This window comes from Paenibacillus pseudetheri (assembly GCF_924513355.1).
Lineage (GTDB): Bacteria > Bacillota > Bacilli > Paenibacillales > Paenibacillaceae > Paenibacillus_AQ > Paenibacillus_AQ pseudetheri.
On sequence record NZ_CAKMAB010000013.1, the window covers coordinates 1 to 115,343 of the forward strand.

Genomic DNA, 115,343 nt, shown 5'->3' on the forward strand with positions numbered 1-115,343 from the left:
TTTGTCGATGCGCTTTTACACACAGATTTCGCCATGCGCAAGCATCCTAGCTACAAAGGTGGCTTGGCCCCTCCTTCGGTTGGACTTTCACCAACTAGATAATGCGTGCCTCTGGGCACGCTGACAGCAAAAAGAGCTCAGTTTCCTGAGCCCTTCAAATACATTTCTATCTTTTTATATCTGAAGAATTGTCCCAACCATCAACGTTCTCGAGCCCCGGAATGCTATCTTTATAGAAAACAGGATCCTTCCCTTCACGTTTCTGCTTTTTATAATCCTTCAAGGCTGCAAAGGCCACTTTAGATAATAGCAGGATGGCAATCAAATTCACGATAACCATGAAGCCCATAAATAAGTCGGCCAAATCCCATACCAATTGAACCTTTGCTACGGAACCAAAAATAATCATCGCCAAAACACTGTATCTATAGAATAGTAATACTTTTTTGTTGGAATTCAAAAATTCTATATTAGTCTCACCGTAATAATAATTTCCAATTAACGTGCTGAAAGCAAACAAAAAAATCATAATCGCTAGTGATCCGGAGGCCCACGAACCAATATGCTCGCTTAATGCGGCTTGTGTCAGTTTGATTCCATCCAGCCCTGGCTGCTTATAGGCATCAGACAACAAGATAATGAACGCCGTACTCGAACAAATAAGTAACGTATCTGTGAGTACACCTAGCGCTTGCATTAGCCCTTGCTTCACCGGATGACTCGTAGTTGCCGTTGCCGCAGCATTAGGCGCACTACCCATACCCGCTTCGTTAGAGAACAGTCCACGCTTCACGCCCTGTAGAATTACTGCACCAAGAGAGCCACCAGCGACTTGCTCAAATCCGAAGGCACTTTTCACTATGAGTGCGATAACTGCTGGAAGTTCTGTAATATTTATCAGCATAATAATAAGAGCAGCCCCAATGTAGATTCCTGCCATTACCACTACAATATATTCGGACATTCTTGCGATACGCTTAACACCGCCAAAGATAACCAACGCAAAGGCAGCAGCCATAACAAGCCCGAGAATGGCCCGATTGGTGCCAAATGAATTCTCAAAGGCCACTGTGACCGTATTCGATTGGACCGCATTAAATACAAGCCCGAAAGATAATGTAATCAGAACAGCGAATATCGCTCCCATCCAGCGCTTGTTCAGGCCTTTCTCCATATAATAGGCAGGCCCGCCGCGAAATCCGGTCTTATCCTTCACTTTATATACCTGTGCCAAGGTGCTTTCTATAAAACCGGACGCTGATCCAATAATGGCAATCACCCACATCCAGAAGATAGCCCCTGGACCACCTATGGCAATAGCAATTGCGATTCCCGTTATATTACCTGTCCCTACCCTCGCCGCCATACTGATACAGAAGGCCTGGAAGGATGAAATACTATCTTTTGACCTTTCATTGGATCCTTTAAGGACCCGAAACATTTCTTTGAACATGCCAAACTGTACAAATTTCGATCTTACGGTGAAATAAAGTCCACAAGCAATAAGAAGGATCACCAGTATTTTCGACCACAAAAAATCATTTGTTACGCTAATCATACTATCTAAAAATTGTTGCATGTAATTCCGCCTCTCCATTCTGTCGATACCAGGTTGTTAAGCTTATAACACATAGTATTTTCAAATATAACAGTCATTATTTCAAATGCCAATAAAAATTGTAACTTTCATAACATCTCTTGTCAGTGGGTTTCGCTTTTTTTTGATTTAGGGAGCTCGCTTTGCCATATTCACGTAACATACAACAGGAATACCATTATAATCCCAAACTAACGTTTACCCTACGGAATAACAAAATCACTCGGCGAAAAGCTAATGGTTTAAAAGAAATGTTACAACAAGGTGGGTTCCTAGCATGAGTATTTCAATCGTATTTACAGGTGGAGGCTCCGCTGGCCATGTATCCGACAACCTCGTGTTGATCCCTAAGTATCTAGCAGAGGATTGGGACGTCCATTATATAGGCTCCGAACAAGGGATTGAACGTAAGCTTTTGTCTGATTACAAGGAGAATGTGACCTACCACCCCATTTCCACAGGAAAATTGAGACGCTACTTCGATTGGAATAATGTAACTGATGTATTCAAAATCATGAAGGGTATTTTTCAATCTTACCGACTCAATTCAAATTAGCTGATAAACAACGTGGTTTAGACTTTTGCGGTTTTACCTCTGTTAAGCCTGTTCTTCTTATTATGGGAGAGAACCTGTACCGAACATTTTTGGAATGGGTATAATTAAAGCATCTAAAATCTTAGGGGGAGAAACTCATGGAGAACCATCCGACGTTAGAAATGTATGATTACAATGTATGGGCTAATCTAACGATCATCCGTCGCTTAAAGGAATTGCCTAAGGACATATACCATAAGGATATTCAGAGCGGTTTTTCTTCGGTAGCGAAGGTTGTGACGCATATTTATGTCGTGGAGAACATTTGGTTTGACTTGATTGAAGGGCGAACTAGGAATGAAGCTATAGCATCAGCTGCCCAATTAGAGCCCTTATTAGCTATAAAAGATATTGAAGAAATGGATGTCCTCTATCGTGAACTAACCAGCAAAAATAAAATGGTGCTGGCTAGTCAAATAGATAAGGACCCCACTGTTGTGTTAGATCATCCAACTATGGGATCACTTGAGACATCCATTTCCGGGGCTATCTTCCACATCGTAAACCATGGCAGCTATCACCGTGGAAATATCGGGACTATGCTGCGACAAATGGACCACACCTCAGTGCTGCAGGATTATGTCGCCTATCTTTATAACGAGTCCAAATGATCATCGAGCTATTATCTTTGAGGAATCAATTAGCTACAGATTTAAAATATTGGTAGACCTGATTTAGCTTTTTGTCATGTTTACCTTTTGGACTCTCCATATTCCCAAACTCGAAAAACTTCACTTTTTTCATACCGCAATATTGAAATAATGCTTTTCTCATCAGCACCTTATGGGAATTGTTTAACCAATATAAAGGATAAAGGGTTGGCCCCTTCATGCTGGAAATACAAACTACTGACTTCCCTTTCAGCAGCCCCTCCGGGATCAGGCCGCCCTTTTCTCTATAAGCAAAATTAGAGGCAAACATTTGATCAATATACCCGAGCAGCATGGCTGGAGGCCGCCCCCACCAGATTGGATACACAAACACAATTTTGTCGGCCTGACGAATCTGCTCACGATACTTCTCAAACTTGGGATCGATATGCATGTCTCTTCTACGTTTATTTTCATTAAAAACCAGCACCGGATCAAATTGCTCCTCATATAGATCAAGCACCTCGATGTTCGTGATCTTTCGATTTTCATTACTTCCTTGAATGACCTTATTGAGAAAAGCATAACTTAAACTTTTATGATTCGGATGAGTATAGATGACTAAAACGTTCATTGCTCCACCTCTTTAATTATCATTTGATAACAAAATCGTATCATAACCTTCATTTAGTTGTCAAATGATAATTGTATTATGATAATTATTTTGTTAAAGTTTACACTAAGAGGTGATCATTATGGACAAAGAAGCGTTTTTTCATAAATTAGTGACCTTTACGACGGCAGTCCATGAAGTAACATTCGACTTAACCAAAGATGTTAGACCGGAAGGTATTACGCCCGTTCAATATAATATTCTGGAGTATATTGCGGTCAGCCAGCCTGTTACTCTCAGTCAAATTAGTGATTGTAAAAATATCTCTATGCCGAATACGAGCCGTGAACTCAAGAAATTAACAGAAAAGAATCTTTGTGAGAAGCTGGATGTCGCAGAAGATCGGCGTAAGCAAATGATACGATTATCTGACGCTGGACAAGCGATGATGAACAAAGCTTTTGAGCAGATCGGAGAACGTTTCCTGGAACGGATTAAGGATTCTTCTACTGAGGAACTGGAAGAAATCAGCCGAGCGCTGGATGTGCTTCATTCCAAGGTATTTAATAGCGGTGAATGAGTGGGTTAAAAAGAAAACAGAGCGGCGGTTCTCCGTTCTTGGAGAACCGCCGCTCTGTTTTTTGGGTCATTCATTGGCTGATTCGTGACAGATTATCAGCTAAGCTAAAGCCTAAGAACTTCGAATCAGCTTCACCTTCACCTTCACCCTAAATCGCCAAATCCACTATTTCACCAGTCCGCCGATAAAGGTCTCAAAATTGTCCGCCAAGCGTGTGATCTTGTATTTGTTATCTCGATCTACATGGATAACCTCGGGTTCGCCATCATTTCCAACTCGCGGTAATCCAGCATGATTACTTCATTCTCAGAAGGACAATCACAAATCACCACACCAACCTCAGGATAACGTCCATTTTCAATCACAGTCCGGCTGCCTGAAGCTCCACACAGCGACTTATTCTTATCTCTTCCAATTCCAAGGAGCCCTGAAATCGTAATAAATTCTCCTGTTTCCGGAACTGGGTACCGATTGTTATGAGGAATTCCCCCATTATGTAACTTCATCATTTCAACGTAGTATTTTGGCAGCTTAAAGACCAGCTCTTCTTCCACTGAAGCAATCAATGCATCTGTAGGCGGCTCAGAGATATATTCTGAGAATGCATACTCGCTATCATCCCAAAAATTGGTGGAGTCGATCGCTACTACAGGCTTCCTTGCGGGTTTGCTCACAGGCTTTTTCGCAGCTTTCTTAGCTAATTTACGTTTGATCCAACCCAAAAACTCCAAAGTGTCCTCATCATCAGGCTCTAGCTCGTCTGCAATTGTAAATGCTTTTAAAGCTTCGTCGTACCGCTTCAGATAATAATAGGAAACTCCGATACGGTAATGCCAAAGCGGGTCACCTTCACACTCTTCTTCAATGCTCAAATACTGCTCTAAAGCCTCTTCATATTGCCCGAGATTATTAAGCGCTCTGCCCAAATGACTAGTTAGAACATAATCTCTTTCCTCTTCAGGAATTTCCGTTATTGCATCCATGATTTCTTGAAATTCATCCTCTTCATGCCAAGTATCCAATTTTGCCAATAGTTCATCACTCATCATTAATACCTCCTAGTAACGATCACTCAAAATACCTAATAGAAATTATACCATTTATAGCCTATGCCCAGCCAATCACGCAAGTCCTCCTGCATATCCATACCCTTGAGGCGGTTATACCTAGGAATAGTATGTCGTAAGAGGATTACAATCAACACAAAAAAGCGCTGTGTCAGCCACAGTCGCTCTTTGATTAGTTAATAGTACGAAGGCATAATTTATTTATAAATATCTTTTAGAGGGAACAAAGATAACTTACCATCCTCCATCCGGTATACTTTATCACAATATTCAAGCATACGCTCATCGTGAGTAACCATAATCGCTGCTTTCTGGCGTGACTTCACCTCTTGCGCGATTAGACTAACTACTTCATGGGCCCGTTTAGTATCCAAACTTGCTGTAGGCTCATCCGCCAAGATGACATTAGGGTTATTTATTAAAGCGCGAGCGATGGCTGTCCGTTGCTTCTCCCCACCTGATAACTCTTCTGGAAGACTTGTTAGCTTCGCGCCAAGACCCAGCTCCTCGAGCAGCTTAGTGGCCAATTGCTTATCCTCTCTAGTTACTGTACTCGACATTCTTTTTACTATTAGCAATTGATCCAAAACATTTAAATAAGGAACCAAGTTTGAAGATTGCATAATAAATCCGATTTCTTGTAGTCTTATATTCGACAGTTCTTTGGCAGTAAGCGTAGAAAGAGTATGCCCATTCAGCTTAACTTCCCCTTCTGAAGCTTCAAGCATCGCTCCAGCAATAGACAAGAACGTACTTTTACCTGAACCCGACGGTCCAACTACAGCCACGAACTCACCCGGCTCGACCGATAGAGTTACATGATCAAGTGCGGCGATACGATTACTTCCTTCAGCATAGTATTTTGTGACATCATTCATTTGTAATCCCCTAGTCATTATTCAACCCTCCCCAATGCCTGTAGCGGATCAATCTTTGTAATCTTTCGAACGGATACCATCGAACTTAACACAGCGATGATTAGTAAGATTACAGAATAAGTTACGACAAGATTCGTTTCCAGCTTGAAAGGCATACCCTTCGGCATAATGGCGGCTGTCCCATAAGTCAGTAAGATTCCAATTACAATACTAGTCAAAGAAATTATAAATACTTGCGATACAATGGCTTTTCCAAGGAATTTGTTACTAGCACCTATAGCTTTCATGATGCCAAACTGGTTGGTCTTCTGCATCGTAATTACATAGAAGAATACTCCAAGCACAAATGCTGAGATCGCCAGCAAAAATGCCAGCATCATTAAAATCGTACCATTCTCTTCCTTGTAACCTGGCATCCCTTGAACAGCTCCTGCCCGGGTAACCGTATCCGTACCTAATAATTTGCTATTCATTACTTCTGGATCGATATCCTTGCCTTGCAGCATAATTGCATTAACCGAATCTGGAACTCCTTTATCTGAACCCGGAGCAGCAAAACTAATCTTCCGCCACTCCTCCATCGGAGTAAATACGGAAGCAACGTGGTTATAGGTCTGGTCCTTCACAAACCCGATAATCGTCAATGATTCCGTTGTACCGTCTAACTGAAAAGTATCACCGAGGCTATAGCCCTCATCCTTCATGGTCGAGTTCACCAGTACACCAGTAGAATTCTCAGAAGTTAAGCCCTTCCCTTCGACGATAGCCGGCTCCAAGAAACTTCCTGGATTAATTCCTATAATCGCGATGTCTACCTTATCCTCATTCTTAGCACCTTGCCCTTTCAGCGCTGTTGCCATTGTACTTCCCATCGGTGCTGCAGCACTAACATTTGGCAATAGCTCCAATTCAGCCAATAACTGCTCAGACAGAAGGGACTTGCTCATCGAAGACTGCGACCCTTCTTCAAAAACTACATAATCAGCCTTCATAGTCTTGAATGTGGATGCAGCTAGTGTAGATAATCCAGTACCTAAACCTGATAAAATGAATACCAACCAAGCAATTAATACAAAAATAATGGTAATCATTGAAAACTTCATTTTACTATGCATCAATTCCTTCATAGCTAAGAACATTATCTTTTTCAGCTCCTTTATATTAATTTGACACATGTGTCGAATTAAATAGAACTGGCACATTCGTCTCATTTATTAAACAATATAAATGACACATGTGTCAAATTTCCTCCAAAATTAGATCAGCTCTTTGCGCCCCCAATCCACATTTGAAATAACACCCTACCCCAATCAGGTGTTGGGATATTGAGCATATTAGGTGTATTAATTAGGTTAAAAAAAACACCAATAAGTACAGGAAGTGGGATATCCTGCCGTAGGCTTTTTTCCTGCTGTGCGCGTGCGAACAAACCAGATAACTGAATTTTAAGAGTCTTATGTGCTTCTTCAATAAATTCAAGGTCCCTCGCCGCTGCAGCAGAATTCGCTGTGTTTATTTTACTGGCATCTCCCAGGAGCTGATGGAGCGAAGATTCTTCTACGTAAATGAGAAGTAACTGCTCGAGAGCGTCCATGGGATTTGCCTCGTTAATTGTTAATGCCTTATCTAATACCGCTGCGATTACGCGCTTCATACAAGCGGCAACGATCTCTTCTTTATTAGCATAATATTGATAAATGGTACTTCGGGCGCCGGACAGATGCTGCGAGAGCAGCTTGAGATGAAAGCCATCGTAGCCATGATCCAATACTAATTTTTTTGTCATATCAAGCAGCTCGGCTTCAGTAAAAGATTGTTTTCTACCCATGGTTCATCCCCTTTTCATTATTATCAGTTTAGCACACACAAAAAGTAATGCGTAGGTCATAATAAATAGACAGACTGTCCAAAAGCAGTACTCTCACCTGCGGACAGTCCTTTCAAAAATACTTGGATATTCTATTTATCGATATGTTTTACCTTCACGAATGCATCCCGTTTTCAATTCTCTGCATAAACTCTTCAACGGCGCTATAGCCGAGCTGCTTCAGATACCAGTTGTTGGCGGCAGCTTCGATTAGACCAGCTACGTCACGGCCGGGCTGAAGCTGGATTTCAATATGTGGAATTTTAACACCGAGATAGTCTGTGAACTTCGGCTCCAGTTCGAGCTCATTATTCAAGGAATTCTCTCGCCAAGGAGACAACTCGATGTCGAGTACAATTCGCGTCTCATCCTGAAAAGCTCTACGCCCGTACTGGCGTACAACATTGATCAGACCAATACTGCGCAGCGCTAGGAATTCGCGGGTCGTCTCGTTATGTGTGCCGAGAAGCGTCGCCGGTCCCAGCTTCTTCAGAACCACGATATCATCTGCCACAAACCGATGACCTCTTCTAATAAGCGTGTGCGCGGTTTCGCCGCTCTTCAACGCTTAGGGTTAACAGATAATTGATTTCCTTGCAGCCCAATACTTGTACCCGCTTCGTTGGGAAAAAATCAAAGTAACCCACGAACTCCAGGCCAGGTCTATGCGCCTTCGAACGTGTGATTTCACGATCCATGCAGCTAGCACCTGCTAGCACTTCCAGCTTAAACGTTTCCGTAAGGCTTTGAACGGTAGTCGATTTCAATGTTGTTCTCCTCCTGTGGTTACGTATCTTGAATACGCAATACGGTTAACGGGATATATTCAACGAAGAACGGAATGATTCCTGCAACAACGCTACTCTTTAGCCTGAAAGCCTTGTGTGTTATTTACACCAAACATTCACAATTTTCTGTATGAGTGCGGTATGCGAGATATGTAGGCTCATGATTACGATTAGGACGTTCTATTTACTCATTAATGTAGGTGTTGACTCGGTTTTGAATCAGCTTGCTGACGTCTTCAACTGATTTCTGACCGCTCATATACGAATCAAACTCTTCAATCGCAATTGAAACGACCTTCTGATCACTAGATAAATTCCTACTTGCTCCATCTATAAGCTGATGTAATTCTTGGATCTTGCTTTCTACAGTCTCAGCATCAAACTTCTGTTCTAGAAGAGGTAGTGTACCCGCTACTGCCTGCTGCTTAGCATCATTAAGCTGTTTCTCCACAACGCCCTTATGCATCGCAAAGCCTTGTACCACTGGTGAAGATTGCATGTCCTCGGAAAGCATGAACTTAATAAAATTCCAAGCTTCATCTTGAACCTTAGATTTGCTGTTAATGCCTAATGTGAAGTACGACTTAAATGGAGTTCCATTATATTTTCCATTGACTGTTGGATTTTGATATAGTTTAAGCTTTGGATCAAGGACTTGAGACAGGCCTGACATTGGATCGAAAAGGTTAGCTTTGTTGAATAAGGTTTTGGAATAGTCGTACGAAAATTCAGCTTTAAGTACGCCCTCATCATACATCGATTTGATTTGCTTCATCATATCTCGAAACAGATCGGAATCAAAATTAGCTTGACCTTGATCAATGAGCTTATCATAATTTGCTTCTATATACTGCGCTAACATTTGAATCGGGAATAGATTAACAAATGCCACATAATCCTCACCAACTTGTTCCTTAAGTTTCTTAGAAATTTCTTTAAACCCATCCCATGTCCAGGTCTTATCATCAATTTCAATATTAGCTTGTTCTAACAACTCTGTATTTCCAGTAAGCGCGTCGATGACAAATGAGAATGGCATTGCATACAAACCATCTCCATCCTGGGAGTTTTCAAAGATATTCTGATAGTACTGATTTCGATCAAAGTCAGAATCCTGGTCCATCAGATCATAGAAATTAGTCAGCATGTTCTTGGCGACATATTTGTCCTGCGGCAGATCGTTCATCACGATAATGTCTGCCCCTTTGCCAGACATCATCTGTGTGCTCACCGTTTGAACATATTTCTCAACATCACTCTTTGAGAATGCTTCACTCGATGTACCTTCCTCCGTTTGAGGTCTAGCTAGATACTCTTTGATATCAATTTGTATATCTGGGCGAATTTTTTTATATCGCTTAACCGCCTCATCTAAATAAGGAGTTACCGCCATGGTCGCAATCTCAATCGTTTTGCCATCCTGACCTGAATGTTCATCAGATGATCCTCCTGCACCCGATCCCACGCTACTGCTAGAGCATCCCGATAATACGACTATCATTGCAAATAAAGCCAATACCCATCTTCTATTCAAATTGATTCATTCCCTTCAATATATTCGGATTTGATTACCTTCCTGCAGTGGTTCACTTGATTCAATAATGATCTCATCATCAGGACTTAACCCGCTCACAGCTACAACCTCATCCTCGGTTGAATCACCTGTTATAATATAAGCCTTGCGTGCACTAAACGTATTCCCGAGTGAGCTTTTCTTCTCCTCAACTACATAGACATAGCTTCCAGTTGCATCTTTATGAATCCATTTCTTTGGTAACACATAACCTTTTTCATTTGACTCCTTCTTTATATCTAGACTGACTTGTTCGCCGCCTTGAAGACCATCATCGGAGATGGTAACGACAACCTGATAACTGGATTCGTCGGATGAATCTTCACTGCTCTCTTTAGATGCTTTAATCTCTTGAATCATACCGTTAACCAATGTATTATCTTTCGCCAATCGAACAGAAACCTTAGATCCAATCTCGAATAATGCCGTATTCTCCGACTCAACAGCAAATGAAAATTCGAAGCCCCTGCCACTATCCATTAAGGTCAGGATTGTCCCCCCTTTTGAAGCATTCATGCTATCCTCTAGTGTAATCTTTGTGATTTTGCCATCAAAAGGGGCAGTCAGCGTTTGTTTATCCACTTTTTCTTTACGCATTTTATTCAATTTTCTTTGCGCCATTTCAAGATCCATATTATCCAGTTCAAGAGCTCGCTCAGCCTTGGCAATCACTTGCTCATCACCATCTATCAAAGCATTAAGCATATTCTCCTCTAGAATCTCCCGATTTAGCTGTTGTTTCTTAAGCGCCGTTTCCTCTTGAAATAGCTGCTCATCCAGATCAAAGCTGTCGAATGACACGAGCTTTTGCCCCTTCTTAACCTCATCATTCTCTTTTACATGAACCTTCACAATTTTAGAGCCAGTCTCATTTAACAAATCCACCTGCTTTCGAGGCGTTAAGACTCCACTCCCTTTAACCTGATGAACTAATGATTTGGAAGCAAGCTTCTCCGTAATCACCTTGGGCAGCATCATCGTTTCGAGGGTGCTACTAAAAAACGTCAAGCCAGCCAATACAACAAAGAACAATACAAACAAAGCAGCCGTTAAACGTTGTCGCTTAGATGTGCTTGTCATCTCATTCCCCCTATCCTTTAATTCCAGAAAGCTCTATGCCCTCAATAAAATACCGTTCCGCCAAAAGAAATAAAAGAATCATTGGCGTCATATACAAGACCGCAGCAGCAAAGGATACCCCAAGCGCATCTTCCTGCAGCCGAGATAGAAAAATGGACAAAGGCTGCAAAGAGGTATCCTGCAGAAAGATTAGTGGCTGCTCCACCATATTCCAGTAATCTGCAAACAGCAGAACAACAAGCGCTGCCATGCCAGGTTTCACCATAGGCAGGACAATCCTGATAAAGGAGCGGAAATAGCCTGCCCCATCCATTTGGGCAGCTTCCATATAAGCAGTTGGAATTTGGAGCATAAATTGTCTGAGCAGGAACACTCCAAACGCCGCAAATATCCCTGGTAATATAATAGAGCTCGGACTATTAATAAGCCCCAATCGATCAGATATGATATAATTTGGCACAAGCGTGACCTGAAAAGGCATGAGCATGGTTATCAAATACACAATAAATAATGGCTCTCTGCCAGGAAATCGCAGCTTGGCAAATGCAAATGCCGCTAATGTTGCCACCACGACCTGGCCTATAATGATTGGAAACACCATAAACACAGAATTCCAAAACATACGAAGAAATTGCGAGGTTGAAATAAGCACCTTAAAAAATTGCTCTAGCGAAACCCAATCTGGAATCAGCTTCAAATTCACAAAGTCATTCATCTGTGTATTACCCAACATGCCGTAATTCAGCATAATTTCCTTCTCCGTCATCAAGGAGCTTACCATTGTCAGTACAACAGGAAATAGCATTACAAGCGCGATTACGGTTAAGAAGATTGTACGCAGCAGTATTCTTATTTGTCTCTTGTTCATTTACACCCCTCCCTTTACTCCATAAATGAACGGAACTTATGTTCAACTCGGAAGAGCATCAACACAATGACTAGAATGCAGAGCACCATTAAGCAAGCTGCAGCCGACAGCTTCTGAATATCAAGTGATAGGAACATATTGTTCATATAGTGCTGAAGCATATAGATGCTGTCATGTGGATAGTCACCCGCAACTAAATAGATTTCCCGAAATACCTTGAATGAGTTCAGAATCGACATCAGCATAACTAAAAATCCTGTCGGTATTAAATAAATCAAGGTGATCTGGTGCTTACGAGCCCAACCTGCACCTTCCAGGTTTGCTATCTCATAGTATTGATCAGGAATATTTTGCAACCCGGCCAAGAATAGAACCACATTGTAGCCGATGTTTTTCCATACATAGATAAAAATAATGACACCTTGCGCCCACTCTGATTTCATCCAATCGATCCGCTCAATTCCAACCCACTCCAATACATGATTGAAAAAACCATTCCAATCGACTAGGATCTGCCATACGAGCACAATTGACGCTACTGGAACAACCAGCGGCAGCACATAAGAGGTGCGCAGCCAATTTCGAAAGAAGACTCGTTTGTTAAGCAGCATGGCAAGAGCAAGTGACAACAGAATAAGGATCGGAACGCCAATAATAGTGAACCAGAATGTATTCCCCGCCGCCTTTTGAAAGGACGAACTTGCTAATAGACTCTGGTAATTGGCAAGCGATAATCCTGCCTCACCGCTTGGATTCTCAAATGAAAATACAACACTTTGACCAAACGGAATCAAATAAAATAGCGCAAAACCAATCAAGCTCGGTGCAAGAAAGCAGAAAGCCACGAGAACCTCCTTGCGAGCCAAATATGAAATTCTCACAGCCTCACCCTCCCTTTGAGCTTGTTCCATACAAGCAGAATGAAACATATTTACCGTACAAATAACTATTCTATAGGCCAGCTTCGGTATTAATTTGGAGCAATTGTGGAAAAAGTATGGAAAAGCCCGCTTGAAAGAACAACTTTGTTAGAATAATAGATGTATTAGTTAGGAGGTCTGTTAATGAAGAGCTATCAAATCGCAATCGTTGAAGATGATTTTCATATAAGAGATATCGTTGAGACTTATTTACAGAAGGAAGGCTACAGAACTATTTCGTTAAGTTCAGCAGAAGAAGCGCTCATGCTATGGAACACGGAGCGCCCGGATATGTGGATTCTAGATATCATGCTTCCAGGTATGAATGGCTATGAGTTCTGCAGACAAATTCGCAAGGAAGCCGAAGTTCCAATTATTATGATCTCCGCTCGTGATGAAGAAGTAGATAAGATACTTGGACTTGAGCTTGGAAGCGATGATTATTTAACTAAACCTTTCAGTCCACGTGAGCTGGTCGCAAGGGTGAATCGTTTATTCCATCGACTTAACTCGCTTACTGAGAAATCAGAACAGAATATAGTCTTTTCAAAATCAAATGACCTCATCATCGATGAGCTTCGTCTGGTATTAGATAGTCGTCTGGTTTACTGGAAATCTAAAGAGATTGAAATGACGGTGAAAGAATTTTCATTGCTTCATACCTTAGCAGCACAGCCCAATCGTGCTTTTTCACGCAATGAGTTGTTAACATTAGTATGGGGTGATGACTATTTTGGTAGCGATCGAGCGATTGATGATTTAGTCAAAAGACTTCGTCGTAAAATGGCAGAACTGCCTCTTGAAACCGTTTGGGGCTATGGTTATCGAATGCGAGTGGATGGAGTGAAGACATAACATGAAACTAATCTATAAACTTCATTTATCATTTGGAGTATTACTGGTGTGCGTACTCATGCTTACAGCTACATTCGTTTATCCTCTACTAATGGATACGTTAATCGATAATCAAAGAGAAGAACTAAGATCACAAGGTAATGCAATGATGGAGTTGGTCAATTCGTTACCTGTTCAAGAACTAACACCTACTCAATCATCAGCAGCTGCTGTCGTACAGCCGGCAAAAGAGATTAATAGAACAATAGATGCGTTACTCATAGAACCGAATAGTAATATATTGTTTAGTACAATGACAGAAGCACAGACAAAGTCATGGATACCACTCATTGAACAGTACTCAACTCACAATCAGGGTTTATGGGAAAATGGACAGGAGAAATATATAGTTGAGACCTTAACTTCTAATCCACAGAGTCTTGATCCAGCTAGTGCTGTAGCTCCAGCCACACTTGTCTTGTCTACACCTCTAAGCAAAGTGAAATCATATCAATCAGAGCTGTTTGCAAGAACGATGTTCATTATGGTGATTGGGGGAATAATTGCCTTTAGCCTAAGTTTATTTATTACCAAACGTCTTGTTACTCCTCTAGAGAAATTAAAACTTGAGCTTAAAAAAGTTGAAAAACGCCATTTTGATGAGGTGCAACTCATTCAAACTGGCGGAGAAATTGGTGAGGTAGCCCAAAGTGTCCATCATCTGGCTGGAGAACTTAAGCAATACCATCATGCTCAAAGGCAATTTTTTCAGAATGCTTCTCATGAGCTTAAGACCCCACTAATGACTATTCAAGGTTACGCTGAGGGAATTCGAGATGGTATTTTCACCGGGGATCGTGCTGACAATGGTCTCGATGTAATCTCGAGCGAATGTGAACGACTTAAGCGAATTGTCACAGAGATGATCTTATTAGCCAAGCTTGAAAGCGAAGATGGTATCTTCGATCAAGAAGAAGTGTCGGTTGAACAATTAATCAATCAAACCGTCGATCGAATACGGCCATTAGCTATAAATGAGGAAGTTGATATTAAGATAAAGTACGAAGTTAATAAGCCGAGCAACCTTCATATTGATGGGGATTCAGAGAAACTCTTACAAGCGGTACTAAATATTATGAGCAATGCGATCAGACATGCATCAAAAGCCGTGGACATAGAAATTTCGGAGCAGGATGGACAAGTGCAGATCGATGTCATTGATGATGGTGAAGGTATTCCTGATCATTTACTGCCTCAGCTATTTCAGCGTTTTATTAAAGGTAAGAATGGAGAAACAGGACTTGGACTTGCCATTTCACGTGCAATTGTTGAACGGTGCGATGGTACTATATCCGCTCATAACGGAGAGCATGGTGGAGCTATTTTTCGCATGAGCTTCCCTATTCATTAAGACAACAGTAATAACTATAAAACTGCCGATAGCTATTATGATTTAGAAAAGCAGTATATTCGTAATGTGCAATCCGAGCAAGAACGCAACTTGTTTGTTATTATGACATATAGATTAGACTATTAAAGTTCTCACATTTCTGATACCCATATCTAAGTCAAAGTGCCTCACTTACTGCAACCTTCTTATTTTGAATCCGAAGATTCCTTTTATATGTCGTGAATAATCCGAAGTACCCTAGCGCTACGAGGATACAGATTATAACGTCAACAACAATCAAGTTCTGATAATTCCCAAAATAATCGAAGGATAGGCCTCCGATTAATACACCTACTATACCGCCACCCTGGTGCATGAGAAGTAGAACACCGGTATGTTTACCTTTACCCTTTGCAAACTCATTGATGACAAGCATTCCACCCGGTACTGCGCTTAAGTAGGTAATTCCGAACGCTATAGCAAAAAGAATAGGTGAACTTCCCAAGTGCATAAAGAGGAAAGCAAAGCCTATAATACGTATGCCATACAATAGAGACATCATCATTAATTTATTGTATCGGTCCAGAAAATAGCCGCAAATGAGTGCCCCAGTAATTTCCATAATACCTAGTATGCTCATAGATAAGGCGATCATGCTAGGTGATACATCTGCCAACTGGTGTATGGCTACCAAATTCATCTCTACGGATCCCATATTGATACCGCAGGTGAACAGCGCAATCGCGACCACGACAAAGATAGGAAGATGGATAAATTTCTTGGGCGATGGAGTTATTCTAGTTAACATACCTTGCCCTTCGACTTCTATTGAATGATTCGATTCATCTTTCTCCTTATTCTTCTGTTGTGGAGCCTTAATTCCTAGCCAAATTACGGGAAGTGACACACAAACACCTAGGATAAAAGAAGCCATAAAGGCGTTCTTCCACGTCAGCCAGTCCTCGGATACGAAAATGGGCGTAATAATCGCTAATCCTACAGAAGAGGCACTCGCCAGCAAAGCCATTGCTTTAGCCCGATGATGCCGAAACCATTCAAACATCAATATATAACTCGCCGTCGCCCCAATACCCGCCAAACCAGAGATAACACCGTATCCAATAAAAAAGACGATAGGATGGTGGCCTAACACGACAATACCAGTACCCAAAGTACTCATGATTGCACTTAACATTAGTATCTTCTTTGTACCATAACGATCCACGAGCCAGCCCCCCAAAGGTGCACATACGGCTATGATGAATAAATTGGTGGACCATGCCATTGAGATGAATCCCCTACTTATCTGTAAATCCGTTGATATTTGCACCTGAAAAAAAGACAAGCTGAATCGAGTCAATGCACCAATAAATCCAATAACCCAGAGAGATCCTAATCCAATCCATGCATACCTGGATTCCTTGAACCATGTCGTTGCCATTATGGTTTCCACCCCTGTCTATTATAAAAGATACCGATTGGTATCTTTTATAATAGCATAGATGCTTTTTTTTGCAACAGAATAAATTCATTTGATATACTACGTGTACATATACCATTAAGGACGGAGGATGACGATGGAAAAGGGTGAGAAAACTCGCAAATACATCATAGCTAAAGCCGCTGAACTTTTTAACCAGAAGGGATATTCGGGCTCATCCTTATCTGATATAACAGAGTTGACAGGCATCAAGAAAGGCGGCATCTACCGTCATTTTTCCAGTAAAGATGAGATTGCATATGAAGCTTTTAGTTATGCGGGTAGTATTGTCGGAGCCCAACTCGCTCATGCCATTAGTCAGCAAGAAACGGCCTCTGGCAAGCTATTAGCTTATTTACATGTGTACGAGAAAGTAGTTGAAGCACCACCTTTCATTGGGGGTTGTCCGCTCCTCAACACGGCTATTGAAAGCGACGACAGTCATCCAGGCTTACGTGAAAGAGCCCAGCAAGCCCTAATAGGTACGCTGGAGTCCAAAAAGAAAATCATATCCGAAGGTGTTCAAAGCGGTGAATTCAAAGCAGACCTCGATATTGAGGCACTAGCTACTTTCTCCCTTTCCATCATGGAGGGCGGTATCATGATGAGTAAGCTCGAAGGAAATAATCGGCATATACGGATGAATATCAAGAGCTTTGCTGCTTATTTAAAAAAAGAGTGTCTACGCGAGCCCAGTTAGTTCATTCAATACTGATGCTCTCCTTATTTATGTTCCAACCACTGACAATCTGTTATTTCTATTTCTGTGAATGTTGCTTTAAATGAAGAGTCTTCGGGGCTGCAAGCGTATAAACCAAAGTTTATTTGCTCATTCCCTTCAAAAAAATGAAAAATTCGTATCTGCTTAAAGGTAATCCCATCTAAAGAATTTTCAACACAGAAGTCACTCTCACGTCTACTTAATCTGTAGTACATTGTTTTTATTGTTGCGTCGATATCTGTTGTTGCCCAGTCCGAATATCCGTGATTTGTAACTACACTACCCAATCTTTGATATTCTTCATTCTCATATTCGATCGATGCCTTGAACCAATTGTCACTGTCCTGATAAATAATTACTCCACACTGGTCAAATCTATGAGCGCTGTCAAAATCAGTTTTTACTATAAAAGAAAAGTATTTCTCATCCGTCTTCATCAGCAGCGCAGGTGCATTATCATTTCTGAATCCATAATAGGTACGTTGCCAAAGATCCGTATTAGGCTCCGTTACAATTTCAATCCTGTCATTTGAAATAGAAAAAGTGCTTATTGGATACTGCCAAAAAAGATTTTCTTTTACAAAATTCATCCCACTACTCCTTTCTAGGTACCTCTTTACCCTTGAATGTCCCTCCTGGCATCTTGCTCGGCGAGAATCTCTTTGTCCTCCGCGTTATCTCTCGTCACTTTCTGAACGCCAACGGCGCTATATGAAATCAACAGAATAACAGCTATATAATACCCCTTTACATTCAATTGAAATGGAGCATTGTACAGACCAATAAAGAACATTACATACCCAATAACCAAGCCTGCAAAAGCCATAATTGTGAAAGCCCCTGTATTCCTCATCCTGTGTTTCGGATTTTCCAGCTTAATTTCTTTATCCTCTGAATTGTCTCTAACGACCTTCTGCACAACGATACAGCTGATCGTAATTAACACCATGCAAAGTAAATAATACCCTTTCACGTTCAATTCCCAATCGTCATTGTACACCCCCAAACAGAATAGAAAAAGACCTGCAGCCAATGCAAAATACGATACCCCTGTGAAAGCAGCTGTGTTGCGTTTACGATACCTCTGATTCATCCGACGATCCCTCTCCCAATACAGAATTAAATGGTGTTATAACCTTCTTCACTATACCGTGGAACATCGGTAAAATTCTACCATTAATTAGGTTGTTTTAGGAAAACGTAAAGAAAACGGTCTCAGTCCCAGGAAATTCAGGACTAAAGCCGCCTCCTACGTTATCTGCAACATTATGATTTAGAAAAAATGCTTCTCCCTCTCCTGATCCACCAATTGCTGCTGTGCGAGACGAATCATCTCGCGGACCATCGATCCACCAATTTTTCCGCCAATCTGCCCTACTGATTCTGTACTCAAATGTCCATTCTCACCATGTTCCAATGGGATACCAAGTTCTTTTGCGACTTCATATTTCACATCATCAGGCCGCTCCAGATCTACATCATAACCCTCGCGCCGCATCACCTCGGCTTTAAATGTTTGCATTCCGCGATTGACTCCCGGCACTGCATATTTCCTGTTTCTTCTGGACATCCCTTATCCCCTCCTAACATGTTTTAAGTAACATGCCCGGGAAACGAAATCTCCACCCCTGTTGATTTGCTCCGCTTATTTCCAAGAGGGCGCTGAATGGCCAATCGCTGTCAGGGTGCTTGTCCTCTGTTTTTCTTATGCATAAATTTTGCTTGAAGGTGACGTTACGTCACCTGCTATACTAACTGAGAACAACACGCTGGAGCAATTGATTGGATGTGAGGAAAGGATGTACAAAGAGAACTATTTAACGACAGGGCAGCTTGCAAAGCGAACAGGAATAACGGTCAGGACATTGCGATATTACGATCAGATTGGGCTTCTAATTCCAGAAGATCATCACGCGGGATCGATAAGATCTTATAACATGAAAGACCTAGAAAAATTGCAGCAAATTCAAACGTTGAAATACTTAGGGCTATCACTTCAAGAAATAAAAGACATCTTAGATGCAGAGTCGCTATCCATAGGGGAGATCAGACATTCGTTACAAGCACAGCTCGATGTTCTACAGAGAAAAATCACTCATACGGAGCATGTAGTTCATGCAATACGAGATGCTATGCAAATGTCGGTCGATCGGTCTGATTGGAACCACTTAGCAAATGTTATTCAAACCTTGCAGAGTAAGCAAGATTGGGGGGAACAGTATCGGACGGCGAGCCGCTTGCAAACGCGGATACATCTTTATGACAAGTTCAGTACAAATCCGCAAGGCTGGCATAATTGGGTCTTTGAACAACTGGAGGTGCACCCTGGAGCCCACATTCTAGAGTTAGGTGGCGGCGATGGGACCTTCTGGGTAAGAAACGCCGAACGAATTCCAAGCAGCTGGCGCATCACACTTACTGATATTTCGAGCGGGATGGTAGAAGAAGCACGTTGCCGCTTAGGAAGTAAGAATTCACAGTTTAAGCTTTTATCTATTGACGCGCAACAAATCCCCTTCCACGATGAGCATTTCGATGTGGTTATCGCTAACAACATGCTGTATCACGTGCCGGACATCCCTAAAGCGATCCACGAGATACACCGCGTCCTAAAACGAGGGGGTATAATATGCACCTCTACAATGAGCACTCAACACCTACAAGAGATTGAACACTTGGCGGTCTCGTTCGACCCCGACCTTCATGTATTGGATCAAGCTATTAAACGATTTAATCTGGGTAACGGAGGAGTCCTGCTGTCTTCTTGCTTCTCCGATCTTCGGTTACTACGTTACGACGACCGTCTGTTAGTCGACGAAGCTGAACCCCTGATTGAATATATGATATCGACTCCGATGAACGCAAAAGAGCGACTTGTCGGTGCGGCTATAGACAAATTTCGAAACCACGTCAATCGGCTCCTACAGCAGAATGGAGCCCTCGAAATGACTAAAGAAAATGGGATTTTTCTAGGGAGGAAATGAGATGAAGGCACAGCAGTACAACCCAAGAGTACGGATCGTAAAAGAGGAACTTCTATCGGATAACTGGTACACCTTAAAGAAGATCACATTCAAGTATGAAAAAGAAAATGGACAATGGGAGACACAATCCCGTGAAGTGTATGACCGAGGCAACGGAGCGACCATTTTACTCTATGATCGTCACAAACAAACCATCGTACTTACGAGACAATTCCGAATGCCTACTTATCTAAACGGCAATGTGACTGGAATGCTTATCGAAACCTGCGCGGGGCTACTCGATAAAGAAACACCAGAAGAAAGTATTCTGAGGGAAACGGAGGAAGAGACAGGGTACCGTATCGACCGAGTGCAGAAAGTTGGCGAGGTCTATATGTCACCAGGATCCGTTACCGAAACTCTGCACTTCTTTGTAGCTGAGTATAGTGACGTCATGACAACAGGTCCGGGTGGGGGACTTGAGGAGGAACAGGAAAATATTGAAGTAGTGGAACTTCCGTTTGCTCAAGCGCTTGACATGGTCCAAAGCGGCGAGATTCGTGATGCTAAGACGGTAATGCTGCTCCAATACGCTCAGATCCAAGGTCTCTTGAAGGTAAAATCGAAGCCGCTACATATCCTCATCGCTGGCCCGTATCGTTCTGGAACCAATGATGATCCAGTATTAATCGAGGAAAATGTCAAATACATGAATAAAATTGCTCTTCAAGTTTACGAGGCTGGGCATATGCCTGTGCTGGGGGAGTGGTATGCTTTGCCTCTTATTGCTACAGCCGGTTCCACTAATCTAGGAGACGACGCTTTCAACCAAATTTTCCATCCATCTTCCATTCGCCTGCTTGATTACTGTGATGCCGTGCTTCGAGTTGGAGGATCATCTCAGGGTGCCGATGAAATGGTAAAGATTGCGCAAGAGAAAGGATTGTTGATTTACGAACGGCTGGATGAACTTCCGTTAATTTGATAACAAGCATTTATTCCTGTCTGATGATGCACTCTTGATTTAAGTCAATGCTCACCATACTACTCCTAATTACAATGATAATAAAAAGTCCTTTAGGAGGGTATCTTATGACTATCTCAGAAAAAGACCTATCGAATCAGCGAAAGTCCGCTTTAACTGCTGGAATCTCACTTATTATCATGACCCTTGCCTCATTTTTTTCGTATGGCTTTGTCCATGTGAATCTTGTTGTTCAGGGCGATGCCAGCGTCACATTCAATAACATTGTGTCATCCAGTAACCTTTTCAAAGGTGAAATCTTGGGTTGGATCATCATTATGATTACTGACATCCTGGTTGCCTGGGCGTTTTATGTGTTTCTAGAACCGATTAACCAAAAGCTTTCTTTACTCGGCGCATGGCTTCGTCTAACCTATTCCGCTATATTGGGAATCTCTATACTAAACTTGATATTTGTGCTGCTGCTCACGGGAAATGCAAGTGACTTTCCCTCAATAAAAATCGATCAGGCTCAAGCATTTGTAATGTTATTTCTGGATGCATTTCAATGGATTTGGTCTATGGGGTTGGTCGTTTTTGGCGGGCATCTGTTAATTGTGGGCTATGTGGCTTTAAAATCTGGCATCATCCCTAAAGTAATCAGCATCTTATTGCTGCTTGCTTCAATTGGTTATATGATCATTCATCTAAGCAAAATATTTCTCCCACAATACGAAGGGGTCATTACAATATTAAATTACGTTTTCACTATTCCTATGATCGTAGGAGAACTGGGCTTTGGGATATGGCTGCTGCTTAGAGGAAGAAAACTCCACAAAAGTGTATGACTTTCTTTTTAGTTATCACTGGCATGAACCCGCTTCTTAATTCTACTTAATGACTCTGGTGTCATCCCCAGATAGCTGGCCAATTGATGCTGAGGTACGCGAGTGAGTAAGTGAGGTCTTTTTCGCAACAAGGCTTTGTAACGTTCTTCAGGATTGGAAGCGATAAATGAAGTTAATTCGTCCTGTACCTCACCTAAGTTTTCCTCTACCATTTTGCGGATCATCGTTTCCAATTGCGAGTGTTTGTGAAGCATGTCTTGTTCCTCATTAAGTTTACCAACCACCAATGTGCTATCTTCTAGACAGGTTAAGGTGTACGCAGAGGGCTTGCTTTCTTGATGCCGATTAAAAATCGAAGCCGCTTGCTCTTCCGTGTAGAAATTAGATGTGACTTCTTTTCCCGATTCATCTATCGAGTACTGCCTAACACAACCTTTTAACACGAAAAAACATTTTGTGGGAACATCTCCTTGTCTAAGAAGCACTGTTCCCTTTTTAAATTCCTCTATAAGGATACCCTCAACAATATCCTTCTGTTCTTCTTCATTAAGAGATGTAAATTTACTCATATACTTATACAATATGTTGTTCATATCTCTCTCCAATCTTCCGAAGCTAACGGCCCGCTTATGATGTCCTTGAAGTTATTTAGGCTCCCGTGAGGGAGCCTCTTGCCTTATTATACTAGCTCATACAAAGACAAATCCAACCTTTCAACTCATCATACGCCGCACAGCTGTGTCCGATAGTGAGCCTCATATTCGGACGATCCCCAAAACAGGGAAGCAACTCCGTATTCTCGATTACCTGATCAGAAAGAACATAATAATCGCTTCGACCAATGGGCATCGACATATCATCACCGGTAATATCAAGCATCGTCTCATTGACGGTAAAAAGCGCAAGTCTCAGCTTGTTCCCATACAGTTGCAGAGGGGCTTTCATATAAGGAACGATATCATCTCTCATTTTGAGCATGTTTTCCAAAGGATCTCCCCTGAACTGAAGGGCATTCTGAAAATTCGTATTTAGAAACAGCGAGTTGGTCATACGCTTGATTTCATCTGTCTGGTATTCGATGTTGTTTCTCGTCTGCTTTAATGCGGTCCGGACATTCGTTTCCGCCATTTCAGTCCTGGACTCTACTAGCATTGTATAGGCTATATAGCCAACCAGCACATCTGTCAGCAATACAAGAATGAGATACGGGATCATCATCTTGTATGTGAATGGAATATACTTTTTACTAGACCCTTTCCTCTCCATGCGCATGCTCCCTTATATACGTATCAATCGACTGCTATTTTGACCCATTCTACAATGAAAAGAAAGCGGTTACCACATCTTGTATTTGGAAACTTTGCTTTAGAGTAGCACTCTGTTCTCCAAAATATTTTTCAAGCTGATATGCGATTTGGAAGGTCCGAACTTTATAAGGTGATCTTGAAATTCAGCAAGCGCCTCAATCGTTGAGGTCTGTACCTTAATGAGATAATTATATTCTCCACTAATGCGAAACAAATCGGTGACTTCCATGGCATCGTTGCAAAAATCAGTGAGGTCTTGGCAATGTTCTGTTTTGATTAGAATAAAAGTAGTCGTACCCCGGTTCAGATCCCGCAAATTAAAAGCTGTATGATACCCCGAAATGATGTTCCTTTCCTCCAACTTAATGATTCTTTCTTTAACGGATGGTTGTGACATCGAAACCTCTTTGCTGATTTGTGAAATGGGCATTCGAGCATTGTACTGCAATAATTGCATAATCTTTTTATCAATATCATCCATAAGATGTTCCATATCAAGCGCCTCCTAGCTCTTTTTAATAAATAAACTCATTCAACTAAAATACCTTATATTCAATAACCATGTCAGTATAAAACACTTATCTTATATATGTATCTCCTATTTTAATCCAACTATAATAAATAGTACATTAGATATAGGAGTGATTAATAATGAGCGTAAAAGGTCTTGCACATATAGCGATTCAAGCCAAAGATTATAAAGCAACAATTTCATTTTACATTGACGTCTTAGGATTTAAGTTAGGTCATCATTGGAGTCTGCCCTCCTTTCAAATCAAAGAAGCTTCGATGCTTATTTCACCTGATCAAAGAACTTGCATAGAGATTTTTGATAACGATGCAGTCATTGCCGCCCAAGGCAAAAAAGCCTTGTCTGAAGAGGATATAGCTCACGGAGCACTCTTACATTTCGCCTTCTATGTGGATAATGTAGATGAAATGTACCAAAAAGCCCTTGCTCATGGAGCAAAGGCTTTTATAGAACCAGATTCGCTTTCTCTTGGTGAACCGCCTCTTCTGATCAAGAACGCGATCGTTCACAGCCCCAATGGGGAAGTTATTGAATTTCTTGAAGAAGTTGATTTTGATATGTCTAATTACACTACCTCATACAGAGATGCATCCAAGGCTTGAATAAAGTGCGACCAATCGCCTGTCGTGTACAGCAGAAGCCGATGCATCGCGCGCGTACAAGCTGTATAAAAGAGTTTACGTTCGCTCTCCCGATGATACGTCTGCGTAGATGCATCGTAGATTAGCACAGCGTCGAATTCTACACCCTTAGCAAGATACGCAGGAATAATTAGCGTTCCCTTCTCAAAGGTGAGCGTCTCCTTCGTAACAAGCCGCAGATTCTCGCCCCCCTGTGCGAGTAATGCTTCATAGGCTTCGCGGCTTTCCGCAGCAGTCTTAGTAATAACGGCGATGGAGTCGAGGCCTTCGGCCATTAGCGCCGCAAGATCCTCTTTTATCCGCACCACCCGCTCCACATCATTGCTAGCCTTCAGTAGGTGCGGCTTCTTGCCGCCCCTATCAAAAGGCACGATCTCTTCCTTAGGTAGCAGCGCCTTCGTAAACTCCACAATCTCGCGAGCGGAACGATAGCTTCGGATTAAACGAAATAGGTTCGTTTCCTCTTCACCATAAAGCCGGATCAAAGGAGAATCCACCTCTTGCAGATTCGTCGATTGCGGGAATATCGCTTGACTGAAATCGCCGAGTACTGTCATGCTGGCGCGGGGAAACAATTGCTTGAGAAACGCGAATTGGAACGGCGAATAATCCTGTCCTTCGTCAATAAATAAATGCCGCACCATTGTATTCGTGCGAGAACCCTCGATAAGCTCTTTTAAATACAGGAATGGGGTCTCATCCTCATAAAACAGCTCGGTATGGCTCAACTTTTCCTTCGTCTGCTTACAGATTTCTAGCCATTGGTCAGGCACATCGTTCTCACCCGTCATTTTCTGATAAGTGGCTTCATCACTAAATAACTGCTCGTATAATCCAATCGTATCTATGAATTTCAACCGTTTGGCATCCCGTCTTAGCGGTTTGAAATGTTCCTTCACGATCATGCGACGCAGTAGCTCTTCTTCCTGCGAACTAAAGTCAAAGACATTCTCTTCCCCGTCCTTCTGAATACGAAAATCTCCATAGATTTCAAGATACTGCTCTGTAAAATCAAAGACAGCTTCTTCTCGCCGGTACTTCTTAAGCACCTCACTGTAAGCTTCGGCATATTGATCGTTGTCGAGGTAATCGACTTCGTCTTGAACCCAGGGTGCCTCCATTTCCTGACGCTCTAGCTTAGTCAGCTCGCGCAGCAGCCATTCACGTAGTAAAGCAATGCGATTAGCCAATCGTATAGAGCTGTCGTAGCTGTAAAATTGCGATTTCATTTGCTCCGCAGTAATCAACTCACGGTCCCGGAAACAGATACTGTGGAACAGCATACCTTCTTTGCCTAACCATAACGCGTAGCTTTGAAGAGCATGCAGGAAAGCCTCAGAAGCCTTATATTGCATCCCCGTTAACCGTGCCTGATACCCCTGCAAGGATTGTGATGTCAGTACATATTCAATCTGCTCGAAGGGGTCCTCCAAATTCATCGTGGATCCGAGCCAATAGGCAAGGTACTCCTGAAAGGTCGTTTGCTGCATATTCTCTTCGCCGAGCTCAGGAAGCACCGTAGATACATAACTGTTAAACATCGGATTTGGCGAAAAAAGAACGATCTGGTCCGCCTTGAGTCTATCGCGGTGTTTGTATAATAAATAGGCTACCCTTTGCAGCGCTGCGGACGTTTTTCCGCTGCCAGCCGCTCCCTGCACAATAAGCATACGGCTTTTGTCATTACGGATGATGGCGTTCTGTTCCTTCTGGATGGTCGCCACAATGCTCTTCATTTGTGAATCTGCGCCTTTACCAAGCACCTGCTGAAGCAATTCGTCCCCGATCGTTAAGCTCGTATCGAACACGTTCTGGAGCTGACCGGAACGGATCTGATATTGCCGCTTCAGCATCATCTCACCTGTAATCTGTCCTCCCGGCGTTTCGTAAGTAGACGGCCCTGGGGAATGATCATAGTACATGCTTGCAATAGGCGTTCGCCAGTCATACACCAGAAAGTCCACTCCGTCTGCATCCACGAAAGAAGCCACTCCGATATAAATTTTGTCACTCAAGCCCAAACCGTCTTCTTGAAAATCCATTCGCCCAAAATAGGGGGACGGCAGTAGCCGTTTCATATTCTTAAAACGCTGCACCCGTTGCCGGTGGCTGCGCTCCCGCTCGGATAACAACGCTTCTTGCTGCTTTATACTGTAGAAGGTCTCTTCGAAATCTTCGTCAGTGCTCGTATTGACCGTGACTTCTTCCCAAAACCGCTTGCGAATGTCCACCACCTGTTCACGTAACCCAGTCACTTCTGGTTCTAGTTCTGCGATTCTTGATCGCAGCTTTTCCGTAACCAAATCAAGCCGATCTTGTTCTTGCTGCCAATTCATTACGTTTACCATCTTCACGAACACGCTCCTTTTCATTCTTGTTATAAAGAAGCAAAAATTAAAATTTGACAAACTGTTAATCCACATGGTATTATAATAGTGTAGATAAGATGTTACAATTATGTTCAAGTATGTGAAATAAACAGTGATTATCCTATAATATCATGAACTTTCTTTGCATGCAAATTATTTATATAAGTTAGAAGAACCAGCAGATTTGAACTGCACCCCAATTGTTAGACACAACTAACATTTGGAGGTGCAGTTTTTTTATGACCAGGTACAGTGCAGATGAAAAAACTCAAGCCGTTATGCGGTATAAAAAGATCAAAGAACTTGAAAACCATCGTAAAATCCATAGTGGTACGTTATCGCTGCAATAGATCCATATTTATGAGGAAAAGGGGATTACCTGTCTGGCCGTAAGGCCTGAGGTACTCCCCTTTTGCATGGATGAAACGTAATTGTATTACTAGTCATCCATAGACAAATCCACTGTATTCCCTTTACTAATGAAGACTTTGTAATTAGCAATTTTGTCGTTCAGCATCTTCTCTGTCTCTGTTAAATGTCTGATTTGATCCTGAATTGAGCTTCTATGATCTTCCAGAAGATTCAAGCGGGCTGGGCTTGTATGCTCGCCTTCTAAGTATAACTGGGCATATTCCCTGATTTGTGAGATGGGCATTTGGGTTTGTTTCAACCTCAGTACAAATCGCAGCCAAGCAAGATGAGTATCATCATATACCCTTTCTCCATTGGCATTGCGTATCGGAGCAACGATCCCTTCTTTTTCATAATATCTCAGTGTATATGTGGTGATCGCCAATAACTTGGATACCTCGCTAATCGTGTACATGCATATCCTCTAATCTATTTTATTTTGAAGGTCACCCTGATTATAAAAAACATTTGCCTTAGAGTAAACTCTAACCTATATAATCAAATCGTTGTAAGATCGAATTACATTCTCGTAGAAAAAATAGGAGGAAATCACATGAAATACACTGTAATTACCGGCGCTAGTTCAGGGATAGGTTATGAAACTGCCCTAGCTTTTGCTTCTCGTGGAAAAAACTTAATCCTTGTGGCCCGCAGAAAGGAACAACTGGAGGAATTACAGTCTAAAATCGCTCGTATTCATCCTAATGTAGAGGTTGTCATTCAAACGGCTGACTTATCCGTTATCGAGAATACTTATACGTTGTATGAAAGCCTGCAAGGATATCCCATCGAGACCTGGATCAACAATGCCGGATTTGGGAACTTTGCTTCAGTGGCCGAGCAAGATTTAAATAAAATAACTACAATGCTACATCTGAACATAGAGGCGTTGACCATACTCTCCTCTCTATTCGTTCGAGACTACTCCACTATTGAAGGCACGCAATTAATTAACGTTTCATCTGGTGGCGGTTATACGATTGTGGGCAATGCTGTAACGTACTGTGCGACGAAGTTTTATGTAAGTGCATTTACTGAAGGACTATCTCATGAGTTAAAGAGTCAAGGTGCACCTATGCAGGCTAAAGTGTTGGCACCTGCCGCAACAGAAACGGAATTCGCGAAGCGTGCTTTTGATGTTACGGATTTCGAATATCACGGCGTTGTGCGGAAATTCCATACCGCGAAGGAAATGGCTGGATTCATGCTTGATCTGTACGACAGCAATCATGTGGTGGGACTTGTGAATGGTTTGACGTACGAGTTTGAGTTGAGAGATGCTGTATTTAATCATGTGGAGAGCACGCGATAGGCTTCCTCATAAGAAACATGGCCGTCCATCAGCGGGCGGCCATGCACATTAACCATGATATTGACGCTTCCATTCGAAAATCTCATCAACAGCTTGATGAGCCCCACCGGATGTCCGAAAGGAATCTTTAGTCATTGCAACAGCATTTTGGAATGACGGAAGGGTGAGCACACGCTCTACAGCTTCACGCAGTTCAGTTGCAGTTAATCCTTGCATTTGTAATCTAATGCCCGCTCCAATATTGACGACTTGCTCCGCAATGACCGGCTGATCCGCGCTTTGTGGGATTACAATTAGCGGAACCCCATAGTAGAGACCCTCATGCGCACTGTTCATTCCACCATGTGTAATGAATATTTTTGTGGATTGTAATATATCTGTCTGTGGAACATAGTTTTTAACGATGAAGTTGTGAGGAAATTCTCCCAAATCATAGATTTGCACTTTGTTCCCAATGGACATAACAATCGTATGATCCGTATTCCCGAATGCCTCAAAACAAAGCTTATAGAAATCACTCGCTTGGTTGAAGACCGTACCCATTGAAATGTAAATTAGGTCCTTCCCCTTGATTGCAGAAAGTTCAAAATGATCTGGCGTTAATCGTGAAGAAATGGAAGGACCAACGAATTTATACGATGGGTCGAAGGCTTCTCCATAAGGTTGAAACTCTCTTGTCGTATACACGATTGTAAGTGGTGCAGGATTACAGAACACTTCGTAAGGAGAGTGAATCTGCACACCATATTGTTCCTTTATTTTTACGGTCAGACTTTGAAATCTATCGTCTACAGCTTTTACTATTTCTGCAGGGGCTTCTGTGTAGAATCGTTCCATGATTTGATCAAAAGATTCCTTTGTCTGTGCAAAAGAAGTACAAGAGGTGATTGCAGGAAGATTAAGAATTTGAGCTAGTAAACGTCCACAACCAAACATCGAATCATGGATGATGTAATCGAAATGCTCCCCTTTGATCTGTTCAAGAACGCTTGGTATAACGATATCGGCCGAAAGTAAAAGACCATTGACTCTTTCGAGCAGATAGTCCCTCCCACCTGAAATAAAGGCCTTTATAAATTGTTGATCATCCAATGTCCTTACTATAGCGCCAGTCTCCTCCATACGCTCCCGAAAAGCTTCTATAGTGAAGTATACTACCTCTTCTCCACGAGAAATAAGCTCCTGTACAACGCCAATCGTTGGATTGATATGTCCCTCTGACCCAGCATTAATAAATAAGACACGCGCCATTTTCCTACCCCTCCAGTACACCATATCATCTCTCGTTAAGTTTTATCATAATTTCTCATCAGACCAAAATAAACAATCGATACTCCGCAAATGAGGTAGAGAATTATTTCAAAAAAATAATTGAATCTTATCACCCGTTCAAAGTCACCCCATACGATAATCATATCATTAGTTACAAAAAGACTCCCGTGACTTTCCCTTAGGCGGGAATACACGGGAGCCTTGAGCGATCCAATCAGCCCTTACATCGCTTTTTCAGCCAAATCGTTAACTAAATTCCTCATCCACTTCCGGGAGTAAATCCGGGCGTAACCGAAGCCAAAACGGACAACCTCCTCAAGTGATATGACGAGATATACAAGGTAGACAGGCTGCTTCCAGACGTATGATAGTAACAGCCCGGAGGGGACACCTATCAGCCATGTCGCGGTCGATTCCATGCTGAACACGAACTTGCTGTCACCCCCACTATTTAGAATACCGCCTGCTATAATCATATTGGAAACTTTGGCCCAAAGAAATCCAGCGAATACGATAACGATATATATGCTCATCTGTTTAGCATCCTCGGAGATATTGAACGCGGAGACATACAGCCTCGAGCCTGCCGCAATGATAACCCCGACAATCAGAGAGATAATGATGCCAAGACGAATGAACTTTTTCGCATGATCGAGTGCGATATCCGTTTCGTTCGCGCCCAAACGGTTGCCAACCAATACCCCAGCTGCACTAGCCAGACCGGACAATAAGCCGATGCAAAGCCCTTGCAATGGGAAGGTAATGGTCATCGCCGTCATCTCCATCGTCCCCATACGGCTATAGATTATCGCATATGCCGTTTCGCCCAATACCCAGATCAATTCAGTCAGCAGCAGCGGATACGTCGTTCCAAAAAACTTGCGGATAAGCGGTTTAGGAATGATGAACAAGTTCTTTAGCCCAACAGCACCCGGTAAACGATATCGGTACACGGCACCAATGATCAACAAACATTCTATTACCCTCGAAATAAGGGTAGCAATAGCCGCGCCCTTCAGACCAAGCGCAGGAGCGCCGAAGTTCCCGTAAATAAGTACGTAATTCAGTATAATATTCAAGGCAACAGCAATTAAGCTTACATACATCGGCCATTTGGCATGGCCCGTACTACGCAAAATCGCGGAATACATCATCGTCAGCATGACAGGTACAAAGCCGATCGACATGATTTTCAGAAAAATATACCCATTATCTATTACATTCGCATCTGTCGTGAACATGCTCAGAAAAAGCGGCGAATCGATGAAGACAGCCACAGAGAACAAGAATGAGAATGCGAAGCCGACGATCAGTCCGAGGCCCAGCACCTGGGAGACACTTTTGGAATCTTTGTTCCCCCAAAACTGGGCTGCATAAATGGATACACCTGTCGATAAACCAGCCAAGACAACCGCGATGATCCCATATATTTTGGTAGACATCCCCACCGAGGCAATCGCCACATCGCCAAGCTGCCCAACCATCAATTGATCCGTCAAATTAAGCAATGCCATCAGCAAGCTTTGAAGTGTAACGGGTACAGCGATCTTATATACACTTTTATAGAAATCTTTCTTCTCTGACATGTATCGTTCACAACCCCCATATTCTCGATTCTCCAGAATCCATAGCCATTCGCAGTCTATGACTTCGTGTGAAGTTATATCACTTTTTTGTAGCGCATGAGCGTATAATTATCTTTTGGCTGAATTTCTACAACCTTGAACTTTTTCGCAAAGCACAATTGCTGATACCCGTCTCCATCCACTAAAGTAATGTTCGTGGAACCGCCTATGATGATCGGAAGCTGCATCAGAATAATTTCATCAACGATGTCCTGATCGAAGATATGCCAGTTCAAAAAGCCACCGCCCTCGACCATCAAGCTGGTAATCCCGAAGTTGTCTTCCAACTGACGTTCAAGCTCCACGAAATCGACTTTATCCTCACCGCAGATGAGGCACTCCTTCCCTCTTTCCCGGATCTGCTTGATTTTATATTCATCCCGTCCTTTCTCGGTTGTGACAATAATCGTCCTCCCCTCATCCGAGAGCACATTGCTGTCCAGCGGAATATCCAAGGTAGTTGTCGGAATGATACGGATTGGATTCTTATTCTCCTCATACCGATTAGTAAGAAAGGGATTGTCCGTCAAAATTGTATTTTTGCCAACCATAATGCCTTGCACATTGCCCCGAAATAGATGAATGAATTCCATATCCTCACTGGAAAACAAAGAAAAAAGCTCCTTACTCGAATTACCTGCTCCCATAGTGAGCTTACCGTCAATCGAAATTTGGCTGAATATCGTTGTTTTCATTTGTCTTCTCCCCGTCTCTTATTAGCTTTTATATGCGCCCCAGGATGCTTGGATGGTCTGTTCTATTTTTTTCAATGCTTGTTCAGGACTGCTTAAGGGCAGCTCGGTTAAACCCGCATTTAGCGCCTCCCATACATGAATCATGAAGGGGTAAGTCGGCATCGGCCGTGCGTGATCCAACAGCGATAAAATCATCTTTTTGTTAGGCGCAGCAGAGGTAGCTAGACGGTTCAGCACCTCTTCCTGAGCTGGAATCCGCTGCACACCCAGCGTCCACATGGTTTGGCATTCATCAGTCAGCATAAAATGCGTGAACGATAAGATATCTTCCCGTTCCTCCGACGTTAACGAATGATTCGGGTAAATCAGGCCGATAGAAGAAGACATGGATAGCGATTGCTGGCCTTCTATGACCGGAAGCTGGCAGACCGCAAGCCTGTTGTTCATCTGCTTGTCCAGATGGTTATAAATCCATTCTCCACAAATAATGGCGCCAATCTTACCGTCAATAAACTGTTCTAGCAGTCCTGTGGAACCGTCGAGACTGACGAGCACGCCTTGATCCATCTTGTCATGGATGAACTCAAGTGCTCGCTTCATTTCAGGGGTTACGATATTCGGCTTTCCATGCTGAACAGGCCAACCACCGAAAGCTGTAAGAAATGGAATAAACCAATAACCCTGCTGTAAATCTGCTCCAATCGGTATGATACCTTGAGCGGATAACCTCTCTGCTGCCTCTTCGAACACGTCCCATGTCGTCGGCGCACTGGCGTAAATCTCCGGATTGTAATACATAACCAGATGATTGCCCCGTAATACCGGGATACCATACTGAACACTATCCAGTTGCATCGTCGAAAGTGCGCCTTCAGTGAGTGCATCATCAAATAGCCAGCCCGGTACTTCAGAGTAAAGGCCATTCTCAACATAGGAGGACATATCCGCAGGAACCATCGCCAGATGCGGACCTTGATGAGTGTCCTTAATTTGGTTCAGTCGCGCAGTCAACTCCGTGATGTTCATCACTTGGGGCGTAATTTGTACACCGAAGCGCTCTGTATACAGCTTGCAAATTCTCTCTAACACCTCAATCGAGGTATCTCCCGGACCGTCAAACTCATGCCATAACACGATTTCTTTGCTCTTTTTTTCCATCGTTGCCTCTCCCCCTTAACTAACTTGTCTATGATTGTTTACGAGCACTAAAGCCTGATTTGGTGCAAGCAGTAAGCTGTCTAACGTCTGACCTACGATGCTGCCCGTTAAGGAACTATCCAGCGTCACGGTCATTGGGTAACGCCCAGGTATCGCAGCCTTCAAATCAACTTGGCAGGAGGTATCAGCGCTCAAGTTAAAGCAGCACAGCAGCGTCAGCTCCCCATGCATATACCCGTACAGAACTGTACCTTCCGGTGATTGAGCCACGAAAAAGTTTTCTGGCTTCACTAGCTGGGACCAATCTTTCTTAAATTCACTTAACTCTGTCAGCAGCGGCAGCATCGGTGCAGGATTAGTCCAATTAATTTGCATGACGTTAAAAAAAGCGCGGGAAATCTCCTCTCCGTTCGTGTTGTCGCCAAGACCACAGTTGAGGGGCTGCTCCTCATTCATTTCATAGCCCGTCGTCACGTATGGAATTGCATTCGGAAGAAATTGATTAAATACCGCGATCATCCGAGCCACCTCAACACCGCCACGACTCGTGATCCGAGGCGTATCTGCCGTTTCTGCACAGGCGAACACATGAATATTTAACTCAGGCAGCTCCTCTAAGAATGAAACGAGATTGTCCTTATTAATTTGCGTCATGACATTCCATCCGCTGCCAAGCATAATGTTGTAGCCGGTGCTCGCCGCCTTCTTATGATTACGATTGAACAAATCTTCGCTGATCAAGATCGCATTCGGATTCAACTCTTTAATCGTGTCAAAAATACGAGTCAACAACGGAATAGGAAGTACATGTCCGATGTCGATGCGGAAGCCATCAATCCCATACTTTTCGAGATTAAACCGTACTGCCCCCTCCAGCACATCCCAAAGTTCCAGATTCGGCTCCTCACCCGGGTAGTCATTGCATTTAATCGTATCAAAAAGAACATAGGGTGCCTGATCCGAACTTATAAGATGTCTCACTTGCGGAGAGAAGTCCTTGTAGAGGCGCAAGAACGTAATGTCTGTCCAAATCGGCTGCACATCGTTAATCCAATCCGAATGCGCAGGAGCAGTCGTTACCCCCATCTCTTGTTCCACCAAAGTTAATAGCTCATCTCCAGTTTTAGAAGCTCTTTCCTTTAACTGCTGCCAAAGGATTGGATGAAGTTCATTGGGCGGCGGTGAGAACTTCCGCAGAAATGCTGCGGTTTCCTGGCTGTGATAGACCGTCTCCAATTTGTCAGGCGTACACTCCTCAAAGAATCCAAGCTCAGGAATCGATGGCGGTGCAAAGCCTTCTAATTCCTGCATTTTGATCCAATACACCCATTCAGGATGTTCGGTAATGAACGCACTGTTTTTCGCCGTTACACGGGGAATGAAATCAACAACAGTCTTAATATCAAGCAAATGACAAGCTTCTACCAAAGCGCTAAGCTCATCGTGGATCGTAAACTCCTCCATACCATCCAGCAGACTATCGTGTAGGTTCTGATCCAAGTGGAATAACGATTGCACAGCGTAAGGTGACCCGATATCTCCCTTCAGATTCAACTTGCTGTACTGGTTCACTGGAAGCATATATAGAATATTGATGCCCATTTTCTTTAACAGCGGCAGAAGAATAAGGAATCTTAAAAAAGTACCAGATTCAATTGTTCCGTCATGGTTGTAATCCCAAGCTGTCGAATAACGAATTAAGGAAGAATAGATTGCGCTGTCGTCTAAATTCGTGCGTTTCTTAAGCGAATATCTCCACGAAAGCTTGTCTACATACTTCAAATGCTCTGTCAAAAAATCATATGGATGCACACAAATTTCACCGTCTTTTTCGAAAAGAACACACTCATATTTGCACTCATTCCACACAGCAGGTATCCAAATTGGTGCGACGTCTTTATCTTTGTGTGTAGACAAGTAATCTTGAACAAGTCTAAATTTGCTTTCTTTTCTCATTAACAGATCCACCTCTCGTTGATTGCAGTTCTACGTTTAGGGAATAAAAACCGTCTTTACGGTGTCACTCCCAACCACCTTCAAAGAGTTCAATTCATAGCCGATCAATTCGTTTATTGCTGCCTCGTGCTGATTGAGCTTAACTTTTCTGGTCACCAGTTTCTCCAGTTCAGGTGTCTCAGCGGCAAACCGCAAAGCTTCCTCGAACATGTAGCGGTATTCGCCCGCTGCGATAATTTTGATTGCATGCTGTACGAATTTGGTAGGGGAAAAGGTGTACCGATACTTCGCATTAATTCCAAAAGGCACGATGCGCCCTCCACGCTCAATCCATTCCTCCGCCACTTCGAGCTGAGTGCCCACCGTATCGATAATCACATCAAACTTATGTCCCGCGCAGATTTCATCTACGGTAGCTTGATTTAATTGGGATGGTGTTAGAGCAAAATCCGAGATTTCTCTAGCAAAAGCCAGCCGATAGGGATTGATTTCCGTCGCTACCGTGAGCGCAGCTTTTGATTTACTCACCATTTGACTTATCAGACCCATAGGACCCGATCCAAGAACGAGCACCTTATCGTCAGCTGTGACATTAGCTTCTTTGAAATTGTGCAGCACACAGGCAAGCGGCTCAATTAACACCCCTGTCTCCCAGCTCATATGATCAGGCAGAAGGTGTGCAAACGTTTGTGCAGTAGAGTAAAAAAAAGTGAACGTCCCATTTCGATTCAAACCAGCAATAGGCATCCCATTTCCATCGGAGCCCGTACATAGGTGCGGCTGTTCTTTTAAGCAAAAATAACATTCCTTGCAGCTTTGATTCGGATCGACAACTACACGGTCCCCCACCTTAACACGGTCAACGTTACTGCCAATTTCGATTACAGTCCCCACAGCCTCATGACCGCGAATAATCTCTGGCACTCCTTCCTCTTTACCAGTAATGACCGCTAGATCTGTTCCACAAATGCCTGTCATCTCAATTCGAATCTTAACTTCATCCGGGGTTACAATCTGTGGCTCTTCCCATTCGCAGAGCTCCAGCTTATGATCGGATGTCCACACCAGCGCTTCCATACGCATTCTTCCTTTCATTTTTCCTATTATCCATATTCCACCAGAATATATCATACCTCCCATGTAAAAGTAAGGTGAATATTGTCGCAAAATGTTAAAGATTACATTTTTCATATAACCTAAGCCATCTTTACTTGAAGATATAATAAAACGGCCTTAATCCAATTAAATTAGGACCAGGACCGTTTAATCGCGTTAATTGCTTTATATTTCAATAATATGCTCTTATTGAATCATTGAGCCGTCTCTTCATTTCATTGCGCACATGCTCAGGTTCAATGCATTGGCATTTATCCCCGAAGCTCATTAGGATTCCGTAACCATAATCATCTTCAATAAAATCAAAATAAGCATAGAATTGACCATTGCCGAGGGGAGTAATGTTCTCTTCTCCGCAATAATCCAACAACCTGTCTAGGATGGAATGATCTAGCTGCAATTTTATTTTTTGCATTTTCCTGGACATGGTATCTGTAAACTCTGAAAAAGCCGGAGGAATTTCACGCATAACAAAACGATCTTCCGTTCTCTCCAGTTCAGATATACGGGATAGCTTGAATACCCGGAATTGCTGCCGATTTAAACAATACCCCTGCACGTACCAATGATTTTCTTTCAATAACAGACGATGAGGTTCAAGGGTCCGCATGACCATGTCTCCTTTAGCGCTTTGATAGATAAAAGACAGTATGCTGCAATGCTCCAAGGCTGTTCGAATCACTTCAACTTTGGTCTGCAGATCATTGCTGCCCAGCCAAGCGGATAAGTCAAAAGAGATTTGGTTGGCTTTAAGCGTAATTTCATGCTGTTTATCCTCCGGGATAAAGCTTTTTACTTTGGCCAGAGTAGCAGTGGTTTCCTCACCGGATAATGTATTGGATATAAAGCCAAGCCCCATCAGTAGAGCGGTTATGTCCTTGACGGTAAAAAAACCTTTTTCTATCTTATACTCATTCATGATCCCAATGCCCCCTCCTACACCGGAGCTGGTCACAATCGGAATACCTGCTTGATTAATTGTTTCAATATCACGATAAATCGTTCTAAGTGAAACTTCGAATAGCTCGGCCAGCTCTTTCCCACCCATCTTCTCTCGTTGCAAGAGCAGCATAATGATAGCAATCATTCGTTCCAGCTTCATAATCATCCCCCTGAAATTTATATACTATGACTGACATAAAAGCTGTCAGCGATACATTGCTATACTAACTTTATCAAATATTAAGGAGGAACTATAATTGGATTACAAGAACGAATTTTACCACACATTGGACAAGACCAATGAAATTGCTCTAGCAACAGCGGTAGCAGGCGTACCCAATGTTAGGATTGTCAACTTCTGCTATGATGCCAGCAAGCCAGGAATCCTTTATTTTGCGACAGACAGGGAGAATCAGAAGGTGATTGAGTTTGTTCAAAATAACAATGTTGCCTTCACAACTGTCCCCTCTAACGGCTCTTCCGTGCCGCATGCGCGCTCCAATCATGCAGTTATACATAAGAGCCGGTACACCATAGATGAGATCAAGGACCTGTTTATCCAAAAAATTCCGGGATATGATGAGACGCTCTCAGCTATTGGCGACACATTGGATGTTTTTGAAATTCACATTAAGGACGTTTTTGTCATCGTGGATTATGAGACTGCCGGACCGGTTTCTTTTGAGGTATAACACTGCCGAAAATGCAGCATCCATAAGAATTGTAAGAAACACCAGAGGTAGAGCAGGCTACTGAAAAACACAGGGTATACGGACTAAAGATAAAACCTGCGTTATGGTTGGGCTGCCTCCTGAATCCATGGATGTTCCGATTTTTGATACGGTATACGCCATGAACTGATATCACGCTTCAGCACACCCCCCCCTCGGCTGCTCCACAAAAAAAAGGGGCTGTCCCTCGGCCACTTTCATGGCTTTTGAGACAACCCCTATCATTAATCATTATTGACTGATCGAACCTGTTGGATATAACGTCGTACCACCAATCGAAACTTTGATATTGCTGGATAATGGAACGTTCGTTTCATCAATCACGGTTCTCCACCAATCCCACGCAAGACCTGTACACTCTTTGGCGAAAATTTTGATGTTCTTGGCATTAGGAGGAAGTGGAATCTCTGTCGAGAAATGCGCTGTTTTATCTCGACCACTTCCTTCCCATGTTTTATGTGTAATGATTTCTTGTCCATTTGCATCAAATGTAAATTCATCCCAAGATACGTCAAACTGAGCTACGTATGCACCACTGTGATCAAGCGTTATTTTACCCTTAGTATATTCTGTCGTTTTAGTCTCTATATATTCCGTATTATTGTGAACAGCCGCAAGGGAATTGTCTTTCAAGAAGACACTAGTATATGAAATGGGATATGCTGGATTTTTACTGCTAAATTGTGCATTGTCCTTAATTACATTTTGGATGACACTAAAGTCTTTCGTGACGATTTGGTTATGTGTTTGTGCATCGCCGCCTAATACAACAGCTGTAAATGAACTTTCATCATAAATATTTTTGTACTGCCCACTACCACTAGCTTGTATGTTAGGATTATTGAGCAATGCTTTAAATGCAGTCTGTACATCACTGCTCTTCGAGGTTGTCTCCAATTTGACGTAAATAGTTCTGCCATAAGCTACGTTGGATACCATCAGTGGCGGAGCCTCATTACTTACCCCTTTACGGACTAATTCAGCAAACGTCACACTGCTATTAAAAAGGTCCGATGGATTGTTAGGGATAGCCGCACTTACGGTATAAAAGATTTGCTTATAAGCAGCCACCATCACTTTTTTCTCGCCGCTTGCTACTGCGTTAAAGTCGATTCCGAGCGTATTGTTAAGGTATTGTGCATTCACATTAAGTGCACTGGCAATTTGATTTTTGCTGTACACCATCGATTCTGCATACTGTAATCTTGCAGGCAACGTATGTGTGTCTGAATATTTGTCAACCCAAGTCGACACGAGCTGATCAACGGCACCAGAAACACTGCTGAAATTTGGATTTTGAACCGCAATTGTATTTTCACTCTTCAACCCAGGTAGATCAATACTAATATCTAATGGTTGTCTCGCGGCCATAACCAGACTAGGCTGATTATTCGCAAAATCCTCATTTGCAAGCTGTATTACACCTGGATACGTGCGATTCGTGATCGAATCAATAATGGAAATATCTACGGGTGAGGTTGCGAGTGATTTTTTATCCCGTTCAACCACGATAAATTTTCCATTTGACTGGGTACCTTCTTTGGGAACAAAACTACTAATTCGATCACCATTTATGGCCAAAACTTCATTACGACTATAATTTAGGCCTGCGATTCCAGCATCAATGTCATTAGGTACGTTTGCTTCAGCGAATGAAATACTAGAAAAAGTAAATAAGCTTAAACTTAATAATAAACTTCCTAACCATTTCGCCCCTTTAAAATGTTTTTGAGTTTTCATACATTTCTCCTCCTTCTTGCAAAACGATAGGACCTTCCTACTGTATATATCGGTTTTTTGTAGAAAATATGTTGTATTTGTCGGAATATCACTAGTCCTGAATTAAATTTCACTCATGTCGCGGCCTTCACACAACCAACGATACAAAAGTACCTCCGTCCTTTTGGTTGAATTTTTAACAGTACTTCAAAGGAAAATAGACATTATCCCATTAATTTATCAATATGATGATTTAATGACACCTAATCTATCGGCGTAATTGTCTAGCATCTACATTTCCGTAGAAAAGTAAGTTACAATAGATTCAAGAAAAGAAGAACGAGAAGAAATGGAATTTATAACTCATGAATAAAAAACTGTAGGGGTATAAGACAATGATCAATAAACTTCATGAACTCAATAAACAAAAAAAACCACTATCCGTCATTGTGTATGACCAATTGTATAAATTAATCATGGAAGGAATATTTCCTCCCGACAGCCAGCTTCCAACAGAACCCGAATTGGCCAAAAAATTAGGTGTAAGCAGAATGACATTGAGACATGCTTTGGCACTTTTAAAGGAAGATGGATTGGTTAAAAATATCCAGGGAAAAGGAAATTTCATTACCAAATTTCATCAGAATGAAAGTATGGATGGCTTGGAGAAATTGGGGAATCCTCTATATAAATGCTATACGGGAAACATAGATGATATCGAACTTATTTTCCGAATTGACCTAATAACGGACTATGCCATACAAGTATTAAATCGAGAAATGACTGCAGTTGTTGCGTTGGAACGCTGGTATAAAAGTAACGATAAGATCGTAGCTTTTGCTTTTACGATGATGCCAATCGAAGCCGTTTCTCAATTAAATCTTGACTTACAAAACGAAAAGCAAGTACTGGACATGTTGGAGGAGAAGGTATATGAACTAGCTAATTCCTCCACCATTGAAATTAAACGTTCTGATTCTGTCAATACTCCGTCATTAAAATACCAACTTTCCTACGGAGAGGAATGTGATTTAATTTTAGAAAGTGTATATATCAGCGATAAGTACCCTGTTGTTTATAACAAATACTATATACCCATACAATTTAGTCAAATTAGGATTAAAACATCTAAATAACCGAATGAAGGGCATGCGCTGCCCATCATCTTTTAAAGCAAGCCACAATGGAACGAAAACGTCAAATGGCAAGCCTTCAATAAACCGGAGGCTTGCCATTTTTTTAATTTTAGAAGCATTAGAATGAAGACGAGACTGACTCATTCGTAAGAAAACCAACTTTCAGGAAAACCCCTTTCTGTAATAAAAAAGACAAATTTTAAAAGGTTGTCAGTGAGATAAAGGTGTGGTAATATTCTCATTGTTAAATAATATACAAGTTGTTAGACAACTATACAATGTTGTATGATCGGAAAAGTTATCATGAATGACTATGAAATCGCAATCAAAGGGTAATTATTTTTGGGTTATTCATGGAAGCGCTACCTTATTCAACATCATTAGAAGCAAACAACAAAGGAGAAGAATATACCTATGTCTACTACAACTGCAGATGTGTGCATGAAGAAACCCCAGGAATATAATTTTAAGAAAGCAGTACCTATTACCTTGCTATTATTTCTACTATGCTTGATTATTGATAATTCGTTTAAGATTGTTTCTGTTGATATGGCAAAAGATTTTAACATTTCAGCGACAACAGTCAGCTGGCAAGCAACCCTAGCTGGCCTTGTGATTGGGATTGGGGCGGTTGTTTACGCAGCTTTGGCGGATTCCATTAGTTTCAGAAAACTTTTTACCGCTGGTATCATTTTAATATGTGTCGGTTCAGTCATGGGATATGTTTTCCAACATTCGTTTTTACTCGTTGTTATCTCACGATTGATCCAAACGGCAGGTTTAGCATCAGCTGAAACATTATATGTTATATTTGTAACCAAACATTTACCTGCAAATGAACAAAAGAAATTTTTGGGATTAAGTACAAGCAGTTTTGCTCTTTCACAGCTTATTGGTGCATTAACTGGAGGCTATATTTCTACGTATTTCCATTGGACAATGCTGTTTTTAGTTTCTTTAGTAACACTTCTCACCCTTCCATTTATTTTAAAATATCTTCCTAAGGAAGAAGCCAAAAACAGTCATGTTGATGTATTAGGATTATTTCTAGTGGGAACCATTTCAGCATCCCTACTACTGTATATTACCGATTTCAATTGGATGTACCTTCTCTTGTTTATTGTTGCAATTACATTATTCCTTACTTATATCAGTAAGAACTCCAAAGCGTTTATTGGAATATCATTCTTTAAAAATAAACAGTTTATCTCATTGCTTGGCGTTGCTTTTGTAATTTACTCTGTGCAGTTAGCATATATTTTCTTATTTCCATTCTTGCTTGAAAAGATTTATGGTCTGAAGCTAGATACCATTTCACTATTATTGATTCCAGGCTATATAGGAGCCACTCTAGTCGGGGCTCTTTCTGGAAAATTTGCGAAGTTCTTAGGAAGCAAGCAATGTATTACAATCGCGATGTCTTGTATAGTGGTAAGCTTATTATTAGGCGCATTCTTTATACAAACTTCGATTGTTGTATTCGTGATCTCCATGGTGTTATTCTCTAGCTCATTTGCATTCATGTATGCACCAATACTTGATTCTTGTATTCGTACGATTGAAAAAGAAAAAGCAGGTACAGCCGTCGGATTTTTCAATTTAACATTGAATGTCGCGATGTCAATCGGAATTGCCTATACAGCAGCTATGATGGACCATTCCGCCATGCGAAGAAGCTTCTTAGGAATTACGAGCAATTCGGATGCTTCGATGTTTAGTAATATCCTATTCATTCTCGTATTCATTACCCTTTTCAGTTTATCTCTGTACTGGGTATTAGTAGGACGAAAAACGACGAAATAAATTACGTTGTTAGTTCATAATTGGAACCCTAAAACCAAGAGTTTAGGGTTCTTTTTTAAATTAAAATCCCTGGATTAAGCTTCATCACTATGACACTCAATACGGCTGGACTAAATGCACTGCCCAAACAACTCGGCACGCATGGTACAGCAGTGAACAATACCGTTCGCCAAATTGCCGGGGCCATCGGTACTGCCGTCGTAATTACGATTTATACCTTGCAGGCATCAGGTCATGCGGCTACAGTGATGCAGAGCAATGCCTCTACTACTCCTGAGATCCTTAAATCCCTTGCATCCATTCTTGGGGCAAGTGACGCCTATTACTTTATGATGATTTTATCCATTGCTGCGTTTGTTATAACATTGTTTATGCCCACGAAAAACAAGATCACGATTGAAAAGAAAGCAAACCTAGTTAGCAAGGAATAACCGCATAAAGTGGAATGTCAAAAGGACAGCGATCAGCTGTCCTTTTACATTATTCATAGCTATTCTCAGCTAACCAGTTTACTCTTGTTTATATTTCTTTCATTATGCTGGTCAAAAGAATGACCCGCCATTCAAGGTAATCTCTAGCACCGTTACTTTGTTCAGAAAGAGGACACAGAGTTTAATCACTAACAGCATAATGCCTGCTATTACGAAGACATCAAATACAAACTTTAATTTCGGGTAAGCTAATTTCTTGCTTTCTTTAATCACCTTTTTGGTCAACTCCTCGTCACTCCTTAGTAACTCATCGATAGTTACCCCAAAAAGATCGCTTATTTTAATAATGATTTCAATGCTTGGGTAGTTTTGACCATTCTCCCATTTCGAAACCGACTTCCCCAAAGATCATAGCAGCAACTACCTTTCTGCAATTCCTAAGCCTATATTGGATTAATCGTATGCAGAAGTAAAGAACGCTTTAGTTGCAGCCCCGCAACCCCAAGTTGCGGTTAACACTAGGCTTACAGCTACTTGATGTTGACATCACTCAAGCTTGATTACTTTTCCCCTTTTTGCTTCTAATCGAATACAAGATGACTAATAAAATAAACCATAACGGAGTACACAATAAAGCCGGGCGTGTCTCTCCAGCGAACAGCATGATGATCAGTATCCCAGCGAACAAGGTTAAGACAATATAATTAATAGCCGGTGTGAACGGTGCTTTGAATTTAGATTTCGCCTGTAAGTCTGGCCGGGTTTTCTTATACTTAATATGGCAGATAAGAACAATGCCCCACACCCATATAAAACAAATGGCGCTAATCGTTGTCACGATTCCAAAAGCCTGCTCCGGAATAAGTTTACTCAAAAGAGCACCAACAGATATAACAATTGTAGAAATGAATAACGAGTTACCTGGTACATGGTTTTTATTCAGTTTGCCCAAACGAGGTGACGCCTGGTTATTTCTACTCAAATTATAGAGAATTCGGCTTGTCGAGAACATTCCACTGTTACAAGCGGAAGCGGCTGAAGTTAATACGACAAAATTAATAATCCCTGCGGCAATTGGAATCCCTACTAGAGTAAAGGTTTTTACAAAAGGACTCTCTGCCGGACTAAGCTCCGTCCAAGGGTTAATGCATAGCAGGACGAAAAGCGCGCCGACATAGAAAAATAGAATCCGTAAAGGAATTTTATTAATTGCCGACGGGATATTTTTTTCCGGATCCGCTGTTTCCGCTGCTGACACACCCACCAACTCCACACCGACATAAGCAAATACAACCATTTGAAAAGAAAATAAGAAGCCTGATATGCCGTTCGGAAAAAAGCCCCCATGCTCCCATAGATTCCGTATCGTCACCGATCCTGCATCCGTCTTAAACCCAATGATCAGCAAAATGACTCCAAGACCAATCAAGGCAAGAATCGTAATTACCTTAATTAAAGCAAACCAAAATTCGAGTTCCCCAAAGCTCTTTACAGTTAATAAATTAAGTCCTAATAACACGACTAGACAGGCGATGGCAGGGACCCACTGTGGGATATCAAACCAATATTGTACATATACGCCAACAGCGATGACATCAGCCATAGCCGTCATGATCCAGCAAAACCAATAGGTCCAACCGGTAATGAATGCGACTCGTGATCCAAGGTAGTCTTCAGCAATATCCGTAAACGATTGATAGCCCGCTTTAGATAATAGGAGCTCTCCCAGTGCTCTCATCACAAAAAACACAGCAATACCCACGATTAAATACGTGATCATGATGGATGGGCCTGCCTTCTCTATCGCCTTGCCTGATCCCAAGAATAATCCTGTACCGATGGTGCCGCCAATAGCAATAAGTTGAACATGCCGATTGGCTAGCTCTCTCTTTAATTCTGGTTGTGCCATACCTAGTTCCCCCTTGTGAGTACAATAAATTGGAATAAAAAAAGAGAGATTGGATGTCATCCAATCTCCCAGATCGTAAGAATATCAAATAATATTTGCCTACTGATGTCGATCAGCATGACAAATATATATTCAGTACTCTTCTGTCCTTTTGCCTGAGATTGTGAACCCTTCGGCGCCGCGGAATTTCCGCGGTCTCTCCAGAAGCTGCTCCAGCTAAAGTGTAATCCTTAGCCATCATAGCTCGTGAATTATGAAGTTGATAAAGCGGTAACGCAGTAAAGCTGTTCTGATATTCTAACATATTACTTGTGATGTGAGTGTTAATCAGTGATAAAAGTCTCAAGAATTTAAAGTTAGCCTCATGAACATACTACTTTTTGAAAAGCAAAAAACTAAAGGAGTATGCTGATGAAAGCCGCTGTAGTAAAGAAATTCAAAGAAAAGTTAGAGCTACAAGACGTACCTAAACCAAAACCCGGACACAAAGAAATCCTTGTCCATATTCAGGCGTGCGGAGTGTGTCATACTGATTTGCATGCTGCTCATGGCGATTGGCCCGTCAAACCGAAACTCCCTCTTATTCCCGGACATGAAGGCGTTGGGGTTATTGAAGAAATGGGTGAAGGAGTTACACACTTAAAAGTAGGTGACCGAGTAGGAATTCCATGGCTGTACTCAGCCTGCGGTCATTGTGAGTATTGTCTTACAGGAAGAGAGACTCTTTGTCTCGATCAGCAAAATTCTGGATATTCCGTAGATGGCGGATATGCAGAATATTGTGTGGCAGCTGCCGATTATGTAGTGAAGGTTCCTGATAATTTAAGCTTCATCGAAGCGGCACCTTTATTTTGCGCTGGCGTTACGACCTATAAAGCTTTGAAAGTATCGGGTGTAAAGCCAGGTGAGTGGGTAGCCATTTTCGGCATCGGAGGATTGGGTCATCTTGGCGTACAATATGCAAAAGTGATGGGAATGAACGTAGTGGCCATCGACACGTCGGATGAAAAGATGGAGCTTGCCAAACAGCTTGGTGCAGACAAAACCGTAAACGCATTAAAAGAAGATGCCGCAGACTGGATTCAAAAAGAAATCGGTGGAGTGCATGGTGTCGTTTGTACGGCGGTTGCGAAAAAAGCATTCGACCAAGCCTACCGGGCCATTCGCCGCGGCGGTACCTGCGTCATGGTTGGGCTGCCTCCTGAATCCATGGATGTTCCGATCTTTGATACGGTATTAAACGGTACAAAGGTAGTCGGATCAATTGTCGGCACTCGCAAAGATTTGCAAGAAACATTACAATTCGCTGCAGAAGGAAAAATAAAAACCATTATTGAGACACGTAAACTAGAAGATATTAATGAGATCTACGATCTTATGTTAGAAGGTAAAATCAATGGTCGAATCGTCCTTGATATGACGAAATGACCCGAAAGAAAACACGCCCGAAAAGTGCTGCTTTTCGGGCTTTTTTTATGACTAAAAATTCCCCTACTAGCAATACTTTTTTGCGCAATGTTTCTGTTGTGATCAATCAAGCTCTGCGCGGGAGACCGGTTTAGGTCACGTCCTCTTCTGCGGCTGCCACTTCCAGCCGTTCAATAACCTCTGAGCGGGCTTGATCCGTGAAGCGAAGCACTCCGTTCTCCTGAACGATCAGCCCTTCCCGAATCCGCCCATCCAGCCAGTCACTGATCCAGCCGGGCGCATACCCGCCTTGACCGAACTCGCCGCCAAAAGCGATTATCTTCTCATACACATCCAGATATTGTTGATGGCTCGTATTCGGATAAGAGCTTGTGTACAGCCAGAACTGCACATCGTACATCAAAGTAGAGAGCTCATCTGCATGAAAGGAAAAGTGTCCCTTCTCTTCAACGATTCGAGTACAGACATTACGAATCTTCTGCTCAAGCTGATCAACCTCGGACACACGATTACACAGCTCCGCAAGCAAAGGTGAGAACTTGCCTACGGCTACTTTTCGCAGATCCTTTTCTTTATCTTCTTGAGAAGTATCGTATTCCTCCTCACTCACCAGCCCGCGGATAAATGCCTCGAAGTCTTCAGCCAGGAACGTAATCTCATAATTGTCTTCCTGATCGACATGAACCACCTCGGGTTCGCCGTCCCTCCCGCAGTTCCGGTAATCCAGCATTACGACATCATGACCTGCCGAAGGGCAGTCACAAATTACCACGCCGATGTCAGGATACCCCCACTCCTCAATCATGAATGTGCTGCCAAGATCTCCGCAGAGCGAATAACTTTTCTCGCGCCCAATGCCCATAACGCCTGTAATCGCAATATGATCCTCAGCCCATGAGGTCGCGTCCTCCGTCGGGTAACAAGTATTGTAAGGAACTCCCCCATTATGCTCCTTCATCAGACGGATATAGGATGCAGGAAGCTTGTAACCGAGCTCTTCTTCTACAGAAGCAATCAGCTCATCCGCAGGCGGATCAGAGACATATTCTCTTAGTGCATAATCGCTATCGTCCCAAAAGTCGGAGAAATCCATCCCTTCAAAAGGAGTTGCTTCCGTCCTCGGATCATTATGCGAATCTTTAATTACCCGTCTGGCCGCGGCGTGTTGGTCTTTGCGTAGCTTGCGCTGGCTGAGGTTCAGTAACATGGCCGTATTCTCGTCGTCAGGATCGAGGTCATGGGCGATACCCAGCACTCTCACTGCTTCCTCATACCGATTCAGATAATAGTAGGAATACCCTACACGAAAATGCCACAACGGGTCATCCTGCCCCTGTTCTGCAATCATCGCAAACTGTTCAAGCGCCTCTTCATAACGTCCCAGATTGTTATACGCTCTTGCCAGACTGCTGGTCACCTCGTAATCTCTGTCCTCTGGAGGAATCTCCATCAGGGTGTCTACAATCTTCTGGTGTTCATCATCTTCATGCCACTGTGTCAGCTGCGCGAGTAGTTCTTTGTCCATGGTCTACCTCCCCAAGCGTATAATCAAGTTACTAAAGTATAGAGAAATATGGTTTTCCCTATTCTACCAGATGGGATGTAGGTATTGAAAATCAAAAATAGGGCATCCCCAAAATAAATTTATAAAACAAATACGCAAGTGAACACGCAAAAAAGAGGCGGTTATCCCCGTTTCCGGTTATACGCCTCTGAGTTAGGTCACGACCATGCTCTAGTCTTGTTATTTTCTTATCAATAAAGAATATTATGGAATATCAGAATAGTCAAACCTCTACCTTTGTCGAGATTTCCTCATAATAATTCTCTTAACACATTTTTAGCCAGCCTTATTTTTTCATCATTAGCAGTACGAAGCAAACCCACAATGTCTCGAATATCGCTCTCTGATGATGTGACCATGAAATCTTCATCCAAATATGCAAACAACTGAATTAAATTAACTTCAAGAGCTTCTGCAATCTTATGTAAATTCAATAAAGATACGTTTTTCTCACCGCGTTCAATTTGTCCTATGTATGAAAAATGAAATCCGCCTCTCTCACCGAGTGCTTCCTGGGACAAGCCGCGCTCTTTTCGAAGAGTACGAATACGTATTCCTACCAGCTTCAATATTTCCTTATCCATCTCAGTATTCACCTCTCCATGTCAAAAGTGTAGACAAGTTTCATCAAGGTAAACACCGGATAGCGAATATTATTATTTATTTTAATATTTATAAGTATTATACTAGTATAATACTTTTCCATTTCTATTCTAGGGGGATTGCCATGGAAAAAAGATTGCAAAATAAAATTGACGATTATTATCAACTTGCTCAATATCATATGAAGTTAGTCCATATCATGAGAAAACATAATCAGAATAAAGCTGCATTCTATCTTTGTCATTCGGCACTCATCTCCATGATTCGGGCGCTATATATTTATGAAAACAAGACGGAATTGGGATCAGGGATTGCTTTAATTGATCTTTTACTGCTTCTACATACGGATTATAATCCTGCGCTTGAGATTGTGGTGTTTATTGGCGAGTTGGACTACATCGTTAACGGAGAGGGGCAGGATTTAGAAGTTATAAAAACTGAGGCTAGCAATAGGGTGATAAATAGAGCAACAGAGGTTTTATGCGAGTTGTGTAGGAGAATGAGGGTTGATCCCTGTTCACTTTTCTGATCGAATCATCTGAGATCTAGTTAGAGTGATACGAATATAAAAATTTCAATAGAAAGAAATAAACAAAGAAGAACAGGAAGGGGAAAGCCTTATTCTGCTCGGATATCATAATGAGCGTGTCCAAAGCATTCCCCTACTTATGATACAGTTCACCATATCCCACTAAAGGCGAGTTCGTCTAAACACGGTAATCGATTAACTATGCAATGTATGCTAACATAATATTTATTACAAGCCACAAAATTTGAGGTGATCGGAATGTTAGAACGTTCCATGGAGAATGTAATGGAATCCGTGAAAGGAAGGAGTGATGTGTAAAGTAAAAATGAAAAAAGGATGATGACAATGAATAAATACCAAACTATAAATAGCGATGGATTTGAACTGAATTATAGTGTAAAAGGAACTGGGAAACCTATTTTGGTGATAGGCAGCAGTGTTTATTATCCTCAACTATTCTCAGAAGATTTATATGATACATTCCAGTTTATTTTCCTTGATCATAGAGGATTTGTGAAGCCGCCCCGAACTCTGCAATCTGAAGATTATAGATTGGACAAAGTATTAGATGATATAGAGACGGCAAGGCAGGATCTTAACTTAACAAATTTCATCTTATTAGGGCATTCAGGACATGCTTTCATGGCTTTGGAATATGCTAAAAAATATCCCTACCATGTCCAAAAAGTTGCCTTATTGAATTCAGCACCTACAAATAGCGAGGAAAGACAGCGTCAAAGTTTTGCATTTTTTAATGAGACAGCAAGTCCGGATAGAAAAAGACAGTTCGAGATGGATATTGCTTTGTTAGAAAGTGACATTCAGAAAGATCCTGAACGACGATTCGTTCACATGTGTATTCGGATGGGAGCCCAAAGCTTTTATGACTATACATTTAACGCAGCATACATGTGGGAAGTTATATATACGAATATGCCAATTATCGATCATCTGTGGGGAGAAGCATTCGCAGAATTGAATCTTATACAATCACTCGCTAACTTCAATAAACCAGTATTTATCGGTTTAGGCAGGTATGACTATTTGGTAGCGCCTGTTTCACTTTGGAATTCTGTTGATGAAACCTATAAGCACGTCAAAAAAGTGATCTTTGAGCATAGTGGTCACAATCCGATGTTTGAAGAACCTCAAACCTTTGACAAAGAGCTAAGCAAGTGGATTCTTGAGGGCAATTGACCAATTGAGGCTTTCCTTTGTATAACGAAAAACACTAAGTTAATTCTTAGTGTTTTTTTATTGAAGGCGCCCTACCGGACGCCCAATGATTTATACATATTTACCTATTTGTAACTGGATATTCGATATTTCATAACCTACTATTTTCTATTTTTTGAGATTGCTCAGGCTCCTCCACGTTGCTAAACCCTAAAGACAACGTGCACGGTCCTCGTCCTTACGAACCGACATGCCCAATCGCCATCACAAAGAGGAAGAGGAATATAGCCATTGATGTGTTAATTACTTCGAAAAGCATAAGGGGCTTAGACATTTTAGTCGGTGATTTTGGAAAAATACCAGCTAAGTCGATAATGTATACAATAAAGTATAAAACAGCGATGATTTGTGTCATGAATATGGCATGTGGATGTGATATCAACAAGAGATAGCACACGATAAACGACGTAATTGCAAGCAAGATAAGAAACAGATTAAACCCCCAAAATACACCTCCTTTTAATTTTGAGAAATCTCTATTCTCAATCGGCCCTCCCGGAACCAATATCGCCAATAATGTTACATTTAAAAACACTAGTAAACTTGCCATGATCATAATATCCTGCATCGTTATCTCTTCCTCTCATTTTTTAGTGTCTCAAGATTAACAGGAAGGAAAAAACATGTATTGTAAAAAATCAGCATCTATGATCAGGTGTTCATCACTTCTGACCATGCCATACATAACGAAGGGTTAATTCATGTGGAAGTTTCTCTAGCTCTTTGACGGTTTTGCCTGCAAATTTTTTGGATGTTTTGATGAGGTGAGACTGATCGTAGTAACGATGCTGCATATCCTTCCTCAATCCTTCATCCTCAACATGTTTTCTGAACTTCACAATATCTCCATAGGCCTTTGGGGTCAGTCCGATCTGTTTTTTGAAGAAACGCTCCAACGTACTTACTGAAATACTAAAAAATTTTGCCATACTTACAATGTTCAAGTTTTCATATTCTCGTTCTACATAAGTAAGCATTTTCTCTATGCGGCCAGTATCCTTCTTATTCAACACCATTTTATGCAGCAAATAATGATTGATTGCTGTGATATGTTGCTCCACATCTTTAAATCTCATCATCATTCGGTACAGTTCATCTAGATCAGGGTCCACATCGATGGCTTGTACAATTCGCTCTGCCAATTCGAGGCTGGGCACATCAAACAATTGTATAAACCCTAATGGAGTTAATGAAATCCCGATTTGATACAGCTGTTGTCCATATCGAACATATTTCGCGCTTTTCATTTGACCAATCACAACCGTATTGGGGATCACCATTTCCTGATCTTCTCCCACCAGTCTATAAGCAGACCCATAATTGAAAATGATATTGATATACCCCAGCGGCATAATAATATCTTCTCTATTGTCATCAGCGAGAAAGTCGAAGTCTACGACCCAAATATAGTCCACTATCTTATGTAAGGCATTTATAGGTTCAAAGATTCGAATCATCGTATGCATCTCCTTCTAAAAGACTGGTGAATTCTCTTTTGTCCACGTTTCCACTAATACCTTTAGCACCTTAAACATCAGGTTCCATCTGTGCTCACTTCGCTGTCGAGTCTTTCTTCCAATCGCCGTTGGCCCCGAACTTCTCAATTATATCCCCTATATTGATATGTCTCGATAAACCCCGCCATTTATTTTCTAGTTTATTATAGAAAAGAAGAGGGGCTGCGCATCCCCTCTTCCTACTAAAATCAATATGCCAATTCGCTTTAGGTTCAATTGTTCAACAAATATCGTGCATGACAAACCCCAATTCATGAAATCGCTTGCAAAATTAAATATTTAGAATATAATACTTGTATACAAGTATACTAGATTAATTAAGAGGTGAATTTATGACCGAATCAAATGGATTTCTATATCCCTCCAAATGGCTTTCAAAAGCCTCTGCTGGTGATCGTGTATCCTGCGAGCTTAGAATGCGTATTATTTCCGGCGAGATTGAAAGCGGCACCATATTATCGGAAAATAAATTAGCTGCAGATTTTGCTGTAAGTCGCTCACCGATCCGTGAAGCGTTAAAAATACTGGCATCCGAAAATATCATCCGTTTAGAAAGAATGGGTGCCGTTGTTATTGGTTTATCAGAAAAAGAAATAGAAGAGATTTATGATGTCCGTTTACTCATAGAATCGTTTGTATTTGAACGGATTGTAAAGATAGACACTAATGAATTAATAAAGGAACTTAGTAAAATACTAGAAATGATGAAGGTCGCAATCAAATATAGTGATGCTGATGAATTTTCATATCAAGATGTCTTGTTCCATGAAACGATTATTCGTGCAGTTAATCATTCATACATCCTGATGATCTGGAATAATTTAAAACCCGTTATGGAAAGCTTCATTCTTTTGTCGATGCGTAAGCGTTTCAAAGAAAAATATGAAGACTTTACACGGATTATAAAAAATCATGAGCTTTATATTGAAGCGATCCGAACAAAAGATAGAGACCTCATGAGTAAGTCCTTACATGACAATTTTGATGATGTTCAAGGAAAAGTAGAAGACCTATGGATATCGCAACAAATGCTCTCGAAAGGAGTAGTGCAGCAAAATGACTAACTTTATGTTAGGTATAGATATCGGAACTACAAGTACGAAAGCAGTTTTATTTAGTGAAAAAGGCGAAATCATCCAACAAGAAAATATGGGGTACCCGCTTTATACACCGGATATGTCGACAGCTGAACAAGACCCAGAAGAGATTTTCCAGGCAGTCCTACAAGCCATTTCGAATATAATGAAACATCATTCACACAAAAAGCTATCGTTTGTTTCATTTAGCAGTGCCATGCATAGTGTCATTGCAATGGATGAAAATGACCAGCCGCTGACGCCTTGTATCACTTGGGCAGATAACCGAAGTGAAGCATGGGCACATAAAATAAAAGATGAGTTGAATGGCCATGAAGTCTATAAACGCACGGGAACACCGATTCATCCCATGTCACCATTGACTAAAATAGCTTGGATTGTGAATGACCTTCCCGAAATCGCTTCCAAGGTTAAAATATATATAGGAATTAAAGAATATATTTTCAAAAAGTTCTTTGATCACTATGTTGTTGATCATTCCCTGGCTTCAGCCATGGGCATGATGAATCTCAAAACACTAGATTGGGATGAAGAAGCATTACAAATTGCTGGTATAACACCTGCTCAATTATCTGAACTCGTTCCAACAACCAAGATATTTACCAACTGTGATTCAGATTTGGCAAAACAGATGGGTATCGATCCACAAACATCATTTGTCATTGGTGCCAGCGACGGAGTCCTTTCTAATCTAGGTGTAAATGCGATAAGAAAAGGCGAAATTGCCATCACAATTGGGACAAGCGGTGCCATTCGAACCATTATTGACAAGCCGCAAACAGACGAAAAGGGAAGAATATTCTGTTATGCCTTAACGGAAAAGCACTGGGTCATCGGCGGGCCGGTAAACAATGGTGGGATGGTCCTTCGCTGGATCCGTGATGAACTTGCCTCATCAGAAGTAGAAACAGCAAAAAGACTAGGAATTGATCCATATGATGTATTAACTAAGATTGCTGAACGTGTAAGACCAGGATCAGATGGATTGTTATTCCATCCATACCTCGCTGGTGAACGTGCGCCATTATGGAATCCAGACGTACGTGGCTCATTCTTCGGTTTAACGATGTCACATAAGAAAGAACATATGATTCGCGCAGCCCTAGAAGGAGTCATTTACAATTTATACACCGTATTCTTAGCATTAACCGAATGCATGGACGGTCCTGTGACCCGAATTCAAGCTACCGGAGGCTTCGCAAGATCAGATGTTTGGCGACAAATGATGTCCGATATATTCGATTCTGAAGTAATCGTTCCAGAAAGCTACGAAAGTTCTTGTCTAGGTGCTTGTATTTTAGGCTTATATGCCACCGGAAAGATCGAATCATTTGAAGTCGTTTCTGAAATGGTTGGCAGTACCTACAAACACACACCAAACGAAGAAGCAACGAAAGAATATAGGAAATTACTGCCGATCTTCATCAACATATCTAGAGTATTAGAAGATGATTATAAACGGATTGCCAATTATCAAAGAAGCTTAATCAAACACTAACAAGATAAACAGCAGGGGGAAATTACAATGCCATTAGTTATTGTAGCAATTGGAATTTTAGCATTATTAGTTTTAATAATGGGCTTCAAATTAAACACCTTTGTTTCATTAATCATTGTATCGTTCGGTGTCGCTTTAGCACTTGGAATGCCCTTGAATGAAATTGTCAAAACCATTGAAGCCGGATTAGGCGGAACACTTGGTCACTTAGCGTTAATCTTTGGTCTTGGAGCGATGTTAGGCAAGTTGATCGCTGATTCAGGTGGTGCTCAAAGAATTGCCATGACTCTCGTTCATAAATTTGGTGAAAAAAATATTCAATGGGCAGTCGTAGTTGCTTCATTCATTATCGGTGTGGCGTTGTTTTTCGAAGTAGGATTAGTATTATTAATTCCAATTGTATTCGCCATTTCAAGACAATTGAAGGTTTCTATTCTTTATCTCGGTATTCCGATGGCTGCAGCTTTATCCGTAACACACGGGTTCTTACCTCCTCACCCTGGACCTACAGTAATTGCAGGTGAATATGGCGCGGACATTGGTGAGGTTTTACTTTACGGTTTCATTATTGCAATTCCAACAGTTATTTTGGCTGGACCTATATTTACTAAGCTTGCCAAAAAACTCGTACCTGCATCATTTACGAAAACGGGTAATATTGCCTCTTTAGGTGAACAAAAAGAATTTAAATTAGAAGATACACCTGGATTTGGTATCAGTGTATTTACTGCAATGCTTCCTGTTATTTTAATGTCTATTGCAACGATTATTACTTTACTTCAAAAAACAATCGGATTTGAAGATAATAATTTACTAGCCGCTATCCGTTTTATTGGTGATGCATCAACTTCCATGTTAATTTCCTTACTGGTTGCTGTCTATACCATGGGATTAGCAAGAAAAATTCCAATCAAAACTGTAATGCAATCTTGTACAACCGCTATTACTCATATTGGGATGATGCTCTTAATCATTGGGGGCGGCGGAGCCTTCAAACAAGTATTGATTAATGGCGGCGTGGGTGACTATGTAGCCGAACTATTCCAAGGAACTTCATTATCACCCATCTTGCTTGCCTGGATCATCGCTGCAATCTTACGTATTTCCTTAGGTTCTGCTACTGTCGCATCTTTAACAACTGCTGGTTTAGTTATTCCGATGTTAGGACAATCTGACGTTAATCTTGCTTTAGTCGTGCTTGCAACGGGAGCGGGTAGTTTAATAGCTTCCCATGTTAACGATGCTGGTTTCTGGATGTTTAAAGAGTATTTTGGTCTAAGCATGAAAGAAACATTTGCAACATGGACATTGCTTGAGACAATCGTTTCTGTAGCTGGATTAGGATTTATTCTATTACTAAGTTTATTCGTATAACAACAATATTTGTGGACAGTAACCCCCCACTTATTCTCTTAGAATCTTCGGAGTCAATAAGTGAGGGATTTTTCTACCTATTAATTAGAAGGAGCAGGAAAAAATGTTCAATACAATTGGTGTCATTGGGTTAGGGGTAATGGGCAGTAATATCGCTTTAAACATGGCTAGTAAAGGTGAGCAAGTGGCTGTCTATAATTATACGAGGGACTTAACAGATAATCTTGTTGGCACAACGGAAGGTCAATTAATCCATCCCTACTACAAAATTCAAGACTTTGTTCACTCCTTAGAAACGCCAAGAAAAATCTTCCTTATGGTCACGGCGGGCAAACCGATCGATTCGGTGATCAGTGCATTAGTACCTTTTCTTGAAGCAGGCGATGTGATCATGGACGGTGGTAACTCCCATTACGAAGATACTGAACGTAGATATGATGAATTGAAGTCTAAAGGAATCGGTTATTTAGGAATCGGTATTTCCGGAGGCGAAGTTGGAGCTTTAAAAGGACCTTCGATCATGCCTGGTGGAGATAAAGCCGTATATGAAAAAGTGGCTCCTATTCTAACAAAAATAGCAGCCCAAGTGGACGACGGCCCTTGCTGTGTTTATATTGGTCCAAAAGGTTCCGGTCACTTTGTGAAAATGGTCCATAACGGAATCGAGTATGCAGATATGCAATTAATTGCAGAAGCCTATACATTTTTAAGAACAAGGTTAGGTTTATCTGTTAACGAAATTGCTGTCATCTTTGAAACATGGAATCAAGGTGAACTGAACAGTTATTTAATCCAAATCACCGCAGAGATTTTACGGAAAAAGGATGAAATAACAGGCTTACCACTGATCGATGTGATTCTTGATAAAACAGGGCAAAAAGGTACAGGTAAATGGACGAGCATTCAAGCAATAGATACCGGGATCCCATCATCCATTATTACAGAGTCATTGTTTGCCCGTTATATCTCCTCTTTAAAAGAGGAACGGGTTTATGCAGACAATATCCTATCCGGCCCGGAGATAGATCAGCGGAGTTTAGATAAAGATTTGTGGATTGAGTACGTTAGACAAGCATTATATATGGGCAAAATTTGTGCCTACGCACAAGGATTCACACAATATAAAATGACTTCTGAACTTTACGGATGGGATTTACCTTTAAAGGATATTGCCCTTATTTTCCGTGGTGGATGTATCATTCGTGCAGAATTCTTAAACGTCATAAGCGAAACCTATCAAGCACAGCCAAATCTCGCTAATCTATTAATCGCCCCCTATTTTGCTGAAAAGGTTAAAGAATATCAAATAGGATTGCGAAAAGTTGCCTGTGAGGGCATTAATTCTGGTATTTCGTTTCCATGTTTAAGTGCTTCACTTACTTATTACGATAGTTACCGGACAGGCATTTCAAATGCTAACCTTTTGCAAGCACAACGGGATTATTTTGGAGCCCATACTTATGAACGAAGTGATTTAACAGGATTCTTTCACACAAACTGGCAGTGATCGATAGTGTTAGTAAAAGGTTCATTATTTCTTAATGATACCCGTACTATTTGTAACATTTACAATTTTCAACATAAAGCAAACACTCCGTTAACATTGCTGGGTTAAAGTAGAGTCAACAAGCAATTGAATATCTGATAGCAATGGGCTTAATTGCAGAGAATGCCCGTGAATCCCCTTCTCCATTCTTGATGGAACCTTAAGGGGAGTCACGGGCTTTGTTGCGTTTATTTCAGCTTAAAGGAGGCATAAGATGAGACGAATACCATGGCAACCCTATTTGTATTTATCCCCCGTGTTAGTGCTTTACGCGATATTTTTTGTTTTCCCGTTTTTTTTCTCCCTCTATATCAGCTTTATGGAGTGGGATCTGCTGCTGGATAAGAAACAGTTTGTCGGCTTGAGCAACTATAAAGAGGTGCTTGGTAAGCCGTTGTTCTGGAAGGTGATCGGCAATACGCTGCTGTACATGGCGTTAACGGTGCCGCTGTCGGCAGCGCTCGGATTGGTATACGCGCTGGCGATTGAGCGGGCGGGCAAGCTGAGGTCCTTGTACCGGGTACTATTTTTTGTTCCGGTGGTTGTCAGCGTCTCGGTGGCGGGTCTAGTATTCTCGCTCATGTTCTCGCCTCAGAACGGGTTGATCAACGAATGGCTTGGCCTATTCGGAATCGGTGAGAAGGCATGGCTTCAGGACACACAGCTGGCAATATACGCGCTGGCTATTGTAGGGGTTTGGATGTCCTTTGGCTACAACGTCATCTTGTACATTTCCGGCTTGAAGCAATTGGATAACGAGGTGAAGGAAGCGGCGGCGATTGATGGAGCTAGCGGCTGGCAGTCCTTCCGCCATATGACGTTCCCGATGCTTATGCCGGTACATATGTTCGTCTGGACGATCACACTACTTCATTCCTTGCAGGTGTTCGCCACAGTTCAAATTATGACGCTCGGGGGTCCCAACAATTCGACGAACGTCTGGGCTTTCTTCATATGGCAGGAGGCGTTCCAATTTTTTAATACGGGTACGGCCAGCGCGGCGGCGACGATCTTGTTTGTCATTGTGCTGGGATTGACCGTTATTCAGGTGCGCTGGATGCAGAAGCGCACACAATGGGTATAGGGGGGATTGGCAACTTGAAGTTACGAAATCATCTGTTGTTGAATGTATTTCTGCTGTTATCCGTACTGGTGGTGCTGGTGCCGTTCATCTGGATGCTAACGGTATCCTTGTCCCCAAGCTCCGATCCGTTCCGGCGCGTGGCGTTTCTCATTCCGACAAGTTTTAGTCTTGAGGGTTACCTGCAAGTGTTCCAGCAGGCGCCGTTAGCCCGCTGGTTTATGAACAGCGTGCTGTTGACGAGCGTATTGACGGCGGGTCAGTTGATGCTCGGCGTATTGGCCGCGTACGCCTTCGCCAGATACCGATTCAGAGGACGCGAAACCTTATTTTTCTTCGTCTTGTGTACGATGATGATTCCCCCGCAGGCTATTATGCTGCCGGTATATTTGGTCGTCAACTCATTTGATTGGGTCAATTCATATAAGGGGGTGATCATACCTCATATCGCAAGCGCGTACGCCATTTTTGTACTCCGCCAATTCTTTATGGCTATTCCACGAGAACTCGAGGAGGCTTCGAGAGTGGACGGCTGTCATTCCGTCCAAACCTTGTATCACATTTATTTAAGGGCCTCGGTGCCTACCTTGTTTGGTGTTGGACTCATTCAATTTGTTAACAACTGGAATGATTATTATTGGCCCTTTCTCATTTTGAACGATGAAATGAAAATGACGCTGCCGGTGGCTATCGTCCAATTCCGCAACGACAGCTATATCGAATGGGTGCCGACGATGGCGGCTGCCACTTTGTCTGTGCTGCCTGTTATCGGAATATACGTACTGGCGCAGCGCTACTTTACAGAAAGTTCATTGCAAAGCGGGATTAAATAAGAACTACAGGAGGAATGGAAATGAAAAAACGTATCAGCTTGAATGTAATGATGGTAGTAGCGTTAATGTGGCTTTTGGTTGGCTGCGGACAAGGGAACGCCGATTCTGGGAACATTGCGGCCCCTTCGGCTTCGCCAGCAGGAACAGAAGCCTCTTCTAATAAAGAGGACAAGACGGAGAAAGCGGTAGAGATCAAATTTATGCATGTATTTGGCGGAACGCAGGGCGATGCGATTAAAGAAATGGTGGATCGTTATAACGCTTCCCAGAACAAGGTCATTGTAAAGGCCGAGCAGACGCAGGGCTTCTATGACGGACTGCTGGAGAAGCTTCAAACGCTGGCGGTGTCCAAGCAGCTTCCAGAGGTCGCCATTGGCAGCTACGCAAACGGGGAGTTTATGTCCACCCGGATGCCAATCCGCCCGATGCATACCTTTATTGACAAGGAAGGGTATTCGACCGAAGACTATACGGATCAGATGCTTAAGCTAGGACAAGACGCGGATGGCAAACAGCAGTCTCTGCCGTTTCTTGTCAGTACGCCTTTGATTTATGTCAACCTGGATCACTTTGAGAAAGCGGGTATTCCGGTTGTGGAGCAGCCTGAAAGCTGGGAGCAGGTACGCGGCTGGGCGAAGCAGCTTGCTGCGGCGGCGCCAGACCGCGGCGGAGTCTACTTCCAGATGGACTTTGATACATGGATGTTCCAGACACTTCTTGAAACCAAAGGTGGAAGCTACGCATCCGTCAAGGATAAGGATGTTCAGTTCAATGACGAGACCGGCAAAGAAGTCCTTCGTTACTGGTTGGATATGATGCAAAAGGATAAGTCGATTCCGATGATGAACGGCACGCAAGCGGCGGAAGCTTTCCAAAGCGGCGACCTATCCATGCTGGTAGCTACTACGGGCAATTTAGCGAATTTGTCGAAGAACTCTTCCTTCAAACTGGGCATTATGCTGCTTCCAACTTGGGAGGGTGAACAAACGCCTCGCCGCTTGCCTGCAGGCGGAGCGGGACTATATGTGTTCCAAGGCAGCGAAGAGAAGGAAGCCGCGGCATGGGACTTCGTGAAGTACGCCACTTCGCCGGAAAGCTCGTCTCTGCTGGCGCAGAAGATGGGGTACATGACCGTGCGCAATAGTGCTCGCGAAGAGCTGATGGCCGATTACTTGAAGGAAAACCCGAAGGCGGCCGCTACTTATAAGCAAGCGCAAGATATTGTGCCATGGTTCAACTGGCCGGGCGATGCGGGCACACGCGCGACGCGGACCTTGCTTGATCATATTCAGGGCTCTTTCTCTGGCGACATGACTGGCGATGAAGCACTCGATAAGGCCGCTGCCGAAATCAAAAAGATACTGGGGTGGTAACAGGTGAAGCGTTCAGCTGCGATTGGTGGGGCGCTGCCTCTTCTAACAGGCTTGTCGATGCTGGTTACTGGACTGATGGAGTCTATGAAAGGTTTTTTGCCGGACTTCTTTCTGAACGAATACCAGTTTGACGCGCAAACAAGCGGGCTAATCTTTGCGTTTAGCTCCGCTGGATTGCTGGGGGCCAATATGCTTGCCGGCCGTATAACGGCATTGTGGGGATGGCAGAGAGCCTTTAGCATACATCAAGCGATCTTTGCAGCAGGCATGACCCTATTGGCACTGCTGTCCGCTTCTTCTGCAGCAGCATGGTGCGGAATGTTCCTTATGACGGGTTACGCCAACGGAATCGTCGGTATGGTGTGCAACGTAGCGCTGCCGCTCGCTTCACCGGAGCGAGCGGGACAATTGCTGGGACGGCTACATTTTATGATGGGCTGCGGCTTTATGATTGGACCGCTTGCGCTTGAGTTGACCGTAAGCGGGAAGTCCACTGCGCAGGCTGCTGTGACTTGGCAGCTGGTCCTGTTCGCTTTTGCCGTATTCGGCGCGCTGCTCGCCTTTGCCGGGAGTAGGCTTGCCTGGCCAAGCGTGGGGAGCAAGCCCGGGAGGAACGAGCTCGCAGGGAAGACTAAGGGCGAGGCTCCGCATGTGCAAAGGATTAATAGCGGTTCTGTTCTGCCGCTTGCCTGCTTCGGACTTCTGTACTTTTGTTATGTTGGAGCGGAGGTTGGCCTTACGGTGTGGTATCGCCCCTTGCTCCTCCAACAATATGGCTTGGAGCCCTCCCTTGCAACGCTGCTGTACTCGGTCGCGTTTGCCGGCTTAACGGCGCTGCGGCTTGGCGTTAGCCGCAGTGTGAAGCGATGGGGCTACAGCGGCGTTCTCATCCGATGTGCGGCGCTTGCTATCCTGTGCCTGTTATGGGGAAGCTTTGTCCCAGGCGTGCTTGGCGCTTTCGGATACGCGGTGTTTTTAATAGCGATTGCGATGATTTTTCCTACCATGACCGCGCTGGCTGTTCATTATTGGGGGGAGCTTGCAGCTTCGCGCATGGGCTTGTTTTTTGCTTGCGGCTTCGCGGGAGGAGCTTGCTCCATCTGGCTTATTGGTGCGCTGCAGCAGTCCGCCTCGTTCAGGCAAGCCATTATGGTGGTAACGGGTTTGTTTCTTGTATTTACAGCGGCATTGTTCGGGGTGCTGCGTATTCAATCTATCGATAGGAGAGTAGCCAATGAAATTACATCATCTGTTTAGCCCTTTTACGGTTATTGCGGCGGTCAAGACAGAGCTGGATATGGTGAGAGCCGAGCGCATGGGCGTGCATAATGTGTTTCTGGTTCGATCGTCGTTGAGCGAATTAAAGGTGTACAGCAAGCAAGCGGAAAAAAGCGGCATGCGCTTATTCGTCTATTTCGATATGATCCGCGGATTGTCACAGGATAAGGAAGCCGTTCAATTTCTGCTGAATGAGGTCGCCGTCTGTGGAATTGTGAGCAACAAGGCTCATGTGGTCAAAGAAGCGAAGAGACTCGGCGTATTCGGCATATTAACGATGTTCCTACTCGATAGCTATTCACTTGAGCTAAGCGGCAAGGTGATTAACGATTTGCAGCCGGACGCCATTAACATCGCTCCAGGCAACTTGCCGAAGAACGTCCGCGAGCTGTCCGAGCAATACGATGTGCCGATTATCGCGAGCGGACTCATTACGTTGCCTGAGGAAGTCGGGAAGCTATATGAAGCTGGCGCTTGTGCGGTGTCGACCAGCCAATCAGAGCTCTGGTCGATTGAATGGAAGATGCTGGAGCAGGAACACCATGCCCCATAACGATGATACCATTACATTGCTGTACACCAGCGATATTCATGGGCATTGGACGCGCGCTGACGGTCAGTCGGGCGGGTCGCTCGCTTGCGCCGCCCAATATGCCGCGAACATTAGGAATTCGCATAAGCATGTATGGATGATCGACAATGGCGACTTGCTGCAAGGCACGCCGCTTGCGAGTCATGTCGCTCAGAATGAAGGAGAATGCGGAGCGGAGATGGTTGGTGATCTGCTTCGGGCAAGCGGAGTGGATATGGCGGTGCCCGGCAATCATGATTTTGACTACGGCATTCCTTATTTGAAAGGTGTCATCGCGTCATCCTCCTGCGTGTGGTTGACCGCCAATGTTCGCCATCGTTCGGGGAAAAGGCTGGCGGAGTCTTGTCATATCGCGGAATTCGGAGCTAGGCGGATCGCTTTCATCGGCGTTACGACGCGGGTTCCGGCATGGCAATACCCGGATCGGTTGGAGGACTGGGAGTGGCATGACGAAGTATTGACGGTCAAGGCAATCGTAGATCATATTCGTTCCAACGTTGATGCTATCGTTGTATGCTATCACGGCGGAGTGGAGCGGGAAGGCGCGCTGGATCAAGAGAATGCCGCGCTTCGCATAGCGCGCGAAGTTGAAGGAATCGATGTGCTGCTGACGGGCCATCAGCATGACCGCTTTGTTCGGCGGGAGGGGAAGACGCTGATGCTGCAGCCTGGCTCGCACGGTACTGACATAGGGGAAGTTACACTTACATTTTTGACTGGGGAAGATTCGAAAGAGATGGTGTCGGAAGGACGGATTGCGGATATAACCGGGCAAGAGGAGTCTGCGGAGGTAGTGGCAGAAGTGCTAAAGATCCGCGACAGAGCGGAAGCGGGGCTTGGCAAGGTGTTATGTCTGTGCGATTCGCGCTTCCAGCTCCATGATTGGCACGACTTGACGTGCAGCGAGCATCCCATTGTGGAGTGGATGCACCGGGTACAGTTGAAGGAGAGCCGCGCGCAGCTGTCTGCTGTAGCCTATGCGGGCGAGAAGCAGTTGAAGCTTTCATCAGGGCAATTGACGCGAGGGGACATCCAGCGGATATTTCCGTATATGGATTCTCTCAGCGTGTTTCAAATAAAGGGCACGGAGCTGCTCTCCGCTCTGGAAGTCAGCGCCTCCTGGTATGATGAGAAATCGCAGGAGCCGCACGCCGATTGGCTTAAGCCGCAGCTTCTGCTGTACCAGTTCATCATGTTTGAAGGCGTTCAGTACACGATCGATTTGTCGCGGCCCATTGGATCGCGTCTTCGTGCATGTTACTATCAGGGACAAGCGGTGCGGCATGCCGATTCCTTTACGATTGTGATGACCGACTACTTGGCCGGGCAGGCTTCCCGGTATCCCATGCTTCGTAGAATGAAGAGGCTGTACGGGATTGAGGAGCCGCTTGCTCGGCTGTTGGAGAGTAACGCCGGCTCACAGCGCATGCTGCGGATCGATTATACGTCAAACTGGGAGATTATAGGGGGGAATGTGGATGTCGATTCACGTAACGAGGAAGAAGCCCAAGGCGGCGGCTTTTGATATGGATGGGACGCTGCTGCGTTCGGATGGAACCTTGTCGGCGCGCACGGAGCTAGCGCTTCGAGCATATAGCGCTAGCGGCGGCATCATCATCATAGCGACTGGAAGACCACCGCGGCTGGTGCTCCCGTTATTTCCACAATTGGCGGTAGCGGACTATTTCATCTATAACAATGGAGCAGTTGTGGTCAATACCGGGGGTGACTGGCGTGTAGAGCAGCCCATCTCTAACGATACAGCGTATCGGTTCCATCGGCATGTACTGAACCATCATGCGGATGGCATTTGTATATGGGAGGTGGCTGACCGCTGGCATGCCAACCGTCCGCTCTACGAGGAGGAAAAAGCTTATTTCCTAGGTCCCGCTGATCAATTGGATCCCATTATTTTATCGGAACAGTCCATTCGGGAGCTGCAGCCGTCCAAGATGCTTCTGCCTCGCGTCTATGATATGGATAATTTGTCCGAAACCTTCCAAAACGAGCTGAATGTATATAGGTTGTCCAGCGCGCCTTGTGTGGAGATGGCTCCAAGAACGATCAGCAAGGCGTCCGGCGTTGAAGGAATCGCGCTTAGGCATGGATTATCCAGCGAGGAGATCGGATCGTTCGGCGATGACTATAACGACATGGCGATGTTCCGATATTGCGGTCATTCGGTTGCTATGCACAACGCCATTCCTGAGTTGGCTGCCATTGCGACGGATACGACGGCGAGCAACGACAAGGATGGCGTCGCGATGAAGCTGGAACAGTGGCTGCAGGATAGCGAGGGGTAAGCAAGATAAGTTCAGTTTAAGTTGATCCTGCGGTACGGTCCAATATAGCTAAATATTACGTCTCATGATCCATAACGATAGAACGGCAGCTAATGAATCATGATGATATAACGACGGTTAACGAAAAAACGAAGGCAAATGAAAAGATGCGCGAGGCCCTTGCGTGCGCTAGAAGCGGGGCAAATTCGTCACGTTACAATATGACCCCGCCATGGACCAAACAAAGGGGTCGGTTAAAGGAGCCGCTTCAATAAAGACCGCCTCCATCTTACTTGTCGCTATGTTCCATCTTTATTTTCTATGCCAATACGATCTTTATTAAACGCCGTAGCAAAGAAATTGGACTATTCCAATTGTTAGGAATAACCAAGAACAAAATATTCCGCATCCTTACCGTCGAAAACTTCCTTCTGTATTTTGGATCATTGTTCCTGGGGATTTTTGCGGGGGCAAAGATAATATAATAGGCTGTCTATCAAGGCGCTGTAGAAGCCTTGTCCACGGGGGAATTAGTTGGGGGTGAGGATACCCATTTTCTGATGGTGCAAAATAGTGATGATTTGGGATTGTTCATATGCACAAACGAGGACGGCAGAAGTCACCTATTTGGTGCTACCGCCGCCTTCGTTATTTTCATTAATCAGAGACGTGGCGCAGGGTACACCAGTTCATCCACATCAACCTTACTGCTCCACTGTTTTGTAATAGCGATTGATCTTGTTCATTTTCTCCTTATGTTTCCCCTTTGGACTCTCCATGTTGTCAAACTCAAAGAACTTCACCTTTTTGATCCCTACAAAATTATGCAGTGCTTTGCGCATTAATACTTTATGGGAATTATTTAGCCATAATAACGGATAACCAAATCGGATATATAAAGACAATTGTATCAGCCCACATCAGCTGCTCCCTGTACCTAGCAAAGTCCGGGTCACTATGCATATCTCTTCTACGTTTCTGTTTATTAAACACTAGGATCGGATTAAAGCCCACGTCATATAAATCCAGTACCTTAACCTCTTCTATTGTAGTATTCTCCTGGCTATCGCGAATGACTTCCTCTAAAAATGCATAACTTGAATTTAGTTTTAAAAAGATAATTGTATTATGATAATCATTTTGCTATCGTTTCATATAGAGGTGATTTTATGGACAAGAATGAAATATTTCAGAAATTCGTGGCCTTCACGGCCGCTTCATCAAGTAACTAGTGAGATAACCAAAGATATGAAATCCGAAGCGATACACCTCTTCAATATTAAAATCCTTGAATACATTGCAGTCAGTCAACCTGTAACCACCAGTGAAATCAGTGAATGTATGCTGATGTCCATGCCCAACACGAGCCGTGAACTGAGAAAATTAAGCGAGAAGCAACTATGTGAGAAGATTAATACTTTATACTTATTTTGTAGATATTTTATGTTTTCTTATAATCAGACATGAGGTGAACGATTGTGATAAAAATCCCAAAGAATAAATCTTTAAAAACATCATTAATTCTAATGCTGTTTATGTTAATCACATCTTTGATCATCGTAAGTTTATTTACTTTGTATTTGAATGCCTCTAACTCTATTAAGCAAACGCTAACCGTAACTGGAATAGAGAACGCTGAAAGAATAGCTTCTGCAATTGATCCCGATGTCTATCAATCTTTTCTTGATCATCCCGAGGTGAATGACTCATACAAGCAGATTCAGATTCAATTAAATGACTTTAGGGAAAAAATAGGAGCTCGTTACGTATATACATTGGCACTGAATAATGACACCATTCAAGTTATGATAGACGGAGCACCTAGTATTGCAGAAGCCAGTCTCATTGGAGAAGAAGAGGGTATTAGCCTTGAAATTGTGTCCCCAGTACTACTAGGTAAGACTAGCAGTACTAAAATTGTAGAAGATCCGAAATATGGTGAGATGATGTCGGTCTTTGCACCCATTAAAGATGGCGATGGGCAGGTTATGGGAATTCTTGCGATTGATATAGACGCTAATGCTGTCAAATCTGTTACGAAGGAAGTTATCTTGAAATCTTTCCCAATCATTATATGTATTTTTATCTTGCTTAATATTATTATTCTCATCATCGTATATTATTTTCTGGGAAGGAAACTTAATCCCCTTATTCATTTGACAAAAGTATCCAATGCTGTCGCTATGGGTGATCTTGTAGTGGCTAAGACATTAATTCAAAATAATAGAATTAATTCGTCAGATGAGATAGGCCAACTTTACAAGTCATTTACTGGAATGACTGTATCTTTAAGCGATATGATAATAAAGATACATGAAGTATCTTCAACGTTATATCAACAAAGTAGAAATTTAAATATCATTTCTGATGAAGTAAATGAGGGAACAAGCCAGGTATCTATAACAATGGATGAAATGGCATCTGGTGCAGAATCACAAGCCAACTTAGCATCTAACCTTTCAGAAGATATCAATGAGCTTACGGATATTATTATGGCTACAAATAAACAAGGCCTCGAGATCAAACAGTCTACGGATGTAGTCTTAAATAATACCCAAATGGGAATTCAATTATTGAACTCCTTTATCGTGAAGATGGAAGAAATATATAGCATTGTCTCCCAATCAGTAATCGAAGTGCAAACTTTAGAATCCCAAAATAGCGAAGTGGAAAAACTTGTTACATTGATACGTAGTATTTCCGAACAAACCAACTTACTGGCCTTAAATGCCGCAATAGAAGCAGCAAGAGCAGGTGAACACGGAAGAGGGTTTGCCGTTGTTGCGAGTGAAGTCAGAAAACTATCAGAACAAGTGTCTGACTCAGTAAATGGGATAACCAGTATTGTGAGTAATATTCATAACAGTTCGGATAATATGGTAAAAGTCCTTAACGTAGGCTTAGAGTTAGTTGATGAAGGACGAGTTAATATACATAAGACAGAAGATGCGTTCCAAGATATATCGCAGGTTATATCCAATATGTATGAGTTAGTTAACTCCATGGCAACACATTTAGTACTAATGTCCAATAAAGAAGGCCAGTTTAAAGTTTCATTCGAGGAAGTCGCTACTATATCTGAAGAAAATGCTGCGGGGATAGAGGAAGTATCGGCATCGGCACAGCAGATTAGCGCCTCCTCTGATGTAATGAAGCACTTAGTCTCTGATTTATCTGATGCTTCGCAAAAACTAAAAGAGATGATTAGTACGTATAAAGTCTAAGAAAACTCTATGAAGATTGATCGCATAAATATAGCCGCACAGCTTATAGGATTCTCATCCAAAGCTGTGCGGCTACTGTTTTGTATTTTTGAATTAGCTTTTATAACAGGATTTCTATTCATTCTTCCAAAGTTCCACATTAATTGGTCTCAAATTGATGAGCCACTCAGGTTCATTATCCCATTAATTTGGAATATCATCGCGCATGGAAAAGACCATCCTAGTGGATGATCTTTTATCTCAGCACAATCTAGCTCTTATCTCATCTTTCTACAGATGAAATTTGCTAACCATTTCTTTCAACTCTTCTGCCACGGAAGAGAGTGAGGTAGCAGATGAAGCAATCTCCTCCATTGCAGCCAACTGCTGCTCACTGGCCCCAGAAATTTCTTCTGCTCCAGCCGCTGTCTTCACGGAAGATTCCTTAATCAGAGTCGAAGTGCTTAACAATTGTTCAGTACTAGCAGACATTTGTTGAGAGGCTGCGGACACTTCCTGTATTTGTCCATTCACATCTTGGATAGAATATTTGATTCTATCAAATGACTGCTCTGCCGCATGCACAACTTCCATCCCAGTCATAACTTCCTTTGTCCCCAGATCAATAGAGATCACCGCTTGATTCGTCTCATCTTGAATCGTATCAATCAGTTTAATAACTTTGGCTGCGGAATGAGATGATTGCTCGGCCAGCTTCCTCACTTCATCTGCAACGACGGCAAATCCTCGACCATGTTCCCCTGCTCTGGCAGCCTCAATCGCCGCATTTAAGGCAAGTAGATTCGTTTGTTGAGCAATGTTTGTAATGTCCCCTACAATTTCACCAATCTCCTCCGAACGAACCCCTAATACTTGTATCACTTCGGAAACATGAGTGATCGTATTATGAATTCTACCCATCTGTTGAACTGCGGTTTCCAGGGACATGCTTCCTTGTTCTGCTAACTCAGACGTATGAGCAGCAGTAGATGCTACATTCTGAGCATTGTTCGATACTTGCAGGACTCCCACAGAGAATTGCTCAATGGATTGCTCACTCTCCAGAACACTTTTAACTTGCGTTTCTGCACTTATAGCTACTTCCTGTACGGATTCAGCGATATGCTCTGCTGCCTGACTCGTTTGCTTCGCACCGGCCTTCAACTCTTCCGAGGATGAAGCTAAGTGGTCTACCGTTTGATGAACCCCCATAATTAGAGTGGAAAGTGAATCTATCATCTGATTAAATCGAATACCTAGTTGCCCAAATTCATCTTTATTCTTAATGATGACCCGCTCAGACAGATTACCTGTACTGATCTTTTCTGTGACTCCCATCAAAGCGTGAAGCGGCTTCATAATGGAAGCAATTATAAATATGATCAGAGCCGCTCCTACCAATAAGGAAATCACGACGACCAGTAGTGTTGTGTTAAAGATAGGTTGGACTTCTTGTTCTATTTCTGAGTACATCATTGTACCCGCTAGCTTCCAACCTGTTAGTTTACTTGTTTCAAAAATGGTTTGCTTCCCCTCCCCATTCTCTGTATATACAAACTGACCTGTCTCCTGCTTAAATAAAGGATCATAAAGACTACCTTTCGCTTCTACACCATTACTTAATTGCGGATGAACAATAATTTTACCCGTCTTGTCTACGATATAAGCAAATCCCTGTTCGCCAATTGTATATTTGCCAGTCACTTCACGAAGCTTCTCAAGGCTAAGATCCATTCCAATAACACCCGATCCATCAGCTAATGCCGCTGCGATAGTAACGACAACCTCTTTCAAACTGGCATCTTCATATGGATTCGTAATGACAACTTGGCCTTTACTAGCCATTGCTTGTTGATACCAATCTCGTTCTCTCGGGTCGAATCCTTCAGGCAATTGACTAGCTGGAGTCGCGATATACCTGCCCGTTTCCGATCCAAAATAGGTGAACAAAACATCTGTTTGAAGATTTTGATATTGCTCAAGCTGAAGTTTTACTAGTTCCAGTTGGCTTGGTGTCTCCTCCCGTGCTTCCAGGCTTTTCGCGAGATACGTTATATGATGAATTTTAGGACTAACCAGCTGATCAATCGTATTGTTTAGAAAATGAACCGTGTCCTCCGCGCTACTAAGGATTTCATGTTCCACTTGCCCTTTGGCACTCTGATATGAAAGTACGCCAATTAATACACTTGGTACTAGTAGAACTATAGCAAACGAACCAATTAACTTTGCCCTTAACGTTCCTCTGAGCCCTCTCAACCACTTAAACATAAATTTTCTTCTCCATTCTCCATTTAAATTTTCCAAAAAAAGACGGTATATCTTGTTCACAAAGCGGCTTACTTAATAGGTATCCCTAAACACAGTCGCATTCATTGCTGCAAATGATACAGCAGCGGAAGAATCGTTATGTATTGAAGCGAGGTATTGCATTCCAAAATCGTCTAAGGCGATCCTAATCCTCTGGTGGGCTAATCGCTGTAAAGTATGTATTCATCCTGCATATTTCAATTCTTTCTTAATTCTGTTTAACCTCACTATCTTTAATGACATTTTTCACCCTTCATGCGTTAAACACCCATGTGATATATTATAGATAGAAGACATTAAAAGAGTTGATGAGTAACTTTCAGAAAAGTATGAATTTTTACATAAACAAACGCAAAAAAGCATCATCACATAGGATGATGCTTTTTCCTCACTCTTCTATCCTTTGGAAACAAATTTATATCCTATACCCCAAACCGTTTTAATATATTTTGGTTCCTTAGGATTAATCTCGACTTTTTTGCGCAAATTAGCAATATGAACGTCCATTGCTCTCTCTGTAACAAACGAATCAAACCCTCGTAATTCATTGAGTAACTCTTCTCTACTAAAGACCTTTTCTTCATTAGTAATAAACAATCGCATAATCTCGAATTCAGAAAAGGTTGTTTCAACAAAGAAACTATTCACGTAGATCGCTCTTTTCTCGACATCAAGCATAATCGCTTCGCCATTACAACTTAGCGTCGTTGCAATCTCATCCTTGACCTCTGATGTAGACTGATAAAGATGAGTTCGTCTAATCATCGCACCGATTTTCGCTGTTAATTCTCTCATACTAAATGGTTTGCAAATGTAATCATCTGCACCTGCCAATAAAGCATCCACTCGTTCGGATACTTCTGTTTTCATTGAATCAACTAGGATAGGTACAGTTGAAAAACTGCGCAATTCATTACATAATTCAATTCCGCTTGTATCTGGTAACATCATATCCAAGAGGATAACATCGGGTGAGAACTCTTTAGCCAAATCAATCCCTTTGCGGCCGTTGTCAGCCGTCTGTACATCAAACCCCTCTTCAGACAAATACATCGCTAACATTTCACCCATAATCTGATCGTCTTCTATTATTAATATTTTGTACATAACATCCCTCACTTTTTCCAGAGAAACAATATTAATAAACGATTTATTAGAAAATATTCGCTAACACTCTCCTATAATTTTCTAATATTTTGTCGAATAATCAGATATTTATACTTTATTATAAGCATTTATTCAGGGAAATGTTAGGGATTTTGTCTGCTAATCATAAATTTCATGTACTAGAGCTAACACATCATTTAATTGTTGCCGAAGCTCCTTCATATATTCTTGATAACTTTTCAAATCTATTGAGTTGTTAAGCTTTTCTTCAAACTGTTTAGAAGCTATAAATAGTCTTTCCGCTGAAAGATTCCCCGCAACTCCGCTTAATGTATGAATCATCCGTTTAGCTGTAGAGTAATCCCCCGTTCGTATCGTTTCCTGAAGTCGATCAACAAAATTTACATATTCCCACGCAAACGTTTTAAGCATATGGTGATAAATTGGTATTTTCCCATCGAGTCGCTCCATAGCTTTGGGAATATCTAAGTAGGGTAGTGGGACATATTCGCTTAGCATATCTTTCAGTACTTTAGGGTCAATTGGCTTAGTAAGCACACCTTTCATCCCTACGCGATAGCAATTGTTGTGCTCCTCTTTGATGACGCTTGCTGTCATCGCCACGATGGGTAGGCTTTTATACCGTTTATCCTGGCGAACAAGCAAAGTCGCCTCACAACCATCCATCTCTGGCATATGAACGTCCATTAAGATGAGATCCCATCTTGTTCCATCCAGATTTTTCAATACTTCATGCCCATTTCTAGCAATCGTGACCGAAAATCCATGGTCTTGTAACAATTCCACTGCTACTTGTTGATTAATCTCATGATCCTCTGCTAAGAGTATCTTTCCTTTATAACCGCTGATAAGAAAATCATCCTTGTGCACAAGCTGGTTAGTTACAAAATATGACTCTTTTTTTTGCTCAAAAGCCGCTTGAAGAGACCTAAATAAATCAATTCGACTGATCGGTTTTATCAGGACCGCATTAGGCTGTACTGCCTTTTCAATCCTCGCTAATTCATCCCTTCCGTATTCTGTCGTCATTGCAATAGTTATACTATTGCTCCCCTGCATAAGTGCTGCCAGACGACTTAAGGTCTCTACTCCATACATATCCTCCGCTTCCATATCGAGAAAAATAAAGCTATATGTAATTTCTCCCGCTTGCTGCTCCAAGTGATGGATTGCCTCCTGCCAACCAGGCAAGCATGTCGGAGATAAGTCGAAGGATTTCACTATATTAGCTAGATTATTCCGCATCCTCTCATGATCCTCTACGATCAAGACTGGCAGATCCCCATATCCTTGATTCAGATAGAGGTTATTCCCTCTCTGATTTGATGATATTTCAAAAGGTAGAGTAAATGAAAAAACACTTCCCTTGCCTAATTCACTAGAAACATCTAATTTACCACCCATCATCTTAATCAGATTTTGTGAGATCACCAGCCCAAGCCCTGTTCCCCCATACCTTCTACTCGTTGAATCATCTGCTTGTGTAAAGGGTTCAAATAGAGTGAGTATCTGTTCTGCCGTCAATCCGACCCCTGTATCTTCAACAACAAAACGTAGGAACATCTCATTCTGTAGCTGATATTCCACCGTTATGCTTAGAGAAACAAATCCACGTTCCGTAAACTTGATCGCGTTGTTGCACAAATTTAGCAATACTTGCTCAAGACGATGCGGGTCCCCAATTAATTCCGTGGGTATTTCAGACTCAGTCTCGATAATGATTTCCAACTGCTTTGTCCCCAAATAAATTCCTAGCATATCAGATAGCCGTCGTACAATCTCCTCGGGATAAAAGGCCACTCTCTCTATATCCAGCTTCCCTGCTTCTATCTTGGAAAAGTCCAGAATTTCATTAATTAATCGCAATAATACTTGGGACGAAGTATAAATCTTCCCTTGATAGTCTTGTTGCTTAACCGTCATTTTTGTTTTTTGCATTAACTCTGACAAGCCGATAATCCCATTCATTGGAGTCCGAATCTCATGGCTCATCCTGGCAAGAAAATGTGTCTTTGCCTTGTTAGCCTCTTCAGCTTCTTCTTTTGCTTGTACCAGCTCCGCCTGTATCCGTCTTTGCCCATTCAACATGTAATTTTGTAATAAAAACAGCAAACTTACAACAATACATACAGAAATCACATTTATGATAAGGGATAGTCTTTGAGCATTATTTAATTGTTTTAACGCTTCGCTAGTAGGCAGTGCAGTTGCAACCGACCAACCAGAGTAAGGTACAGGGGCATATCCTATGTATTCTTTGTGATCGTTAACAGTAGCAATTTCTAACCCTTTCTCGCCAGCAATCATCTCTCCGCCTATATTGCCCACACCACCTGGTTGCTCCGAAAGTTTGTCCTTACCAACAAGCTCCTGTCTGGGGTGATACATAATTGTGCCATTCTTTGAAAGTAAAATGGTATACCCGGTTTGACCGATTGGATAAGCTTCCATGATGCTTGGAATGTCATCCAACAATAGATCAACAGCTATAAAGCCAAGTACGACTTCGTTTTCTACGATTTTCAGAATAGCACTAGTGACAAGCCTTCCCGTTATATAATCTATGTACGGCTCAGTAAAGGTGACCTCTTCTGAACTAAGATCATCTTTAAACCATGGACGTTCCTGAGTATTCCAGTCCGACGTTGCTACTGCACCTTCACTTCCAACTAAAGAGTTTTCTGTTTTGCTCACTACCCATACAAATTCCACATTGTTATCCAACGCCTTAATTGCATCCAATTCTGAGGATACATCTTTATAATTAGTGTTGGTACGTACGTCGCTTCTTGATTGTGCCGTTTTCAAATAATTAATGATCGTACGGTTCGTACTCATTTGCCGAACCATAGCTCCTTTTTGCATAAAAAAAGCATTCATCTGATCTGCCAGAGCTTTACTTTGTAATGTTAGCTTGCTCTCAATTTCATCCTTTATTATCTTGTTTGTTTGTGACAATACAATGTTTCCCGTTAGGACAAAGGCTATAACAATCGTAATTAACATCAAATAAGTCAACTTTTTCGCATGATTTTCTTCAAAAATCTTCATGATTTGCCCCTTTATTTATGCACTGCTTCAAAGTAAGAATACTATGATGTGCCAGAGAGTACTACTCTTCATTACTAAAGTCTATCTCATTTACGGATAGACTCCTTTGTGCGGTGTTATTATATAGTTCAAAATTATTTTTAAACGCTAAAAGGGAACGATAGTTCAATAAAACAGTGGCAGGCTAGGACTATGTCCTCTATTTGTTCTTCACCGCTTTGACCAAGCTCTCGATAAACTGGATGGGAAGAGTGGTATCCTGCGGATTCCCGGTGGCAGCCGAGTTCACGACGATCACTAGTTCCAGGTCAGGTACGATGGTCAGATATTGGCCGGCATAACCCATACCGAAAACTACCTTGTGCCCGCTGTAACGATCCATCCACCAATGGTGGCCATATTCGCCGAAGAACACATTCCCCTCCGAATGCCGAGAGGTCGATTCCCGGATCCATGCTTCCGAGACGATGCGCTTGCCATCCCACACGCCACGGTTAAGCACCAGTTGGCCAATCTTGGCCAGATCCCTTGGCTTCATCTTTAGGCCGAAGCCCCCTGAATTCGAATCGTCCGGTGAACGGGGCCACTTCACGCTATCAATGCCGAGAGGACCCAACAGATGCTCCTTGGCAAAATCGAGTTCGGATTGCCCCGTCGTTTTCCTGAGAATCGCCGCCAGTAATTGGGAACCACCTGTGTTGTAGTTCCATACTTCACCTGGCCTGGAATCCATCGATTGGCTGAGTACAAATTGGTTCCAGTCCTTGGTCTCCGTCATTGGCCGGAGCATATAATTCCACTCAGTCCATTCTGGGAAATGCAAGCCACTTGTCATGCTGAGCAAGTGATCTAATGTAATGGATCTCTTATCGGGTGAATCGAACAACTCCTTATATTCGGGAAAAAATGACTCTATCGGCTCATTTATTCCTTTCAGATAACCTTTGTCGATAGCTATCCCGATTAAGAGCGATGTCACGCTCTTGGTGATTGAGTTTACAGCCAGCTTGGAATCCGACATGCCGTCCTTGTAATACTCGGAGACGATTGTGCCGTCCTTAACAACGAGCATCGAGAGAACAGGCGATTTCTTGGCATATTCCATCACTACTTCGACTTCCTTGGGATCCATCTCAACCTGCTCAGGAGTGCCGATCGGCCACTCCCCGTTGGGCAAGTTGATCACCTTAGAGTTGCCGGGGGACGGCACAGGGGCTAATGACTTTTCGGAAGAGCAAGCGGACGTGGTAAGGATCAGGCTAGCTGCCCCTGCCAACATGGCCAGCTTGGCATAACGGAATATTTCGGTCATACATGAACACACCCTTTAAGGTTATTCTTCTATCTCCCCTTATGGTAGTGTAATGGGCGCGGATCGTCTTCCAATTTCTTGCTACACGATTAACAATTCTTGCTATAATAGAGATAGGATTGAATCAATGATGGAAATAAGGGAGGGTGGGAAACGGATGGTGGCAGCCAAAGCCTTGGAATTGGAATACCGGTACCGGGTCAACCATGTCGTCAACTATATGGAAGAGCATCTTACGGATCCATTAACCCTTAAAGAAGTGGCGGACGTGGGCGCCTTCTCCCCTTTTCACTTCCATCGGGTGTTCAAAGCGGTGATGGGCGAGAACGTACACGGGTTTATCCGGCGGATCCGCATCGAGAAGGCAATCAAGCTACTGTTGTTCCACCCGCACCGGAGCATAACTGATATCGCCTTGGATTGTGGTCTGCAAACCCCGGCCCACTTTTGCAGAGTGTTCCGTGAGCATACCGGGCTGAGCGCTTCTGAATGCCGGGACAGGTTTCCTCTCCAGACGATTGCGGAACGGTTCAGGGCCCGATTCACCTTTGTAAAGTCCACCGAACTGTCCCGCAAGCTGGCGGAACTCCCGATCGAGATTCGGAACCTTGTTCCAATGAATGCGATCTACGCCCGGTATAGGGGAACCATCAATGAAGGAAAAATCAATTCGGACATTACAGGGCTCTTTGAGCGGGTAGCCTCGTGGTTGGACGCGAGAGAAGCACTGAAAAAAGGAAGCTTGACGGTCGGACTCATCCTCGACGACCCTTTCATCACGCCGGACGGCAGACACAGGTATGACGCTTGCATTACAACGGAGCAACGGATGACACCGACTGGCGATCTGGGCATCCGGACGATTCCTGGAGGCAAGTACGCCATTGTGCGGATGACAGACAGACCGGATACGGCGAAAGATCTGCTGCACCTGGTCTCCATAGAGTGGCTTCCCCTAAGCCCGTATATATGGGACGTTTCACGTCCGGCCCTAGAGATTTACTTCCCCAACTCCCTTCACCATCCGGAAGGACAGTTCGAGATGGAATTCGGCATCCCGATCAAACTAGATGAAGCCGGCTTCTGAAGTATCAGACACATCTTTTTTTTACGATATTTGACATCTCATCACTCCTGAATAAACTGTCTCACATCATTTTACATAGATTTTTATTTGAACTTTCTCGTTAGCTGAAGCCCTCTCGTTCCACTGCCAGCAAGGACTTCACGTCAAACATTTCGCCCTATTTGTGATACGGTTCACCGCTTTTTCTTTGCCGCAAGTGTGTTACGCCATGCATCCGTTGAAAATGCTGTCGCAAATGCTTCAGGACTCTCGTAACCATATTTCAGCGCAATATCAATGACCTTACTATCCGATCCTGCCAGATCTGCCGCCGCAAGCGTGAGCCTTCGGTTACGCATATACTCGGTCACCGTAAAGCCCGTCAAGACATGGAATATCCGCTGAAAATGGTACTTCGAAGACATCGCGGACCTTGCGATATCGTCGATCTCAATATTCGATTGCAAATTCTATTCTACGTAATCAATCGCCTGCCGAAGCAACCGAAGCGTTTCCACTCGCTCTCATCTCCTTTCATTATTCAGTCTAGAAGAATGGCTGAAGGGATTCCTGTTCGAAAGTGCTTCGTTTTGTCTGAAAAACTTGCCCCTACTTATGGTACGGTTCATCGTATCACTCTAACGGCGAATTTTAAGGGTATCCGATTTATCCCTTCTGTCTATCCCCTTGCAACAAAAAATGCGACCCGTCCCTCGTAAAAGGGCAGGTCGCACCTTGTTCTTACCCTCTATCGAAGCCGACTACAAACGCCTACCCCACTTCTTGAACGGAGAGCAGCGGAGTATACACAGCCACCTTTTCTTTTGATCCGCGGCATAAGGCCGATCCGCGGCATAAGGCCGATCCTCGGCCTCCAGAACAGTCGTCGCCCGTGACGACCCTGATCACAACCACGTCCGGATCAGACTTCCTCATTTTTCATACTCTTTAATGATTCTTAGTATTTTATTTCTTTGCCTTCTGAGCCTTTGCCAGTTTATCAGCAACAGATTGGATGCTTGATTGAATAGCAGCAGTTGCTTCGTCTAATGTTTTCTTCCCGTTTACTACCTGTGTCAGTTCTTCAGAAAGAAATGACCAACAATCCAATTCCAAATCTGGCGATTTGTTCATGAGGGCATAACTTGTAATAGATGAATCGAAATTTGGTTTTAATTTATAGAATGCATCCAGCTTGTAACCAGAGTACTCCTTAATCATGCGGGATAGAGGAGCACCGATACTATTATTAGAGGTATTCGGTTTATAGTATTCGTTAGCGTAGTCATCTCCATTGAAATATTTAATGAAATCCCAAGCGGTATCCACATTTGATGCACCGGCTGGAATAGCTAGAATCTCAGAACCAAAAACATATCCTGTTGACTTCCGATCCTTAGAATCCGCAGGACCGGCAGCAATACCAAGCGTAAACGGTTTATAATTCTTTACATTATTTTTTGCTGATTGCAAGGACTGCAACTGACTAATAGAGGCTACTTGCATAGCTGATCGTCCCATAATGAACGGACTGCTTTCCAGGTAACTTTTTGCGGACAGACTAATCCTTTCGTCAAGTACCCCAGACTTCGTGGCCTCGACGGACAGACGATAGGCATTTTTCCACGCAGTTGTATTCGCAGTAACCTCTAAAGTACCTGGATCCATGTACGTTAACCCTTCTGTTCTAGCAATATCCATTACCAAATTGCTGGATCCGAAGGCACTTAGGCCCCAAATTCGGGTGTTCTTATCTCCTGTAGTAGGGAACTCACTAGCAAGTTTTAATATTTCTTCCCACGTCGCTCCGTCACTGGGTACTTTAACATTGTATTTTTCAAATAAATCAACATTATACAGAAGAGCGTACGACTCCGCTTTTGGGCTTAACCCATATAGTTTGCCGCCGCCTTGTTTCTTCAATTCATCAAGCATGCCAGGGTATACTGTTGTCATGTCATACTGATCTCGTTTAATTAACGGTTCTAAATCTACCAGCTTTTTATCTTTAGACAGTTGTTGATAATCATATGGGTGCAACACCACAAGATCCGGTGAATACTTTTGGATCGCCGAATTGTAATCCGTAATCGAACCCGTACTTGTAGGTGCAAAGACTTCGATGTCTGTATCCGGGTAGTTCTTACTGAACTGCTCCCCGTACGTCCTATTGAAATCGTCTGCGTTCCAGTACAATACTTTTAAAGTATCTTTCGTATCTGCCTGGCTATCCGGATTTGCGGAAACTTGTTTACCCGTGCCAAGACCTGCTGAAGTACCTATAAACATAACACTGAGACTAGTAAGCATAACCTTCTGTAATATATTTTTCTTCAAAAATAAAACCTCCATTCAGTTGTTCAAGCGATTATCTGCTTGTATGGAACCAAGTATAGTAGAGAAAGCTTATCAGCTGGCCACCGAAATTCTTATCATTTCCTTAAATAAGGCTGAGAAGCGCGGACAAAAAAGGACCCATTCTCAGATAGAAGCTATCTAAGAATGGGTTATTGCCTGTAAAGGCGTTATCAGCGAACTAAGGCTCCTGAATTATTTCTTCGCTTTTTGCTTTTTCACAGCATCATCAAGGCTCTTTTGAACTTGTGTTTGAATTGAAACTAGCGCTTTGTCTAGTGTCTTTTTGTTGCTTAATACCTGTTTCACTTCACTCTGCAGAATAACTGAATACTGTGAATTGTTAAATAGATTCCCTATTGGATTAACATATGGCGGTGTTTCCAGGTTTGGTTTTAATTTATAGAAGGTCTCTAAGCTATAACCATTGTACTCTTTACTATAATCCATACGGGTTAGGGAATAGCCTAAAAACTGATCTGATATGGATTTGGATTTAGCGAAATCCGCTCCGTTATAAAACTTGATGAAATTCCAAGCAAGATCTTTATTAGCAGAACTAGCTTTAATCGTCATGATCGAAGGAAGATGGATATTCCGTGTTGTTTTCGGATTCTTAGGATCTGCAGGACCCGCGGCAATTTTAACAGTAAAAGGTTTATAATTTGCTATAGCAGCTTTATCCGCAGTTACGTCTCTTAAGGTTTCCATACTTTGAGTACTTACCGTCATAGCCGCTCGTCCCATAATGAACGGATCATTGGAATAGCCAACTGTATTCGATCCTTCTATGGTATTGGATTTTATTGCAGTAATAGCCATACTGAATACCCTTTTCCAAGCCGCTGTATTCATAGTTGCTTTAAGTGTATTAGGATTATACCGGGTTAACCCTTCGGAAGTTGCCATGTCATTGATTAAATAGGTGTAATTATCAAGAGGATAGTGAAGTCCCCAGATACGGTTGTCTTTATTTCCTGAAGTCGGGAATTTAGCGGCTAATTTCAATATTTCCTGCCAAGTCATTCCGTCCTTCGGCAATGGAACATTATATTTTTTAAATAAGTCGGCATTGTAGAAAATGGATTCTGTATTGAAGGTTGGACTTAACCCGTAGAGCTTTCCATTGACTTTGAGTGCGTCCAGCAATCCAGGATACATTGTTGTAGTATCATAATTGTCACGCTTAATTAACTGACCGAGTTCTGCTAACTGATTCTCCTTGGACAGCTGCTGATATTCAAGAGTGTTCAGCATGATAACGTCAGGTGATTGCTTGGCGATAAAAGCTTTTAAATCTGATTTTCCATCCCATTTAACTTCCTGAATCTGAGTATTGGGAAACTGCTGTTTGAACAATTCTTCATCGAAAAAATATTTCTCTTTGTAGAGCACCTTTAGCGTTTGTTTCGTGTCTACTTGGGTATCTGAATTCGCAGAAGCTTTTGGGTCTAGGCTAAAACCTGCTGAAATGACCAATAGTATAGCACTCAAACTAACGATTAATGCCTTCTTTAATAAGTTGATCTTCAAAATTATAACCTCCGCTTATTTATTGTTTAAACGATTAACCACTTGGCTGGACTAAGTATAGAAGAGAAAGCTTAACAGCTGGCTACCGAAATTCTTATCATTTCCTTAAATATTGCTGACGTTATTCATTGCATTAGATATATCGTTTATAATTATTGTTCTACTCAGTAATTAAGAAAGATACGAGAATTATGGGAGGATCTATGGCGGAAAGTACGATTTTGATGGTGGATGACGAAGCGGAAATTATCCAATTGATGAATATTTATTTCAATAACGAAGGCTACAAGCTCCTAAAAGCGTCGAATGGACTGGAGGCACTAGAAATTCTGCAGTCCGAGCAGATCGATTTAATTGTACTTGATCTAATGATGCCCCATATGGACGGATTGCAGGCTTGTATGAAAATACGGGAAACAAATCCTATTCCCATCATTATGCTCTCGGCTAAAAACCAGGATATAGATAAAATATCAGGCCTCAGTATCGGCGCCGACGACTACGTAACCAAACCATTCAACCCGCTTGAGCTGATCGCACGCATCAAGTCGCAGCTTCGAAGGATGAACCAGTTCAACGCCGCTGCGGTTAACGCGAACGAAATACATATCGAAAACGTCGTTATTAATATTGCGTCCCATACAGTAACGGTCGACCAGCAGGAGATCAAGTTGACTCCCCGCGAGTTCGCGCTCCTTCACATGCTGGCAGTCAATAGAGGGATGGTGCTGAGCATGGATCGCATCTACGAAGAGGTCTGGAATGAGCCCTTTATGGAGTCGAAAAATAGTGTCATGGTTCATATCCGAAAGCTCCGTGAGAAGATAGAATCTAATCCGCGCGAACCGAGGATAATCAAAACCGTGTGGGGGATTGGATACAAAATCGAAGGCGATCTAAAAGCAAGGGGTGAGTAGGATCCAACCACAGTGGCTGTATACAATTCGTTGGAGATTAATGCTAATTATGATTGCAAGCCTGGCCTTAACAGGCGCAGCTATTTTTTTCGGATATTTCATGGCGGGAGCGCTGCAAAAAATCGAATACGTGGCTGCTCCGATCAATTGGAGCATTGAGCATGCTGGATCCGTTCGCGTGATGATCATAACCGGTATTATTCTCTTTCCCATTACTTTCTTCCTTGCTAGCCTCCGTTTGGTTCAGGATTTGCGCGAAATCAACGCAGGAATGCAGGAGATATTGGCAGGTCGGTTCGGGCGTGTGATAGCGGTCAAGGGCAAGGATGAGTTAAGCGTTGTCGCAGAGAGTATGAATCAGTTGAGCAGCGAATGGGATCATTATCTGGCGGAAATTACGCGCGGTTTGGAGGAGATTGCCAACGGGCAGTTCGACCATCAAATCCCGGAAATTTCCGGTAACAAACTGAGCGAGGTCGCGCTCAGTATCAACCAGATGAGTATGCAGTTGAAGCATTCGATAGCGGAGGAACGCAAGGCGGAAAAGACGAAAAACGATTTAATTACCGGTGTATCGCATGACCTGCGCACTCCACTGACTTCAATTCTCGGCTTTCTCGAAGTGATCGAGGAGGATCGGTATCAGGATGAAGTGGAAATGCGTTATTACGTCAACATCGCGTATGAGAAATCCTTGTCGCTTCGGCGCTTGATCGACGAACTGTTCGAATATACGCGAATCAACAACGGAATGCCTCTGGAACTGAGCGAGCTCGATATCGCCGGGTTGATCTGTCAGTTGGAAGAGGAATTCGTGCCGGTTACGGAGAACGCAGGCATGGAAATCAGGCTGAACATGCAAGAAGGAGAATTCAAGATCCAAGCGGACGGGGGGTTGCTGGCACGGGCGTACGAGAATATAATTGCCAATGCCATACAGTACGGGAAGGCGGGCAAATATATTGATATCTATATTGCTAAGGATGGAGATGTGCTGGTCGTGCAGATCCAAAATTTTGGAGACCCCATTCCGGAACGGGACTTGCCCTTTATTTTCGACCGCTTTTACCGGGTGGAGCGCTCTAGGTCGAAGCAGACCGGGGGTACAGGTCTCGGACTGGCCATCGCGAAAAGCATTATCGAGGTACACGGAGGGAGTATCACTGCACACAGCAGCAAGAAGGCAACTATATTTGAGACACGGTTCTCGATTTCCGGCCTTAATCAGGCGCATGCGGCTGCTCCGGATATAGTTCATAATGAATTTAAACGGATACCGACCGTGCCCCCCGAGCGAGGCCTAACGCCGAAACAAAGAATATCACCTCAGCAACGAAGCTTATTCCAATCTAGGATAGCCGCAGTATTGATGATCGTATTGCTCGTCTGTGCGGTGGTACTATTCAGCGTTAAGAATTCAGTTACCTCCTCGCTCATGGTAAAGCTGGGTGAAAATAGCGATCTAGCGCTGATGCCGACAAGCGGAAATAACGAGATGGTTTTAATAACCGGTAAAACAGACAAAGGCTATACACTTCTCATTCATCAATACTTATTCGACGGCCAGAGCCTAATTATCCAATACTCCATGAAACATTCTAACATGATATTGGAGTCGCAATGGGTGAAACAATCGGTGAAGCCGACTTTTCAATTGGACTCTTCAACGATACAGGCAGTTCCGAGCATCGCTACGGATTCAGGTGTAACGTTGGCCAAAAACGGCACCATCAATTATTCTTTCAACGGGACCCCGCCTCCAGACAAGTTCATGTTAAAAGTCAACGTACAAGAGTTAATCGTGTTCGATGACCCGGCTCAGCAGCATATGCTTACTGGAGACTGGAGCTTCCAAATTCCCGTAGAAAAAAATTATATACGAAAAGCCAATGGCCAAAGCGAGCCGTTGTAGAATTCAGCTTAAATTGTAGTGGTCACCACAACCAAGTTTTTCGCCCTATTTATGGTACGGTTCCCCGTAACATCTATAGAGCGAAATTGAAGGCCTCACTATTCCTTCATCCCTTAACTCTTTCGCTTTTCACTCCGCACTCTTCCCGCCCTGCGCCAATCTCTCCAAAATCCTTCTTTTACGATACAGCATCCGCGCGGCCTCGGCTACCTCTTCCAGCGCTTTGCGGTTCGTATACGCGCCGAAGAACATGCCCGTACCGGGATGGCCTGGAACAGCTTCTTCCAGGGACACAAGGTAGAGCTGGGTTGAGAGATATCGTTAATTGATCTTTTGCTGCTGATACATAAGGATTTTAATCCTGGGCTGGAGTTAGAGGTGATGCAATTTTGAGGATATGAAAAGAGTTATGAAAAGGGGATTTCTGCTGAAAAGCAGTCGGCCTCTCAAAAAGACTTTTCCTTACTTCTGACACGTTCACTGCGATGGTTGAGCAGCAAGTTTGAGAGCCGCCCAGTACTGGGCGGCTCTTTCTTGCTCTTTATGTTAAGCTGAACGATTAGCAAGGAAGATAGCGATATACGGGTCAGCAATACGAAAATCATTTGCATGATTATCCAACAAGCAAAATTGATTATTTCGTTGATCGATTAGTTCAACACCAGAGAACAAATACTCTTTATGTTCAATAACCAATCTGTACGCGGTACGCGGAATACCCCAATCGCAGAGTCTGCCATCCGGGCATTTATGTAAGCCATAATCTGACCGCTGCCGCTGTTGGTTTCGCTCCCGCCATCATATCGCCAGAACCATCCCTTTGGCTACCTACACAATCTCTTTATTAAAATGTCCTCTTGTGTCTGTTTCCTGATTAAAGACAGCATTATTCATTGAGCCATTTAATTTACCTGACGCCATATTAATGACTTTCACAACCTGCTCTTTTGATTCAACTGTGAAGTTTAATCTCAACGCCTCGATTCCTTTGATGTTTTGTAGCTCATCTAAAAGATTAAGCGTCTTCCCATTAAGGAGAGTCGTTGTACAATCATTATGGGAAATTATAGGAAACGTTCCGTGCTCATCTTTTAACTCATAGCTCTTCGTTTTGCAAATTCTGCATTGATTCATTTTTTTCATCGGACAATATTTAGTAAACATCAAAGGAACCCTACCATATACAATCATTTCCAGTGCAGGATGGCCGTCATTTTCTTCATAATAAGCATTCATTAAATCTTCAATTTGGCTCTTATTCAATTCATAGGATAAAGTGACTCGTTTTGCACCTAATTTATATAATTCATAGCAACTAGTAGCATTAACAACATTTAGAGAATAGTCCGTAACAAACGGATTAGTTTCTCTGTAGTGATAAATTCCACCATATCCTCCGATGAGTAGCTGCCCTTCTTTTTCCTTATAATCAATCTGATTTCTTCTAACAACGTTTTTAAAATAGATTTCCTTAATTCCACAGCTCACGCAAGCTTCGTACTGCTCCTTAGTCGTTACAGAGGCCGTAAGGTATGGTTTTTCAGGGGCAAAGCTTATTTTTTCTTTTGCTTTCAAAGCCTTGGTTCTTTTCTTTTGGCTGTTAAGCTTTAAGTCATATAAGCCCAGTACAATATCTCTTCTTGCTGCATTTAACAGTTTAGCTGGAATAAATGCATTGCATTCCTCAAAATCCACATGATTAAGTTCGAATATCGTATCATTTAATCTTGAAAATTGCTTGATTACCTGGTCTTTTGTTGTTGAATTATTAATGGCTTCGCCTAGTATTTCCTCGCTTTCATATGAATAATTAAAGCCTAAGCCCTCCGCATCTATGAAAAGCTTTGAATCTGGACATGCATATACTCTAATATTGAGGTTAAACCGCTTAAATTCTTTTTCCAATGATAATTCTAATTCTTTGTTATAGAAATAATCCTTCGTTTTATATACTAAATCTCCCTTAGACACCTTTTCTTTGATTTTGATATAGCAGACATCGACTGCTTTGTTGATTAATTCGTCCTCTTTATTGTACAGTTTTGCAACAGCTAAATTAACATCTTCATTGTTGTGACTTATTCTGATTGTATCGTTTTGATTTAAAGTACGTGTAAGTGTTATTTCATATCTATCTTTAACAATCTTGCTGATTGTTCCAATTTCATAACCAAAGTTATTAGGTCTTAAGATATTTGTAATATTTTTCTTATCTTCGTGAAACATATACCCTTTAGTAAATGTTCTATTGAATGTTTTTTTCAGATTTTCTTTATCTTCTTCGGTTATTTTATGATCTAAGGCCATGCGATATTTTGATACAACATTAGCAACATACGTAGGCACTTTCATTCGACCTTCTATTTTTAAAGAATCAATTTCTTTTAAATCATGGATATAATCGATTGTGTTTAAGTCCTTAGTAGATAGAATATAGTTTTTCCCTAAAGACGTATCTGTCGTCTTATCCATTAGTTCATACTCCTTACGGCATGAACCAACACATCTTCCGCGATTTGCGCATCGATAGCCGATTAATCCTGACATTAGACAGTTTCCCGAGTAAGATACACATAAAGCACCGTGAACGAAAATTTCTAAAGGTATCTCAGCTATTCTTTTTATCTCTTTTACTTTTTCAATCTCAACCTCACGGGACAGAACAACTCTTTTAGCACCAAGTTCTTTGAATAGTAAAGTTCCGTCTAAATCGTCTATTCCCATTTGAGTTGAACAATGTGCTTCCATATCAAGAAAGTTTTTAACGATATAATCGAAAGCAGTCAGGTCCTGTACGATAATGCCATCAACTCCGATTTTATTTAATTCGTGTATTTGCTCTTTCATCTCTTCAACTTCGTTTTCAAAAACGATGGTATTCATTGCAACATAGAGTTTAACGTTCCTCAGGTGCGCATACGTAACAGCCTCTTTTAACGATTCTAAATCAAAATTAGATGAGTATGCACGTGCACCAAATTTTTGCATTCCTAAGTATACTGCATCACAACCATTAGATATTGCAGCTTTTAAAGCTTCCATATTTCCTGCTGGAGCTAGTAATTCAGTCATTTTTTCCTCCTTATGACCCATAAATTAAAAAAATTTGTAGTACTTGTGATACGCTCTACGTAACATGGAGCTGCTGAAGGAGATTATCCAGAAGGGCTTCAAGACGCTTGGACTGATGGAAGTGATCAGTCCCGTCACCGCAATCAAGGCGATTGAGATGAAGTACAAGCTATTCAACGGGGGCACAGGTGGCTATACGCTCTACGGCCTGGAAAGAGATCAAGGTGCATGAGGCAGCGCGCGAACAGGCCATCACCATAGCTATTCTTGAGTTTATCCCGATGGAGCAGCATGATGCTGTGACCCAGCGCATGGAGGATGTGACGCGGGCTTACTATGATTCAATTGGCCTAGGTGAAGCATACCGGCAGATGGAGGCCATGAATTGATTGAGCATGCCAATAGACCCATACAATTTCAAAAACGGTGGTGAAAATAAGATGGAACAAATTTATGTGCGTCAGACTGTAAATCGAATACAGAAGCGGTTGAGCCATAGTGATAACGGAGCAGCTTTCAAAAAATCGATTAAGGAAGCCGTCACCGTTGGCGTTGGACAGCATGATGTAGTGATCGAGCTTATTGATACTTTGACGCGCGGTGTATTACCAATCTATCGGCTCGGGTAAAGCCTATGCACAGCAAGTAGCAAGAGAGGCAATAGAATATCATGCGTAATGAAAAAGAGAACACCTACGATGGACATTCTCCTTTGTGTGGCTTGTTAAAGTGTGGGGTAAGGTGGTGTGTGAATATGGTCAGGTGTCGATACATCGCCCATCTCACATGTTTTTCTAGATTCGCCAGGGGCTCCAGGTCAAGCTGAGGCACTTCAGTTGCTAGACTTTGATTTAAAAGGTTGTATTTTTTCCACATTAAACCATTTTACAATTTTTTGTTGTTTTTTCTATGTATTTTTAATAGCGCGAAATCAAGAAGCACCCTCTTAGGGTGCCCAGGCTGTCGAGAAAGTCTCGACAGCCTTCTTTATGTGACTTTGATTTTACACGACACCGCGTTAATGTTGTATAATATAGGTAACTATTTATAGAACGGATGGTGTGTCGACATGCTGCGTTCCAATCGAGAAAAACAACAAGCTTACGAATTTGTCTCCATCGAAGATTTAGTTCCTCAAGACCATTTGCTTCGCAAGGTGGATAAATATATTGATTTTTCGTTTATCGATGAGAAGGTTAAACCGCTGTACTGCTCGGATAACGGACGCCCTGCCATTGACCCGGTTGTATTGTTTAAAATGATTTTCCTGGGGTACTTCTACGGCATTCGTTCCGAACGTCAGTTAGAACGTGAGGTCCAAACGAACTTAGCTTACCGTTGGTTTCTTGGGCTGGGGTTAACCGACAAGGTTCCAGACCACTCCACTCTTAGTTGGAACCGACGCACCCGATTTAAAGATACGAACATTTTTCAGGATATTTTCGACGAGATTGTTCTCCAGGCGATTTCGCACCGGATGGTGGGCGGACGTGTTCTTGTCTCGGACTCTACTCACGTCAAGGCAAATGCGAATAAACACCAATACACGAAACAACAGGTGCTGCAAAACACCAAGGATTATGTAGACGAGCTCAACGCCGCCGTAGAGGCAGACCGGAAGAACCATGGAAAAAAGCCCTAAAACCTAGAGAGGAAGTGAACGAAGAAAAAGAAATTAAAGTCAGCAAGACCGATCCCGACAGCGGATATATGATCCGCGATGGTAAACCAGAAGGCTTTTTTTATCTGGACCACCGGACGGTAGATATGAAATACAACCTCATTACAGATGTACATGTTACGCCCGGAAATGTCCATGATTCCGTGCCGTATTTATCGCGTCTGGACCGCCAGCAGGAACGTTTTGGATTTCAAGTGGAAGCCATTGCTCTAGATTCAGGATATTTAACAACACCGATTTGCCGCGGTCTGCAAAGCCGAAAGATTTTTGCCGTTATTGCTCACCGGAGATTCCATTCCAAGCAAGGACTGTTTCCAAAATGGAAGTTTACTTTTGACGCTGAGCGAGAACTTTACGTCTGTCCGGCCGGGCAAGAACTGAAGTACCGAACGACGGACCGCAAAGGCTACCAGCAGTATGCGTCCGATCCAGAGCAATGTAAAAGTTGTCCTTTCTTAAACGAGTGTACGCAATCTAAAAACCACCGGAAAGTGGTAACCCGGCATGTCTGGGAGGACAGCAAAGAATGGGTCCGGAACAACCGGCTCAGCAAGTCGGGCAAGCAGTTGTACCGCAAACGAAAAGAAACGATTGAGCGAAGCTTCGCGGATGCTAAAGAACTCCATGGGTTTCGCTATTGCCGGTTGCGCGGACTGCCAAATGTCAGGGAACAAGCGCTGATGACGGCAGCCGTGCAAAACATGAAGAAGATGGCGATCCACCTGGATCGCCGGGAAAAACGGGGATAACCCCCTCGTTTTCCCGTTCGCAGGTCGACATTGAAACACAAAAGAAACCCAAGGTCTTTAAATGACCTGGGTTTCTCGACAATCTGAGCACCCTCTTAGGGTGCCCTTATTGTCCTTCTATGTTTTGCTTGCCAAGCGACTCTATTCAGCATCATCGCGGCTTGCACTTTGTCAGCCGGTAGATTGCTAGGAATGTTGTTATACAAGTATTGTACCGCCGTGCACCGCGTGCGGCGGGATCGAGTCCACTTCTATCCAAGCGACGAAGTACTCGGAGATCAGACCCATGAGCCTGATCATGCCCCTTGCCCTCCTTCAACACGCTGACCACACCGAATGCCGCCCGCATGGCTCACGACCGCCACACCATTAGAAGACACGTACTAGCCCAACCGGGGTTGCGGTGCCCAATCAGTCACCTCAAAGACGGTGGCCGCGTCTCATTCCACCCTCCGGTCAAGCCGTAGGGCAGGCTCAGCCTTGAAACGCTCTTGGGACTAGATGGCATTCTGCTGTTCCAGCCATCTCAAAATCGCTTGGTTTGTTTCTTCCGGCTTTTCTTCCTGGATCCAATGACCGCAATCCAGATTGACCACTTCCACATTGGGCACGAACTTTGTCAGGTTTTCAGACTTCGCAACCACATCCCGGTCGCCGTAGATCATGAGGGTCGGCTGCTGGATGATTGGGTTTACTTTCGCCAATAATCGCCAGTTGCGGTCAAGGTTCCTGTACCAATTTATGCTGCCCGTGAATCCTGATGTTTCAAAAGCGGAGACGTAAACGGCCAGCTCGCTTTCGCTCATTACGGGCTCACCGAGCGGTGTTTCTGCTCTGGCGAGATTGATCAACGCCATACCTGGCTCAGGTGCTCTGAGAGGCTCGTTCTTCCGGTACAGGTTTCGAAGGAACCTGTATGTATTGTCTTCGAATACGGCGTCCGCGACGCCTGGCTGTCGATTGAAGTGGACGAAATAGAAATCGCCGCCAAGTATTTCTTCCATGAACTCGATCCAGGGTTTTTCTCCGCGCTCTTGGTAAGGCAAGCTTAGATTTATCACTTTATTGACGCGGTTTGGATGCAACAAGGTCAGTCCCCAAACGACAAATGCACCCCAGTCATGACCGACAAAGGTAGCGTCCTCGTATCCATAGTGATCGAGAAGCGCGATGAGATCACCTGACAAGTGTTCAATGTCATAGTCTGTTACTTCGGTCGGACGGGATGAGTTGCTGTAACCCCGCTGGTTGGGGACGATGACATGGTAGCCCGCTGCGGCAAGGGCGGCCATCTGATGGCGCCAAGAAAAGGCATGCTCTGGCCAGCCGTGGCAGAGTACAATAGGTTTTCCTTCGTTTTCTCGGCCTGCTTCAAACACTTCGAGTTCCACACCATTGACTGAAATAAGGGTGGGCTTGGGAAAATCGGTTGGATTAAACATTAAATCAAAACCTCCTTCTTGTGATACATGTAGTATAATGGATAAACGGTGACATCTTATTGTCACCGTTCTGAATTCATGTAGAAAAAAGAGGGCAATTATGGACAAAGTGGAGAGACTCATTTCGATTATCATGATATTGCTGAGGAAAGAGATTGTTTCTACAACGGAATTCTCACAACTATTCCATGTTTCCAAAAGAACGATCCTTCGCGATATGGAAACATTGAGCTTATGTAACATCCCGATCTACTCTGTCAATGGCGTCAAAGGCGGCTACGGCATAATGGACGAATACAAGGTCGATAAACGCCTTCTAAGCAGCTCCGATTTACAGAATATATTGGCTGCGCTCGGCGGATTGGAACAACTCCTCCTTACTGAAGAAGTGGAAAGAACGATAAAAAAAATAGAGGCAATGGTTAGTCCATTGTCTCTGAATCGTTCCATTCAACTGTCATTTTATGATTGGGAAGGTCGGTCCGAGATTCTTGAAACCTTAAAGACATGTCAAGAATCCATATCAAAGAAAAGGCTGGTTTCGTTTGATTATACAGATAAAGACGGGGCTGTAACGGATAGAATGGTTGAGCCCTATGAGCTGCATTTTAGCGAATCGAGTTGGTACTTGAAAGGATTCTGTTTACATCGACAGGGATCTCGAACATTCAAGTTATCCCGGATCGATCATATTACTATGGATGAACGCGCGTTTCATCCTAGAGACGATTGGTCTGTGCAAGGACACGAAGCAAGTTATCTACCGCAATTCGTCACGATTAAGGCATGGATATCGCCTAGCATAAAAGATCAAATCATCGAAAGGTATGGTCGACGAAGTATTGAAGACCATGGTTCTGGACTTTTATTAGCAACCATATATGTCCCTCAAAATCATATGGGATTTCAACTTTTAGCAAGCTTTGGCACTCATCTAAAAGTTGTAGAGCCCAAAACCTATGTTGAAGACTTTCGAAATTATTTATATCAAATGGTGGAGAACTATTCCTGATAAAGGTCTCGTCTCGACATATATGACCAATTCCACATGAGTTAGGTCTTAACGCGCTTCTTAATAGATTTAGCATTGAAGCTTCAACCTTCAACTCAACTTTTCGCCGTCACTTATGATATGGTTCATCGTAACATCTCAAAGGCGAAATTGCCCTCCCCTCTCCGCATCCTTCGTACTCTAGTTACGAAAGGTATTGGAATCTATATCCGTATCTATTTTATCCGAGACGATTATGATGGGGATTTTCGCACGATTTTTTTGGTATTTTGATTTGATCATTCGGTGTATTTTTCTCTTACGATATACACCACGAAAATTAGCCATGATGATGATACCTCCTGTTTGTTCTTAAAGAACTGAGTCAATGCGTCGATGTGTACATGAACCAATAGAATTATGAACGCTAACAATAGGCATAAAAACTGACTCCTGATGAATTCAGGAGCCAGTTCCTAATTGCTTTTAGTGTCCACATGGGGTTACAGTTCAGTTTCTAGCAGAGCGGTATTCATTCAAACAATATAATCTGATTTATAAAGAGGTAATCTAGAAAATTTAGTTAATTTATCTCTTAGTTTTTCCCAATTCTCTAAGGTTGCTGATGCATAATGCTTATAATCTGTACTCTTAATAGTTTCTTCTAAAGAATTATACTTTGTATAAGTACGCTCACTATAACAATTTTCAGCAAATTTGAATCCGGCAACTAATGCTTTCAATAAATTTTCTTTGTTGTCTCCAGCCCTATAATTAATTATATTTAGGTTCTCATTTATAAAACTTGTTACACTACCTAGTATTAATACCCAGCGCGCCTCACTTGGTAAATGTTTTTTATCCAATTTATATTCTTCATCATTTAATATTCTCTGTGTTATTAAAAAATTACTTCTAATTGCAAATGACCACCAGTAAAATAATTCTATCGGTTTTATATTTAAATCTTTATCTACCTTTTCTTCAAAATTATCATAAATTAAAAGCAGATTTCTAATATTATCAGTTGCAGCAAATGCATCTGCATCCATTTCTAAAGTTCTAAAATCTAGTGGAGAAACATTTTTTATGACTTTTCTGTTATCTTCTTCGAACATAGAGATATAATTTAAACTATTATTATCTTTAGAATTAATAAATTCACAATGCCCGTTAAGTAAATGGCCTAATTCATGAGTTATAATGAAACGCGATACAAAAATTGTGAGTAATCCTGCTAATTTGTAATCTATAACTTTACTGTCAAAAAAATTAGGGTTCCCATTATCGTCAAATTTTATATACTCATATGATGCTTCTTCATCTTCATCAACATGTAACGCTTTAAGAAAATCTTCCGTATTCTTTTTTGTAAATCCATAAAAATATTCAAAGAAATTATCAATAACTCCTTTATTTATTTGTATATAATCTAAATAATTATCAGACCAAGCTTTTCCTCCTAAATTTGAATCATCTCTAAAATAAAGGTTTAATATATATTTTGAAATGTCAAATTCGCTTTCTAGAACTTCTTTAATAATATAGCGGTATTGTTCATAAATGGCCATCGCTCTGTGTTTTATATCAATATAAAAATCTTCTTTATTCTCCATAATCATTATTTAATGCTCCTCTCCAAACTCTAATATGTATTTTACACTTAGGGCGACTAACCGCGCCCAACAAGCGTTTACCACTAAAAATATCGCCCTACTTATGATACGGTTCCCCCCGATTTATCTTCACCGCGCGATAAATCTGCTCCACCAACACCAGGCGCATGAGCTGATGGGGCAGCGTCATGCGCCCGAAGCTCATACGCTGCTGCGCGCGGCGCATGACCTCGTCGGAGAGCCCATGGCTCCCTCCGATGACGAACACGACATGGCTCGTCCCGTAGGTGCCGAGCCGGTCAATTTCTGCGGCAAGCTCTTCCGAGCTCCACAGCTTGCCGTCAATCGCGAGCGCAATGACATGCGCCTCGCTCTTTATGTGCGCGAGGATGCGTTCCCCCTCGCGCGCCTTAACAATACCGACCTCTGCTTCGCTTAGAGAGTCGGGTGCTTTTTCATCTGCCACCTCAATCACCTGAAATTTCAGGTACGGTGTCAACCGCTTAGCATACTCAGCGATGCCATTAATCAAGTACTTTTCCTTCAATTTTCCTACGCCGATAATTTGAATAAGCATACATGCCTCCTGTTATAGTCCTCTATAGAAATAGCAAAAGGACGCGCACTGGGCCGTCCCTTGTAGTTTTAGTAAGTACCTTCCTAATCTTGCGTATTGCTTAAATGTCCTATTCTTCAGACAATCCATCCCTACTTACTCTCGTCCCACTCCTCCATCGCAAAATCCGGCTTCTCTCCAGCTTCATAAGCACTCAATATAGAATCCAGCAAACCTGGGAACCGTGTATTAAGATCCTCCGTCCGTAGCGACAGTATCCGCTGTGTTCCTTGCACCCGCGTAAACACAACCCCTGACTCACGCAGCGTACGGGCATGGTGAGACATGGTGGATTTGGCGATCGGAACGTTGAAGCCGTTGCAAGCCTGTTCTCCATTTCTATGAATATCCGATACGATATGGAGGCGAATCGGATCGCTGAGCGCATACAATACGGAAGCAAGCTGAATGTCCTTGCGGTCCGGATGAAATAGTATTTTCATGGATGATTATCCCCTTTGTCCTACTTTTAATGCGACAAAAATATTGGTGTTCCTAATTGCATTTTATATCAACGCATGCTATATTTCAATTGTTCGTAAGTAATCGAACTATTAAACAATAATAAAGGAGTGCTTCGCACATGACTTCTGTAAATAACCTTTCTGCGAATGCGGATCATGAAGCCTCCGCTCCGGAAGCGACTCTTCCACGGGAAGGCCTTCTGACACTGCTGTTCAGCATCGCTGTGGTTCTCGTCATCATGAATACAGCCATGTTCAATCTGGCACTGCCTGATGTAACCGAAGCCTTCGGCATTACAGCTGCATCCGCATCTTGGATTGTTACCGGGTATTCCATTATGTTTTCGATTGCATCGATCACATACAGTCGGCTCTCTGATTTTCTGCCGATCCGCCGCCTACTGGTGGTAGGCTTATTGACGCTAGGCTTTGCGGCTGTGGCCGGCTTCTTCAGCACCAACTTTATCTTTCTGCTTATCGTGCGCATTCTACAGGCGTCGGGCGCGGGCGCAGTAATGTCCTTATCTCTTGTTCTGTTTACCCGCTATGTCCCGCAAGCCCGTCGCGGCAAAGCGATGGCGACGATTATGTCAGCTGTTTCACTCGGCCTAGGCCTTGGTCCGGTCGCGGGCGGATCCATCGTCGAATATCTCGGCTGGATCTGGTTGTTCGCTGTAACGGCAGCTATTTTGCTTCTCGTGCCGTTGTTCCTTATCCTGTTGCCTAAAGAGGTACCCACCCGCGGCTCCTTTGATGTGCTTGGTGGGCTGCTCTTGGGCGTCGGCACCACCGGTCTACTGCTGTTCCTGACTAGTGGGCTGTGGGTGGCCTTGGTCGCCGGACTTGTCGCCATCGCTTTATTTGTTGGCCGCATCCGCAGCACGCCCGACCCATTTGTGATGCCCGCGCTTTTCCGTAACCGCTCATATCTCGTGCTGGCGGTGGTCGGAATCGCCTCCTATCTGTGCAGCTTCGCCACCTTGTTCCTGCTGCCACAGATTTTGACTCATCGCTTTGGCTTCAGTGCAAGTCATGCCGGGCTTGTGATCTTTCCGGGATCGCTGCTCGCAATCTTCGTTTCTCGTTCCGTCGGACGAATCATTGACCGTTATGGCAATGCGGGGATATTACGCTTCGCTCCACTGCTTGTGCTGACCGCTACCGTCCTGTTCGCATTCTTCGCTGGGCGGTCCTGGATTGCCGTTATGCTTATCTATATGATTATGAGTCTTGCTTTCACGACGTTGTCCAGTAGTGTATCCAATGAAATCTCTCGGATTCTCCCTTCCTCACAAATCGGCTCCGGGATGGGATTGTTCCAGCTACTACAATTCTTTAGCGGCGCCTTCAGCGTAGCTATGGCCGCAAGCGCACTGGAATGGCAGCGCGGACTGCCGCTCTCAGCAGCCTACTCCAACATTTACTGGGGACTCTCTATTGCTGCAATACTTGCCATCATCTCAGCCATTGTCTACCGCAAGAACAACCGAGGCAGCTCCCTGACCAATATGGCAGATGCAACAGATGCATAAGATTAATCCTCCAATGCACCTAGATATTATTCCACGCAAAAACACCTTGCGGCCCATTTCCGGGACTGCAAGGTGCTTTTTTATAAGTCTTAACGGTCCTTTAGACCACCAAATATTCAGCGTTCTTCTCACATTGGGTGCACTTTGCCGGCGGGTCCCAGTCAGAGAATTCCGTTTCCTTCAAATCTACTACATCTGGTGCATCTTCATACTCGTCCACAAACAAATCAATAGCTAATTCTACATGTTCTTTGCATACTACATACATTCAACCAAGCATCCCTTTCTGTGCCGCTACGGCCTAATACTCCTTCTATTGTTCTACCATACTTCCCACGAAAATGGAACTCCTATCTATCCATTCCAGCAATCTGTTCATCCATTGTCTATATTCTTGCCCTGCACCAAAAAAAGATTCCTCCCACCCCGAAGGGCAAAAGGAATCTCTTCACTCAACTCTCTCTATTTTCTATAAATATTATCTTAAACTCTCCATCCTACCCTAGAAACTCCACCGGACGATCCAGCTCATATAATCTGCGGTAACGCGGTTCTTTTTTCATCAGCTCCGCATGGGTCCCACGCATTTCTACCGAGCCATTTTCCATAAAAATCACTTCATCCATCTGCTCCGCACCGACCAAATGATGCGTTACCCAAATTAGTGACTTACCCTCCATGGCTTCGAACATTGTCTTCAAAAGATCACGTTCTGTCCGTGGGTCCAGCCCTACAGTCGGTTCGTCGAGTATGACAACAGGTGTATTTTGCAGCAAAATACGAGCTAACGCTATCCGCTGACGCTCTCCACCGGAGAAACGTTGCCCCGCTTCACGGACAAAGGTATCATATCCATCTGGCAACGAGGAGATCAACGTATCCATTTTGGCTAAGGTACCAGCTTCCTTAATTGCTTGTTCGGAAGCCTTCGGATCACCCATACGAATATTGTTGGCTACCGTAGTGTCGAATAAGTGTGGACTTTGATTAAGCACCGCTATAATAGAAGGAATATGCTCTCCATAGGCATCTGCAGCGATACCATTAATCGAAGCCGAGCCGTCAGAAGGCTCAATAACACCTTGAATAGCCTTTAATAACGTCGATTTACCCGCACCACTTCGGCCGATGATCGCAATCTTTTTACCTTGTGGAATATCGAGACTGAGATCGCGAACCGACCAGTTAGCCTCTGAACCATAGTGGTAACCTACATTTTCGAGCTTGATGTGAGCACTCTTCATGGCCTGTGGTAGAGCATCGACTACAGATACAGATGCTTTTTCAGACACGATGTTCTGCTCAGTTCCATTTACACCAGACAATCGCTCTAAGGAGTTACGGTACTGCGGGATTTTCTCCACTGCTTCAGATACTGGCAGAAAGGCATCTGCTACAGGAAAAACAACCAATACGAACGCCGCAATCAATGTACCCGCAATAGCACCATCTGCAAACTCTCCAGCGGCCCAATACAGCATAGAAAGCACACCAATCCCAATTACCACTTGCCCAATGAACGTACGAAGACGTGCCCAGCTGCGCAGCGCTGCATCGGTTTTGGCTACTTTTCTCTCATCTGCTTCATAAGTGTCTACGAACTGGCTTTGTCGTCCACTAATGACCCAGTCACCCATACCAAGTACGGCGTCAGTCAGCTTTTGATAGAGACGATTACGCTCTACTTTCACTTCACGTTGGCGCTTCTGTGTGAACAATAGAGACAAGAACGGCAACACAACTACTAACACCAATATATACAGAGCCATCAATAGCGCAAAGGCGATATCAAAAGTGCCCAACGCAATCACTGCCGCTCCATAAATCAGCAAAGCAATGATGCTTGGAAAAACGGTGCGCAGATACACATTTTGTAAATATTCAATGTCATCCGCAAGCATCCCGAGAATATCCCCAGTTCGGAACCGTGACGATAGGAACAAGGCTTGAGGCTCCAAAATATTGTACAGACGCACACGCATCTTAGATAGAATTCGCAAAATCGTGTCATGCCCAACTAAACGTTCTACATAATGAATGACAGCCCGGCTCGTTCCGAACGTACGCACACCTACAATCGGTACATAAATCATTAGAATATTTTCGACGGGTGTAGACGCTTTTGAGATCAGAAATCCTGAAGTATACATTAATGATGAGGCTGTAAAAATCGTCAACGCCCCAAGCACGATAATAAGCACAAAACGCCAAAAATACGACGATACATACGGAGCAAACCATCCTTCGCGTTTCAATGGATTCCCTCCAATTGCGACCCAATCAACTCATAATACGCACCCTTGCGGGCAAGCAACTCCTGATGGGTACCGATTTCTGCCACTTGTCCTTGCTTCATTACTACAATAACGTCCATATCGAGCATCCAGTGCAGGCGATGTGTAGCCAGAAAGACCAGCTTTCCTTCAAAAAGAGGCACCATCGTCTCCTTCAGCTCATATTCCGTCTCAATATCGAGATGTGCCGTTGGCTCATCTAATAACATAATCGGACGACTGCTGAGTAAAGCTCGAGCCAGCGCTACCCGCTGCTCCTGCCCACCACTGAATGAACGACCTCCGCCGCCGATCATCTCATCCAAGCCATTCGGAAGGGTTGCCACCAGCTCCGATAATCCAGTAGCTTTTACAGCTGCAGCCACAGCTTCCATAGAGGCCTCAGGGTAATAGAAACGAATATTATCAGCTAATGTACCACTAAAAATATAAGGGCGCTGCGGGATATACGAAGTCTGCTTTCGCCAAGCCTCATCCGTTAATGCGCTAACCGTTGTACCGTTAACCGTGATACTTCCTGAAGTAGGGTGTAAAAAACCACCCAATATATCGACTAGTGTAGATTTACCGGCTCCACTCTCTCCGATAATCCCAATTTTGCTGGCCCCTTTAAATTGCAGGTTCACCGCTTCCAGCGAAGAAAGACCGGCTTCCTCGTATTTCACACTAACATCATTTAATGTAAGTACACTTTTTTCATGCCAAGTGAATATCTCTTCTGATGTTTTCGGTGCTGATTTCAATGCTTGGTCACCATTAGAACCTACTACTTCAGCTTTCACTTCATCCTGATCTATAATGCTCTTCATTGCCTCAGCGGCTTCCTTACCATCGAGAGTAGCATGGAAATCCGAACCCACCAATCTGACAGGCAAGAAATATTCCGGTGCCAAGATTAGAATGGTTAAGCCCGTAACCAGTGTCATCTGATCGTTGACCAGACGCAGCCCGAGACTTACCGCTACGGAAGCAACGGATAACATCGTAAAGAAGTCCAGCGCGAACGAAGACAAAAAGGCTACTCGCAGTGTACGCATCGTCGCCGAGCGATATCGATCGCTGACGGTGGCAATACTCGTGCTATGACTACGACTGCGGCCCAGAAATTTCAGCGTTTCTAGCCCACGGAGGGAGTCTACGAAATGGTTAGATAAGGTGCGATAAGATTTCAGCTGACGATCCATCTGCTTGCGAGCCGTCATCCCGATCAAGATCATAAAAACAATAATAATCGGCATGGTGATCGTTAGAATTATCCCACTCGCGGTATCCATCTTGTAGATATAAATAAGCACCAAAATCGGTGTAATTGACATCCCTACCATTCTAGGGATAATCGCTTCTAAATATGTGCGGAACTTGGTTACGCCTTCCAACACTAGTGTGACAAGATCCCCGGTTCCACGCCCGCCCACCATTCTGGGTCCAAGCTGGAAGAGCTTATCCATCATTTCCCTCCGCATGTTGCTGCCCGTTGCTTCCGCAAAGCGGTAAGAGATACGGCTCATCAGCATGGCGCAAGCATGGCGCACTAGAAATGCAAGAAGGAACAATAGCGAAGTAGCCCATTGTTCCTTCAGAGGTTCTCCCGCAAATAGCGCAGAGATGACTTCTGCCAGCCATTTGGCCAGCAGAAGTATGGACATGCTTTGCACCAGGGTAAGGAGGCCAACGATCAAAAAGACCGGCTTAACTCCTTTATACCCAAGCAAATTTTTATCCATTAGTATTCAAGATGCTCCTTCTCGTGAACGCGTTTATGAAAGATAAAGTAACTCCAAATTTGATATCCCAAGACGAATGGAAGGATGGTAAGTGCCACAATCGTCATTACCTTTAAAGAGTAATGCCCCGAAGCCGCATTGGTGATTGTCAAATTAAAGGCTTGATCTATTGAACTAATCATAACACGTGGGAACAATCCTACAAAGATAGAAGTTACGGACAATGCTATTACCGCTCCTGTCATGCCAAAAGCATAGCCATCCTTCTTCTTCGTCATGAAATAACCCGATAATATGAACGCGATAATTCCCAGCGCTACTATAATCATAAGAACTAAACCACGTTGTTCGAAAATATCAGTCATATAATAAGTCATTACCACGAAAGCAAGCAATAAAGCCCCAAGTGGCAAAAGCAATCTTTGCGCCATTTTTCGAGCACGAGCCTGTAGATCACCCACTGTACGCAGCGTTGTGAACATGAGACCATGTACCAAACAAAGAAGGACAACAGTCACACCAGCTACTACGGTATACACATTTACGATATCTGTAAAACCTGCGTACATTTGCATATCCCCATCAATCGGCAAACCTTTGATGAAGCTGGCGAACACCACAGCAAGGAGGAACGGTGGGAGGAAGCTGCCGAAAAAGATACAAACATCCCAAGTTTTTTTCCAAGCTACGGAATCCCGTTTGCCTCTAAATTCAAAAGCAACACCACGTGCAATCAAAGCTAATAAAGCAAAGACAAAGGGAATGTAGAATCCACTAAACAATGTTGCATACCACTCAGGGAAAGCCGCAAACATTGCACCCGCAGCTGTAATTAGCCATACCTCATTTCCATCCCAGAAGGGTCCGATCGAGTTAATCAGGATCCGGCGCTCTGTATCATTCTTAGCGAGAATTTGTGTTTCCATCCCTACGCCGAAATCGAAACCCTCCAGGAAGAAGAACCCTATAAACAGAACTGCAATGAGTACAAACCACAATTCATTAAGAGAAATCATTGGGCGCCCTCCTCGTTATATGGATCATGCGAATCCCCGTGATCGTTATCCATCGCATAAGGACCTTTTTTAATCACTTTCATAAACAAACCAATCAGAACTAATCCGAGAATGGCGTAAATCGCTGTAAAAGAAATAACAGAGAATAGAACCTGACCACTTGTAATATTTGGCGACACACTGTCTTCCGTTGTCATCAGTCCGAATACCGTCCATGGCTGACGCCCGAATTCGGTCATGACCCAACCCGCTGTATTTGCGATTGGAGGAAGCAGTATTCCCCATAACATAAACCGCATAAACCAAGTGTTTGGACGGTCCATCTTTTTGCGCCACATTAAATACATTGCGTACATACCCATTACGATCATTAACGTTCCTGCTAGAACCATGATCCGGAAACTCCAGAATGTTGTACGTACTGGCGGGATATAGTCACCGGGGCCATAGGTTTGCTCATACTCAGCTTGCAGCTCAAGCATACCTTTAACTTCACCGGAAAATTTACTGTATGAAAGGAAGCTCAGCATATACGGAATTTGAAATTCTCCAGTACTTTCTTGCTTCTCAGGATCAATGTTTGCCCATACGGTCCAAGGTGCCGGGTCACCACTCTTACCCCACAGTCCTTCGGAAGCCGCCATCTTCATAGGTTGAGTCTCAACCAAATACTGTGCTTGCGCATGGCCTGCCACGGCTACACCAATAGAAGAAATGATACCAACGATCGCTGCAATTTGAAAAGATTTCTTAAAGAAAGATACATCTTGTTTCTTCAATATCTTATACGCACTAATACCCGTTACGAGGAAGGCGCCTGTTGCATACGCAGCAAGTACCGTGTGCGGAAATTCAACCAGCAATTGTCCGTTCGTAATGAGCGCGAAGAAATCATTCATTTCTGCCCGTCCATTATTTATCGCAAATCCCACAGGATGCTGCATAAAGGAGTTCGCTGCTAAGATCCAGAAAGCAGATAACATCGTTCCGAATGCTACCAGCCAGATGGATAACAAGTGCACTCTTTTGGACACTTTGTCCCAGCCGAATATCCAGATTCCAATAAAAGTAGACTCCAGAAAAAAGGCTGCCAATGCTTCAACTGCAAGCGGAGCACCGAAGACATCACCCACAAAACGTGAATAATCAGACCAGTTCATCCCGAACTGAAATTCCTGCAAAATCCCTGTAACCACCCCTACTGCAAAGTTGATGAGAAACAGCTTTCCCCAGAACTGCGCCATTCTTTTGTACTCTTCATTGCCTTTTCTAACGTACATGGTCTCCATGATCGCAATCAAGAGCGCTAGTCCGATTGATACCGGTACAAAGAAATAGTGGAATATTGTCGTCGACGCAAATTGTATGCGCGACAGCATTACTGTATCCATATTTTTCCCTTCCTTCTCCCCTTTTCGTTAATTATATTGTGTCAAAAATTTAGACGTACTTTTGTGATAAATGTCACACAAAGGGGTGCTTTTAACGGTGAAATTCAAATGATTTGTGACAAAAATCACAATTTATCTTAAAAAAAGCAAAAAAAATAAGACGGTTTGACCGTCTTGAAGTTGTTCACTGCTCTATAACAAGCTTGACTCATAAAGGCATTGGTTAGGTAATGGAAATACCCTTCTTCAGCGATTTGAGATCGCCATTCGAATTAAGCAATAGTGGCAGCATCTTCGTGCTGCGAACCATTGGAGAGTCACATAGACGGCAAGAAGGCGCATGTTCAAATGCGAAATTATCCCTCATCCATCCGTTGCATCCATCATTGGTACACGCCCAAATCGCGGTATTTTCTTCCGGTATTTCTTCCAAAGGTTTCTTCCGGTAGTTCATTGCCGTTCCTCCCATCCTGTAAGTCAATAGTGATTAACTAGATATAAAAAGACCGTCCCAACTTTCATCAAGCTGGGACGGTTTCTTCTATTATTACAGTTTTACAACGTTTTCGGCTTGTGGTCCACGGTTGCCTTGAACAACGTTGAATTCAACGCGTTGGCCTTCGTCCAAAGTTTTGAAGCCGTCGCCAGTGATTGCGCTGAAGTGAACGAATACGTCGCTTCCGCCTTCAACTTCGATAAATCCGAATCCTTTTTCAGCGTTGAACCATTTAACTGTACCTGTTTGCATGTGTGTTACCTCCACAAATTTAAATTAATATGTTCTTTTTATCTTCAAACAAAGAAAAAATTCACACATTGAAAAAGGTTGTATTACCAAATATAACAGCCCTTTTCAATGCGAAAATTAGGGACTAAATGTATGATTGATATCATATTACCACACCTGATTAGCAAAGGCAAGCTAGCATCCGTATTTATCCGGTTCTACCCTAATAAGTATTACCTTCCAATGTAAGGGTTGCCAGTCAGCCCAAAATTCATTAAATCAGCTTATAATTTCCATATTTATCAAAACTTTAGAAGAAACCGCTCCCCGCTAGCGATACAGAGTATCGCTATTTCAGGAAGGTCTACCTTCACAACTGAAGGGGTAGTCCGCTCTACTTGTCATTACTGCTATATCATTATATGCTGACTTCCAGCATATTATTCCTCTGGTTTTTCAAGAAGTTTAACTGTGGTCTGATTCACTTTCCCATTTCGATAATAGGTAATCTTTAGATCCTCACCAATCTTCGTCTGATCATATAAATACTTGCGAAGGGAGAGCGTGGATGTAATAGGTTCATCATTAAATTTCGTAATTACATCATTGAACTGTATTCCCGCTTCCTGTGCAGGTCCAACAGCATCCAGAACCACAACCCCATCCTTAACATTGTTCGGTAGGTTCAGTTCCTTGCGTTGGTCCTCTGCAAGAGGAACGTAGGGATTGTTTAAATCTACCGAATATACGCCTAAGTAGGAACGAGCAATACGCCCTTTCTCAGCCAGTTCATTAGCGGTATCTATCACATGGTTAGCTGGAATAGCAAAACCCAGCCCTTCTACACCTGCATCGGAGATTTTCATCGTGTTAATACCGATGACTTTACCATCCAGATCCACAAGCGCCCCGCCGCTATTACCTTCATTAATTGCCGCATCGGTCTGAATGACCTCTTGCTCCCAATCATATACGCCGTCCTGATTCAAGGATACGGGAACCTTCCGTTCAGTATAGCTGACAATACCTGAAGTCAATGTGTCACCAAGTCCTAACGGGTTACCGATGGCAATGACCGTTTCACCTAGACGAAGCTTCGAGGAATCCCCGAGCTTTGCGATTGTATTGATACCCTTGGCGTCAATAGAAAGCACCGCGATGTCACTCACTTTATCCGTTCCAACAAGTGTAGCTTTACGGGTCTCGCCATCCACTGTTACGACTTCAAGATTGCTAGAGTCTTCGATGACATGGTTATTAGTAATAATAAATGCTTTATTATCTACCTTTTTATAAATCACTCCAGAGCCTAACGCTGACTCATCCAGAATGTTCAATTCTTTATTATCTTCTTTATGATTGATAATACTTACTACTGCAGGACGAACCGTAGCAGCGGCTTGAATGATACGGTCAAACGGATCACTGCTTGGGGTAACCTCCCCAGATGTTACTACCGACTTCGGGGCAGTTTCGTGACTCATTTGTCCAGTAAGCACACTGAATAAAAACACTGCCACCACAGCACTGATTAAGGAGCAGAAGGCGGATATTTGCCAAGTGGATAAGCCCTTGCGCGATCTTCGCACAGAATGCTTGCGGTTAGCAAATGATCCCTTTGATGCTTCATCCCCTCTGGACCGTGATACTTTAGTTGAATAGAAATCGTCATCAAACAATCCCACCGAAAATCTCCCCTTTCTATTGCCAACCGTTCACAGTATCTATAACCTGAACCTCTAGCAATCACGTTCCAAGCATATACCTCTGCATCCTTTAGACTCCAACAATCACTAAAAAGTTTCACTTTATCCATTAACCACACAATAGTTTCAGTTAATCGAAAGAATTTTAGAATCTTTCAATATATCTTCTCTACTAGGAATATTTTGTAACTTAAAAGACTACACTAATAGAAAGGTTCCATAAATTTAGAGTTTGCTTATCACGTCTATAATTGTATCACAGGCAGCCCTTAATTCGTGATTTTCCTGAGGTAAAAAGCCTGCGAATTTTTTACTACTTCAGTTCTGCTTTTACTACATAAGGAGGTATAATTATGAATTCTTTTTCCACAAGTATGGATCTGGTGGAGTTTATCGGTAAGCTTGGTGATTTAAAGGATGAACACTACCATATGACCCTTGCCTTCAGTGCAATGATCGAATTGATGATCGATAAAGGCCTGATCTCCCGCCAGGAATTAGAACGAAAGACTGCCGAGCTTGATCAGCTTATGACAACTGGCTCAACTTATCCCATGGCGTAGGTTGATCATAATACGTATCGCAAAGCTTAAACTCACTATCTTTAAAGAAACAGCCCCGATCCTCCATTGCGCAACGTACCGACATTTTAGCCAAATCCATCATATTATGATCCCGACTTAAATGCGCTAAATAGGTACGTTTAGTCCGTCCTGTGAGAATTTCACTTAGTGCTGCTCCGGCTGCTTCATTAGAGAGGTGACCCATGTCGCCAAGTATGCGTCGTTTCGTATTCCACGGATAACGTCCCATCCTCAGCATTTCAATATCATGATTCGCCTCCAGCACCAATACGTCCGCCTCTGAAATCGCATCTCTTACCTTATCGCTAACATACCCCAGGTCTGTAGCTACACACAGCTTTTCTTTTCCATCATAAAAATTGTAACCCACCGGCTCCGCCGCATCATGAGAAATTGCAAACGATTCTACACGCAGACTACCAAAATCCCTATGCTGTCCCGACTCCATAATGATTCGGTTATAGTCGGGTATTTTTCCAATGCCTTTTTCAATGGCTCCCCAGGTATTGGTGTTCGCATAAATCGGAAGATCGTATTTACGGGCCATTGCCCCGAGTCCTTTAATGTGATCGGAATGCTCGTGTGTGACTAGAATCCCGTCAATATCATTACCCGTTAGCTCGCGCATGGCCAACAGCTCATCGATCCGCTTGGCACTTAGTCCCGCGTCAATCATAAGTGCTGTCTCCCCGTTCCGTACCACCGTTACATTTCCGGTAGAACCACTGGACAGTACTGTAAATGAAATCCCCATTTTCCTTACTCCTTCTAATCTGTTGTCTTCGGACTGATGATGTCCGCACTTATAGCATCCACATAATAGGCATTGCCGTTCTCCAGCATAAACCGCCACATCGGCGACGCTACCTGACTTTCGGAGTTGAATAGCTCACCGTAATACCCCAACTCAATCTCCTTAACTACGGAATCTGCCGGGAAATACTTCTCTATCAAACTACTAAGTGCTTGTGACGCTGGCAGTACCTTCTGTTCTTTATCGCTGCTGCTTGTCCCTATTTCAATCTTCGGCCAGCGGTACGCTACAATTTTTTGATCACTGTTAATTAGCTCTAACTTAACACGGAACAATGACCACTGATTTTGAACCAACGGGTGAAGGACGAACTTCCCTACTTCACTTTCTTTAGAATCAAAGCGATAATTTGCGATATCCGGTATTTGACTCTCAAGCGCCTTGCTAAGGTCGGTGAAGGAAGAATAGATCAGCTTGCTGTCTATAGGAACATCTAATTTAATGGGTGGTTCATTCTGCTCTTCAGCAGAATATCGATAAGTAATGTTAGGAAGCTGCGGGGTAGAAGCCGGAATGGGACACAATACACGAATCCCTTTCTGCTCCATTTCGGCTTGGGTCTCAGCAGACAGGGAAGTAAAATCAAGATTAGCACTAACCTGATCGCGCAAATCAATCCACAGCTGATAACATAGCAGCAGATTTAGACCTAAAAAGGCGCAAATTAGTACATTTTTGGCTCTTCCCCAATCCATACCCTTACCTCCTAAATGTTATATGAACGACTAGTACATTAATTTAATGTAAGAACGCTACCGTCAATAAGCGTAACCTTCCAGACTGGAAGTAGTTGCAGCTTCTCTTCTTTCACTACAGGTACATACGCAGGCGTTAAATCCTTCACTGCCGAAGTTTTGCTGACCGCAGACAATTGATTCTCTAGCTCCACGCCTCCAGATAGCTCTACAATTTTTTTCTCTGCTTTACTCTCATCAATATAGATTAACGAGCGTTCATACGAGGATACGGTGCCTTGCTGCAATTCCAGATTAATTACACCATACTGCAGCTGCGAATCACTCATGATCGGATAGGAGCCATATGGATAGGAGCCATAATATTGTTGAAAAGAGACCTTTCTCTCCTGTCTCCCCTCCTCGGTGGCTTCAAGACGATAGGTTCCGTTCCATCCACCATGTTCGTTCACAAATTTTACAGCTTCAAGCGCATCCTTGGCAGGTGTACTGTCTCCTGCTGGAAGTGCGGCTGGATCGCTATAGCTCATCCAATTCCGTTCCTTATCGACCTGAAGACTCCGTTTGCTATCCGTATAAATCTCCGAGCCATTTTTCTCGCGAATATATCTAGTGCTTCCAACATCGAAGAAAAGATTGTTCTGCATTTGTTCTATGGTATACATGCCTGAAGGCATCTCAACCTGAACCAGAGAAATCTTGCTGTCTGGCACATAATAATCACCGTCTACTGACTTGTAAGGCGTCCAGTTCTTGCCGAAATCCACATGCTGCTGCACGTCTTGCACCGTTAAATCCGCTTTTGCCGCTTCATATATAATGTCGCCTCTCGTACTGAAGAAAATGGCATGCGCTTTGGAGTCATTCTTAATGTTATAGATCCAAATGCGATCGATGCTTTCTCCTTCAAATAGGGAATCAGGTGACAGCTGCATAACCCGCTGCAGTAACGTTACCGGAATGCCGGATCCGAACGAAAGCTCAATCCCCGGATTCTCACCACGAATCTTATCCCAATCATAATCCTGTACCGAGTGCCGCTGGAAGCTTTCAAATCCACGCCCTTTTAACCGGTTCATAATCAAGCTATAGAACGTTGAGTCTGGATAAAAAAGCGTATGCTTGTTATCGCCCATATGGATGATCATTTTATCAGGGTACAGCAGGTTCTCGACCTTTTCCTGAGGTCCCATATTGTCTGTCTTCACATATAGATTCTCGGAGAGTACCGCCGAGTCTGCACCAGGCAAGCGATAAATCAAATAGTAACTCTCAACAAGGCTTCCCAGCACGAGCAAGGCTAGAATCCATGACTTCAATCTCTCCTTCATGCCTCACTCCCCCTTTGCTCATTCAGAGGTAGCGTAAAGGTTACCTTAGAGCCTTCATTAAGCTCGGATTGCAGGGAAATAGAGCCTCCATGGGCTTTCACAATTTCCCGGGCAATGGAAAGGCCAAGTCCGGTGCCTCCCATATTCCGTGAACGTGCCTTATCCACCCGATAAAAACGTTCAAAGATCCGCTCGATGTCTTTCTTCGGAATACCAATCCCGGAATCACGTACAGAAATGGAGAGCATTCCATCCTCATTCTTCAAGGCTTCCAATTCAATCGTACCGCCTTCCGGCGTATATTTTAGCGCATTCGAAACTAAATTCCCTAGCACTTGATCGATTTGATCCCGATCCAGCCATGCTGTGCTGACATCCCTACGGACCCTTGTACTAATATCGATACGCTTCTGCCGAATCTGAAAAGAAAAACGGTCTGCTACATCCTCCAGCATCTCTGTAATATCCGTCTGCTGAATTCTGAGAAGTGCCTCCTTGGAATCCAGACGCGACAGATGCAGTAGATCCGTAACAAGACGAATCATACGCTCGGTTTCGTTACGAATAACCCCAACAAAACGAACCGCTAACTGCGGATCCTCAAGCGCTCCATCATCGAGTGCTTCCACATAGCTTTTAATCGTTGTAAGTGGTGTTCTTAGCTCATGCGAAACGTTCGCGACGAACTCTCGGCGTGATTCCTCCAGGTTTTCTTGCTCAGTTACATCCTGCAGTACAGCAATCGTACCGGCAATCCCACCTTCACGGCGATGAATCGGAGTAAACGTAACTCTTACGATATTAGAATCTTCTCCACCCATATGTGTCAGATGAAGCATTGCAGACTGGGCATTTCCTTTAGCCAGGGAACCACTCTGCTCATAATCAAGGCCTAGCAATTTATCCAGTGGGGCACCTTCCGGCAACGGACCTTCTGTTCCCAGCATAAGTGCTGCCCGAAGGTTCATAAGAATGACTACACCATTCTCATCCGTGGCTACCACACCATCGCTCATATTCGTCAGAATAGAGGTGAGCTTCTCTTTCTCTTCCTCATTCTGAGAGAGCGCCTCACGCAATCTGCCGGTCATATAATTGAATGCCTGACTGAGTTGTCCAATTTCATCGTTGCCGAGTACGGGCATTTTTCGATTGAACCGACCCTCAGCAACAGCTGTTGCATGCCTAGTCATTTCTTTAATCGGCTGCGTAATGGTGTGTGCAAGAATAACACATAGGACAACTGTCAGTCCCAAGGCTAACAGCAAACCAGAGATAAATACACTGTTGATCCTGCCCATGGTCGCATATAAATCTTTCATGTCAGCAGCAATATAGATTGCACCTACTACCTTGTCACCGGAAAGTACCGGCTTGGCCACAACCTTTTTTCGCACATTATCATCAGCAATAATATATTCTTCATTATCGCTGATCCCCTGCAAGGCGCGATTGACTACGGTCTGAGTGTTGCGCTGTCCGACATAATCATTCTGCGAGGGCACGGAGGTGGTAATGATTTTGCCGCTGGCATCAAGCACTTGAATCTCAGCCCCGTTAATGTAAAGGTTATTAACCATACCACGCAGACTTTCTACAGCCGTTTCCTCGTCAACGGTACCAGCCTCACTACCAAATTTATCAGCAGTCAGGATGGACAGCATCTCTGCACGTGCTTTAAGATCCTTCGTGAAGTTATCCGTTAACGAGTTCTTCATCGAGCTGACAAAATAGACTCCAATTAACTGCATAGCTATCAGAATCAGCAGCACATAAATAATAATAAGCTTGGCCTGAATTGTCCGGAAAAAGGACCACCACTTCATCACAGTCCTCCGCTTTTAGGGCTATGCATCAAATAGCCAAGTCCGCGCCGAGTATAAATATATTCCGGCTTGCTGGGATTCTCCTCAATTTTCTCTCTTAGACGACGGATCGTCACGTCTACGGTCCGCACATCGCCGAAATACTCGAATCCCCACACGGCCTGCAGTAAATGCTCCCGGGTCATCACCTTACCCGCATGTTTAATCATATAGTAGAGCAGCTCATATTCACGATGGGTCAAATCAAGCGGCTCCCCACCCTTATATACCAGATACATATCTGTATCAATAAATAGATCGAAATGGTAAATACCCTGTCTGGTCTCTGCAGGTTCATTCGCCATTCCCGGCGGTAACGGTTTATGCTGTCTCCGCATTTGGGCCTTCACTCTGGCAAGTAGCTCACGTGTGCTAAAAGGTTTGGTCACATAGTCATCCGCACCAAGCTCTAGACCAAGCACCTTATCAATCTCTCCGTCTTTGGCAGTAAGCATAATGATAGGAATGTCCAAATGTGCAGAACGAACCTCACGACAAACATCCATCCCGTCCTTACCAGGCAGCATAAGATCAAGCAGCATAAGATCAGGCTTTTTGGACAATGCCAATTCTACTGCACTGTTACCATCAAAAGCACAAATAACCTCGTAGCCTTCTTTTTCTAGATTAAACTTCAATATATCAGCAATAGGCTGTTCATCGTCTACTACCAGAATTGTTCCCATCTGCATGTCTCAGCTTCACCTTCCTATCCCTACTTAAAGATCATTCCTTTATTTTAACATACCTGTCTTACCGTCACATCCTACGAAATAAGGAATCGGCTTCCCCAGCAAAAAGAAACAGCTATATCGTCATTCCTATATCAAAAAAAATAAAACCGCTCGAGTTTAATCGAGCAGTTGAGGTTAACGTATGAATTATCGCAAATACTTCATTGGATTTACTGCAGTGCCATTCTTCCGAATCTCAAAATGTAGATGTGTTCCCGTCGAGCGTCCAGTATTGCCCATTACGCCAATTTTAGCGCCTTGCTCCAAACGCTGTCCCGTAGAAATCGAGATGCTGTTTAAGTGGCCGTAATAGGTTTCATATCCGTTACGGTGATCCACGATAACCACATTTCCATACCCACTCTTCACACCTGCATAAATTACAGTTCCCGCATCAGAGGCTTTAATGGTCCGGTTGCCAGATACCATATCTAGACCCTTATGGGCACGGCTCCAGCGCTCACCGAAGCTACTAGTAAGGGTTGCTCCGCTTACTGGCCAACTGAACATGCCTGTTCCTTCACCAACTACCTTCGTGCCTCGATATACCACTTCAGGAAGAGAAGAATTAATAACGGTCTGACCCAACCACTCTTCTTGTACGACCATTCCGTTTTTCTTTGTTAACCGATACTGCATTTCTTTAAGGCCCGTTTGTCCTGGACGAACGACCTTACTTTTGCCTGCTGGTAACTGATCGCTTTTCCGCACGATCACTTCAGGCTCAGTAACCACCTGCTCGGACACTTGCTCTACAGTAACAACTGTAACATCTGGCTGTGGGACCTTCAGCTTCAGTGGATCTCCAATCTTCAACGTTAGCTCTTTCACATCCGGGTTGTTACTATAGATCTCTTTTTGTGTAATTTCAAACCGTTTGGCAATCCCCGAAATCGTATCTCCCTCTTGAACAGTATAAAGAAGTGGCGCTTCCTTACCCTCGATAAGAGTTTTGACCGCTTCCTGTACATCCAACACTTTGTTAGGATCTGTCTTCACAGGAACAATAGAGACCTCTTCACTAATCTTAACTGACTCCACTTGTTTGGCAGCTTTCGATTTCGCAGCACTTGAACTTGAGGCAGCCGTTCTTGTGAGCTTACTAGCTGTTGCTACTTTAGTTTGCGGAACATAATGATTCTTTACCCCTTCGAGTACCGCATTTGCGGTCTCTTGATCCTTTACAATGCCAACGGCTTTGCCATCTACCATTAATTGCACACCTACAGCATAGGCCTTCAGCATACCATCTAATTTATTAAGCGTTGCTTCACTATCAACTTCCGGCTTGTATGCTTTTTCCTGTTTAATTGTAATGCTTTCTGTCTGAAGCACCATCGTTGAATCCGGATACTTATCCTGATATTCCTGTTGCTTCTTATCATACAACTGGTTAAGCTGTGCCTGATCGTTGAGCTTCCCGATCTCCTTACCCTTCACCAACACTTGATAGTAGGTTTCAGTATTGGCTGCTACATACTTTTTCTCTGCACCAATCAACACAGTGGTTAGAAGCACTAGACCAACAGCTCCCAAAATCCAAGAGCGCTGGAATCTACGAGTTCCTTTTTCTTGATGAAAGTGTGTGGAGTCGTGATCGAAATTGTGGCTCTGCTGAACACTTGCTCCGGATTCTGCTGTGTCGCTATCCTGCAGTTTCCCCATCCGGCGCATGAACTTAAATCCCTTCATGAAACTCTCCCTTTCAGTCCGCTCTGTCATCCGAGACGAGCGGCCAAGCTAGTTATACGATCTCGAGTATATAGATTACGACCATGAATATTTCCACTTATCCTAGTTCTAATTTCCTGCTTCTAATGGACCCTCAAAAAGGTTACAATTGGTTACAAAAAATTAACCCTTTTAACATCCTTGTCTAATGTACCATAGCTGAGCGGAAAATTTCAACTTTGTACATATAAAAAAACCCACTAAATACGCGGGTTTTTTGCGCAAATATGAAAATTTAGCCTTTTTCTTGTGTCTAGAAATTGACAATTACTATGGTTGCTGTAGAGTTCCTGTAGTTGGTGTAAGCATTTTCATTATACTCTCGTATTCATCAGGATCAACATATTTGGCAATGACTTGTTGCAGCTCCTTAACCTCATCCTCCGTTAATCCATCCTCCATAGCTGTGGAAATTTTTTGCATCTCATCCTGCGGTAGTTTGGACATCAAGATATTGAATATATTTACCTTCTCCGCCGAAGGAAGATTATCTTTCAAGTCACCTATTGCCTCAGGTGTCATTACTAATTTCTGGTCCTCTGAACTCCCACTCTGGCTTTCGTTAGAAGAAGACTCATTTGAGGCTTGGCCCATAACCGGTAAAGCGTCCTCGGGTGCTTTTTCCTCCACCGGCTCCACTTTTTCAGGTGTATCCTTACTGTTATCTTTATCCTTGTTTACAGTGCTGCCTGTTGTCGTCGCTTCTTTATTCGCTTTATTGGAGTCCGATTGGCTATCCATGCCAATAATACTCTTGACCATCCCACCTAAACCTGGGCCTGGACTATCCACTTTAATATCGAAGCTCGCCAGCACCGACTGAATATAAGCATTTACAACCACGCCCGTAGTTAGAATTGAAAGTGTACTTGCGAGTACTACAATTAGACATACTCCCAGTGCACGCTTTACGATCTTCATTTCTTCTCTCCTCTCACCTATGTTCAAGTCTATCTGGTATATTTTTTCCATGTTTTTCTATACCCCCAGTATTGACTAGAACCGGCTTCGGGAAACATACGCATAAAAAAGAGACCTCTCGCGAGGTCCCTTATAAATGACTAAATTTATTTAGATATAAATTGGCATTACTTGATTTGTCTGCTCACGGTTACGGCCTACTGAGAAGATGGCGATCGGAATCCCTGTAAGCTCAGATACACGTTCAACATATCTGCGTGTATTTGCTGGCAGATCGTCCAATGTTTTTGCAGAAGTAATATCTTCGCTCCAACCTGGAAGCTCCTCATATACCGCTTCACACTCTGCCAGCATCTTAAGACTAGCTGGGTAATGCGTGATTACTTCACCACGGTATTTGTAACCTGTGCAGATCTTCACAGTCTCAAGTCCACTCAGCACATCCAGCGAGTTAAGAGACAAGCCTGTGATTCCACTTACACGACGAGCGTGACTTACAACAACACTGTCGAACCAACCTACACGGCGAGCACGTCCTGTAACTGTTCCATATTCATGACCTGTTTCACGGATATAATCACCCGTTGCATCATTCAGTTCTGTAGGGAACGGGCCATCTCCAACACGAGTAGTGTAGGCTTTAGCAACCCCAATAACCTGTTTAATCTTAGAAGGTCCAACACCAGAACCTATGCATACGCCACCTGCAGAAGGGTTAGAAGAAGTAACAAACGGATACGTACCTTGATCGATATCAAGCATTACCCCTTGTGCGCCTTCAAACAATACTTTGCGGTCTGCATCAATAGCTTCATTAAGAATGACCGACGTATCTGTCACATAATTACGTAGCACTTCCGCATATTCCAGGTACTGAGTCAGAATCTCTTCAACATCAAGAGCTTCCGCGCCATATACTTGAGTAATCACTTGGTTCTTCTCTTCCATCAAGTGACGAAGTCTCAATTCGAATTCCTCAGCGTCCATCAGGTCAGCAATACGGATACCGTTACGTGCAGCCTTATCCATGTAACATGGACCGATACCTTTACGTGTTGTACCAATCTTGTTCGGACCCTTGCGGTCTTCTTCCAGAGCATCCAGTACCATGTGATAAGGCATAATAACATGAGCCCGGTCGCTGATCACTAAGTTTTTAGTGTCAAAGCCGTTCTCGTGAATATAATTAATTTCTTGGATCAAGGCAGCTGGATTAATAACCATCCCGTTACCAATTACACAAGTCTTTTCTTTATAAAATACACCAGAAGGGATTAAGCTGAGCTTAAACTTCTCACCGTCAATCAGAATCGTGTGACCGGCATTATTGCCCCCTTGATAACGGGCAACCACATCTGCACTTTCCGCTAAAAAGTCAGTGATTTTCCCTTTACCTTCGTCTCCCCATTGTGTTCCCACGACGACTACCGTTGACATGTTCATTCCTCCGTAGGTGCTAGCCAGCACCATTATTTTTCATAATATGGGCCCTGTACGTCATTCTTATGTACGTAGCCCTCCGGACTCCAAGCGGATTTACCCACTAAAGGACAATACTCAGTGTAACAGCCGTTTTTTTCAAAGTCAAATAAAACGAACGATTACACAAAGAAATGTGCAATCGTTCGGATATCATACATGACAGGTTATCCAGCAAATGGTTCTGCATGTGCTCGCTCGTAGTTAACGAACTTGTTGAAATTTTTGAGAAAGACAAGCTCTACTGTCCCTACAGGACCATTACGCTG

103 protein-coding genes, 6 pseudogenes and 1 riboswitch (1 of these 110 running past the window's edge) are annotated in these 115,343 nt (G+C 43.1%); of the genes and pseudogenes, 42 read left to right on the forward strand and 67 right to left on the reverse strand.

Features of this window, described 5'->3' with window-relative positions; genetic code table 11:
* Positions 1–166: 166 nt before the first annotated feature.
* Entirely contained in the window at positions 167–1,579 is a 1,413-nt protein-coding gene (locus L1028_RS13705; RefSeq protein WP_234534699.1) for an alanine/glycine:cation symporter family protein, read from the reverse strand.
* Positions 1,580–1,874: 295 nt separating this feature from the next.
* Between L1028_RS13705 and L1028_RS13710 the strand changes: the two genes are divergently transcribed.
* The gene (locus L1028_RS13710) at positions 1,875–2,153 is read left to right on the forward strand and encodes a glycosyltransferase (protein WP_279306864.1); all 279 of its coding nucleotides are present in this window, start codon (positions 1,875–1,877) and stop codon (positions 2,151–2,153) included.
* 137 nt (positions 2,154–2,290) lie between these two features.
* A complete protein-coding gene (locus L1028_RS13715) occupies positions 2,291–2,803 on the forward strand; it encodes a DinB family protein (protein WP_234534701.1) in 513 nt (170 codons plus the stop codon).
* Positions 2,804–2,828: 25 nt separating this feature from the next.
* Here L1028_RS13715 and L1028_RS13720 read toward each other — a convergent pair whose 3' ends face one another.
* Positions 2,829–3,416, reverse strand: coding sequence for an NAD(P)H-dependent oxidoreductase (locus tag L1028_RS13720; RefSeq protein WP_149645498.1), 588 nt, complete (start codon positions 3,414–3,416; stop codon positions 2,829–2,831).
* A gap of 121 nt (positions 3,417–3,537) precedes the next feature.
* Between L1028_RS13720 and L1028_RS13725 the strand changes: the two genes are divergently transcribed.
* Positions 3,538–3,975 (forward strand): MarR family winged helix-turn-helix transcriptional regulator, encoded by a 438-nt coding sequence (locus L1028_RS13725; protein ID WP_234534703.1) that lies wholly within the window; start codon positions 3,538–3,540, stop codon positions 3,973–3,975.
* A complete protein-coding gene (locus L1028_RS13730; RefSeq protein ID WP_234534705.1) occupies positions 3,972–4,127 on the forward strand; it encodes a hypothetical protein in 156 nt (51 codons plus the stop codon). The genes L1028_RS13725 and L1028_RS13730 overlap by 4 nt, the downstream gene beginning before the upstream one ends.
* Positions 4,128–4,214: 87 nt before the next feature.
* Here L1028_RS13730 and L1028_RS13735 read toward each other — a convergent pair whose 3' ends face one another.
* The 9 genes and pseudogenes from L1028_RS13735 to L1028_RS13775 form a co-directional block, all read right to left on the reverse strand.
* Positions 4,215–5,024, reverse strand: coding sequence for an SMI1/KNR4 family protein (locus L1028_RS13735; RefSeq protein ID WP_341482543.1), 810 nt, complete (start codon positions 5,022–5,024; stop codon positions 4,215–4,217).
* A 215-nt stretch (positions 5,025–5,239) separates the two neighbouring features.
* Positions 5,240–5,938 carry an ABC transporter ATP-binding protein gene (locus tag L1028_RS13740; RefSeq protein WP_234534707.1) on the reverse strand — a complete coding sequence of 233 codons (699 nt, stop codon included), beginning with the start codon at positions 5,936–5,938 and terminating at the stop codon, positions 5,240–5,242.
* A complete protein-coding gene (locus L1028_RS13745) occupies positions 5,938–7,059 on the reverse strand; it encodes an ABC transporter permease (protein ID WP_234534708.1) in 1,122 nt (373 codons plus the stop codon). The genes L1028_RS13740 and L1028_RS13745 overlap by 1 nt, the downstream gene beginning before the upstream one ends.
* A 122-nt stretch (positions 7,060–7,181) precedes the next feature.
* Complete coding sequence (locus L1028_RS13750; RefSeq protein ID WP_234534710.1) at positions 7,182–7,748, reverse strand: TetR/AcrR family transcriptional regulator; 567 nt, start codon at positions 7,746–7,748, stop codon at positions 7,182–7,184.
* Between the two features lie 154 nt (positions 7,749–7,902).
* A pseudogene (locus L1028_RS13755) lies at positions 7,903–8,554 on the reverse strand (hypothetical protein).
* A 205-nt stretch (positions 8,555–8,759) separates the two neighbouring features.
* Positions 8,760–10,109, reverse strand: a complete 1,350-nt coding sequence (locus L1028_RS13760) for an ABC transporter substrate-binding protein (RefSeq protein ID WP_234534712.1) — start codon at positions 10,107–10,109, stop codon at positions 8,760–8,762.
* 15 nt (positions 10,110–10,124) lie between these two features.
* Entirely contained in the window at positions 10,125–11,228 is a 1,104-nt protein-coding gene (locus L1028_RS13765) for an efflux RND transporter periplasmic adaptor subunit (protein ID WP_234534714.1), read from the reverse strand.
* A 10-nt stretch (positions 11,229–11,238) separates the two neighbouring features.
* Positions 11,239–12,096 carry a carbohydrate ABC transporter permease gene (locus L1028_RS13770; RefSeq protein ID WP_234534715.1) on the reverse strand — a complete coding sequence of 286 codons (858 nt, stop codon included), beginning with the start codon at positions 12,094–12,096 and terminating at the stop codon, positions 11,239–11,241.
* Between the two features lie 14 nt (positions 12,097–12,110).
* The gene (locus tag L1028_RS13775) at positions 12,111–12,977 is read right to left on the reverse strand and encodes a carbohydrate ABC transporter permease (RefSeq protein ID WP_234534718.1); all 867 of its coding nucleotides are present in this window, start codon (positions 12,975–12,977) and stop codon (positions 12,111–12,113) included.
* Positions 12,978–13,160: 183 nt separating this feature from the next.
* Here L1028_RS13775 and L1028_RS13780 point away from each other — a divergent pair, with 183 nt between their 5' ends.
* Both L1028_RS13780 and L1028_RS13785 read left to right on the forward strand, forming a co-directional pair.
* Positions 13,161–13,871 carry a response regulator transcription factor gene (locus tag L1028_RS13780; RefSeq protein ID WP_234534720.1) on the forward strand — a complete coding sequence of 237 codons (711 nt, stop codon included), beginning with the start codon at positions 13,161–13,163 and terminating at the stop codon, positions 13,869–13,871.
* Between the two features lies 1 nt (position 13,872).
* The gene (locus tag L1028_RS13785) at positions 13,873–15,261 is read left to right on the forward strand and encodes a sensor histidine kinase (RefSeq protein ID WP_234534721.1); all 1,389 of its coding nucleotides are present in this window, start codon (positions 13,873–13,875) and stop codon (positions 15,259–15,261) included.
* A 157-nt stretch (positions 15,262–15,418) separates the two neighbouring features.
* Here L1028_RS13785 and L1028_RS13790 read toward each other — a convergent pair whose 3' ends face one another.
* Complete coding sequence (locus L1028_RS13790) at positions 15,419–16,681, reverse strand: MFS transporter (protein WP_234534723.1); 1,263 nt, start codon at positions 16,679–16,681, stop codon at positions 15,419–15,421.
* A gap of 136 nt (positions 16,682–16,817) precedes the next feature.
* Here L1028_RS13790 and L1028_RS13795 point away from each other — a divergent pair, with 136 nt between their 5' ends.
* On the forward strand, positions 16,818–17,420 hold the full coding sequence (locus tag L1028_RS13795; RefSeq protein WP_234534726.1) for a TetR/AcrR family transcriptional regulator: 603 nt from the start codon (positions 16,818–16,820) through the stop codon (positions 17,418–17,420).
* Positions 17,421–17,443: 23 nt separating this feature from the next.
* Here L1028_RS13795 and L1028_RS13800 read toward each other — a convergent pair whose 3' ends face one another.
* The 4 genes and pseudogenes from L1028_RS13800 to L1028_RS13810 all read right to left on the reverse strand — a co-directional run bounded on the left by L1028_RS13800 (position 17,444) and on the right by L1028_RS13810 (position 19,011).
* A complete protein-coding gene (locus tag L1028_RS13800) occupies positions 17,444–18,031 on the reverse strand; it encodes a DUF1349 domain-containing protein (RefSeq protein ID WP_234534728.1) in 588 nt (195 codons plus the stop codon).
* Between the two features lie 26 nt (positions 18,032–18,057).
* A complete protein-coding gene (locus L1028_RS31675; RefSeq protein ID WP_306035596.1) occupies positions 18,058–18,294 on the reverse strand; it encodes a YiaA/YiaB family inner membrane protein in 237 nt (78 codons plus the stop codon).
* Between the two features lie 57 nt (positions 18,295–18,351).
* Positions 18,352–18,534, reverse strand: a pseudogene (locus tag L1028_RS31680) (YiaA/YiaB family inner membrane protein); the annotation flags it as partial.
* Positions 18,535–18,714: 180 nt separating this feature from the next.
* Positions 18,715–19,011, reverse strand: coding sequence for an alpha/beta-type small acid-soluble spore protein (locus L1028_RS13810; protein WP_234534730.1), 297 nt, complete (start codon positions 19,009–19,011; stop codon positions 18,715–18,717).
* A 148-nt stretch (positions 19,012–19,159) separates the two neighbouring features.
* Between L1028_RS13810 and L1028_RS13815 the strand changes: the two genes are divergently transcribed.
* From L1028_RS13815 to L1028_RS13825, 3 genes are all read left to right on the forward strand, one after another.
* Entirely contained in the window at positions 19,160–20,425 is a 1,266-nt protein-coding gene (locus L1028_RS13815; RefSeq protein ID WP_234534732.1) for a MerR family transcriptional regulator, read from the forward strand.
* 1 nt (position 20,426) lies between these two features.
* On the forward strand, positions 20,427–21,389 hold the full coding sequence (nudK, locus tag L1028_RS13820; protein ID WP_234534734.1) for a GDP-mannose pyrophosphatase NudK: 963 nt from the start codon (positions 20,427–20,429) through the stop codon (positions 21,387–21,389).
* 107 nt (positions 21,390–21,496) lie between these two features.
* Positions 21,497–22,216: a DUF4386 domain-containing protein gene (locus L1028_RS13825; RefSeq protein ID WP_234534736.1), complete on the forward strand. Its 720-nt coding sequence runs from the start codon at positions 21,497–21,499 to the stop codon at positions 22,214–22,216.
* Between the two features lie 8 nt (positions 22,217–22,224).
* Here the strand turns inward: L1028_RS13825 and L1028_RS13830 are convergent, their stop codons facing one another.
* The 3 genes from L1028_RS13830 to L1028_RS13840 all read right to left on the reverse strand — a co-directional run bounded on the left by L1028_RS13830 (position 22,225) and on the right by L1028_RS13840 (position 24,016).
* Positions 22,225–22,809, reverse strand: coding sequence for a Crp/Fnr family transcriptional regulator (locus L1028_RS13830; protein ID WP_234534738.1), 585 nt, complete (start codon positions 22,807–22,809; stop codon positions 22,225–22,227).
* 91 nt (positions 22,810–22,900) lie between these two features.
* The gene (locus L1028_RS13835; RefSeq protein WP_234534740.1) at positions 22,901–23,482 is read right to left on the reverse strand and encodes a hypothetical protein; all 582 of its coding nucleotides are present in this window, start codon (positions 23,480–23,482) and stop codon (positions 22,901–22,903) included.
* Between the two features lie 99 nt (positions 23,483–23,581).
* A complete protein-coding gene (locus L1028_RS13840; protein WP_234534741.1) occupies positions 23,582–24,016 on the reverse strand; it encodes an Lrp/AsnC family transcriptional regulator in 435 nt (144 codons plus the stop codon).
* Positions 24,017–24,174: 158 nt separating this feature from the next.
* On the opposite strand from L1028_RS13840, the gene L1028_RS13845 reads away from it, so the two are divergent.
* Positions 24,175–24,657 (forward strand): VOC family protein, encoded by a 483-nt coding sequence (locus L1028_RS13845; protein WP_234534743.1) that lies wholly within the window; start codon positions 24,175–24,177, stop codon positions 24,655–24,657.
* Here L1028_RS13845 and helD read toward each other — a convergent pair.
* Positions 24,621–27,044 carry an RNA polymerase recycling motor HelD gene (gene helD / locus L1028_RS13850; RefSeq protein WP_234534908.1) on the reverse strand — a complete coding sequence of 808 codons (2,424 nt, stop codon included), beginning with the start codon at positions 27,042–27,044 and terminating at the stop codon, positions 24,621–24,623. The two genes, L1028_RS13845 and helD, sit on opposite strands and share 37 nt — an antisense overlap.
* Before the next feature lie 460 nt (positions 27,045–27,504).
* Complete coding sequence (locus L1028_RS13855) at positions 27,505–27,891, reverse strand: MerR family transcriptional regulator (RefSeq protein WP_234534746.1); 387 nt, start codon at positions 27,889–27,891, stop codon at positions 27,505–27,507.
* A gap of 138 nt (positions 27,892–28,029) precedes the next feature.
* Between L1028_RS13855 and L1028_RS13860 the strand changes: the two genes are divergently transcribed.
* Complete coding sequence (locus tag L1028_RS13860; RefSeq protein WP_234534748.1) at positions 28,030–28,788, forward strand: SDR family NAD(P)-dependent oxidoreductase; 759 nt, start codon at positions 28,030–28,032, stop codon at positions 28,786–28,788.
* A 48-nt stretch (positions 28,789–28,836) separates the two neighbouring features.
* On the opposite strand, the gene L1028_RS13865 is transcribed toward L1028_RS13860, so the two are convergent.
* The 7 genes from L1028_RS13865 to L1028_RS13895 all read right to left on the reverse strand — a co-directional run bounded on the left by L1028_RS13865 (position 28,837) and on the right by L1028_RS13895 (position 37,712).
* Positions 28,837–30,039 (reverse strand): macrolide family glycosyltransferase, encoded by a 1,203-nt coding sequence (locus L1028_RS13865; protein ID WP_234534750.1) that lies wholly within the window; start codon positions 30,037–30,039, stop codon positions 28,837–28,839.
* 242 nt (positions 30,040–30,281) lie between these two features.
* Positions 30,282–31,646 carry an MATE family efflux transporter gene (locus L1028_RS13870; RefSeq protein WP_234534752.1) on the reverse strand — a complete coding sequence of 455 codons (1,365 nt, stop codon included), beginning with the start codon at positions 31,644–31,646 and terminating at the stop codon, positions 30,282–30,284.
* Between the two features lie 74 nt (positions 31,647–31,720).
* Positions 31,721–32,380: a dihydrofolate reductase family protein gene (locus L1028_RS13875; RefSeq protein ID WP_042193005.1), complete on the reverse strand. Its 660-nt coding sequence runs from the start codon at positions 32,378–32,380 to the stop codon at positions 31,721–31,723.
* A gap of 21 nt (positions 32,381–32,401) precedes the next feature.
* Positions 32,402–33,538 carry a sugar ABC transporter substrate-binding protein gene (locus L1028_RS13880; RefSeq protein WP_234534754.1) on the reverse strand — a complete coding sequence of 379 codons (1,137 nt, stop codon included), beginning with the start codon at positions 33,536–33,538 and terminating at the stop codon, positions 32,402–32,404.
* Between the two features lie 15 nt (positions 33,539–33,553).
* Positions 33,554–35,494, reverse strand: a complete 1,941-nt coding sequence (locus L1028_RS13885; protein WP_234534755.1) for an alpha-amylase family protein — start codon at positions 35,492–35,494, stop codon at positions 33,554–33,556.
* Positions 35,495–35,530: 36 nt separating this feature from the next.
* Positions 35,531–36,571, reverse strand: a complete 1,041-nt coding sequence (locus tag L1028_RS13890; protein ID WP_234534758.1) for a zinc-dependent alcohol dehydrogenase — start codon at positions 36,569–36,571, stop codon at positions 35,531–35,533.
* Between the two features lie 211 nt (positions 36,572–36,782).
* On the reverse strand, positions 36,783–37,712 hold the full coding sequence (locus L1028_RS13895) for a helix-turn-helix transcriptional regulator (RefSeq protein WP_234534759.1): 930 nt from the start codon (positions 37,710–37,712) through the stop codon (positions 36,783–36,785).
* 97 nt (positions 37,713–37,809) lie between these two features.
* Between L1028_RS13895 and L1028_RS13900 the strand changes: the two genes are divergently transcribed.
* Positions 37,810–38,244, forward strand: coding sequence for a pyridoxamine 5'-phosphate oxidase family protein (locus L1028_RS13900; RefSeq protein WP_234534761.1), 435 nt, complete (start codon positions 37,810–37,812; stop codon positions 38,242–38,244).
* A gap of 270 nt (positions 38,245–38,514) precedes the next feature.
* Here the strand turns inward: L1028_RS13900 and L1028_RS13905 are convergent, their stop codons facing one another.
* Positions 38,515–40,023 (reverse strand): thiol-activated cytolysin family protein, encoded by a 1,509-nt coding sequence (locus L1028_RS13905; protein ID WP_234534763.1) that lies wholly within the window; start codon positions 40,021–40,023, stop codon positions 38,515–38,517.
* Positions 40,024–40,397: 374 nt separating this feature from the next.
* Here L1028_RS13905 and L1028_RS13910 point away from each other — a divergent pair, with 374 nt between their 5' ends.
* From L1028_RS13910 to L1028_RS13920, 3 genes are all read left to right on the forward strand, one after another.
* Positions 40,398–41,138 (forward strand): GntR family transcriptional regulator, encoded by a 741-nt coding sequence (locus L1028_RS13910; RefSeq protein ID WP_234534765.1) that lies wholly within the window; start codon positions 40,398–40,400, stop codon positions 41,136–41,138.
* A gap of 414 nt (positions 41,139–41,552) precedes the next feature.
* Positions 41,553–42,941 (forward strand): MFS transporter, encoded by a 1,389-nt coding sequence (locus L1028_RS13915; protein ID WP_234534767.1) that lies wholly within the window; start codon positions 41,553–41,555, stop codon positions 42,939–42,941.
* Positions 42,942–43,030: 89 nt separating this feature from the next.
* The gene (locus L1028_RS13920; protein ID WP_234534769.1) at positions 43,031–43,372 is read left to right on the forward strand and encodes an MFS transporter; all 342 of its coding nucleotides are present in this window, start codon (positions 43,031–43,033) and stop codon (positions 43,370–43,372) included.
* A gap of 132 nt (positions 43,373–43,504) precedes the next feature.
* On the opposite strand, the pseudogene L1028_RS13925 reads toward L1028_RS13920, so the two are convergent.
* Both L1028_RS13925 and L1028_RS13930 read right to left on the reverse strand, forming a co-directional pair.
* Positions 43,505–43,771: pseudogene (locus L1028_RS13925) on the reverse strand (helix-turn-helix domain-containing protein); the annotation flags it as partial.
* A 151-nt stretch (positions 43,772–43,922) separates the two neighbouring features.
* The gene (locus tag L1028_RS13930; protein ID WP_234534771.1) at positions 43,923–45,281 is read right to left on the reverse strand and encodes an amino acid permease; all 1,359 of its coding nucleotides are present in this window, start codon (positions 45,279–45,281) and stop codon (positions 43,923–43,925) included.
* Positions 45,282–45,414: 133 nt separating this feature from the next.
* Positions 45,415–45,495, reverse strand: a riboswitch (glycine riboswitch).
* 197 nt (positions 45,496–45,692) lie between these two features.
* Here L1028_RS13930 and adhP point away from each other — a divergent pair.
* A complete protein-coding gene (gene adhP / locus L1028_RS13935; RefSeq protein WP_234534774.1) occupies positions 45,693–46,709 on the forward strand; it encodes an alcohol dehydrogenase AdhP in 1,017 nt (338 codons plus the stop codon).
* 130 nt (positions 46,710–46,839) lie between these two features.
* Here adhP and L1028_RS13940 read toward each other — a convergent pair whose 3' ends face one another.
* On the reverse strand, positions 46,840–48,234 hold the full coding sequence (locus tag L1028_RS13940; protein ID WP_234534776.1) for an SMI1/KNR4 family protein: 1,395 nt from the start codon (positions 48,232–48,234) through the stop codon (positions 46,840–46,842).
* Between the two features lie 290 nt (positions 48,235–48,524).
* Complete coding sequence (locus tag L1028_RS13945; RefSeq protein ID WP_234534779.1) at positions 48,525–48,857, reverse strand: helix-turn-helix domain-containing protein; 333 nt, start codon at positions 48,855–48,857, stop codon at positions 48,525–48,527.
* Positions 48,858–49,000: 143 nt separating this feature from the next.
* On the opposite strand from L1028_RS13945, the gene L1028_RS13950 reads away from it, so the two are divergent.
* Both L1028_RS13950 and L1028_RS13955 read left to right on the forward strand, forming a co-directional pair.
* Positions 49,001–49,405: a hypothetical protein gene (locus tag L1028_RS13950; RefSeq protein WP_234534781.1), complete on the forward strand. Its 405-nt coding sequence runs from the start codon at positions 49,001–49,003 to the stop codon at positions 49,403–49,405.
* 345 nt (positions 49,406–49,750) lie between these two features.
* The gene (locus L1028_RS13955) at positions 49,751–50,602 is read left to right on the forward strand and encodes an alpha/beta fold hydrolase (RefSeq protein ID WP_234534910.1); all 852 of its coding nucleotides are present in this window, start codon (positions 49,751–49,753) and stop codon (positions 50,600–50,602) included.
* Between the two features lie 217 nt (positions 50,603–50,819).
* Here the strand turns inward: L1028_RS13955 and L1028_RS13960 are convergent, their stop codons facing one another.
* A complete protein-coding gene (locus tag L1028_RS13960) occupies positions 50,820–51,209 on the reverse strand; it encodes a DUF8051 family protein (RefSeq protein ID WP_234534783.1) in 390 nt (129 codons plus the stop codon).
* A 94-nt stretch (positions 51,210–51,303) separates the two neighbouring features.
* Positions 51,304–52,098, reverse strand: a complete 795-nt coding sequence (locus tag L1028_RS13965; RefSeq protein WP_234534785.1) for a DUF6597 domain-containing transcriptional factor — start codon at positions 52,096–52,098, stop codon at positions 51,304–51,306.
* A gap of 392 nt (positions 52,099–52,490) precedes the next feature.
* Here L1028_RS13965 and L1028_RS13970 point away from each other — a divergent pair, with 392 nt between their 5' ends.
* From L1028_RS13970 to L1028_RS14025, 12 genes and pseudogenes are all read left to right on the forward strand, one after another.
* Positions 52,491–53,222, forward strand: a complete 732-nt coding sequence (locus L1028_RS13970; RefSeq protein WP_234534787.1) for a GntR family transcriptional regulator — start codon at positions 52,491–52,493, stop codon at positions 53,220–53,222.
* Positions 53,215–54,753 carry a gluconokinase gene (gene gntK, locus L1028_RS13975; RefSeq protein ID WP_234534789.1) on the forward strand — a complete coding sequence of 513 codons (1,539 nt, stop codon included), beginning with the start codon at positions 53,215–53,217 and terminating at the stop codon, positions 54,751–54,753. The genes L1028_RS13970 and gntK overlap by 8 nt, the downstream gene beginning before the upstream one ends.
* A 27-nt stretch (positions 54,754–54,780) precedes the next feature.
* Positions 54,781–56,127, forward strand: a complete 1,347-nt coding sequence (locus L1028_RS13980; protein WP_234534791.1) for a GntP family permease — start codon at positions 54,781–54,783, stop codon at positions 56,125–56,127.
* Between the two features lie 103 nt (positions 56,128–56,230).
* The gene (gene gnd, locus L1028_RS13985) at positions 56,231–57,634 is read left to right on the forward strand and encodes a decarboxylating NADP(+)-dependent phosphogluconate dehydrogenase (protein ID WP_234534793.1); all 1,404 of its coding nucleotides are present in this window, start codon (positions 56,231–56,233) and stop codon (positions 57,632–57,634) included.
* A 253-nt stretch (positions 57,635–57,887) separates the two neighbouring features.
* Positions 57,888–58,757 carry a carbohydrate ABC transporter permease gene (locus tag L1028_RS13990; protein WP_234534795.1) on the forward strand — a complete coding sequence of 290 codons (870 nt, stop codon included), beginning with the start codon at positions 57,888–57,890 and terminating at the stop codon, positions 58,755–58,757.
* 14 nt (positions 58,758–58,771) lie between these two features.
* Positions 58,772–59,587 carry a carbohydrate ABC transporter permease gene (locus L1028_RS13995; protein WP_234534797.1) on the forward strand — a complete coding sequence of 272 codons (816 nt, stop codon included), beginning with the start codon at positions 58,772–58,774 and terminating at the stop codon, positions 59,585–59,587.
* Positions 59,588–59,607: 20 nt separating this feature from the next.
* The gene (locus L1028_RS14000) at positions 59,608–60,960 is read left to right on the forward strand and encodes an ABC transporter substrate-binding protein (RefSeq protein ID WP_234534799.1); all 1,353 of its coding nucleotides are present in this window, start codon (positions 59,608–59,610) and stop codon (positions 60,958–60,960) included.
* Between the two features lie 3 nt (positions 60,961–60,963).
* Positions 60,964–62,217 carry an MFS transporter gene (locus tag L1028_RS14005; RefSeq protein ID WP_234534802.1) on the forward strand — a complete coding sequence of 418 codons (1,254 nt, stop codon included), beginning with the start codon at positions 60,964–60,966 and terminating at the stop codon, positions 62,215–62,217.
* Entirely contained in the window at positions 62,195–62,791 is a 597-nt protein-coding gene (locus tag L1028_RS14010) for a glycerol-3-phosphate responsive antiterminator (protein WP_234534804.1), read from the forward strand. The genes L1028_RS14005 and L1028_RS14010 overlap by 23 nt, the downstream gene beginning before the upstream one ends.
* On the forward strand, positions 62,781–64,355 hold the full coding sequence (locus tag L1028_RS14015) for a bifunctional metallophosphatase/5'-nucleotidase (protein WP_234534806.1): 1,575 nt from the start codon (positions 62,781–62,783) through the stop codon (positions 64,353–64,355). The genes L1028_RS14010 and L1028_RS14015 overlap by 11 nt, the downstream gene beginning before the upstream one ends.
* Positions 64,309–65,133, forward strand: coding sequence for an HAD family hydrolase (locus L1028_RS14020; protein WP_234534808.1), 825 nt, complete (start codon positions 64,309–64,311; stop codon positions 65,131–65,133). The genes L1028_RS14015 and L1028_RS14020 overlap by 47 nt, the downstream gene beginning before the upstream one ends.
* A 184-nt stretch (positions 65,134–65,317) precedes the next feature.
* Positions 65,318–65,582, forward strand: a pseudogene (locus tag L1028_RS14025) (FtsX-like permease family protein); the annotation flags it as partial.
* Between the two features lie 234 nt (positions 65,583–65,816).
* Here the strand turns inward: L1028_RS14025 and L1028_RS14030 are convergent.
* Positions 65,817–66,234, reverse strand: a pseudogene (locus L1028_RS14030) (NAD(P)H-dependent oxidoreductase).
* Between the two features lie 356 nt (positions 66,235–66,590).
* Here L1028_RS14030 and L1028_RS14040 point away from each other — a divergent pair.
* Together L1028_RS14040 and L1028_RS14045 are read left to right on the forward strand one after the other, a co-directional pair.
* Positions 66,591–68,336, forward strand: coding sequence for a methyl-accepting chemotaxis protein (locus tag L1028_RS14040; protein WP_234534810.1), 1,746 nt, complete (start codon positions 66,591–66,593; stop codon positions 68,334–68,336).
* Positions 68,337–68,345: 9 nt separating this feature from the next.
* Complete coding sequence (locus tag L1028_RS14045; protein WP_234534812.1) at positions 68,346–68,567, forward strand: hypothetical protein; 222 nt, start codon at positions 68,346–68,348, stop codon at positions 68,565–68,567.
* Positions 68,568–68,606: 39 nt separating this feature from the next.
* Here the strand turns inward: L1028_RS14045 and L1028_RS14050 are convergent, their stop codons facing one another.
* From L1028_RS14050 to L1028_RS14065, 4 genes are all read right to left on the reverse strand, one after another.
* On the reverse strand, positions 68,607–70,586 hold the full coding sequence (locus L1028_RS14050) for a methyl-accepting chemotaxis protein (protein WP_234534814.1): 1,980 nt from the start codon (positions 70,584–70,586) through the stop codon (positions 68,607–68,609).
* Between the two features lie 435 nt (positions 70,587–71,021).
* Entirely contained in the window at positions 71,022–71,732 is a 711-nt protein-coding gene (locus L1028_RS14055) for a response regulator transcription factor (RefSeq protein ID WP_234534817.1), read from the reverse strand.
* 159 nt (positions 71,733–71,891) lie between these two features.
* Complete coding sequence (locus tag L1028_RS14060) at positions 71,892–74,804, reverse strand: response regulator (protein WP_234534819.1); 2,913 nt, start codon at positions 74,802–74,804, stop codon at positions 71,892–71,894.
* Positions 74,805–75,003: 199 nt separating this feature from the next.
* Entirely contained in the window at positions 75,004–76,116 is a 1,113-nt protein-coding gene (locus L1028_RS14065) for a serine hydrolase domain-containing protein (RefSeq protein WP_234534821.1), read from the reverse strand.
* A 157-nt stretch (positions 76,117–76,273) separates the two neighbouring features.
* Here L1028_RS14065 and L1028_RS14070 point away from each other — a divergent pair, with 157 nt between their 5' ends.
* The gene (locus L1028_RS14070) at positions 76,274–77,203 is read left to right on the forward strand and encodes an AraC family transcriptional regulator (protein ID WP_234534823.1); all 930 of its coding nucleotides are present in this window, start codon (positions 76,274–76,276) and stop codon (positions 77,201–77,203) included.
* Positions 77,204–77,376: 173 nt separating this feature from the next.
* Here the strand turns inward: L1028_RS14070 and L1028_RS14075 are convergent, their stop codons facing one another.
* The 4 genes from L1028_RS14075 to L1028_RS14090 form a co-directional block, all read right to left on the reverse strand.
* Positions 77,377–77,649 carry a helix-turn-helix transcriptional regulator gene (locus tag L1028_RS14075; protein WP_234534825.1) on the reverse strand — a complete coding sequence of 91 codons (273 nt, stop codon included), beginning with the start codon at positions 77,647–77,649 and terminating at the stop codon, positions 77,377–77,379.
* Between the two features lie 304 nt (positions 77,650–77,953).
* Complete coding sequence (locus L1028_RS14080) at positions 77,954–78,118, reverse strand: hypothetical protein (protein ID WP_234534827.1); 165 nt, start codon at positions 78,116–78,118, stop codon at positions 77,954–77,956.
* Positions 78,119–78,148: 30 nt separating this feature from the next.
* The gene (locus L1028_RS14085) at positions 78,149–79,519 is read right to left on the reverse strand and encodes an ABC transporter substrate-binding protein (protein ID WP_234534829.1); all 1,371 of its coding nucleotides are present in this window, start codon (positions 79,517–79,519) and stop codon (positions 78,149–78,151) included.
* Between the two features lie 213 nt (positions 79,520–79,732).
* Positions 79,733–81,070 (reverse strand): ABC transporter substrate-binding protein, encoded by a 1,338-nt coding sequence (locus L1028_RS14090; protein WP_234534831.1) that lies wholly within the window; start codon positions 81,068–81,070, stop codon positions 79,733–79,735.
* Between the two features lie 203 nt (positions 81,071–81,273).
* Between L1028_RS14090 and L1028_RS14095 the strand changes: the two genes are divergently transcribed.
* Together L1028_RS14095 and L1028_RS31490 are read left to right on the forward strand one after the other, a co-directional pair.
* Complete coding sequence (locus L1028_RS14095) at positions 81,274–81,987, forward strand: response regulator transcription factor (RefSeq protein ID WP_234534833.1); 714 nt, start codon at positions 81,274–81,276, stop codon at positions 81,985–81,987.
* A complete protein-coding gene (locus L1028_RS31490; RefSeq protein WP_341482544.1) occupies positions 81,980–83,899 on the forward strand; it encodes an ATP-binding protein in 1,920 nt (639 codons plus the stop codon). Before L1028_RS14095 ends, L1028_RS31490 begins: the two co-directional genes overlap by 8 nt.
* 129 nt (positions 83,900–84,028) lie before the next feature.
* Here the strand turns inward: L1028_RS31490 and L1028_RS14105 are convergent.
* Both L1028_RS14105 and L1028_RS14110 read right to left on the reverse strand, forming a co-directional pair.
* Positions 84,029–84,186 (reverse strand): annotated as a pseudogene (locus L1028_RS14105) (EcsC family protein); the annotation flags it as partial.
* Positions 84,187–84,727: 541 nt separating this feature from the next.
* The gene (locus L1028_RS14110) at positions 84,728–86,971 is read right to left on the reverse strand and encodes a U32 family peptidase (RefSeq protein ID WP_234534835.1); all 2,244 of its coding nucleotides are present in this window, start codon (positions 86,969–86,971) and stop codon (positions 84,728–84,730) included.
* Between the two features lie 64 nt (positions 86,972–87,035).
* Here L1028_RS14110 and L1028_RS14115 point away from each other — a divergent pair, with 64 nt between their 5' ends.
* The 3 genes from L1028_RS14115 to L1028_RS14125 all read left to right on the forward strand — a co-directional run bounded on the left by L1028_RS14115 (position 87,036) and on the right by L1028_RS14125 (position 89,401).
* Complete coding sequence (locus L1028_RS14115) at positions 87,036–87,203, forward strand: hypothetical protein (protein ID WP_234534837.1); 168 nt, start codon at positions 87,036–87,038, stop codon at positions 87,201–87,203.
* Positions 87,204–87,360: 157 nt separating this feature from the next.
* Positions 87,361–87,600, forward strand: coding sequence for a hypothetical protein (locus L1028_RS14120; protein WP_234534839.1), 240 nt, complete (start codon positions 87,361–87,363; stop codon positions 87,598–87,600).
* A gap of 440 nt (positions 87,601–88,040) precedes the next feature.
* A protein-coding gene (locus L1028_RS14125; protein WP_234534841.1) for an IS1182 family transposase occupies positions 88,041–89,401 on the forward strand; the annotation gives its coding sequence in 2 pieces (ribosomal slippage) (positions 88,041–88,611 and positions 88,611–89,401; 1,362 coding nt in all).
* Positions 89,402–89,898: 497 nt separating this feature from the next.
* Here L1028_RS14125 and L1028_RS14130 read toward each other — a convergent pair.
* Positions 89,899–90,843: an alpha/beta fold hydrolase gene (locus tag L1028_RS14130; RefSeq protein WP_234534843.1), complete on the reverse strand. Its 945-nt coding sequence runs from the start codon at positions 90,841–90,843 to the stop codon at positions 89,899–89,901.
* A 100-nt stretch (positions 90,844–90,943) separates the two neighbouring features.
* Between L1028_RS14130 and L1028_RS14135 the strand changes: the two genes are divergently transcribed.
* Positions 90,944–91,855 (forward strand): helix-turn-helix transcriptional regulator, encoded by a 912-nt coding sequence (locus L1028_RS14135; protein ID WP_234534845.1) that lies wholly within the window; start codon positions 90,944–90,946, stop codon positions 91,853–91,855.
* A gap of 515 nt (positions 91,856–92,370) precedes the next feature.
* Here the strand turns inward: L1028_RS14135 and L1028_RS14140 are convergent.
* From L1028_RS14140 to L1028_RS14150, 3 genes are all read right to left on the reverse strand, one after another.
* Positions 92,371–93,456 (reverse strand): hypothetical protein, encoded by a 1,086-nt coding sequence (locus L1028_RS14140; protein WP_234534847.1) that lies wholly within the window; start codon positions 93,454–93,456, stop codon positions 92,371–92,373.
* Between the two features lie 91 nt (positions 93,457–93,547).
* Complete coding sequence (gene rlmH / locus L1028_RS14145; protein ID WP_042131690.1) at positions 93,548–94,027, reverse strand: 23S rRNA (pseudouridine(1915)-N(3))-methyltransferase RlmH; 480 nt, start codon at positions 94,025–94,027, stop codon at positions 93,548–93,550.
* 131 nt (positions 94,028–94,158) lie between these two features.
* Entirely contained in the window at positions 94,159–94,509 is a 351-nt protein-coding gene (locus tag L1028_RS14150; RefSeq protein WP_234534849.1) for an ArsR/SmtB family transcription factor, read from the reverse strand.
* A gap of 140 nt (positions 94,510–94,649) precedes the next feature.
* On the opposite strand from L1028_RS14150, the gene L1028_RS14155 reads away from it, so the two are divergent.
* On the forward strand, positions 94,650–96,062 hold the full coding sequence (locus L1028_RS14155; RefSeq protein WP_234534851.1) for an MFS transporter: 1,413 nt from the start codon (positions 94,650–94,652) through the stop codon (positions 96,060–96,062).
* 100 nt (positions 96,063–96,162) lie between these two features.
* Here L1028_RS14155 and L1028_RS14160 read toward each other — a convergent pair whose 3' ends face one another.
* The 8 genes from L1028_RS14160 to L1028_RS14195 all read right to left on the reverse strand — a co-directional run bounded on the left by L1028_RS14160 (position 96,163) and on the right by L1028_RS14195 (position 104,899).
* Positions 96,163–96,330 (reverse strand): CxxH/CxxC protein, encoded by a 168-nt coding sequence (locus tag L1028_RS14160; protein WP_076120603.1) that lies wholly within the window; start codon positions 96,328–96,330, stop codon positions 96,163–96,165.
* A 229-nt stretch (positions 96,331–96,559) separates the two neighbouring features.
* Positions 96,560–98,317, reverse strand: a complete 1,758-nt coding sequence (gene cydC, locus L1028_RS14165; RefSeq protein WP_234534853.1) for a thiol reductant ABC exporter subunit CydC — start codon at positions 98,315–98,317, stop codon at positions 96,560–96,562.
* Positions 98,314–100,080: a thiol reductant ABC exporter subunit CydD gene (cydD, locus tag L1028_RS14170; RefSeq protein ID WP_234534855.1), complete on the reverse strand. Its 1,767-nt coding sequence runs from the start codon at positions 100,078–100,080 to the stop codon at positions 98,314–98,316. The genes cydC and cydD overlap by 4 nt, the downstream gene beginning before the upstream one ends.
* Complete coding sequence (gene cydB / locus L1028_RS14175) at positions 100,080–101,096, reverse strand: cytochrome d ubiquinol oxidase subunit II (RefSeq protein WP_234534857.1); 1,017 nt, start codon at positions 101,094–101,096, stop codon at positions 100,080–100,082. The genes cydD and cydB overlap by 1 nt, the downstream gene beginning before the upstream one ends.
* The gene (locus tag L1028_RS14180; RefSeq protein WP_042193025.1) at positions 101,093–102,487 is read right to left on the reverse strand and encodes a cytochrome ubiquinol oxidase subunit I; all 1,395 of its coding nucleotides are present in this window, start codon (positions 102,485–102,487) and stop codon (positions 101,093–101,095) included. The genes cydB and L1028_RS14180 overlap by 4 nt, the downstream gene beginning before the upstream one ends.
* A gap of 223 nt (positions 102,488–102,710) precedes the next feature.
* Complete coding sequence (locus L1028_RS14185) at positions 102,711–102,941, reverse strand: cold-shock protein (protein ID WP_234534859.1); 231 nt, start codon at positions 102,939–102,941, stop codon at positions 102,711–102,713.
* 93 nt (positions 102,942–103,034) lie between these two features.
* Entirely contained in the window at positions 103,035–103,235 is a 201-nt protein-coding gene (locus L1028_RS14190) for a cold-shock protein (protein ID WP_019914582.1), read from the reverse strand.
* A 419-nt stretch (positions 103,236–103,654) separates the two neighbouring features.
* Positions 103,655–104,899, reverse strand: coding sequence for a S1C family serine protease (locus L1028_RS14195; protein ID WP_234534861.1), 1,245 nt, complete (start codon positions 104,897–104,899; stop codon positions 103,655–103,657).
* Positions 104,900–105,273: 374 nt separating this feature from the next.
* On the opposite strand from L1028_RS14195, the gene L1028_RS14200 reads away from it, so the two are divergent.
* The gene (locus L1028_RS14200; RefSeq protein ID WP_042193027.1) at positions 105,274–105,483 is read left to right on the forward strand and encodes a hypothetical protein; all 210 of its coding nucleotides are present in this window, start codon (positions 105,274–105,276) and stop codon (positions 105,481–105,483) included.
* Here the strand turns inward: L1028_RS14200 and L1028_RS14205 are convergent.
* The 9 genes from L1028_RS14205 to dnaB all read right to left on the reverse strand — a co-directional run.
* On the reverse strand, positions 105,449–106,258 hold the full coding sequence (locus L1028_RS14205) for an MBL fold metallo-hydrolase (RefSeq protein WP_234534863.1): 810 nt from the start codon (positions 106,256–106,258) through the stop codon (positions 105,449–105,451). The genes L1028_RS14200 and L1028_RS14205 overlap by 35 nt on opposite strands.
* 14 nt (positions 106,259–106,272) lie before the next feature.
* Entirely contained in the window at positions 106,273–107,013 is a 741-nt protein-coding gene (gene yycI / locus L1028_RS14210; protein ID WP_234534864.1) for a two-component system regulatory protein YycI, read from the reverse strand.
* A gap of 38 nt (positions 107,014–107,051) precedes the next feature.
* Positions 107,052–108,344, reverse strand: a complete 1,293-nt coding sequence (locus L1028_RS14215; RefSeq protein WP_234534866.1) for a YycH family regulatory protein — start codon at positions 108,342–108,344, stop codon at positions 107,052–107,054.
* Complete coding sequence (gene walK, locus L1028_RS14220) at positions 108,341–110,170, reverse strand: cell wall metabolism sensor histidine kinase WalK (RefSeq protein WP_234534868.1); 1,830 nt, start codon at positions 110,168–110,170, stop codon at positions 108,341–108,343. The genes L1028_RS14215 and walK overlap by 4 nt, the downstream gene beginning before the upstream one ends.
* Entirely contained in the window at positions 110,170–110,901 is a 732-nt protein-coding gene (gene yycF / locus L1028_RS14225) for a response regulator YycF (protein WP_234534870.1), read from the reverse strand. The genes walK and yycF overlap by 1 nt, the downstream gene beginning before the upstream one ends.
* Positions 110,902–111,090: 189 nt before the next feature.
* A complete protein-coding gene (locus L1028_RS14230) occupies positions 111,091–112,635 on the reverse strand; it encodes a M23 family metallopeptidase (protein ID WP_234534872.1) in 1,545 nt (514 codons plus the stop codon).
* Positions 112,636–112,944: 309 nt separating this feature from the next.
* Positions 112,945–113,595: a hypothetical protein gene (locus L1028_RS14235; RefSeq protein ID WP_234534874.1), complete on the reverse strand. Its 651-nt coding sequence runs from the start codon at positions 113,593–113,595 to the stop codon at positions 112,945–112,947.
* 150 nt (positions 113,596–113,745) lie between these two features.
* Complete coding sequence (locus tag L1028_RS14240) at positions 113,746–115,032, reverse strand: adenylosuccinate synthase (protein WP_042193035.1); 1,287 nt, start codon at positions 115,030–115,032, stop codon at positions 113,746–113,748.
* 209 nt (positions 115,033–115,241) lie between these two features.
* Positions 115,242–115,343, reverse strand: the final stretch of a protein-coding gene (gene dnaB, locus L1028_RS14245) for a replicative DNA helicase (RefSeq protein ID WP_042131710.1). Its footprint extends 1,266 nt past the window's final position; 102 of the gene's 1,368 nt are visible here — the last part of the coding sequence; its start codon lies beyond the right edge, outside the window; its stop codon occupies positions 115,242–115,244.

Coding starts and splice junctions, on each gene's coding strand:
- L1028_RS13780 (WP_234534720.1), top strand. CDS start 13,161: ATGAAGAGCTATCAAATCGCAATCGTTGAAGATGATTTTCATATAAGA.
- L1028_RS13910 (WP_234534765.1), top strand. CDS start 40,398: ATGATCAATAAACTTCATGAACTCAATAAACAAAAAAAACCACTATCC.
- L1028_RS13795 (WP_234534726.1), top strand. CDS start 16,818: ATGGAAAAGGGTGAGAAAACTCGCAAATACATCATAGCTAAAGCCGCT.
- L1028_RS13930 (WP_234534771.1), bottom strand. CDS start 45,281: ATGGCACAACCAGAATTAAAGAGAGAGCTAGCCAATCGGCATGTTCAA.
- cydD (WP_234534855.1), bottom strand. CDS start 100,080: ATGGATAAAAATTTGCTTGGGTATAAAGGAGTTAAGCCGGTCTTTTTG.
- L1028_RS13955 (WP_234534910.1), top strand. CDS start 49,751: ATGAATAAATACCAAACTATAAATAGCGATGGATTTGAACTGAATTAT.
- L1028_RS14200 (WP_042193027.1), top strand. CDS start 105,274: ATGAATTCTTTTTCCACAAGTATGGATCTGGTGGAGTTTATCGGTAAG.
- L1028_RS13895 (WP_234534759.1), bottom strand. CDS start 37,712: ATGAAGCTGGAACGAATGATTGCTATCATTATGCTGCTCTTGCAACGA.
- L1028_RS13730 (WP_234534705.1), top strand. CDS start 3,972: ATGAGTGGGTTAAAAAGAAAACAGAGCGGCGGTTCTCCGTTCTTGGAG.
- L1028_RS13870 (WP_234534752.1), bottom strand. CDS start 31,646: ATGTCAGAGAAGAAAGATTTCTATAAAAGTGTATATAAGATCGCTGTA.
- L1028_RS13715 (WP_234534701.1), top strand. CDS start 2,291: ATGGAGAACCATCCGACGTTAGAAATGTATGATTACAATGTATGGGCT.
- L1028_RS14185 (WP_234534859.1), bottom strand. CDS start 102,941: ATGAACTACCGGAAGAAACCTTTGGAAGAAATACCGGAAGAAAATACC.
- L1028_RS13800 (WP_234534728.1), bottom strand. CDS start 18,031: ATGAATTTTGTAAAAGAAAATCTTTTTTGGCAGTATCCAATAAGCACT.
- L1028_RS14110 (WP_234534835.1), bottom strand. CDS start 86,971: ATGACTGAATTACTAGCTCCAGCAGGAAATATGGAAGCTTTAAAAGCT.
- L1028_RS14235 (WP_234534874.1), bottom strand. CDS start 113,595: ATGAAGATCGTAAAGCGTGCACTGGGAGTATGTCTAATTGTAGTACTC.
- L1028_RS14190 (WP_019914582.1), bottom strand. CDS start 103,235: ATGCAAACAGGTACAGTTAAATGGTTCAACGCTGAAAAAGGATTCGGA.
- L1028_RS13890 (WP_234534758.1), bottom strand. CDS start 36,571: ATGGAAGCGCTGGTGTGGACATCCGATCATAAGCTGGAGCTCTGCGAA.
- walK (WP_234534868.1), bottom strand. CDS start 110,170: ATGAAGTGGTGGTCCTTTTTCCGGACAATTCAGGCCAAGCTTATTATT.
- L1028_RS13885 (WP_234534755.1), bottom strand. CDS start 35,494: ATGAGAAAAGAAAGCAAATTTAGACTTGTTCAAGATTACTTGTCTACA.
- L1028_RS13875 (WP_042193005.1), bottom strand. CDS start 32,380: ATGAAAACAACGATATTCAGCCAAATTTCGATTGACGGTAAGCTCACT.
- L1028_RS14150 (WP_234534849.1), bottom strand. CDS start 94,509: ATGAAAATACTATTTCATCCGGACCGCAAGGACATTCAGCTTGCTTCC.
- L1028_RS14060 (WP_234534819.1), bottom strand. CDS start 74,804: ATGAAGATTTTTGAAGAAAATCATGCGAAAAAGTTGACTTATTTGATG.
- L1028_RS13745 (WP_234534708.1), bottom strand. CDS start 7,059: ATGTTCTTAGCTATGAAGGAATTGATGCATAGTAAAATGAAGTTTTCA.
- L1028_RS14055 (WP_234534817.1), bottom strand. CDS start 71,732: ATGTACAAAATATTAATAATAGAAGACGATCAGATTATGGGTGAAATG.
- gnd (WP_234534793.1), top strand. CDS start 56,231: ATGTTCAATACAATTGGTGTCATTGGGTTAGGGGTAATGGGCAGTAAT.
- L1028_RS13825 (WP_234534736.1), top strand. CDS start 21,497: ATGACTATCTCAGAAAAAGACCTATCGAATCAGCGAAAGTCCGCTTTA.
- L1028_RS14115 (WP_234534837.1), top strand. CDS start 87,036: ATGGAGCTGCTGAAGGAGATTATCCAGAAGGGCTTCAAGACGCTTGGA.
- L1028_RS14095 (WP_234534833.1), top strand. CDS start 81,274: ATGGCGGAAAGTACGATTTTGATGGTGGATGACGAAGCGGAAATTATC.
- L1028_RS13835 (WP_234534740.1), bottom strand. CDS start 23,482: ATGGAGAGGAAAGGGTCTAGTAAAAAGTATATTCCATTCACATACAAG.
- L1028_RS14180 (WP_042193025.1), bottom strand. CDS start 102,487: ATGGATACAGTAATGCTGTCGCGCATACAATTTGCGTCGACGACAATA.
- L1028_RS14205 (WP_234534863.1), bottom strand. CDS start 106,258: ATGGGGATTTCATTTACAGTACTGTCCAGTGGTTCTACCGGAAATGTA.
- L1028_RS13720 (WP_149645498.1), bottom strand. CDS start 3,416: ATGAACGTTTTAGTCATCTATACTCATCCGAATCATAAAAGTTTAAGT.
- L1028_RS13855 (WP_234534746.1), bottom strand. CDS start 27,891: ATGTACACGATTAGCGAGGTATCCAAGTTATTGGCGATCACCACATAT.
- L1028_RS13770 (WP_234534715.1), bottom strand. CDS start 12,096: ATGAACAAGAGACAAATAAGAATACTGCTGCGTACAATCTTCTTAACC.
- L1028_RS14020 (WP_234534808.1), top strand. CDS start 64,309: ATGTCGATTCACGTAACGAGGAAGAAGCCCAAGGCGGCGGCTTTTGAT.
- cydB (WP_234534857.1), bottom strand. CDS start 101,096: ATGATTTCTCTTAATGAATTGTGGTTTGTACTCATTGCAGTTCTGTTT.
- gntK (WP_234534789.1), top strand. CDS start 53,215: ATGACTAACTTTATGTTAGGTATAGATATCGGAACTACAAGTACGAAA.
- L1028_RS14160 (WP_076120603.1), bottom strand. CDS start 96,330: ATGTATGTAGTATGCAAAGAACATGTAGAATTAGCTATTGATTTGTTT.
- L1028_RS14050 (WP_234534814.1), bottom strand. CDS start 70,586: ATGTTTAAGTGGTTGAGAGGGCTCAGAGGAACGTTAAGGGCAAAGTTA.
- L1028_RS13880 (WP_234534754.1), bottom strand. CDS start 33,538: ATGGAAAAAAAGAGCAAAGAAATCGTGTTATGGCATGAGTTTGACGGT.
- yycI (WP_234534864.1), bottom strand. CDS start 107,013: ATGGATTGGGGAAGAGCCAAAAATGTACTAATTTGCGCCTTTTTAGGT.
- L1028_RS14215 (WP_234534866.1), bottom strand. CDS start 108,344: ATGAAGGAGAGATTGAAGTCATGGATTCTAGCCTTGCTCGTGCTGGGA.
- nudK (WP_234534734.1), top strand. CDS start 20,427: ATGAAGGCACAGCAGTACAACCCAAGAGTACGGATCGTAAAAGAGGAA.
- L1028_RS13980 (WP_234534791.1), top strand. CDS start 54,781: ATGCCATTAGTTATTGTAGCAATTGGAATTTTAGCATTATTAGTTTTA.
- L1028_RS13840 (WP_234534741.1), bottom strand. CDS start 24,016: ATGGAACATCTTATGGATGATATTGATAAAAAGATTATGCAATTATTG.
- L1028_RS13950 (WP_234534781.1), top strand. CDS start 49,001: ATGGAAAAAAGATTGCAAAATAAAATTGACGATTATTATCAACTTGCT.
- L1028_RS13940 (WP_234534776.1), bottom strand. CDS start 48,234: ATGGACAAAGAACTACTCGCGCAGCTGACACAGTGGCATGAAGATGAT.
- L1028_RS14000 (WP_234534799.1), top strand. CDS start 59,608: ATGAAAAAACGTATCAGCTTGAATGTAATGATGGTAGTAGCGTTAATG.
- L1028_RS13735 (WP_341482543.1), bottom strand. CDS start 5,024: ATGATGAGTGATGAACTATTGGCAAAATTGGATACTTGGCATGAAGAG.
- L1028_RS13920 (WP_234534769.1), top strand. CDS start 43,031: ATGACACTCAATACGGCTGGACTAAATGCACTGCCCAAACAACTCGGC.
- L1028_RS13740 (WP_234534707.1), bottom strand. CDS start 5,938: ATGACTAGGGGATTACAAATGAATGATGTCACAAAATACTATGCTGAA.
- L1028_RS14080 (WP_234534827.1), bottom strand. CDS start 78,118: ATGAGGAAGTCTGATCCGGACGTGGTTGTGATCAGGGTCGTCACGGGC.
- helD (WP_234534908.1), bottom strand. CDS start 27,044: ATGGTAAACGTAATGAATTGGCAGCAAGAACAAGATCGGCTTGATTTG.
- L1028_RS13830 (WP_234534738.1), bottom strand. CDS start 22,809: ATGAACAACATATTGTATAAGTATATGAGTAAATTTACATCTCTTAAT.
- L1028_RS13725 (WP_234534703.1), top strand. CDS start 3,538: ATGGACAAAGAAGCGTTTTTTCATAAATTAGTGACCTTTACGACGGCA.
- L1028_RS14240 (WP_042193035.1), bottom strand. CDS start 115,032: ATGTCAACGGTAGTCGTCGTGGGAACACAATGGGGAGACGAAGGTAAA.
- L1028_RS14070 (WP_234534823.1), top strand. CDS start 76,274: ATGGTGGCAGCCAAAGCCTTGGAATTGGAATACCGGTACCGGGTCAAC.
- L1028_RS14010 (WP_234534804.1), top strand. CDS start 62,195: ATGAAATTACATCATCTGTTTAGCCCTTTTACGGTTATTGCGGCGGTC.
- L1028_RS31675 (WP_306035596.1), bottom strand. CDS start 18,294: ATGAGGAATACAGGGGCTTTCACAATTATGGCTTTTGCAGGCTTGGTT.
- L1028_RS13860 (WP_234534748.1), top strand. CDS start 28,030: ATGAAATACACTGTAATTACCGGCGCTAGTTCAGGGATAGGTTATGAA.
- L1028_RS13945 (WP_234534779.1), bottom strand. CDS start 48,857: ATGGATAAGGAAATATTGAAGCTGGTAGGAATACGTATTCGTACTCTT.
- L1028_RS14015 (WP_234534806.1), top strand. CDS start 62,781: ATGCCCCATAACGATGATACCATTACATTGCTGTACACCAGCGATATT.
- L1028_RS13990 (WP_234534795.1), top strand. CDS start 57,888: ATGAGACGAATACCATGGCAACCCTATTTGTATTTATCCCCCGTGTTA.
- L1028_RS13915 (WP_234534767.1), top strand. CDS start 41,553: ATGTCTACTACAACTGCAGATGTGTGCATGAAGAAACCCCAGGAATAT.
- adhP (WP_234534774.1), top strand. CDS start 45,693: ATGAAAGCCGCTGTAGTAAAGAAATTCAAAGAAAAGTTAGAGCTACAA.
- L1028_RS13965 (WP_234534785.1), bottom strand. CDS start 52,098: ATGATTCGAATCTTTGAACCTATAAATGCCTTACATAAGATAGTGGAC.
- L1028_RS14130 (WP_234534843.1), bottom strand. CDS start 90,843: ATGTTTAATCCAACCGATTTTCCCAAGCCCACCCTTATTTCAGTCAAT.
- L1028_RS14140 (WP_234534847.1), bottom strand. CDS start 93,456: ATGATTATGGAGAATAAAGAAGATTTTTATATTGATATAAAACACAGA.
- rlmH (WP_042131690.1), bottom strand. CDS start 94,027: ATGCTTATTCAAATTATCGGCGTAGGAAAATTGAAGGAAAAGTACTTG.
- L1028_RS13710 (WP_279306864.1), top strand. CDS start 1,875: ATGAGTATTTCAATCGTATTTACAGGTGGAGGCTCCGCTGGCCATGTA.
- L1028_RS13845 (WP_234534743.1), top strand. CDS start 24,175: ATGAGCGTAAAAGGTCTTGCACATATAGCGATTCAAGCCAAAGATTAT.
- L1028_RS13970 (WP_234534787.1), top strand. CDS start 52,491: ATGACCGAATCAAATGGATTTCTATATCCCTCCAAATGGCTTTCAAAA.
- L1028_RS14065 (WP_234534821.1), bottom strand. CDS start 76,116: ATGACCGAAATATTCCGTTATGCCAAGCTGGCCATGTTGGCAGGGGCA.
- L1028_RS14045 (WP_234534812.1), top strand. CDS start 68,346: ATGAAGATTGATCGCATAAATATAGCCGCACAGCTTATAGGATTCTCA.
- L1028_RS13865 (WP_234534750.1), bottom strand. CDS start 30,039: ATGGCGCGTGTCTTATTTATTAATGCTGGGTCAGAGGGACATATCAAT.
- L1028_RS13810 (WP_234534730.1), bottom strand. CDS start 19,011: ATGTCCAGAAGAAACAGGAAATATGCAGTGCCGGGAGTCAATCGCGGA.
- L1028_RS14135 (WP_234534845.1), top strand. CDS start 90,944: ATGGACAAAGTGGAGAGACTCATTTCGATTATCATGATATTGCTGAGG.
- L1028_RS13960 (WP_234534783.1), bottom strand. CDS start 51,209: ATGCAGGATATTATGATCATGGCAAGTTTACTAGTGTTTTTAAATGTA.
- L1028_RS13705 (WP_234534699.1), bottom strand. CDS start 1,579: ATGCAACAATTTTTAGATAGTATGATTAGCGTAACAAATGATTTTTTG.
- L1028_RS13750 (WP_234534710.1), bottom strand. CDS start 7,748: ATGGGTAGAAAACAATCTTTTACTGAAGCCGAGCTGCTTGATATGACA.
- L1028_RS13765 (WP_234534714.1), bottom strand. CDS start 11,228: ATGACAAGCACATCTAAGCGACAACGTTTAACGGCTGCTTTGTTTGTA.
- yycF (WP_234534870.1), bottom strand. CDS start 110,901: ATGCAGATGGGAACAATTCTGGTAGTAGACGATGAACAGCCTATTGCT.
- L1028_RS14230 (WP_234534872.1), bottom strand. CDS start 112,635: ATGAAGGGATTTAAGTTCATGCGCCGGATGGGGAAACTGCAGGATAGC.
- L1028_RS13785 (WP_234534721.1), top strand. CDS start 13,873: ATGAAACTAATCTATAAACTTCATTTATCATTTGGAGTATTACTGGTG.
- L1028_RS14155 (WP_234534851.1), top strand. CDS start 94,650: ATGACTTCTGTAAATAACCTTTCTGCGAATGCGGATCATGAAGCCTCC.
- L1028_RS13790 (WP_234534723.1), bottom strand. CDS start 16,681: ATGGCAACGACATGGTTCAAGGAATCCAGGTATGCATGGATTGGATTA.
- L1028_RS13905 (WP_234534763.1), bottom strand. CDS start 40,023: ATGAAAACTCAAAAACATTTTAAAGGGGCGAAATGGTTAGGAAGTTTA.